This is a genomic window from Nocardia sp. SYP-A9097 (assembly GCF_009649815.1).
Taxonomy (GTDB): Bacteria; Actinomycetota; Actinomycetes; order Mycobacteriales; family Mycobacteriaceae; genus Nocardia.
In genome coordinates, this window is the sequence record NZ_WJIC01000015.1 from 57672 (window position 1) to 173014 (window position 115343).

Below are 115343 nucleotides of genomic sequence, written 5' to 3' on the forward strand. Positions count from 1 at the left end.
GCGGACGGTGCAGGGGACGCCTTGGGCCTCGACTCGGCGAACGAATTCTCGTTCGGTGGGTTTGGGGGAGGCGTCCCATTTGCTGCCGGGGGTCGGGTTCAGCGGGATGAGGTTTACGTGGACTCGGGAGCCCAGGGCCTTGTGGAGTTTCTGGCCGAGCATGTCGGCGCGCCAGGGCTGGTCGTTGATGTCTCGGATCAAGGCGTATTCGATGGAGACTCGGCGGCCGGACTTGTCGGCGTAATACCTTGCGGCGTCGAGGACTTCGGCGATCGGCCAGCGATTGTTGACCGGGACCAACGTGTCTCGGAGTTCGTCGTCCGGAGTGTGCAGGGAGACAGCGAGAGTCACGGACAGGTTCTCGTCCGCGAGCTTGCGGATGGCGGGGGCCGGGCCGACGGTGGAGACCACGACGCTGCGCTGGGAAATGCCGAGGCCGTCGGGGGCGGGAGAGGTGATGCGGCGGACGGCGTTCACTACGCGCTTGTAGTTGGCCAGGGGTTCGCCCATGCCCTCCGTTTACAAACGCCATAACCAGCGGAGACGGCGAAGTGGCGGCGACCGCCACTTGCCGGGCACGGGAGCCGCCCCTCACCCAGCGTCGACCGCGCCGGCCCGGGTTCGTGGCAGGAGACCGATTCCGGTGATCATGGCCGGAGATTGAGGTCCGAGGCCGCCATCACTTTCCGCATGAACATTGGTGGCAATCGGCCCGATGCCCCGATATCGTGCTGAAAGGCCGTGATAATCGGTGCCAACTGCCAACCACTGTCGACCACGAACTGAGGAAGGTCGTGTTCAGCGCATTGCGCGAGTACCGGGCCGATCGCGAGGATCGCCTCGGCCTGGCGGCCCGCGGCGGCCAGGCAGGCGATATGCGTCAGTTGCGCTTGCAGTAGGGCTCGCGGGCGGTTCTGAGTTCCGATCTCATGGATCATGGACTCCGCACGGGCACAGGCGCTTTCTGCCGCACCGAGAGTGCTCTCGGCCAACAGCAGCCGAATCGCCGAGTCTTGTTCCAGTTCGGAGGTCATGGCTTTGGTCCCATCCAGCTGTCGCCGATATGGTTCCAGCCACAGCAAACGGGCATGTTCTTCTTCGGCGATCGGCAGACCAGCGCGGATCCGCTCGTTGACGATGCACGCGGCCAACCTTGGCACCGAGAGATTCTCCGCGATTTTCGCGCCCTCGTCCAAGCGCTGCTCAGCTGCGGCGAGGTTACCGCGGACCGCTTTGATCCGTGCACCGATTCCATAGCTGGCCATCAGAGACTCCATCGAGCCACCCTCGGGTCCCAGTTCGAGGCCTTCATCCAACAATGCCTCGGCGTCGTCGAGTTTCCCCATCTGGTAGAGCAACCCGCCCCGCAAAGCACTTGCCAGCCGGGCGGCGAAGCTGTGTGTCCCGCTCCTGAGCGCCAACATGTGAGCGGTTCGAAAGCTATTTTCAGCAGCTGCGACATCGAGCTGTTCGTAAGCGGCCAAACCTGCGAGGCAGTGGCCGAACATGACCGTAAGGGGACCTTTGCTGTGCCGCAGAAAAGTAGCTGCCTGCCGCTGACGACGACGCACCTCGTCGAAATCGAATCGATTCAGGGCGTCGAGAGAGGCGACATGAAGTGCGGCATTCGCGGAGAATGAGGTGACCTCGTCGTCGAGGTGCGCGATCAGCACCTCGGGTAGGGGGCTGAAGCGGTCGATGGCGTACTGCGAGGCTGTCCGAGCCACAGCCGCTCCGAACCGCAGCTCCGAGTATCCTTGCGTGTCAGCGGTATCCGCGTTCAGTGCCACGTCGACATGGTCGAGTGCGGCGCCGGCCTCGACATGGCGGTTGGCCACGAGATTGGGCCATGCAATGTACAACTGAAGTAGAGGGTTCGCTTCGGCCATGGCCCGCGGCAGCTTCGCGACGAGTCCCAACAGGGTGGCCAGCCGAGAGCTTTCGAACAGTTCCTCCCCGTGATCGATAACAAGCTGCATGACGCGTTCGGGTTCCCGCGCGGCCAAAGCGTGATCGACGGCGTCGTTGAGCAGCCCGTGGTCGGCGAACCAGGCCGATGCCATCTGGTGCAACCGGATGGCGCGGTCCATTCCCAGTCGGTGTTGGAGATGATCGGCGAACAGCCGGTGGTAGCGAAACCATTGCCTGCCGTCTTGGCTTTCGTCCTCGGCACGGTGCAGGAACAAATCCTGCTTCAACACCTGTTCGAGCATATCGTCGCCGGCGGCGACCCCGGATAGCGCGGTGGCGAGATCCCCGCAAACTTTCTCCGTGACACTGGTCGACATGAGGAAGTCCAGCAGCGCGGGGTCGACCTGGTCGAGCACGTTGTCGGCGAGATAATCGCCGATGGCCTGGTGTTGATCCGATAGCCGGCCGATGAATTCGCCGGGATCGTCTCGACCCCGCAACGACAGCGACGCGAGCTGAAGCGCGGCCACCCACCCCTGTGTCGATTCCTGGAGCGTCAAGATATCCAAATCATCGAGGGGCAGACCGTTGACATCGACGAGAAATGACTGTGCCTCGGTCTCCTCGAAACGTAATGCTGTGGAATCGATTTCGACGAGTTCGTCGGCCACGCTCATTGTGCTCAGCGGTAACCCGGTCCGAGTTCTGCTGGTCACGACCAGCCGCAGGTGATGGCAACCGTGCTCGAGCAGATAGCTCATCGCCTCGATGCTCGCCCGGCTCGTCACCCGATGCCAGTCGTCGATCACCACGGCGATCGGCTCACCGCTGTCGTGGATCTCATCGATCAACGCGGCGATCACATAGCGAACACTGCTCTCGGAGCGCTCCTCGAGAACACCGTGCAGGTCTTGAGCCAACTCCGGCCTGACTTGTCGGATCGCCTCCACCAGATGAATGAGAAACCACACCACATTGTTGTCGTCGGCATCGACGGCGAGCCAGGCCACCGACATACCCGCCGACTCGAGACTACGGGTCCACTGCACGGCCAGCGTGCTCTTCCCGAACCCCGCCGGGCCATGGATCAGCACCAGCCGACGAGGCTCGCCCTGCCTCAGTGTCTGCAACAGTCGAGGCCGTGCGACCAACGACCGCGGCGATGTGGGTGGCCGGAACTTCGTGGCTGCGGATGGTGTGACCGCACCCATGCCGACGATCCGTTTCTCGGGAACGGTCCCTTGGCCGCGGCGACGCGATGTCGCGGCGGGAACAGCCATCATATCGACGGTTTGTCCATGTCGACGCTGCACCTCCCGGCACCGCTCGCCGAACTGCGCGGCCGATGGCCTGTCCGCCGGGTTGATCGCCATCGTCTCGCAGATCGCGGCAGCCATCTCCTCCGGCATATCCGGCACATTCAGGTCCCGGACCGGCACCGTGGCGATTCGCCGCAATTGGTCCGCCATCGACTCGCCGGGGCGCCGCTCGAAAGCAGCATGCCCCGTGATCAGGCAGAACAGCGTCGCACCGAGACTGTATACATCGGCTGCGGCCTGTGGTGTTTTGCCACTGAGGACCTCGGGAGCGGTGAAGGTAGGTGTTCCCACGAAGACCCCGGTCGCTGTCGGGAACTCACTAACGAACCGAACGATACCGAAGTCCGCCAACAGCGGCTGTCCGTAATCGGTGAGCAGAATGTTAGCCGGCTTCACATCCCGGTGCACGATATCGTTCACGTGTGCGGCCGCCAACGCTCCCGCCAACTTCACCGCGATCGACAGCGCGTCCCGCCAGTGAAATGGGCCCGCCGCACGCAGCTGCGCGTCCAGGGAACTTTGCGGATAGTAGGGCATCACGATGAACGGTTTGCCGGTGGAGGTGATGTCCACCTGATACACCTCAACGATGTTGGGATGGCCCGAGAGCCTGCCCAGGGCGTGTTGCTCCCGAACGAATCGTTCACGCTCATCACCGTGGACTTCGGACGTCAGAACCTTCACAGCGACGGTGCGATCCAGCGACTGCTCCGCGCAGCGGTAAACCACACCGAATCCGCCGCGGCCGATCTCCTCGGCACCGTCGAATCCCGCGGCCGCCAACTCCGCCACGATCCCGGACCGAAGGTCGCGCTGCGTGGCGTCTCCTTCAGACTCCGACATTCGGCGCTCGCTCTACCAACACAGATCGAAACATCGGACCCGCTTTCCAAACCCCCGCTGCCACGATGCCGAACGGTGACACGCCTCTCCAGGTGCACTCGATCACCTCGATCATAGCGAACCAATAGGTCTAGTTTCGGGATATCCACTCAGCCGAACGCGGTCCCGGCAGGCAGGTGATCTCGTCTTCGTCTCGGGCCAGCTCGGCGCGCCGGTAACAGCGCGATCCGGACACCACGCTGGTGCAGAGGCAGCTCAGACGAAATTACCGTGAACGGCCACGATCAGCCTTCAGCAGCCAACTGCCCGCACGCCGCAGCGATCTCCTGCCCCCGCGTATCACGCACCGTACACGGCACCCCCTGCGCCTCAACGCGCCGAACAAACTCCCGCTCAACAGGTTTCGGCGAAGCATCCCACTTCGACCCCGGTGTCGGATTCAACGGGATCAGATTCACATGCACCCGCGAACCCAACGCCTTATGCAGCTTCTGCCCCAACATGTCCGCACGCCACGGCTGATCATTGATATCCCGGATCAACGCGTACTCGATCGACACCCGACGACCCGACTTATCCGCGTAATACCGTGCCGCATCGAGAACTTCAGCAATCGCCCACCGGTTGTTCACCGGCACCAGCGTATCCCGCAGCTCATCATCCGGAGTATGCAGCGACACAGCCAAAGTCACCGACAAGTCCTCATCGGCAAGCTTGCGGATCGCGGGGGCCAAACCCACCGTGGACACCACAACGTTGCGTTGAGAAATACCCAAACCGTCGGGCGCGGGCGAGGTGATTCGGCGCACCGCGTTCACCACACGCTTGTAGTTGGCCAAGGGTTCGCCCATGCCCATGAAGACGATATTGGAGAGGCGGCCGGGGCCGCCGGTGACCTCGCCGTCGCGCAGGGCGGCGGCCGCGGCGCGCACCTGGTCGACGATTTCGGCGGTGGACAGGTTGCGGGTCAGGCCCGCTTGGCCGGTGGCACAGAACGGGCAGGCCATACCGCAGCCCGCCTGGCTGGAGATGCAGAGGGTGTTGCGGTCGGTGTAGCGCATGAGGACGCTCTCCAGGAGCGTGCCGTCACCCGCACGCCACAGCGTCTTGCGGGTGCTGCCGTCATCACAGACCACATTGCGGACCTCGGTGAGCAGCGGCGGGAACAGGGCCTCGCCGACCTTGGCGCGCATGGCCTCGGGCAGATCGGTCATCAGGGCCGGATCGGCGACCAGGCGACCGTAGTACTGGCGCGCGATCTGATCGGCGCGGAATTTGGGGAGCCCGAGCTCCTCGACCGCCGCCTTGCGTTCCTGCGCATCGAGGTCGGCGAGATGCCGGGGCGGCAGGCCACGGCGAGGGGCGTCGAAAACGAGGGGTACGGGGATGGCAGTCATAACCCTTCCAGTGTTCCATCCGGACAGCCGTTTCGGGCGTGCGGGGTGCGATGCGCTCATCACATTCGCCGTGAGCTCGACGACAGTGAACTGGCTGACACCCAACAGAAACGACATATAGCCGATAAGCGGCGATATGCGTGCACCGGTCATAGCCATCGGCAATGATCGAGCTATGACTGGTGACGCCGTACCGAACGCCGGGCCGGAGCCGACCCCGAGTACAGGTAAGAACAAGGGCCAGGGCGTCCTGAAAACCCGCGCCGGTTACGCCTGGGTCGGCCTCGTCATCGCCGCCGTACTCGGCATCGTCGTACTCATCTTCATTCTGCAGAACCTGGACCAGGCGCACGTCTCACTCTTCGCCTGGGACTGGAACCTGCCCATCGGTGTACTGGTGCTGCTGTCGGTACTCGCCGGGGCGCTGTTCACCGCGCTCGTCGGCGGCTACCGCATTCTGCAGTTCCGGCATGCCGCCAAGAAACACGGCTGACGAACCGCCGGCGGCGGTCACACTCCCACCAGCAGTAGATCGTCCGCGGATTTACGGTATTGCCCTGGGGCAGTACCGTATTCGCGTTTGAATGCCTTACCGAAGGCGTACTCCGAACCGTATCCGGTACGGCGGGCCACACTCGCCAGCGGCGCGTCGGAATCCCGCAGCAACCGCGCCGCGGTGATCATGCGCCAGCGGGTGAGATAGGCCAGCGGCGGCTCACCGACCAGCGCGGTGAACCGTTTCGCGAACGCCGCGCGACTGAGCCCCGCCCGCTCCCCCAGCGATTCGACCGTCCATCCGTGCGCCGGATTCTCATGCATACCACGCAGGGCCGCCGAGATACCCGGATCCGCGAAAGCCGCTGCCCAGCCGGAGAATTCACTCGATGCCGCATCGGCGAACCAGGCGCGCAGAATGTACAGCAGCAGCAGATCCAGCAGCGGCGGGATCGCCGCGTCACCGCCGGGACGCGAATCATCGAGCTCATCGGCGAGCAGATCCACCGCCGCCCGCAATGAGGCGTGACTGCCCAGGCGCGAGGGAATATGCACCACCTCGGGCAGTTCCGCCAGCAGCGGATGGGTGCGATCACCGGCCAATTGATAGGACCCGCAGAGCAGGGTCGCGACCGGGCCGGGCCCATCGACGAAGCGCACATCGGCCGGTCCGGCGGTCTCGGTGATCGGCGAGCCGAGCGCATCGACCAACTCATGCGCGACACCGCGCGCCATGAAGACCACATCACCGATACCGAGGGCGATGGGATCGGCCTCCGGGCGGGTCAACCAGCACGAACCCTGAAGTACGACATGGAATCCCGCGCTCTCGATGCGCGGATACGCACGCCCCCAAGGCGCATGCCGCACGAACATGCCCGAGGCCGGGCTGCCGGTGCGCGCGGTGGCCAGCACCTCGCTGAGTACGTCCATACCGAAAAGAATAGACCGCAAGACGATGGAACATCATCGACGGATTCTGAGAGATTTATCGTCTTCGCTTTCGCTCATACAGTGAGTTCATCACCGAGAACGAGCAAGGAGCGGGCATGAAGATCGCAGTGTATGGAGCCAGTGGACACGTCGGCGGATTCGTCGTCGACGAACTACGGCGGCGCGGCATCGAAACCGTGGTGGTGGGCCGGAACGCAGAGCGGCTCAACGGTTTCGGAGCAGAGGTACGAGTCGCCGCGGCCGATGATCACACCGCCTTGGTCGCCGCCTTCACCGGCGTCGATGTGGTGATCAGCACCCTGCCCGACTACACCGGCAATGGCGAAGGCATTGTGCGAGCGGCGATTTCGGCCGGAGCGCACTATGTCGACGTCGCCGGTGAGCAACTGTTCGTCAAGAAGATCTACGACGAATACGGGTCACAGGCCGCCGCGGCGGGAGTCACACTGGCCACGGCGATCACCGAGGCGGGCGTCTTCGGCGATCTACTGGCCGACCTGGGGGCGCGGCGGTTCGGCGCGGTGGACGAGATCGTGCTCAGCCATATCGCCGCACCCGGCGGGGAGGGCTCACGCGGCAGTATGCGCACCGTCTTCAACAATCTCGAGGTCTTCACCAGCGGTGGACTCTCCTACCTGGACGGCGAATTCCACACCGGCCCGCAGCCGCGCAGTGACAGCTTCGTACCGCCCGGGGCCGTGGAACCCATTGCGGTCATGAAGTTTCCGCAACCGAATGTGATCACCATCCCTCGCCATATCGCGGTGCGGTCGGTGGAGGGCGTACTGGCCAAGGAGATCTTCGAGATCGTCGGCACCGTAACCGAAGCGGACCTGGCGAATGCCCCGGAAACCCCCGGCGCGGCAGCGGCCTACTCGATGGTGGTGGACCTGTACCGCGACGGAAAACACCTGCGCGGCACCGGAAGTGGCCCGGACGCGTACCGCAACAGCGCACAACTGGCCGTCGAGGTCGCGGTTCGCATCGCGGACGGCGGTATCAAGCCGGGCGCACAGTCCCCCGCCGAGATGTTCGACGCGGACGAATTCCTGGACGCGCTCGGCGAATTCGGTATGACCTGGTCGATCGACTGAGAGGGATCGCCTACAACAGTGCGGTCAGCACCAGCCAGGCCACGAACGCGGACGGCAGCATGGAATCCAAGCGGTCCATGATGCCGCCGTGGCCGGGCAGCAGGGTGCCCATATCCTTGATGCCGAGTTCGCGCTTGACCTGCGATTCGATCAGATCGCCACTGGTGGCCACCAGGACCAGGGCCGCACCCAGCAGCACACCGATCATCGAATTGGCCTGCAGCAGCAGCGTTACCGTGAGCAGGCCACCGATGACACAGAAGACCAGGGAACCGCCGAAACCCTCCCAGGATTTCTTCGGGCTGATGTGCGGGACCATCGGATGCTTACCGAACAGCACACCCGCGATATAGCCGCCGACATCGGAGCAGACCACCAGGATCATGAAGGTCAGCACGCGCAGATTGCCGTCGTCCTGGGTCAGCATGAGGACCGCGAACGCGGCCAGCAGCGGAATCCAGGACAGCGTGAACGCACTGATCGCGGTGTCGCGCAAATAGTTTCGCGGAGTCGCGCGCAGGCCGTGGTCGAACAGGCGCCACACCATGACCGTCAGCGCGGTCGCGCCGAACGCGCCGAGCACACCCTGCGGGCCGAACGGCCAAGCCAGCCAGATGATCGCCTGCCCACCCAGCAGCAATGGGATGCGCGGCACCAGGACATCGGCCTCACGCAGCCGCTTGGCGACCTCCCAGGTGGCCACCGCGACGGCCGCGGCGATCACACCGATCAGCACCTTGGGCGCGAACAGCAGAATCGCTATGAGCGACAAGCCCAAACCGAAACCGACACCGAGTGCGGCGGGCAGATTGCGGCCCGCTTTGGATGCGGGCGGGGCGGGAGTCTCAGGAGTGGCGGACGGTGAACCGGACTCGGCCGCCACCTGCGCACCGACAATCGCGGACGAGTCGACACCCACTGCGGGCTGCGAGTCGACGGATTCGGCTCCGGAACCTATCGGCTGCGAGGCGGCGGACGGTGAACTGTCGGCCGGTGAACCGGCCTGCGCTCCGCCCGAACTCGACTCGGACTCGGGCACGCCCGGCGCGGGCGCGGGCATCGATCCCGCGGTGCCCGCGCCGGGCGGCGTCACATCACCGGTGGCGGCAGTTTCTTCGGCCACGATTGTCCTGTCGCTCACTTGTCGTCCGTTCGTCCCTACCCCCGGCCGGCGCCGCCGACCGTCCGTTCCAGATACCGAGCAGCCGTTGCCGGATTCGAAGCGCCGGCGAACCGCTAGACCTCGAGCAGTTCGGCTTCCTTGTGCTTGACCAGTTCGTCGATCTGCGCGACGTACCGGGCAGTCGTCTTGTCCAGATCCTTCTCGGCGCGACCGACCTCGTCCTCACCGGCCTCGCCATCCTTCTGGATGCGACCCAGCTCTTCCATGGCCTTACGGCGCACATTGCGGATGGAGATCTTGGCGTCCTCACCCTTGGACCGCGCCTGCTTGCCCATCTCCCGGCGCCGCTCCTCGGTGAGCTGCGGGACGGACACCCGGATGATGTCACCGTTATTGGTCGGGTTCACGCCGAGATCCGAGTTGCGAATGGCGGTCTCGATGGCCCCCAACTGCGACTGCTCATACGGCTTGATGATCACCATGCGCGGCTCCGGCACCGTAATGCCGGAGATCTGGGTGATGGGCGTGGGCGACCCGTAGTAGTCGACGACGATCCGGGAGAACATGCCCGGATTCGCGCGACCGGTCCGAATGGCACCCAGGTCGTCCTTCGCCACCGAGACGGCCTTCTCCATCTTTTCCTCGGCGTCGAAGAGCGCTTCTTCAATCACGGCGTTTCCTCCACAGCGTCATTCGTTCTTCTCGGTGGTCACGAACGGACCAGCGTGCCGATCTTCTCACCGGCAACCGCACGGGCGATATTGCCCTTCGTCAACAAATTGAACACCAGCATCGGCATCTGGTTGTCCATGCACAAGCTGAACGCGGTGGCGTCGGCCACCTTCAAGCCCTGTTCGAGCACCTCTTTATGGGTGACCTCGGTGAACATGGTGGCGGTCGGGTCCTCCCGCGGGTCCGCGCTGAAAATGCCGTCGACCGCCTTGGCCATCAACACCACCTCCGCGCCGATCTCCAGCGCGCGCTGCGCAGCCGTGGTGTCGGTGGAGAAGTAGGGCATGCCCATCCCCGCACCGAAGATCACGACGCGGCCCTTCTCCAGATGCCGCTTGGCGCGCAACGGCAGATACGGTTCGGCGACCTGACCCATGGTGATGGCCGTCTGCACCCGGGTGTCGATGCCCTGCTTCTGCAAGAAGTCTTGCAGCGCAAGGCTGTTCATCACGGTGCCGAGCATGCCCATGTAATCCGAGCGGGCGCGTTCCATACCGCGCTCCTCGAGCTCCGCGCCACGGAAGAAATTGCCGCCACCGATGACCACCGCGACCTGAACGCCGTCCTCGACGACCTCCGCGATCTGCTCCGCGACCGCCTGCACGACGTCGGGATCGAGACCGACCTTGCCGCCACCGAACATCTCGCCACCCAGCTTGAGGAGCACTCGGCGATAGCCCTTGCGGTCCGGGGCCGTATCCGGGTCCGTCATCGGTCTCCTTGTCCTCGGCGGTGATGCGTAACCACGCACATGAAAAGACCATCCCGGCGCAGCAAACCACACGGGACGGCAACAAACTTCTGTCTATCCTGCACCACGCGCGGGTGCGACGGTGCGGCGACCCTCTATACCGAGTCCGAATTCGTGACATTCGGCGACTCGCCCACGCGCGCCAGCAGAGTCGCGATGCGCCCGGCCGCGATCTCCCCGGTCGGCACCTGCACGACCATCAGCAGGCCGGGGTTCTCGACCGGGCGCAATTGGAACAGCTCCAACTCGATCACACCGACACCCGCGTGCTCGACGACCACGGTGCTGGGACGGAATCGGTGAATCGAATACTCCGTCCACCAGTCGCGGAATTCCGGGCTGGCCGCACTCAAATCGGCGACCAGCGCGGCCAGGGCGGGATCACCGGGACGACGGCCCATCGCCTCCCGCAGTTGGCTCAGCACCGCCATGGCGGCGAACTCCCAGCGTGGCATGCGCTCACGATTAGCGGGGTCGGTGAACATCATCCACATCAGATTGCGTTGCCGCGGCGGCAATTCCAGCGGATCGTGCCGGACGCACACGTAGGCGGTGTTCCACACCAGATAGTTGAAATCCGGGTCATAGATGACGGCCGGATTCGGCATCGACGCATCCACCAAGCGCTGCAGGCGTTTCCGGTCCGAATCGGCATTGCGGTCGTACGGTTCGGCCAGGCCCGCCAGGAAGCGCAGGTGACTGTGCTGATCCGGATCCAGGCGCAGCGTACGGGCCAACGCGTCGATAACCTGCGTACTGGCCGCCACATCCCGGCCCTGTTCGAGCCAGGTGTACCAGGTCAGGCCGACACCGGAGAGTTCGGCGACCTCCTCGCGCCGCAAACCCGGGGTGCGCCTGCGCGCCGGATCGCCATACGGGCGCAGACCCACATCCCGCGGTTGCAGCTTCGCCCGCTGGGCGCGCAGGAACTCGCCCAGCTGTGCGTGCCGGGATGGTCCGGGATTGCCGTTGCCACTTACCATTTCGACTTCCCCCGTGCAGAGCCTTTGGGTAGCAGTATCGCCACCAGGACAGATCCGCGCGCGACTTCCTAACGTGATCAGCAGATCGAGAACCTGGGGAGCCATCATGACAGCGCACAACGGACCGATTCTGGTCATCGGAGCAACCGGTAAGCAAGGCGGGGCCGCCGCCCGGGCACTACTCGAAAGAGGCTGGGAGGTAAGAGCTTTCGTACGCGATCCGGAAGCACCCAAGGCCGTGGCACTGCGCGAGGCGGGCGCGCGGCTCGTCACCGGCGATCTGGCGGACGCCGAATCGCTGCGCACGGCCATGGACGGGGCCTACGGCGTCTTCCTGATGCTGACCATGATGTCCGGGGTCAATATCAGCCTGGAGGCGATCGCGGACGAGGAGCGACATGGGCGCACCGTCGCCGACCTCGCGCTGAAAGCCGGTATCTCACACCTGGTCTACAGCTCGCTCAATGGCGTCGAGATGGGCTCGGGCATCGAGTACTACGACGCGAAAGAACATATCGAGGACTACATTCGCGCCCTCGACCTGCCGTTCACCATGCTGCGGCCGGTGTCCTTCATGGACAATTTCGCCACCTACAACCGGCCCACCCGCGATGGCGACAATCTGGTGCTGGCCCTGGCCATGGTACCCGAAACACCCATGGCGCTGATCTCCGTACACGATATCGGCGAATTCGCGGCAATCGCCTTCGAGCGGCCGGACGAATTCCTCGGCCGCACCCTCGGACTCGCCGGAGACATCCTCACACCCGTCCAGATCGCCGAAACCCTGGCCGCGACAAGCGGATTGACCCCGCGCACCGTCCAGATCCCGATCGAACAGCTCCGAGCCTTCGACGAGCAGGTGGCCAAGATGTTCGCCTACTTCAACGCACACCCCGCCCCCGCCATCGATATCGCCGCCCTGCGCGCCGCCCACCCCCGCCTGATGACCCTCGCCGACTGGGCTCGGGCCACCGACTGGAAGCTCTGAGGCACACCATGACCGACGGACTGCTCGCCGGCAACGGCCTGCTCCTCCCACCGGGCGCGGGCGAAAGAGTCCAGCCCACCATGACCCTCAAGGTCGGCGCGGATCGCTCGGACGTCTGGTCGGCCTTCGAAGCCCAGGTCCCACCGGGTTTCGACGTAGGCGCGCACTGGCACGGCCACGCCGAGGAAATCTTCTACGTCGTCGAAGGCGAACTCGACCTCCTGGCCTTCCACCCCGCCGCCGACCCCATCGGCGATTGGACCACCTGGCAAGCAGAAGACGGCATGACCGTATTCCGCGGCGGCCCAGGCGCTTTCATGCACGTCCCGGCGGGCTGCCCGCACGCGTTCCACAACCCGGGCAGTTCTACGGCCAAGATGCTGTTCCTGGTCACGCCTTCCGGGCACGAGAAGTACCTCGCCGAACTGAGCGAACTCCTGCTCTCCGGCCAGGCGACCCCGGATCTCATCGGTGAACTCCGCCTGAAGCACGACATCCACCAGCTGACCCCGCTACAAAATCGTCCGATCGGCTGAAACTTATTTGAAATGCCGTGATTTCAAATAGCATCTCCGGCCATGACACGATTCTCGAACCGGACCATTTCCGGCGGACTCGCCGCACTGGCAGTCACCACGGTCCTCGGCGCCGGTACCGGAACCGCAGCCGCCGACATCACCCTCACCCCCGCCGCCGACAACCCGGCCGCCACCACGGTCTCGGACACCCCTACCGGCTCGGGTACGGGCTCGGCCACCGGCTCGGCCAATATCCTCGGCCCGGTAATCGGCCCGCTACTGAATACCGAGAGCAGCTGGGCCCAAGCCAATCACCTGCCCGACTTCAGTTCGTTCAGTGCCGAGGCGAATGGGAGTTCGGCCGTGCACGCAATTTGGACCCCGATCATCACGGCGATCCTCACCGGCTCCGGCGTGTGCATGACATGCGGCAGCCACTGAGGATTCGCGAAACAGATTATGAAATATGCATATTTCGCTAATGTTCCGGGCATGAACTTCGCATACCGGACAGGCATGGCGATAGCCGGTCTGACAATCGCGGTGGCGCTGACCGCGGGCCAAGCCTCGGCGGATATTCCACTCGACGGAACGCGACCCGCCTCCGGGAGCGCCAACACCGGCAGTGGCCCCGCGGTCTCCTCGGCCATCCTCGCCGCACTCGTCGCCACCGGCAGCATGTCGAGCGGTCAGACGCCGAACCTGCCGTAACCACGCACGGCCTACCCGAAGGCCCAGCAGCAAAAAGGCCCCTCGCCCATCGAAATACGATGGGCGAGGGGCCTTTTGGGTTTGTCAGGCGATTACGCCTGGCCGACCTCGAAGCGGGAGAAGGCGGTGACAACGGCACCGGCCTCGTCCAGGAGCTGCTTCACGGTCTTCTTGTTGTCGGTGACCGACGGCTGCTCCAGCAGGACGACGTCCTTGTAGAAGCCGTTGACGCGACCTTCGGTGATCTTCGCGAGGGCGGCCTCGGGCTTGCCCTCTTCGCGAGCGGTCGCCTCGGCGATCGAACGCTCCTTCTCGACGAGGTCGGCGGGGACCTCATCGCGGGTGACGTACTTGGCCTTGAGCGCGGCAACCTGCATGGCAGCGGCGCGGGCAGCCTCGGCGGCGGCTTCGCTGTCACCGGTGTACTGCACCAGCACGCCGACGGCGGGGGGCAGATCGGTGGCACGCTTGTGCAGGTAGGTCGCGACCGGGCCGTCGTAGGAGACGACGCGACGCAGCTCGAGCTTCTCGCCGATCTTGGCGGCCAGCTCCTGCACGGCCTGATCGGCGGTCTTGCCGCCCAGGTCGACAGCCTTGAGCGCATCCAGGTCGGCCGGACGAGCCTTCGCCGCAGCGGCGACGACAGCGTTGGCCAGCTCCTGGAACTCCGCGTTCTTGGCGACGAAGTCGGTCTCGGAGTTGATCTCGATCAGCACGCCCTCGAGGGCGGTGACCAGACCTTCGGCGGTGGCGCGCTCAGCGCGCTTGCCGACGTCCTTGGCGCCCTTGATGCGCAGGATTTCAACGGCCTTCTCGAAGTCGCCGTCGGTCTCCTCGAGCGCCCGCTTGCAGTCCATCATGCCGGAGCCGGTGAGGTCGCGAAGCTTCTTCACGTCAGCGGCGGTGTAGTTCGCCATGTCGGGCGAGCCTCCTCAGTGTTGGTCTGTGGTGGTCACACCTTGCCGCCCGCTTCCGAACAGGAAGGGGCGGCAGGGTGAACGAACGTCGTTAAGGACGCGACTCAGAAATCAGCCGGGGTGGAAGCCGGGGGAACCTCGGCAACCGCGGCCTCGGCGGCGGTCTCGGCGACCGGAGCCTCAGCGGTCTCGGCCTCGGCGGCCGGGGTGGCCGACGACAGCAGTTCCTGCTCCCACTCGGCCAGCGGCTCGGCGGCCTCCGGCTTGGAGTCGCCACCGGCACGCGAGGCACGAGCCTGCACGCCCTCGGCAACGGCGGAAGCCACAACGCGGGTGAGCAGCGCGGCCGAACGGATCGCGTCGTCGTTACCCGGGATCGGGTAGTCGACCAGGTCGGGATCGCAGTTGGTGTCCAGGATCGCGATGACCGGGATGTTCAGCTTGCGAGCCTCACCGACGGCGATGTGCTCCTTGTTGGTGTCGACAACCCAGATGGCCGACGGAACCTTGGCCATGTCCCGGATGCCACCGAGGGTGCGCTCGAGCTTGTTCTTCTCACGCGTAAGCATGAGGATTTCCTTCTTGGTGCGACCCTCGAAGCCACCGGTCTGCTCCATGGCCTCGAGCTCCTTCATACGCTGAAGGCGCTTGTGCACGGTGCCGAAGTTGGTGAGCATGCCACCGAGCCAACGCTGGTTGACGTAGGGCATGCCGACGCGAGTGGCCTCGGCCGCGATCGACTCCTGGGCCTGCTTCTTGGTACCGACGAAGAGGACGGTGCCACCGTGGGCGACAGTCTCCTTGACGAACTCGTAGGCCTTGTCGATGTAGGTCAGCGTCTGCTGAAGATCGATGATGTAGATGCCGTTGCGGTCGGTGAAGATGAAACGCTTCATCTTCGGGTTCCAGCGACGGGTCTGGTGTCCAAAGTGGGCGCCGCTGTCGAGCAGCTGCCGCATTGTTACGACGGGCATGGCCTCGTAACCCTTTCATTGCTGGTTGACGCAGAGATCGGCGATCTCTGCCCTGGCGCCCACGGCCACCGGAACCTCCACAAAAAATCTTTGGGGGGACCAGCCGACGACCCTCGATATGGGCGCGCGAAGTCGGATTGCGTTCAAGCAAACCGCTCGATCAGTTTACGGTGCCGTCATCCAGGACCGAAATCGGCCCTGCGAGCAGGGCGCTGGCCTGGGGATAGTCACTTCTGCAAGACGGCGTATTCGACCGCGAACAGCAACGCGACCACCGCCACCCCGGCAATCGCGACAGCTGTCGCGCGAATACCGCGCGCACCATGGCTCCAGTCACCCTTGCGATGCGAATGCAAGACCTGACCGCGACGCACACATACCGCCGTGACCACCAATAACGCCATGCACGCGAAGAATTCGGCCACCGCCACCGGACGCCAATCACTCTCGAAAGCGGCTTTGAGGAACAGCACCGCATTGGCCATTGCCGCAATCGCGGTACGACGCCACGCCAGAGAGGTGCGCTCCGCGGCGAGACCCGCCTCGGGGCTGGTCACGACAGCAGCAGGCCGATGCCCGCCAGCACCGCGATAACCGCGATACCGCCGGCCAGAATCGGCACCATGAGCGTGCGCGGCAGCTTCCCGCCACGCTCCATCGCGGCCTGCACATGCTGCCAGCGGCCGTACGCGCCGACCGCGATAACGCCCGCGAGCACGATGCAGCTGATAGCAACCGCCGAGCGAACACCACGGTGATGGAACGGTTTCACCAATTCGTGCACCGCGACACCGCCCGCGAGCAGACCCAGCGCGGTGCGCATCCAGGCCAGGAAGGTGCGCTCATTGGCGAGGGTGAAGCGGTAATCGATCTCCTGCGCCTCGGCCTCGACAACCTCTTCGATCCGGGCCTCGTTAGCGGCGATCTCCTGTTCGACCGCAGCGATATCCGGATTCGCGGGATTTCCGGACGGCTCGGCGGAGCCCATCGGCATTCTCCTTCTATCTACGGGCAAGCTGGCGAAGAACGCCTGGTCCAGCCACTTTCAAAGTTTTCAACCACACGGTATTCACATCGTGCGGGGTATCCACAATCGCCGTTCACGGTAGCCGGGACCGGCGCGCGGACGCGCACAGTGAGGCATGCGCCTGATCGTGTCGATCGCCCTCGGCTGGTTGCCCCTGCTGCTGCTCGGGTCCATCCCGCTCGCCCCGGTGTGCCTCGCCGCCCCCGCAGACTTCGGCTGGCCGCTACAGCCGCGACCGGCGGTGGTCCGCGTCTTCGACAAGCCGGAGCGGAACTGGTTGCCGGGGCATCGCGGCGTGGATCTCGCGGGGTCGCCCGGGCAGTCGGTGCTCGCCGCCGGAGGTGGGACCGTGGCCTTCGCCGGGACGATCGCGGGTAAACCGGTGCTGTCCATCGACCATCCTGGCGGGCTGCGCACCACCTATGAGCCGGTGACTCCGTCAATCCCGGTGGGCCGCACCGTGAATCGCGGCACAGCTATCGGCACCCTCGATAGCGGCCACAATGGATGTCCGGTCAGCGCCTGCCTGCACTGGGGTCTACGACGAGGCCGGAACTACCTGAATCCACTTGGCCTGATCCATCAAATGCCCGTCCGACTCAAACCGCTGAGCCCGCACTGACACCGGCATTCGGTGTGCTGACACCGGGATGCAGGGGGCAGTCCCAAGCGTGGTGGGGCCGAGATGTACGCGGTGGGGCCAGGATGTAGGTATGTCGCAGGAACCCGCTTCGGCCCCATTCACCTATTCCGATGTCGGAGCCACCAAGGGGGAATTCCCGCCGGGTTACGACCACTTCCGGCTCCGCCGCCGAATCGGTTCGGGGCGAGCATTGTTCGAACAGGCGGGGGCGGCGATCCTCGCTTACGAAATGCAGCGCCGGACTGGGATTTTCGTCGAGGCCGGCACGCCGACTGCCGAACCCGGCACCGAACTGACCGTCCGCCTCGGCCTCGGGCCGCTCGGGGTCACCGCGCCTTGCCGAGTGGTTTATGTCTTGGACGAACCCGATCGACTGGGATTCGCCTACGGCACGCTTCCTGGTCACCCCGAGAGTGGAGAGGAATTGTTCGCGGTCGAATACGACGCGGCCGATGGGTCGGTTTATGGCGTAGTGGCTGCGTTCTCGCGACCTGGAGCTTGGTACACCCGGGTCGGCGGGCCGATTGTCCGAATCATTCAGCGCTGGTTCGCCGGTCGATACATCAATGCGGTTCGGGGGCGGGGGTAGACATCACCCTGGATTCGTACGGGCAGAGAGGTGGCCGACCCATATCTCGGTCGAGTCGACCTGGCCGGGCGCGGGGATCTTCTCGACGTTTACCAGCGTCATTACATCCATGTTGATTGATTCGGACGAATGCGACTTCGGGGCTGGGTCTTGTCTCTTTGTCTTTGTTCTTTACCGCTCGAGGTGAGCGGCCAGTGCATCTGCTTCGGTGCGCAGCGATGCGGCGCGGTCGGCGCCGCCGCTCAGGGCGTCGTATTCCGTTGCGGCGGTGCGGCGGTCGTCGACTTCCGACTGCACGATCGACTCGATATCGGCTTCAGTCAGGATTCGGCGGGCGCGCTCGGCGGTACCCAATCCGACTGCGGCGGACTCGATCGCGCCTGCGCGGACATCCGAGGCATCCACGGCCTCGGCATTGTCGATCGCCCCGAGCGCGGATCGAAGTGCGGCGGTGGCACTTCGATCGCGGGCCTTCATGGCCACCGGCAATGCGGCGCGGAGGCGGTCACGCAGGGGCAGGACTTCGCTGGGGCGATCGGTCGTCATGATCATCGACGCTACGTTCGGGAGTCGTCGGCGTCGAACACATTCGATCAAACCCCTGCGGGCGTGCCCTTTTCGCTCTCGGCGAGCTCGGACTTCCAGCGGCGGAAGCCCTCCTCGGTGCGGCCGCGACGCCAGTAGCCGGAGATGGATGCCCATTCGGCCGGGACGCCGCGCTCCTTGCGGATGTAGGGGCGCAGGTCGTGCATGACCGCCTGCGCTTCGCCGTGAATGAAGACGTGGGCCCGGCCGTCGAGCCAGGTTTCGGCGCGGACCGCGGCGGCCAGGCGCACGCCGGGGTCGGCATCGCCACGGTGTACCCAGGTGAGCTCCACGCCCTCGGGGTGCACGAACGCGAGTTCGTCTGCGGAACCGCCGATTTCGACGAAGACCCGGCCGACAGCGTCACCGGGGAGCGCGGCACAGGCGGCGGCGATGGCGGGCAGGGCGGAGTCGTCACCGGCGAGTAGATGCCAGTCGGCGTCCGCGCGCGGAGCGTATGCGCCGCCGGGGCCGAGCAGGTCGATGGTGTCGCCCGGTTCGGCGGCGGCCGCCCAGGGGCCGGCGACACCCTCATCACCGTGGTAGACGAAGTCGATCGCGATCTCCTGCGCGGCCGGATCCACCGAGCGCACGGTGTAGGTGCGCATGGTGTCGCCGTCGGCGCTCGGAAAGGCCAGTTTGACGTAGGCGTCGGTGAAACCGTTGGGCTGGAACTCGGCGAAGCCGGGACCACCCAGGTGCACGCGAATCAGGTGATCGGTCAGGCGGATGGTGTTCTGAACGACGAAGGTTGTACGGGTGCGAGCCAAGGAGCCACCTCCATTATTAGGATTACCTAACTGAACGTAGCATGCATGTCGACAGTTCGTCGATAGAGCTCCGATATGTCGTCGATTACGTCAACCCGTCGACCAGCGCCGCTAGCGCTACAGCCAGTCGCTCCAAACCCGGCCCCGGCGGACCACCGGGCTCGGCCATATAGGTATCGCGCCGAATCTCCACCATCAACGCGGTGACTCGCGGATTTATGCCGTAGAAGTCCAGCGGCACATAGGTTCCCGCGAACGGGCTGTTGATGGCTACACCGCCGAACTCGGCGAATGCTTCCGCGGCGCGGGCTGTCAGCTCGGGCGGGGTGTGAAAGTCGTCCACGCCCAGGCAGATCGACGGGCGGTCACCGTCGGTGTGCAATTCGTAAGGCAGGCGCTCGGTGGGATAGGAGTGCACATCGATGATGACGGCCCGACCCGCTGCCCGCAGCCGGGCGGAGACCGTCTCGGTCATGGCCTGCGCGTACGGATGGAAATATCGATCGAGAAGCGCCGTCGGGTCGAAATCCGCTGCCCGCAACATGTTCCGCTGTGTTGTCCGCGTGTACACCGCGCCCATGCCGACCGCGAGCATCTCCTCGCGCTCATCCGGAAACCGTTCCGGGTCGATCACCAAGCGCGAGAGCCGGTTGACGAACTGCCAGGGCCGCACCGACGCCAACTCGGTGGCGGCGGAAGCGAGACGAGCGGTGTGCGCATCGGTGATGTGATCGAGTTCGCCGTTCAGCGCCTGCTCATCGAGCACGATATCGGCGCGGACCGCCGCCGGGATACGCCGTGCCGAATGCGGAACATGCAAGATCACCGGCGACTCCTCCGCGCCCGGAAGGCACTCGAAAGACGCTGGGCTGCAGTGCATACGGTCCGTTCCAGGTCGCCGATTCAACCGCGCGCCCGCCGGTATTGGATCGCCCACCACACCAGCAGAACGGTGTGCGCGGCACGCAGATCGGCGCCGGTGAGCTCCTCGAAACGGGTGAGCCGATATCGAATGGTGTTGGGATGGACTATAAGTCGCGCCGCGGTGAGATCCACTCGACGGCCCGCGTCGAGATAGACTTCGACGGTTTCGATGAAAATACGGGCCTGCTCACCCACGCCGACCGGATCGAGATAGCGCCGACCGAGTTCGATACCGAGATCCGGATCGGCCGCGATGGCTATCCGCAAGCCCAGTCGGTCCAGGTCCACCGGCCCGGTTATGCCGTACAACTGCGCCGTGGCCAGTATGCGACCGGCCAGCCGGAAAGAGCGATCCAGTTCGCTCAAACCGGTCAAGGGTCCGACACCGACCGACTCGGACCCGTCGAGCACCTTGAATTCTTCGACAAATCCGGCGATATCGCCGTCGATACCGGTGGTATAGCCCTGCGCGGCACGTATCAGCTCTGATGCGGCGCGGCGCGGGTTCACCACGATCTCCGATCCGCGCATTCGGAATGCTCGATACGAGCGATTCGGATCAAGCCCGAATTGCTGGGCGCGAACCGTCAATTCGCCCGGACTCAGACCGCCAAGCAGGACGGCACGGGTGAATTCGGACCGCACCTCCTGATCGTGGCGGACCAACTCGATCTCGACATCGCGGTGGCCGACGGTGTACGCGACCGTGGCCTGATCCACGATATCGAGCAGACCGCGGGTCAATTCGGTCAGCACACTGTCCGGCACCCCATCCGTGTGGACGACGTAGGTGAGTTCGGCGAAGATCTCCCGCACCGCGATCCACCAACCGACTTGAATGGCAGCCAGCGAAATACCCTGCCGCGCACGGACTTCGCCGAAATCACGCAGGGCGCGCACATCCTCCGCCGAGAGCGAGCGACCATCCCGCAACGCGCCCAGTATGCGGTCGAGCAGGGTTGAAACCGATTGGGTGAGCATGCCCGCCGAGATTGCCGCATAAGCGGGAACAGTGGCTTGGGAACGGGTGACAATGCGCTCGGTGAGCGCCTCGGTTCGACTCAACACGCCCGCCACCACCAGGCCTGAAATGGTCTGCCGAGGCGGTACAGCTGATCGAGCGGTCATCACGATCGAGCCTACAGCCTGGGGATTTGTGTTGATCCACAAATCAAGCATAACGATTTCGACAACATTTCCATGGCCTGGATCACACTCAATGCAGATACTCGACGAGTCCGGCCGTTCACATTCCACGACAGCCGATCAGGTCACCGCTCGGCGCGATCCACGCACCGCGCGACCACACCATCCCCAGGGCTCACGCCCATGCCAGAAAGCAAAATCATGAAGTTCAGCAAAGCTGTCGCAACCTCTGCTCTACTCATTGCCGCCGTCGGCGTCAGCGCAGGGACGGCGTACGCGGATCCCACACCGGTCATGCCCTCGCTCATCGGCGGGATCGATCAGGGCGCCAACCAGGCACTGCCCGGCATCGGCTGGAAGACCCGAATCGAGGGCGATTCGGTCATTGTCGACACCGACAGCGGCTCGCTGACCACCGACAACGGTCAGCTGCAGGTACGCGACGCGCAAGGCGCCGTGGTGGTGGGCTTGCCGCTCGCGTACAGCCTGAACGATCTCGAGTATCCGATCGACGCCGCCGTCGACGGTCTGCGCGCGACCCTCACCCCCCGCAAGGATGTCGCGTCAGCGCATCATGTCGACCTGGTGCGACCGGTGGCGAGTGTCGAGACCTTCGACGCCGCTGTCGGCGCCGCCGCTACCCAACTGGGCCTCGTCACCTCCATCGGCACCATGCTCGGCACCGTTGTCGGTGGCGCGTTGGGCTGCGCGATCGGCGGCATCGGCGGGCTGATCCTCGGCATCCCGGTCCTGGATGTGGGCGGCGCGACCGGTGTGGCCGGCTGCCTCGGCGGCGCTGCCGTCGGCATTGCGCTTGGTGCGGCGGCCGGACTGGTGGTTACCGGTGTGCCCGCGATGATCGCGATCGGTATCGGCTTCATGGATCGCATCAACGCCCCCGAAGGCGAATAATCGCCGACTTCGGTTGCGCTACGGCCCGTTCCGCCACACGGCGGGCGGGCCATCGCCGCATTCGGACGATCAGGCTCGGGGATGGGCCTGATCGTGGACCTTCTTGAGGCGGTCGATGGAGACATGGGTGTAGAGCTGGGTGGTGGCCAGGCTCGCGTGACCGAGGATCTCCTGGACCACCCGCAGGTCTGCCCCACCCTCCAGCAGATGGGTCGCGGCGGTGTGCCGGAACCCGTGCGGGCCCATATCCGGGGCCCCCGGGATCGCGGAAATCACCTCGTGCACAACGGTTCTGGCCTGACGCGGATCCAGTCGCCGGCCGCGTCGGCCGAGCAGCAGCGCCCGCCCGGAATCCGGAATCGCCAATGCCGCTCTGCCATACCGCAACCAGGCGTCCAAGGACTGATCGGCAGGCCCGCCGAAGGGCACCGCGCGCTCCTTGTTCCCCTTTCCCAGTACCCGCACCAAACGGCGCTCCCGATCCACATCCTCGATATCGAGACCGCACAATTCGCTTACCCGAATTCCGGTGGCGTACAACATCTCCACAATCAGGCGATCTCGCAATGCCATCGGATCATGCTGCGCCGCACCGGATTCGACCGCATCCATGGCCGCTCGCGCCTGCTCACGCCCCAACACCGCCGGCAGCACCCGGTGCGCCTTGGGTGACCCGAGCCGAGGCCCCGGATCCACACCCAACCGGCCCGTATGTGTCAGCCAGGCCGTGAACGTACGCGCCGAAGAGGTCCGCCGCGCCATAGTGGTCCGAGCCGCCCCACCCGCCGCCTGCACCGCCAGCCACGACCGCAACAATGCCAAATCCACCTCCCCCACACCGGAATCCGCCGACCGCCCCACCAAATGCTCCAGCAGCGACCGCGCATCACCCACATAAGCCCGCACCGTATGCTCCGACCGATTCCGCCCCAGCCGCAAATGCCTCCCATACTCGGTCAGCAGGGCCTCCAGATCCTCGGGCAGTCCACTCATCCCCCCACGTTCACCTCCCCCACCCCGCAACGCAAGCCACCGCGCCGCGACCGGACCCGCTGACCGAACACACCGAATCCGCTATGTGGTTCCACATAACCGGCATCTACTTCGGTTTCCAGATCAAACCGGTCGGCTCCGGTCCCTCGCCGAGGTGGAGGCGCCGAAGAGGGCTTCGGCTGAATCATGCGGCGCCTCACCGATGCCGATCATGTTCGGCCACAATGGCTTCCGCACCGACGGGCGTGGAGCGGGCAAGGCGATACCAACCGGATTCGTCGCAGGCGACCAGACCGACGATCTCCAGGGCGGACAAGGTCGCGCGCACCATGGGGAGCGCGAGTCCGGTCTCCACCATGAGCGATCTCACCAGTCGTGAGCCGACGCCGGGCAGTGCGGCGTAAACGAGAGCTTCGTCGTCGGAGAGATTCTCCTCCGGTGACGACGGCACGGTGGCCGGGAGCGAAAGGCGCAGCGGCCCGGCCTCATCGAGGATGTCGGCGGCACTGGTGACCAGGAATGCCTCGCCCTCGCGAATCATCCGATGGCAGCCGACCGAGGCTGCCGAGGTGATCGGACCCGGGACCGCCAGTGCAGGACGCCCAAGGCGGCGAGTCCATTTCACGGTATTGCGCGCGCCGCTGCGCGCACCGGCTTCCACGACCACGACGGTGTCCGCCAGCGCCGCGATGAGCCGATTCCGCGCCAGGAAGTGGTGCTTACGGGCCGATGTACCGGGCGGGTACTCGCTGACAACCAGTCCGCTCGCGGCGATCTCGGCCAGCAGATGGTCGTGCTGCACCGGATACGGCCGGTCGACACCGCAGCCGAGCACCGCGATCGTGGACCCGCCGACCGCCAGCGCCGCCCGGTGCGCCATCCCATCGATCCCGAATGCCGCCCCCGACACCACGGTCCATCCCCGGGCCGCGAGTTCTCCCGCTATCTCCCCCGTGGCGTGATTTCCGTACCCGGTACTGCACCGAGCCCCCACCACGGCCACGGCTCGCTCGGTGGAGTCCGACAATGACCGTGGTCCCCGCACCCACAACACCAACGGCACCGCGGCCGCTTCGTCCTGCTCGGGATCCAACTGTCGCAAGCCCAACATCCGCCAAGCAGGCCACTCCGCATCATCCGGTGTAACCACCCGCCCACCGAGCCGCTCCATCAACGCCAAATCCTCTGCGGCCTGGTCGATTCCACGCCGGAGCTCCGTCGGACCCCGAAGCACATCGGGCAACGCGCATTCCCGCACCGCGCGTGCCGCCTCCACCACCCCCACCGACTCGATCAGCGAAGACAGTGCCGCACAAGGCCCTTCGACAACCCGCGACAGATACACCCAGGCCAATCTCCGCGCATCAGAATCTCCACGAACAAGCCGGCCGGTATCGATCGCCGTGTCATCAGGGTGCCCATCGACAGCCACCCCATCGGATTCGTTGTAAGAGTCGTGGGTGGTCATGCGGCACCTCGCTGGCGGAAGTTCAAGGCTTGCAGGACGTCCTGGGCGGTTGGGATGGCGCCGCCGCGGAGATCGCAGACCGTCCAGGCGACTCTGATGGCTCTGTCGGCGCCTCGGGCGGACATGCGGCCGTGGCTGAGGGCGGTCTCCACGGGGGCCAGGGCCTCTCGGGGGAGGCGGAATTTTTGGCGCAGGACATGGCCTGGGACTTCGACATTCGTGGACAGGCCCAGGGTGGACCAGCGTTCGGCGGCCGCATCGCGGGCGACGGCGACTCGTGCTCGGACCACCTCGCTGCTCTCGACTTCCTCACCGCTGAAGGCGCCCGCGGATTGGGCGTGCATTTGGACGGCGAGGTCGATGCGGTCGAGTAGGGGGCCGGAGAGTTTGCCGAGGTAGCGGCGGCGGGCCAAAGGGGCGCAGATACAGTCGATATCGCGGGCGGGGGCGCATGGACACGGGTTGGCCGCCAATACCAATTGAAACCGTGCCGGATAGCGGGCTACACCGTCGCGGCGGGCAATACGAACTTCGCCCTCCTCCAAGGGAGTTCGCAGGGCTTCGAGGACTTTCGTTCCGATCTCGGCACATTCGTCGAGGAAGAGGACGCCACGATGGGCGCAGCTCGCCGCGCCGGGACGAGCCGAACCGGAGCCGCCGCCGATCATCGCCGCCACCGAGGACGAGTGGTGCGGCGCGACGAAGGGTGGCGAGAAGATCAACGGGTGATCGTCGGAGAGAATGCCGGCCACCGAATGGATGGCCGTCACCTCCAGGGAATCACGTTCGCGCAGCGGCGGCAGCAGGCTCGGAAGACGTTGGGCCAACATCGTTTTGCCGATACCCGGCGGGCCGGTCAGCAGCAGGTGATGCCCACCGGCGGCCGCCACCTCCAGTGCCCAGCGGGCTTCGTCCTGGCCGACGACCTCGCGCAGATCACCGATCGGCGGGACGAGCGGTGGCGAGGACGGGGCGGGCACGGCGAGTTCGGCACCACCGCGCAGCCAATCCACCAATTCGCCCAGACTTGATGCGCCGAGCACGCGGATACCGTCCACGAGCCCGGCCTCCGGCAGTGCGGCGGTGGGCACCACGACGGTGCCGCGACCGGCCGTACGCGCGGCGAGCACCGCGGGCAGGATGCCGCGCACCCGGCGGACCCGGCCGTCGAGCGCCAGCTCACCCAGCAGCACCGTATCGGAGAGTCGCTGCGAGGGAATCGAGCCCGCGGCATCCAATACCGCTGCGGCCAAAGCGAGGTCGTAGACACTGCCGACCTTGGGCAAGGTCGCCGGGGACAGTGCGAGGATCACCCGCCCGTCCGGCCACTTCTCCCCGGTATTGCTGACCGCCGCCCGCACCCGATCGCGGGACTCCTGCAGTGTCGTATCGGGCCGCCCCACCAGGTGCACCGACGGCAGCCCCTGCCCGATATCGGCCTCGATCTCCACCAGCTGCCCGTCCACCCCGGCGACGGCCACGGAAAACGCTCTCCCCAAAGGCATTTCAGAACACCCCCTTGAGGTGTTCGAGCACCGGCTCGGTACCCGGCCGCATGAGCACCGACACCACGTCGAACCGGACCCGCAGCCACGGCCCCTGCTGTTCGTGCAGCCACAGTAGAGCCAGCCGCCGTATCCGCTGCTGCTTCAAGAACGTGACCGCCTCGGCGGGCGGCCCGAGCCCGAGCCCGCGCCGCGTCTTCACCTCGACGAAGGCGGTGACCCCGTCACCGTCCCGCCCGATCAGATCCAGTTCCCCGTACCGGCATCGCCAATTGCGGGCAACGATCTGCATCCCGGCGGCGCTCAGATACCGCGCCGCCAGCTCCTCCCCATGCGCTCCGAGCGCGAGATTGTCTCCCATTCAGCCAGCATGGCCGGGCCCGTGACGGACCCGGCCATGCCGACCTGCGGAAACAGGTTGCCTGTGGATAGCGAAAAGCTGTGGATTACTCCGGAAGCCGCAGGTCAGGCTTCTCCAACTCTTCGATATTGACATCCTTGAAGGTGATGACGCGAACATGCTTCACGAAGCGAGCGGGCCGGTACATATCCCAGACCCACGCATCGGACATGCGCACCTCGAAGTACACCTCTCCATCGGCGTTCTGCGGCCGCAGTTCAACCGTATTGGCCAGGTAGAAGCGGCGCTCGGTCTCCACCACATATGAGAACTGGCCGACGATGTCCTTGTACTCGCGATATAGCGAGAGTTCCATCTCGGTTTCGTACTTCTCGAGATCCTCGGCGCTCATCGGGTGGAACGTCCTCCTTGTCGCCCAACTGGGTGTAGAGACATCATCCCGCATACGCGGTATCGGTAGCCACCCGGCCGGTCTCGCGCACATTGCGCCAGGACCGACGGTGCTCCGGGGTGATGCCCAACCGCTGTAGGGCCTCGGTGTGTTCGGGCGTGTTGTAGCCCTTGTGACCGGCGAATCCATAACCGGGGAATTGCTCGTCGAGCTGCACCATCATCCGGTCCCGGGTGACCTTGGCGAGCACACTCGCCGCGGCGATGCAGGCCGCCGACGCGTCACCACCGATCACCGGCAGTGACGGCACCGGAATGCCCGGCACCCGGAACCCATCGGTGAGAACGTACCCGGGCGCGGGGTCCAGGCCCGCCACCGCACGCCGCATTCCTTCGATATTGGCGACGTGAATACCGATGGCGTCGATCTCCCAGGCCGGGATCACAACCACCTTCCAGGCCAGTGCGACCCGTTTGATGATCGGGAAAAGCTCCTCCCGCGCGGCCTCGGTGAGCCGCTTGGAATCATCGAGTCCGGCCAGCGAGGTGTACGCCTTGGGCGCGAGCAGGCAGGCCGCCACCACCAGCGGCCCCGCCGACGGACCGCGGCCCGCCTCGTCGACCCCGGCGACCGGACCGAGCCCGCTGCGAATCAGCGCCGCTTCGAGCGTGCGTAGCCCGCCCGCGCGGCGCATGACCACGCGTGGCGGCCAGTCACCGCGTTCGATCGGCTGAATCACCTTGCCCCGTGGCTTCGCACCACGTGTGGACCCGTTCGCCATCTTCCCCACCGGTCGATTATCCCGCTGTACTCAGTTGGACTGGGGGTCTTGCGACTTCACGAATCCGATCCGGCCCAGTGGCCAGATCTTGTAGACCGCCTTGCCGCGCACATCGTCGACCGGAACCGTGCCCTGCAGTTCGTCACGCATGTGGTAGCGGGAGTCGGCGGATTCGGCGCGATTGTCGCCCATCACCCAGAGATTGCCGTTCGGCACCTTGATCGGCCCGAACGCGCGACCGCCGGCGTTGAACGGGACATCCGGGTGCGCCGGATCGAACGGATTGTTGAACTTCACGTACGGCTCGTCCAAAGGCTTGCCGTCGACCAGGATGCGGCCCTGCGCGTCACAGCACTGCACGGTCTGCCCGCCGGTCGCGATCACCCGTTTGACCAGGTCGTTCTCATCCGGCGGCACCAGGCCGAAGAACGAGAGGAAGTTCTGCACGCCACGCGCCACGGTATTCCGCGAGCGGATGGACGAGTAGTGCTTGTTCCAGTCGTCGGTCGGGCCGACGAACACCACCACATCGCCCGGCTTGGGATCACCGAAGTAGTAGCTCAGCTTCTGCACATAGATGCGGTCGCCGGTACAGCCCGCGCACCCGTGCAGGGTGGGCTCCATCGACTGCGACGGAATCACGTACGGCCGTCCGATGAATGTCACGACCAGTGCGGTGATGACCGCGGCAATGCCGATGAGCATCGGCAGTTCCTGCCAGAACGGCCGCTGCTTCTTCTTCGGCTTGCTGGTCGGCGCATCCGCTGCCCGACCCTCGTCGTCCGCACCGGACACCGTCACCGACTCGCTCTCGTCTGCCACCGGAACAGAGTAGCCCGGCACCGCGAAGAACCATGCGGTGCCGGGCTACTCGGCGTTCGGAGTGAAAAGCTAGCTCAGCGCTTTTCCTTGATCTTCGCGGCCTTGCCACGGAGATCGCGCAGGTAGTACAGCTTGGCGCGGCGGACGTCACCACGGGTGACGACCTCGAGGTGGTCGATGTTCGGCGAGTGCACCGGGAAGGTGCGCTCCACGCCGACACCGAACGACACCTTGCGCACGGTGAAGGTCTCGCGGATGCCACCGTTCTGACGGCGGATCACGACGCCCTTGAAGACCTGGACGCGCTCTTTGTTGCCTTCGATAACCTTCACGTGCACGTTGACCGTGTCACCCGGGCGGAAAGCCGGGATGTCGCTACGCAGCGACTTTTCGTCGACGAAGTCGAGGGTGTTCATTTCCGTCCTTATTGGATTCGCGCGAACAGAGGAACCTGGTGGCTACCTCCCTGACGGGAGATGCTCTACCGGTTCGTGCTCCGGATAATTGGGCGGTGCCAGGGCATACGAACGCCCAAGGCAACCTGAGCATTGTGCCAGATGAAACAGCCCGCCCGGTAATCGGGGGTGCACTCCCGGCCGGTGGTTCGTGGCGGGTGGGCCGTCGAACCTCCCGGTCAGGGTACGGAACGGCTAGGTGCGGGTGTTCGCGCGGGTGATGGCCGACGCAATATCGGAGACCAGGGGCGGGTAATCGGTCCGTCCGGTGACCACCTGCAGGAAGACCAGGCAGTCTTGGGCGGCGGCGGCAACCTCCAGGCATTCGCGTAATTCGCCGACGGTGGTCGCGCGCAGGGTGAGGACGGAATCCTCGTCACCGCCGAAGGCGTGCGGGAGTTCGGACCAGCGCCAGGGCGCGATGTCGTTGTACGGGGCGGTCGGTCCGTGGATGGCGCGTTCGATGGCATAGCCGTCGTTGTCGACCAGAACTATGACGCCGGTCAGCCGCTCCCGAATCCACACACCCAACTCCTGGATGGAGAGCTGGGCCGCGCCGTCGCCGATCACCAGGACAGCGCGGCGATCGGGGCAGGCCAGGCCCGCACCCAGCGCGGCCGGGAGGGCATAACCGATGGAACCCCAGAGCGGCTGACCCATGAAGGTGATACCGGTCGGCATGCGCAGGGTCGCCAGGCCGAAGAAGGCCGAACCCTGGTCCGCGACAACAACATTGTTGTTGTCGAGGGCTCCAGCGACGAGCGGCCAGAGCGTCGCCTGGGTGAGCGGGGTTTCATTGGGATCGGTGACCATCGGAATGACATCGGCGGTCGGAGTGGTCTTGTCCGGGGCGGCGAATTCGTCCGTGAGGTCGGTGAGAATCTCCAGTGCGGCCGTCAGCGACAGCGGGGCATACGCGTCCACACCTCCGATGACCGTGCGCTCCGGACCGATATCGATGGTGCGGCGCGGATCGATGCGGTGACTGAATCCGGCGGTGATGCTGTCGGTGTACTGCACACCGACGGTCACCAGGCGCTCGGCATCCTCGACCGCGGCACGCACGGTTTCCGGTGAGGCTGCGCCGGTGTAGACGCCCAGAAAGTTCGGGGTCGATTCATCGACAAGGGTTTTGCCCCAGGCCAGGGTCGCGTACGGCAGGTCACCCGAGGCGAGCAGGCCGCGCAGTTCATCGGTGGCGCCGATGCGATTGACGAAGACATCGGCCAGCACGGTCACCCGGCGACCGGCGAGGAATTCGCGGGCGGCCCGCGCGAAAACTGTTCGCGCGCCGGCACTGCTGAAATCGGCGGGCGGTGCGAGCGGTGCGCTCGGCGGGCGCACCTCCATGCGCGCGGTATCGGTGGCGAGCATGAGATAGCCCGGACGGCGGTGCACCAGTACCGAATTCAGTACCCGGTCGATCTCCTGGCAGGCATCGGCCGCACCGAGATCGGCTTGGGCACAGGTGACTTCGGCCGCGATCCGGCGGAAGTGATGGAAATCCCCGTCCCCGAGCGTGTGATGGATGATCCGGTGATTGGCCTGAATATCCTTGGCCGGAACGCCGACAATATGCACGACCGGGACGTATTCGGCATAGCTGCCCGCGATCGCATTGACCGCACTGAGCTCGCCCACGCCGTATGTGGTGACGACCGCGCCTATCCCCCGTAGCCGTGCGTACCCGTCCGCCGAGTACCCGGCATTGAGCTCATTGGCGCTGCCGATCCACCGCATCCCCGGATGCCCGACCACATGATCTAGGAACTGCAGATTGAAATCGCCCGGCACCCCGAATATTTCGGTGACGCCGAGTTCGTGGAGCCGATCGAGCAGGTAATCGCCGACAACGTAGCTCATTCGGCAACATTGGCACGCCGGCCGTCAGTCGGCAATTTTTCGGCTAACCAGGTGTGGCGTGTGTAGCGGCGCAGACGGAGCCGGAACCACCGTACGCACCAACTCCTCCTCCGCGGCCCGCCGCACATGCGCGACATCCGGGCTACCGGCCACCAGATCCTGCAGGAAAATCTTCGCTCGAATCACCGGCCGCCGATACCGCCGCTCCCGCACGATCGCACGCCGCATACGCCCACGGCGATTGCCATACCGCCAGCGCGCCCACGGCGCACCCGGTCGACTCAACCGCATCGCGCCGACGAACAGCAGCGGCGGGAAGAACATCCCGAACAAACCGGTCCAAATCTTGCCCTTGGCAATGACAATCGCGGCCAGCAGCAGATTCACCACCGCGAATGCGGCAATCACCACGCGCTCGGCGGTGCCGGGTTCGGTGCGCAGATCATTGATATCGAGCAGCCACAGCGGATGGAAGCCGAGCAACAGCAACCCGGTCACCGCCACCGCGACGAACACCGCGTCGACCGAAGTCCGGCCCTGCTCCTCCCAATACACGTCGCGCAGGTAGTAGATGAGCGCGAACTCGTCCAACACCAGCGCCGCACCGACACCGAACACCGCCGACACCGAACCGACCACGCCGACACTGCTGTCGTACAGCGTCACCAGGCCCACACCGGAACCCAGCACCAGAATCACCCCGAAAACCATGTGGTGAATGTGCACATCCCCGGCTCGGAGATTTCCCGGCCACCACCGCACCTGTTTGCGGATGAGCCGCACACTGAGCCGAATCAGCACGAAGCCGACGATGAATCCGAAGAGTAGACAGGCCAGGGGTAGGCGGCCGTTGTCTATGACGTCGTCCTCCCACCAGCGATGAACACCTGTCATGCCACTCTCGTCTCCGGGGGTTTGCTCACAAGGTCATTGCCGAGCCTAGCCATGGGTTGGGGCTGGCCATGTCAGGGCCGTTCTCCCCTGCGGGATCGTCGCTCCTATGAACCCCCGGCTACAACACGGGGCCTTCGTAGCAGACTCGGACGAATCAGCCTCAGGCCCAGCCGGGTACGGCAGGCGAGGTTCCCACTCCGAAGAATCGTGGCCATCTCCCGAACCCCGCTGGAACGTGATCTCCCGCAGGGTATTCGGCTACGAAGGCCCCGGGTACATCCCTTCTACCATCCCATTCGACCGATTCCCCGGGAGAGACGCAACACGGATGTACTCACGCAGACAAACGTCGAGTAGCCCCCTGCGTGAGTACATCCAAGTTGATTCGTCTCTGCCGGTCGGTAGGTGCGAGGCTACTTGCCGAAGCCTGCGCGGCGGAGGGCCTCGGCCATCGAGCCGCTGGGCGCAGCCTGAGGGCGACTGCCACCTTGGCCGCCACGAGCGCCGCCGCCCTGGCCACCGCGGGGGTTGCCGGCGGCGTTACCGCGAGCGCCACCACCCTGGCCGCCGGGGTTGCCACCCTGGCGGGGGTTGTTGCCCTGGGGACGCTGGCCCTGGTTGCCGCGTGGGCGGCCTTCGCCGCGTTCGGGTTTCGGGGCTCCGGGCTCGTCGTCGAGGCGGAGGGAGAGGCCGATGCGCTGGCGTTGGACGTCCACCTCCATGACCTTGACCTTGACTACGTCGCCGGATTTCACAACCTCGCGGGGGTCCTTGATGAAGTTGTGGGACATGGCGGAGACGTGGACGAGGCCGTCCTGGTGGACGCCGATGTCGATGAAGGCGCCGAAGGCCGCGACATTGGTGACCACGCCTTCGAGGACCATGCCGGGTTTCAGGTCGCCGACTTTTTCGATGCCCGCGGCGAATTCGGCGGTCTTGAATTCGGGGCGGGGGTCACGGCCGGGCTTCTCCAGCTCGGCGATGATGTCGGTGACGGTGGGGACACCGAAGCGGTCGTCGGTGAAGTCCGCCGGGCGGAGGGCGCGCAGGGCCGTGGTGTTGCCGATGAGTTCGTGCATGCCGCGGCCGCTGACCTCGAGCATGCGGCGGACCACCGGGTATGCCTCGGGGTGGACCGAGGAGGTGTCGAGGGGGTCGTCGCCGTTGCGGATGCGGAGGAAGCCCGCGCACTGTTCGAAAGCCTTGGGGCCCAGGCGCGGAACGCTCAGCAGGGCGGTGCGGCTGCGGAACGGGCCGTTGGCATCGCGGTGGGCGACAATGCTTTCCGCGACCGCACCGGTGATGCCGGAGACTCGGGAGAGCAGTGGGACCGAGGCGGTGTTGACGTCCACGCCGACCGCGTTCACGGCGTCTTCGACGACCGCGCCGAGGGAACGCGCGAGCAGCGTCTCGGAGATGTCGTGCTGGTACTGACCGACGCCGATGGACTTCGGGTCGATCTTCACCAGTTCCGCGAGGGGGTCCTGCAGACGGCGGGCGATGGAGACCGCGCCACGCAGCGAGACATCCATATCGGGCAGTTCCACCGACGCGTACGCCGAAGCGGAGTACACCGAGGCGCCCGCTTCGGAGACCACGATCTTGGTGGGCTTGTTCTCGGGGATACGCGAGATGAGTTCCGCGGCAAGCGCATCGGTCTCACGGGAGGCGGTGCCGTTACCGATGGCGATGAGCTCCACATTGAAGCGCGCGACCAGTGCGCCCAGCACGGCGAGCGACTTCTCGGTCTGCCCGGTGTGCGGGTAGATGACCTCGGTGGCGACGGCCTTACCGGTGGCATCGACCACGGCCACCTTGACGCCGGTGCGGAAGCCCGGGTCCAGGCCCATGGTGGTGCGGGTGCCGGCGGGCGCGGCCAGCAGCAGGTCGCGCAGGTTCATGGCGAATACGTCGACGGCGTCGCGTTCGGCGGACTGGCGCAGGCGCATACGGATATCGATGCCCATGCTCACCTGCAGCTTGGTGCGCCACGCCCAGCGCACGGTATCGAGCAGCCAGGTGTCGGCGGCGCGGCCCTGCTCGGCGATGCCGAACTTGTAGGCGATGCGGCCTTCGTAGATGGTGCGCTCGCCCGGTTCGGGCTCTTCGGTGTCGGATTCGAGGTGCAGGGTGAGCACCTCTTCCTTCTCACCCCGCAGCAGCGCGAGGATGCGGTGCGAGGGCAGTTTCGAGAACGGCTCGCTGAATTCGAAGTAGTCGGCGAACTTCGCGCCCGCCTCTTCCTTGCCCGCGCGCACCGAGGAGCTGACCTGTCCGCGAGTCCACATGAGCTCGCGCAATTCACCGACCAGGTCGGCGTCCTCGGCGAAGCGTTCCACCAGGATCGACCGCGCGCCGTCGAGTTGTTCGGCGTTGTACTGCGCGGGATCGGTGGTCGGATCGCCGATCAGGGCGTCGGCGACGGGCTCGTGGCCGGCTTCGCGGGCGATCTGGGCCTTGGTGCGCCGCTTGGGCTTGTACGGCAGATAGATGTCTTCCAGGCGGGCCTTGGTATCGGCCAGCATGATCTGCGCGTGCAGCGCGTCATCCAATTTGCCCTGGCCCCGGATGGATTCGATGATCGAGCCCCGCCGGTCGTCGAGTTCGCGCAGGTAGTGCAGGCGCTCGTCGAGCTGGCGCAGTTGCGCGTCGTCCAGGCCGCCGGTGACCTCCTTGCGGTACCGGGCCACGAACGGAACGGTGGATCCGGCGTCGAGGAGATCGACGGCGGCACGCACCTGTTCTTCCCGTACCCCGAGCTCGTCGGCGATACGGCGGCCGACACTGGCTAGGCGGACGGTTCCGGTTCCGGTGGAGCTGACGGTGTCTGCGTTGACAGGTTCGGAGGCTATCGTCACGCCCGCAGACACTACCGTTGAACGGCGACAAGCTTGCACAGTGCCGCACCGAAAGCCAACGAAGGCCGCACCGAACGTCCGGTAAGTCCGACTCGGACGAATTTCCGACACACCGCGTGGCACGCGGAAAAGCGAACGGCGCGAAGGCTACTCGCCGGTCGGAGGCAACAGATCGGGGCGGCGTTCCCGGGTGCGTTCGAGAGACTGCTCGCGCCGCCAGGCATCGATCTTGGCGTGATTGCCGGACAGCAGGATCTCCGGAACATCCAGATCGCGCCACGACACCGGACGGGTGTAGCTCGGCCCCTCCAGGAGTCCGTCCGAGAACGAATCCTGTTCGTGCGATTGCTGATTGCCGAGCACGCCGGGAATCAACCGCACCACGGCCTCTGTCATGACGAGCACCGCGGCCTCGCCGCCGATCAACACGTAGTCACCGATACTGACCTCTTCGACGCGCACGCGCCGGGAAGCATCATCGAAGACGCGTTGATCGATGCCTTCATAGCGACCGCAGGCGAACACCAAATGCTTTTCGGCAGACCACCTTTCGGCGGTCCGCTGAGTGAACGGCACGCCCGCGGGCGTAGGCACCACGAGCAGCGCGTCATCCGGGCACACCTCGTCGAGGGCATCGCCCCATACGGTCGGCTTCATGACCATGCCGGGCCCGCCGCCGTACGGGGTGTCGTCGACGGCCTTGTGCACGTCATGCGTCCAGCCGCGCAGATCGTGCACACCGACTTCCAGCAGCCCCTTGTCGATTGCCTTGCCCAGCAAGGCCGTTCGCAGCGGCTCCAGGTATTCGGGGAAAATTGTGACAACGTCGATTCGCATCGCGCTCACTCCGGGTCCAGCAGACCCTCGGGCGGATCGATGACGATCAGAGAGTCGGCGATCGAAACGGTCGGAACCATCGCATTCACGAAGGGCACCAGGATCTCTCGGCCCGCGGGCCCTGGGAATCCCTCGGCCGCGGTGATCGAAAGCAGTTCTCCCGCAGCGGAATGCAGCACTTCGCGGACCTTGCCCACGACGGTGCCGTCACCGAGTTGCACTGTCAGACCTTCGAGTTCGTGATCGTAGTACCCATCCGATTCCTCCGAAGGCGGCAGATCGGCGGTATCGATCACAAAAAGCATGCCGCGCAACGCATCCGCGGCTTCACGCGTGACGAGCCCGTCCAGACGCACGAGAAGCCGGCCCGAGTGCTCCCGGGCCGACTCCACCACGTACTGCTGGATCTGCTTCGCCTTCGGCAACCGCCCCTTCAGGGTGGTGCCGACCGCGAAACGCAGATCCGGCTCGTCGGTGCGGACCTCTACGACGAGTTCGCCGCGCACTCCGTGCGACTTGGCGACCCGCCCGACGACGAGTTCCATTTATTGATCCGTGTCGACCACGTCGACGCGAATGCCCTTACCGCCGATTCCGGCGACGAGGGTGCGCAGTGCGGTGGCGGTACGACCACCGCGACCGATCACCTTGCCCAGATCATCGGGGTGCACGTGCACCTCGACGGTCCGGCCACGACGGCTGGTGATCAGCTCGACGTGGACATCGTCCGGATTGGCGACGATGCCGCGAACCAGATGTTCGACGGCATCGGCGACGACGGCCGTCATTACTCGGCAGCCGGGGTCTCGGCAGCGGCCTCGACGGCCTCTTCCTTCTTGGCGGCCTTCTTCTTCGGGGTGACGGCCTCGGCGGTGGGCTCGCTGTCGGCGGCGGCCAGCGCGGCGTTGAACAGGTCCAGCTTGGAGGTCTTCGGGGCCTTGACCTTCAGGGTGCCCTCGGCGCCCGGCAGGCCCTTGAACTTCTGCCAGTCGCCGGTGATCTCCAGCAGACGCTGCACGGGCTCGGTCGGCTGCGCGCCGACACCCAGCCAGTACTGCGCGCGCTCGGAATCGATCTGGATGAGCGAGGGCTCTTCCATCGGCTGGTAGATGCCGATGGACTCGATCGCGCGGCCGTCACGACGGGTACGGGCATCGGCGACGACGATGCGGTACTGCGGGTTGCGGATCTTGCCCATGCGGGTCAGCTTGATACGAACAGCCATTAGCTGTGCCTTTCGATGGCGGCCTTCCACGCGGGAAAGCCTGAGTGGTCACGGCGCAATTCAGCAGTCCACACGGGGTGGACCCGGTTTTGCGTTGAGTGTGTGACCGCCGCGCGGAACGTATCCGGAGACGGGCTGCACTGTCCTCGATGAGGACGATCGATCATTCTGCCAGACGGGCCGCGCGCCCCGGAAATCGGCTCCCGTGACCGCTCGATCGATCAGGCCTTGCCGTCTATGACCTCGGAAACGGCAAAGCCCATCGAAGCCCCGCGCGACTTCGATGGGCTGGTTGCTGTGCGCCTAGTGGCCGATGCTGCCGGTCAGCAGCTTGACGACCAGTCCGGCCAGCACGGCCACAGCAAAGCTCTCGACGGAACCCAAGGTCTTCTCCTCTTCAGGTGGAACTTGCAAACAGTGTGAAGCATGACTGATTCACTTCATTCGCGCAGTCGAATCCACCAACCCGAGAATCGAATTCGCGCCCCTGGACCCGAGGCGACTTCAAGCAGAACGAGACCCGCACCGGACGGCACCGGGTGCGTGCGGCCCCGATGCCGGAAGGGTACTTGGCAATTCCCCTCCGAATGCCTGCGTCACTGGATTCTAGAAGCCGGAACGCAGGCTCTGGTAGCCCATGGAACTACCGGTATGCGGTGACAGGATCACGCCGGTCATAGACACGACCACGCAGCACCACCCAGGCGGGAGTGGTGAGAGCGGCCAGATTCGAGCGCGGATCCTCCTGGTAGACAACGAAATCCGCACGAGCACCGGGCTCGATCCCGGACCGGCCCAGCCAGGCGCGGGCATTCCAGCAGGAGGCGCCCAGCGCGTCATGCGCGGTGAAACCCGCACCGGCGAGCGCGGAAATCTCATCGGCGATGCGACCGTGCGGGATGGAGCCACCCGCATCGGTGCCCGTGTAGATCGGCACACCCGCCTCATGCGCCTTGGCCACGGTCTCCCGCGAGCGCCGATGCAGATCGCGCATATGCGCGGCGTAGATCGGGAATTTAGCTGCGCTGTCGGCGATTTCGGGGAAGGTGTCGATATTGATGAGCGTCGGAACCAGCGCGGTCCCATTGCGCGCCATCATCTCGATGGTGTCATCGGTGAGCCCGGTCCCGTGTTCGATGCAGTCGATGCCCGCCTCGAGCAGACCGTGGAGCGCGTCCTCACCGAACACATGCGAGGTAACCCGCGCACCCTCCCGATGAGCCGCGTCGATGGCCTCTTTCAAAATGGCGTCCGACCACAACGGCGCCAGATCGCCCACCGACCGGTCGATCCAATCCCCGACAATCTTCACCCAGCCATCGCCCCGCCGCGCCTGCTCGGCGACGATCTCCGGCAGATCACGCTCATCATCGAGCTCGATCCCGAGCTCGCGAATATACCTACGCGGCCGGGCAATATGCCGCCCCGCCCGAATGATCTCCGGCAGATCCTCCCGCTCGTCGATGAACCGGGTATCGATCGGCGATCCCGCATCCCGCAGCAGCAGCGCCCCCGCATCCCGCTCGACCTCGGCCTGCGCGATCGCGCCCGCCGAATCCTCATCTCCCCCACCGTATTTGATGCCGACATGGCAGTGCGCATCCACCAGCCCCGGCACAATCCACCCGGAGGCGTGCACGGTCTCGGCATCAGCGATCGGCTCATACGAGATGACCCCATCCCGTACCCAGATATCCCGCAACTCCCCGTCGGGCAACACCACACCGCGGAAATGCAGACGCACCACCGGCCTCCTCGCCACGTCGTGTCCAACCTCGCTCCACTACAAACTACCGCCGACGGCATCGCAAGATCATCGAGGCGGATCTGTCTACCGACCGGCAGAGATGTTCCACATGCATGTACCCACGCAGGGGGCTACTCGGCGTTTACCAGCGCCATTACATGCATGTTTGCGACTCCCCCGAGGAATCCGACAAACGGGATGGTAGACGGGCTGTACACGGGGCCTTCGTAGCCGAATACCCTGCGGGACATTACGTTCCAGCGGGGTTCGGAAGAGGGCCAAGATTTTTCGGAGTGGTTACTTCGCCTGCCGTACCCGACTTTCGCTCCCCCTTTTTGGGCGCGAATACTCGCGACCCAGCCTGGCTGGATGGCCGTGGTCCCGATCTCGAACAAAGACAAAACCCCAAAGACCAAAACCCCCAAAACCCCCACCCCCGAGGCCATCACACCCCGCGTCTAACCCGCACACCCCCTGTACAAGGTGTGCGGGTACTACGCGGGGTGTGATGAGTCGATAAGGGTGTGTGCACCGCCCCCGAGACCCTTCACCTTGCCCGAATCGTCCACTTCGGGTCGGTGGTTCTTCTCGTCCTGGCGTCTTTGGTCTTGGTTCTGTCCGTGTTGTCTTTTCGTCTTTTGTTTTTGTCGTTGTGGTTCTGAAGGTTCCCACGGCCAGCCGACCAGGCTGGAACGTGAGAGCGCGGCACCCAACTGGGGGACCTAAAGCCGGGTACGGCACACGAGGTTCCCACTCCGAAAAATCGTGGCCATCCTCCGAACCCCGCTGGAACCGAAGGTAATCCCCCGGGGCCTGCTACGAAGGCCCCGGGACCACCACCGCTACTTCTTCGGGAAGTTCAACTTGGAGAGGTCGAAGCCTTCCAGGCCCGGGGGGAGCTCGTTCAGGCCGGAGGGCATGTTGGAGAGGTCGGGCATGCCGGCGGGCATGCCGCCGGGGAGGGCGGGCATGCCGGGGAAGCCGCCGCGCATCTTGGGCGGGGTGGGGCCGCGGCCGCCCTTTTTGCCCTTTTTGCCTTTGCCGCCCTTTTTGTTGTTGCCGCCGCGCGCACCCGGCAGGCCGAATTGGCGGCTCATCATGCCCATCATCTTCTTGGCTTCGAAGAAGCGGTCGACGAGTTGGTTGACCTCGGAAACCGCTACGCCGGAACCATTCGCGATGCGGAGGCGGCGGGAGGCGTTGATGATTTTGGGGTTGTCGCGTTCGGTGGGGGTCATGCCGCGGATGATGGCTTGGACGCGGTCCAGTTGCTTGTCATCTACTTGTGCGAGAACGTCTTTCATCTGTCCGGCGCCGGGGAGCATGCCGAGCAGGTTGCCGATCGGGCCCATCTTGCGGATGGCGAGCATCTGCTCGAGGAAGTCCTCGAGGGTGAGTTCACCGGAGCCGATCTTGCGGGCGGCTTCTTCGGCCTGCTGGGCGTCGTAGACCTGTTCGGCCTGTTCGATCAGGGTGAGCAGGTCGCCCATGCCGAGGATGCGGCTGGCCATGCGGTCGGGGTGGAAGACGTCGAAGTCTTCGAGCTTCTCGCCGGTGGAGGCGAAAAGGATTGGCTGGCCAGTGATTTCGCGGACGGACAGGGCCGCGCCACCGCGGGCGTCACCGTCGAGCTTGGTGAGTACGACGCCGGTGAAGCCGACGCCGTCGCGGAAGGCTTCGGCGGTGGTGACCGCGTCCTGGCCGATCATGGAGTCGAGGACGAAGAGGGTTTCGTCGGGGTTGACGGCGTCGCGGATGCCCGCGGCCTGCGCCATGAGTTCGGCATCGATGCCGAGGCGGCCGGCGGTGTCGACGATGACGATGTCGTACTGCTTGGACTTCGCCTCTTCGATACCGCGCCGTGCCACATCCACCGGATCGGCCGCGGAGACTCCGAGCGGGTTGTCGCCACCGCCGATGGAGGTGCCCGGATTGGGCGCGAATACCGGCACTCCGGCCCGTTCGCCGACAACTTGGAGCTGGGTGACCGCGCCGGGGCGCTGGAGGTCACAGGCGACGAGCAGCGGCTGATGCCCCTGTCCCTTCAGCCATTTCGCGAGCTTGCCCGCGAGGGTGGTCTTACCGGCGCCCTGCAGACCGGCCAGCATGATGACCGTGGGCGGGTTCTTGGCGTACTGCAGTCGCCGGGTCTCGCCGCCGAGAATGGCGACGAGTTCCTCGTTGACGATCTTGACGACCTGCTGGGCCGGGTTCAGCGCCGCGGAGACCTCCGCGCCCTTGGCGCGTTCCTTGACCTTGGCGATGAAGGTGCGGACCACCGGCAGTGCGACGTCGGCCTCGAGCAGCGCGAGTCGGATCTCGCGGGCGGTGGCATCGATGTCGGCAGGTGACAGGCGCCCCTTTCCGCGCAGATCCTTGAGGGCACCGGCCAACCGGTCGGAAAGGGATTCGAACACCGATGCTCCTGATCTCGAGGGACGTCACTCGAGATACCAGGGTAGTGGGATCCGCGCCGGGCCGTTATTCCAGGGACCGTGAGCAGCGCGATCCCTTCGCGGCGAGGCTATTCCAGTGAGCGTGGGCGCGGCCAGGTCGAGGGCCTGCGCAGGTCGTGTTGTTCGCTGGCGACCATGCCGACGGCTTCGCGGGCGGTGAGCCCGAGTTCGAGGGCGAGCCCGTCGAGGACGACCCATTCGGTGTCGCTCAGGGTGTAGTCGGCGAGGGTGGAGGCGATGGTCATGGCGGTCACCGCCTGCTGACCGGAGAGGGTGCGGCCGGGTAGCCAGGAAACCACCCAGCGGTCGCCGCCTACGCAGCGCGCGATGTGTGTGGTCGAATCGCTTGTCATCATCGATGCTGAAACAACTTCGATTGCCACCGACCAGCTCCCCTCGTAGCACGCGCGACAAGCTTTGGTTGAGGGCGATATTAGGGTGCGGTGGGGATGACTCGATCCCTATTTCAGCAAATTACGTGCAACGATCAGATTAACTGGCAAACGTACGGTTTGCCAGTTAATCCAGCTTCCTGGCAATCGGTCAGAAAACCGAGGTTGATCCGTTTTCCGTGTCCGATTCAGGCGTTTTCTTCGGTTGTTGCGGAGGCACTACGGCGAGCACCGCAGCCGAGATTTCCGCGCGCCGCTCCGGCGTGTCGGAAGCGCCCAGATCCAGGCAGAAGGTATCCACCACCGCCGCGCCCATGGTGGCGACCTTCGCCCACGACACATTCGCACCGGATTCGGCGAGTGCCGCGGCCAACCGACTCAGCAAACCGATTCGATCCTCGGCGCGCAATTCCAGTAGAACGCGTCCGGGATCGGTGGTTTCATTCCACAGCACGCGCGGCGCGGCCTGCGCGTACGGACTCGGCTGGGTGCCACCGGCTTCGCGTTCCTTGCGCGCGAGCACCGAAACCAGGTCCAGATCACCGTTTATGGCCCTGATCAATTCCTGGCGCAGCAGGCCCGGGTCCGGCGGATCACCGAAACGCGGTGCGACCGCGAAGGTATCGATGGCGGATTTGCCGACACCGGCGAGTTCGGCCGAGAGCACCCGCAGCGAATGCAGCGCCAGCACGCCCGCCGCATCCGAGAGCAGGCCCGGGGTGTCCGGCGCGACAACCGTGACAACGTGCGTGTACCGCCCATCCCCCGGTTTCAATTCCACATGTACGCCGCCGCTTTCGGCCTTTTCGCGCAGGTCGTCCGGAATCGCCTCGGGTTTGGGCAGATCCTCCCCCGCCATCGACAACCGGCACCGGCGCACCAGATCACCGATGAGCGAGACTTTCCAGTCGTTCCAGACGCCCGGCCCGGTGGCCAGCGAATCGGCCTCGGCCAGAGCGTGCAGCAATTCCAGCAATTGCGGATCACCGTCGAGGGCCTCGACCACCATTTTCACGGTGTCCGGATCGGCGAGATCGCGGCGCGTCGCGGTATCGGGCAGCAGCAGATGATGCCGCACCATGGCCGAGAGCATGCGCACATCCGACGGCCACAGCCCGAGCCGGCGCCCGATGGAGGTGGCCAATTCCGCGCCGACCACACTGTGATCCTCCGTGCGCCCCTTGCCGATATCGTGCAGCAGCGCACCGATCAGCAGCAGGTCCGGGCGGGCCACGCGGGTGGAGAGCGCACCGGCCTGCGCGACCGCCTCCATGAGATGACGGTCCACGGTCCAGGTGTGCATGGCATCGCGGGGCGGCAGGTCGCGTACCACGCCCCACTCCGGAAAGAGCCTGCCCCACAAGCCCGTTCGATCCAATGCCTCGATGGCGTCGATGGTGCCGCGGCCCGCGCCCAACAACACCAGCAGGTCGTTGAGGGCTTCCTTGGGCCACGGCTCGCGTAGCTCGGGGGCGTCCTCGGAGAGCCTGTTCAGGGTGGTCGCGGACATGGGCAGTCCGGTCTGCGCGGAGGAGGCGGCCACGCGCAGTATCAGTCCCGGATCACGTTGCGGCCGTGCGTCTCTCGCGAGCACCACTTCACCCGAGTGCTCGACCACCCCCTCATCGAGTGGTCGGCGCACCGGCATGCGGCGCAGGCGAGCGAGGCCGCGGCGGGGCAGCGCGTTGGCGGCGGTGCGCAACCCGACATCGGTGGAGTAGCTGACGGTTCGCGCCGCATCGCTGAGGGTGCGGGCGAGGTCGAAACGATCTCCGATGCGCAGGGCCGCGCCGATTTCGTCCGCATCCTGGGCGCGCAATTGGTCGCGGGCGCGACCGGCAACCCGATGCAGTTCGGTGCGAACATCCAGCAATTTGCGGTGTGCCTGTTTCAGCCCGCCGCCGGGCACATCTGGACCGAGCCCCGGCATGGCATCGGTCAGTTGTGCGATGGCGAGGGCGTCCAGGAGTTGGATATCGCGTAGTCCGCCGCGCCCGTTCTTGAGATCGGGTTCGGCGCGATGTGCGATCTCTCCGCTACGCCGCCAACGGGTTTCGGCTTGCGCGATGAGACCGTCGAACCGGGAGCGGATCCCGGTGCGCCAATCCCGCCGCACCCCGCTGATCAGTAGATTGCTGAGACCGTCGTCGCCGACGATATGGCGGGCCTCCAGCATGCCCAGCGCGGCGGTCAGGTCATCGGCGGCCACGCGCAGCGCCTGCGGCACCGTGCGCACGCTGTGATCGAGTTTGATGTGCGCGTCCCACAGCGGATACCAGAGCTGATCGGCGACCTCGGCGACCTTGGCGGGGTCGACGTCGTCGTAGAGCAGTACCAGATCCAGATCCGAGTAGGGCAGCATTTCGCGGCGGCCCAACCCACCCACCGCGACGATCGAGAGCCCACTGCCCTCGGTGATGCCGACCTCGTGACCCTTTGTGGTCAGCCACAATTCGTAGAGATCGACCAGCGCCAGCCGCAGCGCCTCCGGATCCAACCGGGTGGCGCGCCCATGCGCTGCGGTGTGTTCGGCGAGTAGCTGGTTGCGAGCCCGGACCAGATCCGAAGCGCCGTTGGAGACCTTCTCCGCAGAGTCCTTCTCGTCGCGTGCCTGCTGGAAACCCACACCACACCACCCATCTCATTCAGTTCGTAATCCCGGCTGCCACCGGAACTTTCAACCCTGCGCGAGCACGCGGACGGCCCCGCTCCAACCGGTCCTGCACCGGTGGAACGGGGCCGCCGCTCGATCCCTGAATTACAGAGCGTCCGACCCGCGTTCGCCGGTGCGGACCCGGATGACGGCCTCGACGGGCGTCACCCAGACCTTGCCGTCACCGATCTTGCCGGTGCGGGCGGCTTCGACGATCACCTCGACGACCTTCTCGACGGAGGTGTCGTCCACGACCACCTCCACCCGGACCTTCGGGACGAAGTCGACCGAGTACTCGGCACCGCGGTAGACCTCGGTGTGACCCTTCTGACGGCCGTAGCCCTGCACCTCGCTGACGGTCATGCCGAGCACGCCGGCCTGCTCCAGCCCGGACTTGACGTCCTCGAGCGTGAAAGGTTTGACGATTGCGGTAACCAGTTTCATGCGTCATGCCTCCTTGACGGCGGTGGTACGTGCCGTGCCACCCACAGCAGCGAAATCGTATGCCGATTCAGCGTGCTCCGACTCGTCCAAGCCCACGAACTCGGCATCTTCTTCCGCACGGAGGCCGATGGTGTACTTGATGGCCAGCGCGATGACGAGCGTCGCGATACCGGACCAGGCGAGCACCGCACCCGCACCGATGGCCTGCTTGACCAGCTGGTCGAAACCGCCACCGTAGAACAGACCCTTGACCGCGGCCGGGGCCTCGGGGGCGGCGACCAGGCCGACCATCAGGGTGCCCGCGATACCACCGACGAGGTGGACGCCGACCACGTCGAGCGAGTCGTCGAAGCCGAAGCGGAACTTCAGGCCCACGGCCAGGGCGCAGAGCACACCGGCGACCACACCGATGGCGAGCGCGCCGACCACGTTCACCGAGGAGCAGGACGGAGTGATCGCGACCAGACCGGCCACGATGCCCGAAGCGGCACCGAGCGAGGTGGCGTGACCGTCACGAACCTTCTCCACCAGCAGCCAGGCGAGCATGGCCGAACCGGTGGCGACGGTGGTGGTGACGAAGGTGGCGCCGGCGATACCGTTGGAGCCCACCGCGGAACCCGCGTTGAAGCCGTACCAGCCGAACCACAGCAGACCCGCGCCGAGCATGACGAACGGCAGGTTGTGCGGGCGCATCGGGGTGCCCGGCCAGCCCTTGCGCTTGCCGAGGACGATGGCCAGGACCAGGCCCGCGATACCGGCGTTGATATGGACCGCGGTACCACCCGCGAAGTCGATCGCCTTGAGCTTGGTGGCGATCCAGCCGCCGTGCTCACCGGTGACGCCGTCGAAGGCGAAGACCCAGTGCGCGATCGGGAAGTAGACGACCGTGGCCCACACGGTCGCGAAGAGCAGCCACGAGCCGAACTTCAGGCGGTCGGCGACCGCACCCGAGATGAGGGCGACCGTGATGATCGCGAACATAAGCTGGAATGCCACGAAAACCGTGGCTGGGATCGTGCCCGCGAGTGGTATAGCCACCTTGACGGACGCGTCGGTAGCGCTGGCTAGATACGTGCCACCGAACAGGGATTTCAGGCCGAAGTACTGCGCCGGATCACCGAAGAGATTGCCCTTGTCCTCGCCGAACGCCATAGAGAAGCCGTACAGCACCCACAGGACGGTGATAACGCCCATGGCACTGATGCTCATCATGATCATGTTCAGCACGTTCTTCGAGCGGACCATGCCGCCGTAGAAGAATGCGAGTCCGGGGGTCATCAACAGCACGAGCGCTGAACTGGCCAGCATCCATGCGGTATCTCCGGCGTCAGGTGCGCCTAATACGGGGAACGCCACCTTAATTTCCTCCTCATCTCGGGCCCCGCCGATAACGGCGAACGAGCCTGACATGAAGGTTCGGCGAGTGGTGTTTCCGCCGTGATCCTGTGGCGTTTCGCGTAGGTGAACGGATGAGATTGCAGTGTTTCGGTCAGGTTTCCACAATCGCACCGCTGTTACCGAAGGGGCGTGAGGTTATCGGAGTTCCTCGTGGTGCGGGCGGCTCAGCCGAGTAGCGCGTCGACGAAAGCGCCTGGCTCGAAGGGTGCCAGATCGTCCTGACCCTCACCCAAACCGACCAGTTTTACCGGTACGCCGAGCTCGTGCTGCACCTGGAAGACGATGCCGCCCTTGGCCGTTCCATCCAGCTTCGTCAGGGCAACACCGGTGATATCGACGACGTCGGCGAAGACCCGGGCCTGCATCAGACCGTTCTGTCCGACCGTGGCATCGAGAACCAGGATCACCTCGTCGACTTCGGCCTTCTTCTCCACCACACGCTTGACCTTGCCCAGCTCGTCCATCAGGCCGGTTTTAGTGTGCAGGCGGCCCGCGGTATCGATGAGCACCACATCGACGCCACGATCGATACCGGCGGTGACGGCGTCGAAGGCGACGGCGGCCGGATCCGCGGCCTCCTTCCCGCGCACGGTCTCCGCGCCCACGCGCTCACCCCAGGTCTGCAACTGATCGGCGGCCGCGGCACGGAAGGTATCGGCCGCGCCGAGTAGGACGCGGCGGCCGTCGGCCACCAGCACGCGCGCGAGTTTGCCTGTGGTGGTGGTCTTTCCGGTGCCGTTCACACCGACCACCAACAGGACGGCGGGGTGATCCTGGTGCGGGAGCGCGCGAATCGAGCGATCCAACTCCGGACGCAGCGCCTCGACCAGCACCTCGCGCAGGACAGCGCGCGCATCATCGGCGGTACGTACGGTGCGCGCGGCCATCTCCTCGCGCAGGCGCGCCACAATGGTGGCGGTCACCGCGGTGCCGAGATCGGCCATCACGAGGGTGTCCTCGATCTCCTCCCAGGAGTCCTCATCGAGGTCGCCACCGCCGAGCAGACCGAGCAGCGATTTGCCGACGGCATTCTGCGAACGCGCCAGGCGGCCGCGCAGGCGATTCAGGCGGCCCGCCGTGGGTTCGATATCCGGGACGAAGTCGACCTCGGCCGCGGCGGGAACCTCGGAAACCTCGGCGGGCGCGGCGGATTCGACCGGGGCCGGCGCGGCGGGCTGAGCCGTAGCGGCGGGAGCCGCCTCCACGGGCGCGACCGAACCCGGGGTGGCGCTTGCCTTCTCAACGGTGGGGGCTTCAGCGGGAGCAGAATCCGTGGTGGGGACGGCCGTCTCGGTAGCGGCGAGGTCCGCGGTCTCGGCGGGAACCGTGGTGACCGGCGGCGCGGTATCCGCGGGCGCAGTGGCAGTGCTGCCCGGTACGGAGGTGTCGGCCCGGGTAGCCGTGTCTGCCTCGGCGGTCGCAGGCTCGACGGTCACGGAATCGACAGCGGCGGTCTCGGGGGCGAGCTCCGGGCCCTGGACCGGTTCGGGCAGGGGGATGTCGTGGATGCTGCGTTTGCCGGAGTCGCGCGGGATGGCGGCGTCATCGCCGATGTGCGGCTGGCCGTCGGTGTCGGTGCGCTCGATCAGGATGGGATCGGGTTCGGGCTCCGGTTTCGGGAGGGTTGCCGTCCCGCCGCCTTGACTGAAGCTGAATCCACTCGATGCCGTGTACCCGCCCGACCGGTCGGTCAACTCCGGCTTCACGGCCTCGGCGGCCGGGGTGAGCGAAATCCGGCGGCGCCTGTACAGGACGAATCCCGAGACGAACGCCACCAGCAGGACCGCGGCAATAGCGGCGATGAGGATCCAGGCTTGTGCAGTCACGACGCCATCCTCTCAGAGGGGCCACTATTGCCGGTTTCACACACCTACTCGCGGGTTGCGGGGCAGTGTCTTTTAGCACATATCGGTGCGTAACAGCTATGGACACGCCGATTCGGGGGCTTCGAACCGGGGGAACTACCGACCGGTCAGCTCGACAATGCACCACAGTGCGGAAGGAGCGGCGAATGCGACACCGAGACAATAGGATCGGCGACGTGACCGATCGAAATGTGCTTGGGGGACCGCTGGAGGAGTGTGGCACCGATCCTCTCACCGGCTTCTACCGGGACGGCTGCTGTAGCACCGGCCCCGAAGACCTTGGCAGCCACACCGTATGCACCGTGGTGACCGCGGAATTCCTGGAGCACCAGAAGTCGATCGGTAATGACTTGCTCACCGCGCGACCGGAGAACAATTTCCCCGGCCTGCAACCCGGTGACCGCTGGTGTGTGGTGGCGGTGCGCTGGCTGCACGCGCACGAGGACGGGGTGGCCGCGCCGGTGGTATTGGCCGCCACCCATGAGAACGCCCTCGAGGTGGTGCCCATGGATACGCTGCGCAAATACGCCGTGGATGTGCCCGACGACGTCAGCGATCTGCTGTAACGGCACACCATGATCCGGCACACGGACCACTCCCCCGATATCGATGAACCGCGAGGAAGCGCGGTTCACACCCGTCGCATGACGCGGGCGGCGGTGTCGCGCAGCAGGATTCCGAGGCGACTGCCCGGGACGATGAACATTCCGGCGGCACGGGCCCCGTTCTGTTCGGGGTCGGACAGCACGCGCTGGCGCTCTTCGTAGCGGCGCAGGGCGGTGTCCGGTTCGCCCGGGGTACGGGCCAATTCCTCGGCGAGGGTGCGGGCGGCGGCAATGGCGAGGCTGGAGCCGTCGCCGAAGAGCGAAACGCTGGAGCCCGCGTCGCCGAGCAGGGTGATGCGGCCTTTCGACCAGGTCGGCAGCCGCACCTTGCTGACGGAGTCGAAGTAGAGGTCGCCGGCGGCGCGGATCTGGTCGATGACATCGCCGAAGATGCCGGCCGGTCCGTCGAATGCTTCGAGCAGTAACCGCTTGTGCTGTTCCATGTCGCGGTAGTCGTAACCGGGGACGGCCGGACCGCGGAACATCAAGGCGGCGAGCGGCTTTCCACCGGCCGGGTGCACGGAGATCGAGCGTCCGGGCGTGTTGTACATGACCACCTCGTGCGCCTCGCCGTACGCGCGCGCCACCGGCAGGGTGGCGACGTAGATTCCCATGTGCCGCACGAACTCCCGCTCCGGACCGAAGGCCAGGCGGCGCACATTGGAGTGCAGTCCGTCCGCGCCGACCACATAGTCGAAGCGCTCGGGCGCGTGCTGTTCGAAGGTCACCGACACGCCCGCTCCGTCGGGCACCAGGCCGGTAATGCTTTCGCCCCAGCGGATTTCGGCCCGGGCATGTGCCGCGCCGAGCAGAATCTTCGCCAACTCGGCCCGCGCCAATTCGACCTCAGCCGAGCCGTCGGGCCCCTTGGTGGCGACCGAGACCCGCCGCCGCCCCGCCGCGTTCACGAAGCTGAGCCGGTCGACATCGATTGCCACCTTACGCAATTCGGGCATCACACCCATCTGCTCCACCACTTCGGCCGCGAATCCGCGCACGTCGACGGGGTTGCCGCTGGATCGCTGCCCGGTGGCACGCTCCACCACCGTCACATCGAACCCACGCTCACTCAGCCAGTAGGCCAGGGTCGAACCGCCGACACCCGCGCCCGAAATCAGAACTCTCCCGCTCATGACAATCACCCCGATCGACCTAAGTGGACGAATTTCGTCCGTTTATTCGATGTTACGGTAAGCGGAAGCATTTCGTCCACTTATTGGAGGTGAGTTCGACGGCCGAACAACTACGCGCCGATGCGCGCAGCAACCGCGACCAGATCCTCAATGCCGCACTCGCGGTCTTCCGTGAACGCGGCACCGAGGTCCCCATGAAGGAGATCGCCGACCGCGCCGGAGTCGGCGTCGGCACCCTCTACCGCCGCTTCCCCGATCGCGACGCACTGCTGACCGGCACAGCACGCGCCCACCTGCAACGGCTCGCGGACCTGGCGGCCACGGCGTGGCGCGAGGAGCACACCGCTTGGCGCGGAATATGCCGGTTTGTCCGCGAATGTGCCGAAATGCAGCTCGGCGCACAGTCTTCCGCCCTGGCACCCGCTTACCACCGGGCCATGCACGCCGACCCCGGCCTGGTCGAAGTCCGCGCCACAGTCGTGGACCTGCTGGCCCGCATGACCGCTCAGGCCCAGGCCGATGGCGACCTGCGCCCGGATATCGGCCCCGAGGACATCGGCCTGCTGATGACCGTGCAGGTCTACACCCGAGAAGACGAGTCCTACCCCGACGCCGTCGACCGCATCATGCGAATCATGCTGGACGGCCTACGCCCCCAACCGGATTTGGCGCGGTAGGTCTCCTGTCGGCCGCGGGGCACAGCGGAAAACCGCCCGGCCGAGTGGCCGGACGGCATACGGCGCCGGTGATCAGCGCGAGGCGCAGAGCGTGTAGGTCTGCACGGCGGCCATGGCGGCGGTGAAGGCGGCGATGAACAGAATGCCCGCGATGCCCAGGGTGGTGGGCTCGAGCCAGCCGGCCTCGACGGCGATGACACTGTCGACGGCCCAGACCGCGTTGAGTCCGGCGATGAATGCGGCTGGGCGGCGCGGGATTTCGCGGCGGGTGGCGACCACCAGGACGGCTGCGGCGTAGAGGATGAAGAAGGCTCCGACGCCGAGGAGCAGTTCGGTGGCGAGGCCGAGGGCGGTATCCAGGACTCCGGACAGGGCGGTGATCAGGATGCCGGAGGCGAGGGTGACGATGCCGTCAGCCGCATAGGCCAGGGGCAGCGGGGACATTCCGGCGATCAGGCGGGGGCTGGCGGCGGTGCTGGCGGTCATGGGATCGGATCCTTCCGTGAGGCTTTCGAAGACACCTCAACCGTCGCCGCCGGTGCACTGCCGACACCATCCCAAGAGCTGCCGAACACTGCCGATCGCAGGTCAGCGGTGGTGAATTGGTTCAGGAAGCCATGCTGTCGAGGCCGGCTCGCAAGTGCGCGGCGATGATTCGCGCTGCCGCGTTCTGCCAATTGTGGAGTGTGCGTTCGGGTACCTGATCCGCGAACCAGGACAGGGCGAGCCGTGAGACCGGGTCGAGGTCGGTGCGTTTGGTGCGGACGCTGTACGGGCGGATGCCGACGACGTAGTAGAAGTACACCGAGTTGTAGTGCCGCCACTCTTCGCTGGTGCCGAAATCCGCTCCGGTGCGGGGTTTCAGGTGGGCGATGCTCTCGGTCAGCAGTGCTTTGAGTTCGGTGGCACGGTCGAGCGGACCGGGCGGGGTATCGCGTCCTTCGAGCCGGGAGTCGATGGCGGGCAGGTCGATCAGCGGACTGGAGACCAGTTTGCCGAGGTCGGCGTAGTGACTCAGGGCGCGGCGCGTGAGCCGGGCGAATTCGGCCTCGCCGAGCTCGGCCAGTCCGGTCCCGATTCGCTTACGTGGCAATTCCTCCGCGGCGGTGCGCAGTTCACCGCGCGCCTGCTGCAACGGCGGTGCGAACGCGAACCGGTCGATACTCGCCTGTAGCGGGCCATTGAGCACCTGCATGGCGATGGCGGCCGCGATCGCCCCGAAGAGCAGGGCCACCAAGGCCGTTCGCTCCCCCGCCAGCACGATCGCCACGGCCGCCTGTCCGCCGAACACCGCCGCCGCCGCGGTCGAAATCAGCAGGGAGCGCACCATATCCGCGCGCAGCGCCTGGCCTTCCTCGAAGGCGTCCAGGACCGCGATACCCACGCCGAGCAGGACCAGGTCCACCGCGATCGCCGAGAGCATGGCGGTGCGCGGCAGTACGGTCAGCCCCAGCAGGATCAAGGCCGCGCTGAGTCCGAACATGAGTGCGCCGACGGTGAGCAGCCCGGCAACGGGCCGCCGTCCGTCCTCGGCCCAATCCCATTGCTGCCCGAGTACAGCCAGCATTCCGGCCATGAGCGCAAGCAGCGCCACCGTCCCGAACGCGTAACCGGCGGGCAGGAATCCGGCCGCCGCGGGCATGGCGAGCATGGCGCTCACCGGCACCAATCCCAACCGCCACAACCGATCCGCATGCCCGGCCCACCGCTCGGTGAGTAGCAGCACGAACACTCCACTCCACGCCACCGCGGGCAGGCACACCAGCACGATCCGTATGCCGCCGAACCATGCGTCCCCCGTGGCCAGCTGATCCGCCACCACCGCGACCGCATACGCGATCAACCCGGCGGCCGCCCGGCGCAGCACCGCCTTGCGTGCATCCCGCGCGAGCAGATACCAACCCAGCCACCACGCGACACCGAACGCCACCGCCGATACCCACACCACGAAGGGGAGCCTACTGTCGCGCGGTCGACGATTGTGCGCGTACATCGTTCGGGACCGGTAAATCTCAGACTGTGAGGGCGTGGCGGCGGCGGTGGGCCTTCTGCCGGCACGCGGGTGAGCAGTAGTGGGCGGGGCGGCCGGTGCCGGTGTGGTGGACGGGGGTGGCACAGACCGGGCAGGGGTGGGCGGGGGTTTCGTTACCGGGGGTGGTTTCGTTATGCGGGGTGGCGGACTTTTCGGGTTTCGTTACGGCGGGGCGGGACGGGGCGGGGCGGAGGGCGTCGAGGACGAGGCCGGCCGGGCGGGCCAGGCCGGGGGTGGTGGAAATGCGCTGGATGGCAACGCATCCGGTGTAGATGGCGAGGACGTCGGGGAGGGTGAGGTCGGCGCGGAGGGTGCCTTGGCGCTGGGCCGCGGTGATCAGGTGCTGGAGTGCCCGGTGGAAGCGCAGGCCCGCTTCGCGCAGCATGTCGCGTGGCCAGCCGTCGTTCTCGAAGACATTGCAGAGGGACTCGTTACCGCTGGTCGAGGTGATGACCTCGGCGCAGAAGGCGAAGAAGGCGAGTCCGGCATCGGGTGCGTCGCGGTAGCCGACGGCCAGGGCGGTGAGGCGGTCGATGCGTTGTTGCAGAACCGCTTCCAGCAGATCGGTTTTCGAGGGAAAATGCCGGTGCACGGTGCCCGCGCCGACTCCGGCGCGCCGGGCGATCTCGGCCAGCGATACCGAGGTGCCCTCCTCGACGAAGGCCCGCTGCGCCGCCGCCAGGACCAGGGCACGGTTCCGGCGTGCGTCGGCGCGGGCGTTCGGCGCGGCCGGGCCGCCGACCTCCAGGCCGCCAACCACCGGGCCGCCGACCATCGGGCGGTCCCGCCGGGCGGGGTTCGCGCCCGGCCCGGGCGCACTGCCGGGGGCTTGGTGCACTGCGGGGTCGGAATGCGCTGTGCCGGTGGAGGTTCGGCGGGTCTGCGGCGGGGCGGTCATTTCGTTACGCGGTCCTTCTCGGGCGCTGGCGAACTGTGGATGCCTGCTCGTAGCGTCGGTATTCGGGTCGTCCGACCCGAATACTACCGAAGGAACAGGGTGAACATGTCTGCTCGGAACGACCTTGTCTTGGTTACCGCCGCGACCGGGAAGCAGGGTGGTGCGACAGCGCGCCGGCTACTGGCCGCGGGGCGGCCGGTGCGTGCACTGGTGCGGGATCCGGAATCGGCTGCGGCGCAGCAGCTTGCGGCGGCCGGCGCGGAATTGGCGGTCGGCGATTTCGATGCGCCGGACACGGTCGCGGTCGCATTGCGCGGTGTGAGTGCGGTTCTCATCGTTCCGCCCGCGGCCTTCGGGCCGGACGGGTGGGATGTGGACCTGGAAGCCCGGCGCGGGGAGAATCTGGTCGCGGCGGCGCGGGACGCCGGGGTCGATCAGCTCGTCTTCACCGGGATCGCCTCGTTCGAACTCGAATCACAGTGGGGCGCATACGGTAAGCGCCGTATCGAGGAGGCGGTGCGGGCGAGCGGTCTGCGCTGGACCATCCTGCGCCCGGTCCGTTTCATGGAGAACTATCTGGCGCAAGGGTTCCCGGTGGATGGCATCAAAGATGGTGTGCACCACCATCTCTTCCCTGCCGACCTTCCGGTGCAGATGATCGCCGTGGACGATGTGGCGGCCTTCGCCGAACTCGCCTTCACCGATCCCGACCATTTTCATGGTCGGATTCTCGAGTTGGCCGGGGACGAACGCACCATGGTGGCAGCGGCAGCGGTGATCAGCGAGATCACCGGGCATACCGTCACTTACGAGGAACTATCGGAGGACTTCGCCGCCGGGATGGGCGACGAGGTCCTCAAGGTCTTCCAAATGTCGCGTGCAGGACAGGGGTGGCATGCGGACCTCCCCGCCCTTCGCGAAATCCTGCCGGCGCTACGGACTTTCGAGACTTGGCTCACCGAAACCGGTGCGGCCCAGCTGAAACCGCTACTGGCCGGCTAGCGATCAGGAAAGCTTGCCGTCGTAGTCGGGCAGCTTGAAGGTGGCCTGGGCGTGCCCGCCGTCGAGATCGAAGTGGTTGTTGCCGATATTGGCGACGATGGTGTAGCCCTGGCTCTCGATATCGACGCGGCTGGCGGTCTTGTACGCGGTCAGACCGGTATTGCCCGCCGAGATGGTGGTGAGCGGGCTACCGTACAGCTTGTCCACGGTGTATCCGACCGAGGTCAGGTTCACCTGGGTGTAGGCGTTCAGCAGCGAGGGCCGTCCGGTCACGAAAATGATTGCGGCGCCGTGCTGTTTGGCCCACTGCGTCAGGTGCAGCACCGGCTGGATGGCGGGGATGACGATGCCCGGGTTGTACTGGGCTTCCAGGCTGGAGTTGTCGATATCCAGCACGATGGCGGGCTTGGTGGCTCCGGGGAGCGCAGTGGTGAGGTAGGTCTGTGCCTGGTTGACGACGGTGGTGACATCGGCGATCCATTGGCTGTAGGGCGGCAGGCCACCTCCGCCGGACAGCGAGGAGGAGCCCGAACCACCGGAGCCGGTGCCTCCGGAGAGTGAGGAGGATCCGGTCCCACCGGACAGCGACGAGGAGCCGCTGTCGGCGAGCGCCGAAGGTAGTGGGGCAATGAGGGATACGGCGATTCCGGCGGTAATGAAAGCAAGTGAACGTCTCATGGTTACCGGACGGTATTCGCCCCGCGAGTTGGACGTATGACTGTTTCAGATAGTCGTTCTATTGTTAATTTCACTCCCACTCACCGGGATACGCCGCGCGCAACCGCCTAGGCGTTTGCTCCCACCAGGTTCTCCCCGCGCAAGCGCTGCGAAATCACCTGCGTAATACCGTCACCGCGCATGCTGACGCCATAGAGCGCATCGGCGATCTCCATGGTCGGCTTTTGGTGAGTGATCACAATGAGCTGGCTCTTCTCCCGCAATTGTTCGAAGAGGCCGATGAGGCGGCGCAGGTTGGTGTCGTCCAGCGCGGCCTCGACCTCGTCCATGACATAGAACGGGGAGGGCCGGGCACGGAAGATGGCCACCAGCAACGCGACCGCGGTCAGCGACTTCTCGCCACCGGACAGCAGCGACAACCGCTTGACCTTCTTACCGGGTGGCCGCGCCTCGACCTCGACACCGGTGGTGAGCATATTGCCGGGGTCGGTGAGCAGCAGTCGCCCTTCACCGCCGGGAAAGAGTTTGCCGAACACACCGACGAATTCGCGTTCGACATCCTCCCAGGCTTCGGTGAAGACCTGCAGGATGCGGGCGTCGACCTCGGCGACCACGTCCAGGAGGTCCTGGCGGGCCTTCTTGACGTCCTCGAGCTGGGTGGCGAGGAAGGTGTAGCGCTCCTCGAGGGCCGCGAACTCTTCCAGCGCAAGGGGATTCACCTTGCCGAGGGTGGTGAGGTCCCGCTCCGCCCGCTTGGCGCGCCGTTCCTGGGTGGGCCGGTCGTACGGCATGGGCCGCGGTTCGGTGACCTGGTCGCCGCGCTCCTTGGCCTGCTCGTATTCGATCATCTCCAAGGCCGTGGGCGGCATGGGATTGTCGGGACCGTATTCGCTGATGAGGTCTTCCAGCGCCACCCCGAACTGTTCGGAAATGGTGGTCTCGAGCTGTTCGATACGCAGCGCGGCCTGGGCGCGGGCCACCTCGTCGCGGTGTACGGCATCGGTGAGCTGGGACAAAGCGGTGGTGAGGGCGCGGGCGCGCTCCTTGGTCTGATCCACCTGCGCGGCGCATTCGGTGCGGCGGCGCACCAACTCGTCGCGCCGCAGGCCCGCCGCCGTGACGACCTTCTCTAATTCGGCGGCGACCTTCTCCGCCGATTCGGCGACCACCGCGGCGACGGCGGCAGCCTGCCGGCGGGCCGCGTGCTGGCGTTCGGCGCGCGCCCGGTTCTCGCGTTCGGCGCGGGCGGCCCGGCGCAGTGAATCCGCTTTGCCGCGTACCGATTCCGCGCGTTCCTCGGCGGTGCGCACGGTCAGGCGCGCCTCCACCTCCATGGTGCGGGCCTCGGCGAGCGCGGCGGCGGCTTCCTCACGGGCATAGCCGGCGGTCTCGGTGCCGGCGGAGTCCGAATCCAGATCGGAGCCTTCACCCTCCACGTGCCGCAGCCGATCCTCGAGTTCGGCGAGTTTGCTGAGGGTCTCCTCGCGCCCGGTCTCGGTCTCGGCGCGCTGGGCGAGCAGGCGTTCGCATTCACGCTGGGCATTGCGGGCGGTTTGTCCGAGCCTGCCGAGCCGGTCGTAGATGGCGACCAGTGCCTGATCGGATTCGTGCAGGGCGAGCAGGGCGTGGTCGACGGCTTCCTTGCGGTCGGTCTGCTCGGCGAGCGCACCCGAGAGCGCGGCCTCGAGCTCCTCGGCCTGACGCTGCCAGGATTCGAGTTCGCCCTTGGCGGAGTCGATATCGGCCTGCACCTCGAGCTGCGAGGGTGCGCGATCGGAGCCGCCGAGCACCCAGCCCGCACCGGTGAGATCGCCTTCGCGGGTGACCACGCGCAGTTCGGGGCGCACGGCGACGACCTGTGCGGCGGCGGCGAGATCCTCGGCCACGGCAATGCCGGTGGTGAGCGCGGCAATGGCCCCGCGCATGTGCTCGGGGCAGTCCACCACGTCGGACAGCCAGCGCGCCGCACCGGGAAGTTCCCCACCGATACGCGAATCAGCCTGTGCCGCATTGGCATACACCAGTGCGACGCGCCCGCCGTCGGCCACCTTGAGCGCGCGGACGGCGGCGTGCGCGGAGGGTCCGGTATCGGCGGCGACCGCATCGGCGAGCGGTCCGAGCGCGGCGGCCACCGCGGCCTCGAAGCCACCGTGTACCCGAAGCAATCCCGACAGCGGCCCGAGCAGTCCGTCGGCGCGATGCTCCAGCAACCAGGCAGCGCCATCGCGACGGGCCAGGCCCATGGTGAGTGCCTCGATGCGCGCGGTCAGCGACGCGACGCGTTTTCCGGCCTCGCGGTCCTTCTCCCGCAATTCGGTCACTCGTTGATCGGCGAGCTGTAATGCCTCGGCGGCGTGTTCGTACTGGGCGTCCAGTCCGGACTCGCCGGAATCGAGTTCGCTCAATTCCTCCTGTACGGACTCGAATTCGGCGTCCGCGGCCGAGCCACGGTGCCGGGCCTCGGCAATGGAGGCGGAGATGCGATTGATCTCGCCGTCCACCGATTGCGCCCGCGAGCGCAGCGTGTCGACCTGTCCGGAGAGCCGGGCCAGCCCCTCGCGCCGATCGGCGATGGCGCGGACGGCGGCCAGATGTGCCTGTTCGGCGGCTTTGGCGGCCTGTTCGCGCTCGTGCAGCAGATCGCGCGCCGATTCGAGTGTCTCGGTGGCCATTTCGACGGCCGCGACGAGTTCGGCCTCCTCGGCCTCCACCCGATCGGCTTCGCGTTCGAGCTGATCCGGGTCACGGCCCTCGCCGGTGGGTTGCTCGATGGTCAGATTGCGCGCCCGATCCCGGGCAATACGGATAGTGGCATTGACGCGTTCGGTCAAAGCGGACAGCTGGAACCAGGTCTGTGCCGCCGCCTCCGCGCCCGGGGTGAGCCGGGACAGTTCGAATTCCTGCTGGGCCAGTGCCGCGTTCGCCGCATCCAGTTCGGCGTGCACGTTGACCTGTTGTTCGCGCGCGTACGACTCTTTACTCTGCTGGCTCTCCAGCTCATTGCGCCTGGTCACCAGGTCGTCGGCGGCCAAGCGCAGGCGCGCGTCCCGCAATTCGGACTGCACGGTCGCCGCGCGCCGGGCCACCTCGGCCTGCCGTCCGAGCGGTTTGAGCTGGCGGCGAAGTTCGGTGGTGAGGTCGGTCAGGCGGGCCAGATTCGCCTGCATGGCATCGAGTTTGCGGACCGCCTTCTCCTTGCGGCGGCGGTGTTTGAGCACGCCGGCGGCCTCTTCGATGAAGGCGCGGCGGTCCTCGGGCCGGGATTCGAGGATGGCCGAGAGCCGTCCCTGACCGACGATGACGTGCATTTCGCGGCCGATACCGGAGTCGCTGAGCAGTTCCTGCACGTCCATGAGGCGGCAGGAGTTGCCGTTGATCTCGTACTCGCCCGCGCCGTCGCGGAACATCCGGCGGGTGATGGAGACCTCGGAGTAGTCGATCGGCAGCATGCCGTCCGAGTTGTCGATAGTCAGCGTGACCTCGGCGCGGCCCAGCGGCGCACGGCCCGCGGTCCCGGCGAAGATGACGTCCTCCATCTTGCCGCCACGCAGTGCTTTCGCGCCTTGCTCCCCCATCACCCAGGTCAAGGCGTCAACGACGTTCGACTTGCCCGAACCATTGGGCCCCACCACGCAGGTGATGCCGGGTTCCAATCGCAGCGTCGTCGCGGACGCGAAGGACTTGAATCCCTTCAGCGTCAGACTCTTCAGATGCACAGCCGCCCAGGCTACCCGGTCATCGGCGATTGCCCCGAGTATGCCGACTACGCGTCCGGTTGCCGGGTCGCGGCGGCCGGGGTCGTGGGAGTGGGCTGGGTCTTGATTCGGCGTGACGATGACTTGCGACACGTCCACACGGTGGGAATTCGTCGGATGTACCTAAGATCAGGTACTGTCTTGTTGTTGCAACTTTTGGTTCTCACAGACTTCAGTACGCGCCTGCTGACCATCACGCAGGCGCGCATTTGTGTTTCCAGTGATTCCTGACGGGGTCATTACAGCGACATCAGATCCGCAAAGTGCGGGTCGCACCAAAACAAAGAGGAGAGTCAATCGTGGCTACCGGTACCGTGAAGTGGTTCAACACCGAAAAGGGCTTCGGCTTCATCGAGCAGGACGGTGGCGGCCCTGACGTGTTCGCCCACTACTCGAACATTGCCGCTCAGGGCTTCCGCGAGCTGACCGAGGGCCAGAAGGTCTCGTTCGACATCGCGCAGGGCCAGAAGGGCCCCCAGGCGGAGAACATCACCCCTGCCTAATTAGCAGGAGTTCGAACGGCGGCCCGGCGTACTTCGGTACACCGGGCCGCCGTTCGTTTTGCGTAAGAAATCAGCGGTATCCAGGAGAAAACTCCACAGTGGGACGTCATGCCTCTAAAGTGAGGGCGGGTGCCAGCACATTTGCCAGCGGGGGTGAGGCGGTGAGATGGTTGGGGTCGGACCTTCGCACAAGGAGAATTCGTGGACCTCGACTGGTCGCCCGTTGAGCTGGCGTTTCGCGATGAAGTGCGGCGCTTCCTCGATGAGAATCTGACATCCGAACTACGGCGCGCGGGACGGCTGGCCACCAGTGTTTATCCCGACCACGAGGCCAGCATGGAGTGGCAGCATATCTTGCACGCCAAAGGGTGGGCCGCGCCCGCGTGGCCGGTGCGGTACGGCGGGTGCGATTGGAGTCTGACCCAGCACTACATCTTCGGCCGCGAATGCACCCTGGCCGGTGCGCCGAACCTGTCCCCCATGGGAATTCGGATGGTTTCGCACGCCATCATGGCGTTCGGCACCGCCGGGCAGAAGGAGTTCTTCCTGCCGCGCATCCTCACCGGTGAGGTGTTCTTCTGCCAGGGCTACTCCGAACCCGAGGCGGGTTCGGATCTGGCATCGCTGTCCATGGCGGCGATCGAGGACGGCGAGGATCTGGTAGTCACCGGCTCCAAGATCTGGACAACGCACGCGACCGAGGCCAATTGGATCTTCGCGCTGGTGCGTACTTCCCGGCACGCCAAGAAGCAGCAGGGGATCACCTTCGTGCTGATGGAGATGGACCAGCCCGGAATCGAGATCCGGCCGCTGGTCATGACCTCCGGCGAGCAGATCCAGAATCAGGTCTTCTTCGATCAGGTGCGGGTGCCCAAGGCGAATGTGCTGGGGCGCATCGACGATGGCTGGACGGTCGCCAAATTCCTGCTCAATTTCGAGCGCGGCGGCGGCGCGGCGGCACCGGCGTTACAGGTGATGGCCGAGGAGTTGGCGCAGGCCGCGCGGACCCAGCCGGGACCCGATGGTGGTGTACTGCTGGATGATCCGGCCTTCGCGGCCAGGCTGGCCGATGCCCGGATGCGCGCGGATGTGCTGGAGATTCTGGAATATCGCACGCTCGCACTGGTTTCCAGCGGTAAGGATCCGGGTCCGGCGGCCTCCACCATCAAGATTCTGGGCACCGAGTTGAGCCAGGAACTCACCGAGCTCGCACTGGAGGCGGCCGGTCCGCGTGGTCGCGCCTATCAGCCGCACGCCACCATGCCGGGTGGCCCGATCGCCGACTTCACCCCGCCCGCAGACGGTTTCGTCTCGGGCGAGGAGTGGCAGGCGGTCGCGCCATTGCGCTACTTCAACGACCGCGCCGGTTCGATCTACGCCGGTAGCAATGAGATTCAGCGAAACATTATCGCCAAAGCAACCCTGGGACTGTAACCATGGACTTCTCCTTCACCGCTGAACAAGAGCTGCTCCGCGATACCGTCACCGAATATCTGGCGGCCCGCTACGACCTCGAAAGCAGCCGGGCCGCAGTGCGTCTCGGTGCGGGCCGGCAGCCGCAGGTGTGGCGCGGGCTGGCCGAGGAGGTCGGCATTCTGGGTGCGGCGCTGCCCGAATCGGTCGGCGGGATCGGCGGCGGGGCCGTCGAGACCATGATCATCGCGGAGGCGCTGGGCGGGGCGCTGGTGGTCGAACCGTATGTGGATACTGTGGTCGTCGGCGGTGGGCTGTTGCGGCGCGCCACGGGTAAGCGGGCCGAGGATCTCCTGGCCGGGATCACCGAGGGTTCGGTCATCATCGGATTCGCCGGGCTGGAACCCCAATCCGGTTACAACTACGGCAATGTCGCCACCACCGCCGTGCGCGAGGGCGAGGATTGGCTGCTCACCGGCGTGAAGACCGTGGTCACCTCGGCCCCGATCGCCACGCAGCTGCTCGTGACCGCCACCGTCGACGGCGAAATCGCGCTCTTCGCAGTCGATTTCGATGCGGCGAACCCGCCCGCCGGACTCACCGCCGAGTCCTACCGCACCATCGATGAGCGGCCCGCCGCGGATCTGACCCTCGAAAACCTGCGTCTCCCAGCGGATTCCCTGCTACTGACGCAGGCGTCGCAGGCGGTGGCCGCCACCGTCGACGAGGCCATTGCCGCGATCTCCGCCGAGGCGGTCGGAGCCATGCGCAAGGTGGTCGCCGATACCGTCGAATACACCAAGCAGCGGCATCAGTTCGGCGTCCCCATCGCGAGCTTCCAGGCGCTACAGCATCGCATGGTGAATATGCACCTGGAGCTCGAACAGGCCATTGCCGCAACATATCTGGTGACGCTGAAGCTCACCGGCGATCCGGCCGAGCGCGCCAAGGCCGCCTCCACCGCCAAGGCCACCATCGGCCGCGCCGCCCGGCTCATCGGTCAGGAGGCGGTGCAGTTGCACGGCGCGATGGGTATGACCGAGGAGCTGGCCATCGGCCACTTCTTCAAACGCCTCACCGCCGTGCAGTACGAGTACGGCACCACCGCCCATCACACCGCCCGCTATGCGTCGCTGACCCGGCCCTGATGAGGTGTGACGGGCCGCACATCGGCGGCCCGTCACGTCCACGGACCCTGTCTCGTCCAAGGGATGTACCGAACCGATCGGCACGTCACGAAAGGACGAGCACATGTCACGAATGAACCTGGCAGCGGTCGCGCCGGAGGTCTACCAGGCGTGGGTGGCGGCCGAGGTCGCGATTCGGCGCGGCCCGCTCGATGCCACGGTCCGCGAACTTGTGAAGATTCGCGTCTCGCAAATGAATCGCTGCCTGTTCTGCATCGAGATGCACACCACCGAGGCCCGCAAAGAGGGCGAGACCGAAAAGCGCATCTACCACCTGACCGCCTGGCGCGAATCCGACCAGTTCACCCCCACCGAACGCGCCGCCCTCGAATACGCCGAGGCCGCAACCGAACTCGGCGAACACGGCGTCTCCGACGCAACCTGGGCCGAGGTCGAGAAGAACTTCGACGAGGGCCAGCGCGCCGGCCTGGTGGCCATCACCGCCCAGATCAACCTCTGGAATCGACTGGGCGTCCCCCTGCGACTGTACGAAGCGGACTAACCCGTCGTCCCGGCCTAGCCCGTCATCCCGGCGCGTTTTTGGCCGGGATCCACACAATGGCCGATGCACTGCCCGTCTGGATCCCGGCCAAAAGCATGCCGGGATGACGGGGGCGGGGGGACGGGGAGTTCCATCGAGATCGACGGGCGCGAACGGGTATCCTTTTACGCAATTCATATATGTGGAGCGCCGGGAAGCCTGGTCGGCATTCGGTCCGAGACCTCGGGCCGGGTTCGAGCTGGGAGTTTCGATGGCGCTGCGGTATTCGATCTTGACGTATTCTCTTCGCGTGATATCTGGCCGTAGCGTCGTATCCTGCAGTTATGCATGCCGCTCAGATGGCCGAGGAATATCCGGTGATCGATTTGGACTCCGATGCGATGGATGCGGCGAGGTTGCTTGCCGATCATCGACTCCCCGGGATTCTCGTCACCGACGCCAATGGCGCACCGCATTCGGTGCTGCCCGCCTCACAGGTGGTGTTGTTCATCGTGCCGCCGTATGTGCAGTACGATCCGTCACTGGCCGGGGTGCTGAACGAATCCATGTGCAATCAAGTGGCGAATCGCCTGCGCGGCAAGAAGGTTCGCGATGTGATTCCGGAGCGGCTGACCAAGATCCCGGCGGCGCAGGCCGACGACAATACCGTCGAGGTGGCGGCGCTCATGGCCAAGTACAAGTCGCCACTCATCGCCGTGCTGGACGGCAAGAAGCTACTCGGGGTCATCACCGCGTCGCGGCTGCTGGAAGTCGCGTTGAACAACTGAGCCGGCGGTCCCCGTGACCGCCGTCGCCATCGCGATCTTCGTCGTCGCGTACACGCTGATCGCCTCCGAACGCATTCACAAGACCACCGCCGCGCTCGCCGGTGCGGGCGTGGTGGTCGCCATCGGGTTGATGACCTCCGATGACGTCTTCTTCTCGCGCGAGACCGGCGTCGACTGGAATGTCATCTTCCTGCTGCTCGGCATGATGATCATCGTCGGGGTGCTGCGCCAGACCGGCGTCTTCGAGTTCACCGCGGTGTGGGCGGCCAAGCGCGCCAAGGGATCCGCGCTGCGGGTGATGATCCTGCTGACCCTGATCACCGCGACGGCGTCGGGTTTCCTCGACAATGTGACCACGGTGCTGCTCGTCGCCCCGGTCACGCTGCTGGTGTGTGAGCGCCTGGACGTGCCGCCGGCGCCGTTCCTGATCGCGGAGGTGCTGGCCTCCAATATCGGTGGCGCGAGCACCCTGATCGGTGATCCGCCGAATATCATCATCGGCAGCCGGGCGGGCTTGTCGTTCAACGACTTCGTGTTCAATCTGACCCCGATCGTGCTGATCGCGCTGGCGGTGTTCACGCTGCTGCTGCCGCGGCTGTTCAAGGGCGCGTTCACCGTCGACCCGGAGCGCGCGGCCGAAATCATGCTGCTGAACGAGCGGGAGGCGATTCGCGATCCGAAGCTGCTGATCAAATGCGCCGTGGTGCTGGCGGCGATGTTCGCGGGCTTCTTCGGGCATTCGATCTTCCATATCGAACCGTCGCTGGTGGCGCTGCTGGGTGCGGGCCTGCTGGTGCTGATTTCCGATCTGCCGCAACGGGATTACATGTCCGCGGTGGAGTGGGAGACGCTGCTGTTCTTCGCGGGCCTGTTCGTCATGATCGGCGCGCTGGTGAAAACCGGTGTAATAGAACGGATCGCGAGCTGGGCGACCGATCTCACCGGTGGAAACGCGCTGGTGGCAACGATGCTCATTCTGGCGGTGTCGGCGTTGCTGTCGGGAGTGATCGACAATATCCCGTATGTGGCCACCATGAGCCCGCTGGTGGCGGAGTTGGCCGGGTCGATCCATAACGAGACGCAGTCGCAGGCGCTGTGGTGGGCGCTGGCGATCGGCGCGGATTTCGGTGGCAACCTCACCGCGGTCGGCGCGAGCGCGAATGTAGTGATGCTGGGTATCGCGCGCCGCTCGGATCACCCCATTTCGTTCTGGGAGTTCACCCGCAAGGGCGCGGTCGTGACGGCGGTGACCGTGGCGGTGGCCGCGCCGTATCTGTGGCTGCGGTATTTCGTGCTGGCCTGAGCCCTCGGACAGTCGGTTTGAACGGGACATAGGCCACATTCCGGTGAAGATTCGAGCGGCGATTGGCAAATTTATGGCTACGGATACGAGAATGGTCGCCGCCATGTCCTTACCCAGCACCGATCAGCCCTCGCCGACAGCGCCGGACAGCGACCCCAAGGCCGCACCGGTGCCCAGCCCCGGTTCCGGTGCCGCGGGCCGCGCCCCGGGCGCGTACCGCCACGACCTGGACGGTCTGCGCGGTATCGCCATCGCCCTGGTGGTGATCTTCCATGTCTGGTTCGGCCGGGTCTCCGGTGGCGTCGATGTCTTCCTGGTGCTCTCGGGCTTCTTCTTCACCGGAATGCTGGTGCGCCGGTCCGACGGCGGACCGGTGGGCGTGGCCGCGACCATCCGGCGCACACTGCGCCGCCTGCTACCGGCCATGGTGGTGGTGCTGGCCGCGGTCGTGATCGCGGCGGTGGTGCTGCTACCGCATACGCGGTGGTCCGATATCGCGGCGCAGACCCTGGCCTCGCTCTTCTATTACCAGAACTGGTATCTCGCACTGTCCTGGTCGGATTATCTGGCCGCGGACCCGTCGGTGAGCCCGCTGCAGCATTTGTGGTCGATGTCGGTGCAGGGCCAGTGCTATCTGGGACTGCTCATGCTCATCGCGACGACGGCATGGCTGTACCGGCGCGGCCGTCCCATGGCACTGCGTGTCGCACCGGTTCGCCGTGTGCTGCACTCGGATTCGATCCGCGGTGTCACACACTCTCCCGTCACACGCCGGGTGTTGCGTGCGGCCGGACCGCAGGGCGGATTGCGGATCGCCCTCGCCGTGCTGTTCGCGGTGCTCGCGGTGGTCTCATTCCGCTATGCCGCCGTGGGTGTTTCGACCCAGCAGGGCTGGAACTACTACGACACCTTCGCCCGCGCCTGGGAGCCCCTTACCGGTGCGCTGCTGGCCATTGTCGCGCCGATGCTCAACCTGCCCAAGCTGATTCGCACGGTCTTCGCCTGGGCCGGTATCGCGGCCATTGTGGCCTGCGGCTGGCTGGTGAATGGTTCGGCGGTGTTCCCGGGCCCGGCCGCGCTGATTCCGGTGACCGCGACCGCGGCGCTGATTCTGGCCGGTGCCGGATTGGCAACCGCCGGACAGCCTTCGGTCAATCGCCTGCTGGCCGGTGCCCCCATGGTCGGACTGGGCGGTTTCGCGTACGCGCTGTACCTGTGGCATTGGCCGATGCTGATCTTCTACCTGGGTGAGCGGCACGAGCGCGCGGCCGGTGCGCTGGGCGGGCTACTCATTATCGTGGCCTCGTTCGTACTCGCCTACGGCACACATCGTTTCGTGGAGGAGCCGCTGCGGTTGCGGGCCACGCCTGCGCTTCCGGCGCGGGCACGCATGCTCACCGGTGTCGCGGTCTCCACCGTCGGTGTCCTGCTGCTGGGCTCAACCTTGGCCTGGCAGTGGAGCAATGGTGCGAAGGCACATGCGGTGGGTGAGCTCGATCCGGCGAAGTATCCCGGCGCGGCGGCGCTCACCGATCGTGCGCTGGTGCCGCGCGCACCCATGCGCCCGACCATCGAAGAGGCTCCGGCGGATATCGCGTATCCGACTCGTGACAGCTGTATCGCGGACTTCGACACCCGCTCGGTGGTCACCTGCGCCTACGGCGACCCGAACGCGCACCGCACCATTGCGGTGGTCGGCAATTCCCATGCCGAGCACTGGATTCCGGCATTGCAGGCGGTGGCCGAGAAGTACCGTTTCAAGGTCTCGGTCTACCTGAAGATGGGCTGCCCGCTCACCGTGGCGGAGGAGCCGATGTACAAGGGGCAGAACAATCCGGACTGTAAGGACTGGTCACACGATGTGATCGAGCGGCTCGGTGCGGAGCGCCCCGACTTCGTGTTCACCACCGGCACCCGCCCCGCCGACAATGGCGGCGACGAGACCCCGCAGGATTACCTCGACGTATGGCAGGCGTTGTCCGATCGCGGCCTACAGGTGCTGGCCATCCGCGATACACCGTGGTTGCGCCGCAACGGTATTCGCTATCGCGCCATCGACTGCCTGGCCTCGGGCGGTAATCGCCTCGAATGCGGTATGAAGCGATCGGACGCGCTGTCCCCGGTCGATCCGGCGCTCGCCGCCTCGGATGATTTCCCCAATGTGCATGTGCTGGACCTGAACAACGCCGTCTGCGAACCGGATGTCTGTGCCGTGGTGGAGGGCAATATTCTCGTCTACCACGACGAGCATCACCTCACCGCGAGCTATTCTCGTTCTCTCGCACCGGAACTCGCACGCCGGCTACAACCGATTCTCGGCTGGTGGTGACGGAGCGGTTCGCGTTCCCGTAACCCCCTGCCGGTACGGTGCCATCCGGCGGCTCGATCATGCGGGCGGACAGAAGAATTCGGGGGTTCTGTGAACGGCTTTCCTATCGAGATCGTGCTCGCGCTCATCGGTATCCTGGTGCCGGTTTCGGCATTCGTGTGGGAATTCGTGCTGGTGGGGCGTAAGCGGCTGGGTTATCGGGTGCAGATGGATACACCCGTGACCGGTGAGATCGAATCCGTATTCCCCGGTGTCCTACCGCAATTGCGGCCCGACGGGACCGGGAACCCGCCGGAGCTCAAGGATCTGTCGGTGGTGCTGGTGCGCATCGAGAACAATGGCGCGACCGATATCGATGACGGCGATTACGCTGTCCCCGAGGCGAACCCGGTCGGCGTGCACATCCAGTTTCAGAATCGCCGCGTAATCGGTATGGCGGTAACCGAACTCAGCGACGACACGCTCGGCGACTGCCTGCGCCCGGGCACCGGAATCGGCGCACGCGAGGACACCGCGCACCGTATGGGCATTATCGATCTGCCCAAGGTTCCGATGAATCGCGGTGACCACTACAAGATTCTGGCCATTCTGCAGCGCAGCGCCGGTGCGGGCGAATATCCGGCCCCGACAGTGCGCGCCAAGATCAAGGGCGGCAGTGTCGCCGAAACCCGCAGCAACTCAGGGCGTTCGCCGCGACTACTGGCCCTGGTCGGTTTCCTGGTGGCGGTCGTGGCCATCCAATATGTGGTCGGCCTGCGCCCGGAGGACACCCCGATCAATGCTCAGTGCACCAGCGGAAAGCTCACCCTGGTCGGCTCCTCGGCCTTCGAGCCGGTCATGCGCGATGCCGCGACCGCTTACCACAAGCTGTGCGACGGAGCGGATTTCGCATTCGAGTTCGACGGTAGTGAGCGCGGCCTGAGCCGGGTCGACGAGGACGGCAAGGACAATCCGGCCCTGCTCGCGATCAGCGACGGCCACGCGGGCCCCGGCTACCCGAATCTGCGCCCGCGCACCCTGGCCGTATCGATGTTCAGCATGATCGTGCATCCGGGAGTCGGCGTACACGATCTCACCGTGCCGCAGATCCGCGATATCTTCGCCGGCCGGGTCAACAATTGGCAGCTGGTCGGCGGCCCGAATCTGCCTGTGCGCGTGGTACAGCGGGCGCTGGGCTCGGGTACCCGGGAGACCTTCCGGGCCCGGCTGCTGGGTGATGCGCAGCCCCCTGCGCCGCCCACCACCAGCTGCCGCGCCATTATCGCCACCGATCCGCCCGGCCTGTCATCCTGCGAGGTCCCGGTCACCAAGGACATGCTCAAGACCGTCGCGGAGCTTCCCGGGGCCATCGGCTACACCGAGAACACCGACGCCACAAAGGCTTCCGACGTCGCGACGGTGACCATCGGGGGCCACTCCCCCACTCGCGAGCAGGTACTGGACCAGACCTATCCGTTCTGGAATGTCGAATACGCCTACAGCTCCGGCGAAGTCCCCGCCGACTCACTCGCGGCGGCCTTCCTGCGCTATCTCACCGACCTACAGGGCAAGGATGTGCTGCGGTCGTACGGCGATATCCCGTGCGCCGAACTGGCCACCCCGGCCAGCTGTACACCCGACCCCTGAAATACACAGGGCCACAGTCACTCTCGTGAACGAAGCGACTGTGGCCCTGCCGTACCGGCCGGAGCCGGCCGTTTCTCAGGCTCGGAACGGGTACTTGCCGTCCAGGTCGAGGTTGAGCTCGACGACGTTCACGCGGGGCTCACCCAGGAATCCGAGGGTGCGGCCGTCCGTGTGCTCGTCCACCAGTGCGCGTACCTGGTCCGCGGAGACGTTGCGGGCCTTGGCGATTCGCGCGATCTGGATATCCGCGTACGCCGGGGAGATGTGCGGGTCCAGGCCGGAACCGCTGGCGGTCACCGCATCCGGCGGCACGGCCGACTTGGCGGGGGCGTCACCACGGATGGGGACGATGAGCCCGGCCGAGTAGTCCTCGCCGTCAGTCGCGCATTCGACCTTGACGCCCTTGTACGCGTCCAGGAACGGGGTCTTGGTCACCGAGCAGAACTCGTTGACGCTCACCACCTTCTCCGGATGCTCGATCGTGCCGTTGGTTTCGCGCAGGCCGATGACCGACAGCACCGCACCCACCCCGCCGGGGGTGCAGAACGGACGGCTGCCATCCACGCCCTCGAGCTCACCGATGGTCTTGCTGCGGGTGCACACGGTGGTCAGCAGGCCGGTCTTGTCCGGCGCGCTGTCCACGATGTTCTCCGGGCCGAGGTTGCTCGCGGCCGTGGCGGTCGGGTCGTACCCGGCGGTGCCCGCCGCAGACGGACGGCTCTGGAAGTACTGCACCAGAACATTGCCCTTGTCATCGGCGAACGACTGCCCGATGAGGCTGGAGCCCACCGTGACACCGTTCTGTTCGATGAGCGAGCCCTCAGCCTTGTCCTTCAGGCCAGGTAGCTGCGCGACAGCGAAAACCGCCAGCGGATAGATGATTCCGGTGATCGCGGTCAGCACCAGTAGCGCGCGCAGGGCCGCCACATGCTGCCGGATCCAAGTTGACATGCGCATTTCAGGACATCCCGGGGAGGAATTGGACGACGAGGTCGATCAGCTTGATGCCGATGAAGGGGGCGATGATGCCACCCACGCCGTAGACGGCCAGGTTGCGGCTCAACAGCTTCGAGGCTGCCGCGGGCTTGTAGGCCACGCCGCGCAGCGCCAGCGGAATCAGCACCACGATGATGATCGCGTTGAAGATGACCGCGGACAGGATCGCCGACTGCGGGCTCGCCAGTCGCATGACATTGAGCATGTCCAGGCCGGGGTACAGCGCCACGAACAACGCGGGAATGATCGCGAAGTACTTGGCGATGTCGTTGGCGATGGAGAACGTGGTCAGCGCACCGCGAGTGATGAGCAGCTGCTTGCCGATTTCGACGATCTCGATGAGCTTGGTCGGGTCCGAGTCGAGGTCGACCATGTTCCCGGCCTCTTTCGCGGCCGAGGTACCGGTGTTCATCGCCACGCCGACGTCCGCCTGTGCGAGCGCGGGCGCGTCATTGGTGCCGTCACCGGTCATGGCGACCAGGCGGCCACCGGCCTGCTCCTGCTTGATCAGCGCCAGCTTGTCCTCGGGAGTCGCCTCCGCGAGGAAGTCGTCGACGCCCGCCTCATCGGCAATCGCCTTGGCGGTCAAGGGATTATCGCCGGTGATCATGACGGTGCGGATGCCCATCTTGCGCATCTCGTCGAAGCGCTCGCGCATGCCCTGCTTCACCACATCCTTGAGATGGATGACGCCGAGCAGCTTGGCCTGGCCGTCCTTGACCTCCGCGACGACCAGCGGGGTACCGCCGGAGGCCGAGATGCCGTCGACGGCCGCGCCGACCTCGTCGGGAACCTGACCGCCCTGGCTGCGCACCCATTCGGTGACGGCACTGGCCGCACCCTTGCGCAGCAGGTGCCCGTCGGACAGGTCCACACCCGACATACGGGTCTGGGCGGTGAATTCCACCCAGGTCGCGCCGGTGAGCTCGCCGGGGGTGCGCTCGCGCTTGTTGTACGCGGTCTTGGCGTACACCACGATGGAGCGACCCTCGGGGGTCTCGTCGGCGAGGCTGGAAAGCTGTGCGGCATCGGCCATTTCGTCCGCGGACACACCCGGCATCGGCACGAAGTCCGAAGCCTGACGATTACCGAGGGTGATGGTGCCGGTCTTGTCCAGCAACAGGGTGTTGACGTCACCGGCGGCCTCGACCGCGCGGCCCGACATGGCGAGCACATTGCGCTGCACCAGGCGGTCCATACCGGCGATGCCGATGGCCGACAGCAGCGCGCCGATGGTGGTCGGAATCAAGCAGACCAGCAGCGACACCATGACGATGCCGGTAATGCCATTACCGTTGAGCGCCAAGCTGTCCGGCACGCCGGGCAGGTTCGCCTTGGAGAAGATGGCCAGCGGCTGCAGGGTCGCCACCGCGAACACGAAGATGATCGTGAGCGCGGCGAGCAGGATATTCAGCGCGATCTCGTTCGGCGTCTTCTGCCGCGACGCGCCCTCGACGAGCGCGATCATCTTGTCGATGAAGCTACCGCCCGGCTCCTGGGTGATCTTGACGACCACCCGGTCGGACAGCACCGTGGTGCCACCGGTGACCGCGGAACGGTCGCCGCCGGACTCACGGATGACGGGCGCGGATTCACCGGTGATGGCCGATTCGTCCACCGAGGCAATGCCTTCGACGACATCGCCGTCACCCGGGATGACCTGGCCCGCCTCGACGACGACGAAGTCGCCGCGCTGCAGTTCGGTCGCCGCGACCTTCTCCTCGACCATCCGTGCACCGGGCGACCACTCGACAAGGCGGCGAGCGATCGTGTCGGTCTTGGCCTTTCGCAGGGTATCGGCCTGCGCCTTACCACGACCTTCGGCGACGGCCTCCGCCAGGTTGGCGAAAAGTACTGTCGCCCACAGCCATACGACGATCGTCCAGCCGAAGAAGGACGGATCGGTAATGGCCAGGATGGTGGACCAGATCGCGCCGATCTCGACGATCAGCATGACCGGGTTGTGCCACAGGGTGCGCGGGTCCAGCTTCTTGAAGGCGTCCGGCAACGACTTCAGCAGCATCTGCGGATCGAACAGTCCGCTGGTGACCCGGCCCTTGGGCGATGACGCGTCCTGCGTCACCGCGGGTTCAATGGTGGGAGCAGACATTTCAGTGGATTCCTTCGGCGAGCGGCCCGAGCGCCAGCGCGGGCAGGAAGGTCAGGGCCACCAGGATGATGGTCACGCCGACGACCATGCCGACGAACTGCGGCCTGTGGGTCGGGAGTGTGCCGATCGATTCCGGCGTCGTGCCCTGCTGAGCCAGCGAACCGGCCAGTGCGAGAGCGAAAATCATCGGCAGGAAGCGGCCGAAGGCCATGGCCAGACCGAGCGCGGTGTTGTACCACATGGTGTTGCCACTCAGGCCCGCGAAAGCGGAACCGTTGTTATTGGCAGCGGATGTGAAGGCGTACAACACTTCCGACAATCCGTGTGGTCCACCGTTCGCCATACTGGCTCGCTGCCCCGGCATCGCCATGGCGACAGCGGTACCGATGAGCACGATGAGCGGGGTGACCAGGAAATACGAAGCGGCGAGCTTGATTTCGCGCGGCGTGATCTTCTTGCCCAGGTACTCCGGGGTACGGCCGACCATCAGGCCCGCGACGAACACCGTGATGACCGCCAGGATCAGCATGCCGTAGAGACCGGATCCGGTACCACCGGGCGCGACCTCACCGAGCTGCATATTGAACACGGTCATCATGCCACCGAGGCTGGTGTAGGAATCGTGGAACGAGTCCACCGCACCGGTCGAGGTCAGCGTGGTCGCCGTGGCGAAGGTCGCCGAATTCGAAGCGCCGAAACGGGTTTCGACGCCTTCCAGCGAAGCGCCGAGCGCGGTCGGAACCGTGCCGTGGTGCTGCAGCTGGAAGAGGTTGGTCAGCGCCATGCTGGCCATCGCGATGATGGACATGACCGCCGCGATCGCGTAGCCCTGCTTCTTCGAGCCGACCATGCGGCCGAAGGTGCGGGGCAGCGAGAAGCTGATCACCAGCAGCAGGAAGATCTCCAGCCAGTTGGTCCAGGCGTTCGGGTTCTCGAACGGGTGCGCGGAGTTGGCGTTGTAGAAGCCACCACCGTTGGTGCCGAGTTCCTTGATGACTTCCTGGCTGGCGACCGGACCACCGGTAATGGTCTGCTGCGCGCCACCGAGAGTCTGCGCCACCTGATCGTGCAGGTGGAAGTTCTGGATCGCGCCGCCGGCAACGAGCACGATGGCGAAGATGAACGCGAAGGGCAGCAGAATTCGGATGGTTCCCCTCACCAGATCCACCCAGAAGTTGCCCAGATCGTTCGTATGCCGACGCGCGAAACCACGCACCAGCGCCACCGCCACCGCCATACCGACCGCCGCGGAGACGAAGTTCTGCACACCGAGTCCGGCCATCTGCACCAGGTGTCCCTGGGTCGATTCACCGGAGTAGTTCTGCCAGTTCGTATTCGTCACGAAGCTGACTGCGGTGTTCCAGGCGAGCTGCGGAGTCATCTCGGTGCCCGGATCATTCAGGTGCAACGGCAGTTTGCCCTGAATCAGCTGGAAGAAGAACAGGAACAGAATGCTCACGGCCGAGAAGGCCAGTGCGCTGCGCGCGTAGACGCCCCAAGTCTGTTCGACACCGGGCTGTACGCCGATGGCCTTGTACAGGCCGCGCTCGGCGCGGGAGTGCTTCTCGCTGCTGTAAACCCGGTACATGTAATCGCCGAGCGGCACATGCACCAGGGCCAGCGCGAGTATCAGGGTCGCCGCGAAGACGATCCCCGCTGTAGTCGTGCTCACTTAGAACCTCTCCGGGTACAGCAGCGCCGCAACGAGATAGACAGCGACGCCAATGGCCAGAACCAGACCGATAATGTTCTGAGTCACAGCCGCTCCACCCCGCGCTGGATCAGGCCGAGCAGGGCGAAAATCGCCACGGTCAGCACGGTGAACACCACGACGGACATGTGTTGAAACCTCTCTCTACTGATGCCGCACCTCAGGTGCAACGGAGCGAGTCAAGCGTTCGATCGGTCCTGGATCGAGGGCCTTTACGCCTTCTTAGCGTTGCGCACCGCCGCCTTGACGCTCCGCTTACAGGCTCGGCTCGGTGTGTCGAACCACCGGCGTGGCGGGGGGTATACGTAACCTCGATCAGGCCGGACCAAAGGGAGGCCCCATGTTCGAACGCGCGGTACAGAAGTCCGTGGAATTGGTACTTCGCGGTGGCACCGGGGTACAGGCTCCGCTCGCGGCGAAGTATGTCGAGCGACTGCACCGCAAACATCCGGATCGCTCCCCGGAGGGCATCGAACAGTGCCTGGAATTGCGCTATCTGGCGATCGTCACCATCAGCGGCACCCTGGCCGGACTCTCGGCCGCCGTGCCAGGCGTGGGCACCCTCATCGGATTGGCCGTCAGCGGTGTCGAATCCGTGTTCTTCCTGGAGACCTCGGCGCTCTACGCGGCCTCGGTCGGCGCGGTGCACGGTATGAGCGACCTGCCCGCCAAACAGCGCCGCACCCTGGTTGCCGGAGTGGTGCTGGGCGAGAGCGGCGAACAACTACTCGGCAAGGGCGCGAGCCAATCCGCCCGCGACTGGGCCACCACCGTCGGCGACCATCTCCCCGTCGTGCGCAATATCGACAACGCCATGGCCAAGCGCTTCATCGTCCAGTTCGTCGTCAAACGCGGCGTCCTCATGTTCGGCAAAACCCTCCCCGCCGGTATCGGCGCGATCATCGGGGCCCTCGGCAACCGAGCGCTCGCCAAATCGGTAGTCGGCAACGGCCACCGCACTTTCGGCCCCGCCCCGGCGAGCTGGGATAAAGAATTCGCCACGAAATAGCTTTGGCACGATAAGTCACATCCGGAGCCGCGCCACGTCATAACCCGCCCCCTACAGTTGGCGGCGGTTCTGGAAATCGTGTGGGTGACCAGACCGCTTCGAGGGGTGGAGGTCTCGCCTCGCACTCCCGGTGGCTGATCTCAGCGGGGCGAGCCCTCCACCGGAGCCCCCACCCGCCGGATCGGCCGATGTTGCCGGGATCACGACGCGCGGGCGTAAAGAAAGCGTCAGTACCAGCCTCTTCGGCGAAATCGACGGTAGAACAGGGGAGTCCGGCCGCGTCGGCCGGACATATCCGCCGATGATCGAGGAGAGATCGTGCCGGACATCATTCCCATGATGGTGGTATTCGGATTCCTGGCTGCCGCACTGTTGCTGCGCGTCGCGGCCGGTGCTCAGCCGAATCGCGTGCGCGTTCGCGCGGGCCGTCCGGGGTTTTCCGTACCGCGCGCAATGATGGACGAGTGAAACGCGGCCAGCTACGGATCTACCTAGGCGCTGCCCCCGGCGTGGGCAAGACCTTCTCGATGCTGTCGGAGGCACATCGGCGGCTCGAACGAGGCCGCGATGTGGTGGCGGCCGTGGTCGAGACCCATGGGCGATCCAAGACGGCCGAGATGCTGGCGGGCATCGAACGGATTCCACCCCGCATGATCGAGTATCGCGGCACCACGCTGCCCGAACTGGATGTGGAGGCGGTGCTGCGCCGCGCGCCCGCCGTGGTGCTGGTCGACGAGCTCGCGCATACCAATGTGCCGGGCGGAAAGCACGAAAAGCGTTGGCAGGACGTACAGGATCTCCTCGACGCCGGCATCGATGTGGTCTCCACGGTCAATGTGCAGCACCTGGAGAGCCTCAACGATGTGGTCGAGCAGATCACCGGTGTGGTGCAACGGGAAACCGTGCCGGACTGGGTGGTTCGCTCCGCCGATCAGGTCGAACTGGTCGACATCACCCCGGAAGCCTTGCGGCGCAGGCTTTCCCACGGCAACGTGTACGCGGCCACCAAAGTCGATGCCGCACTGCGTAATTACTTCCGGCCCGGCAATCTGACCGCGCTGCGCGAACTCGCGCTGCTGTGGCTGGCCGATCAGGTGGACTCGGCCTTGGCGAAATACCGTGCGGACCACAAGATCACCGACACCTGGGAGGCGCGCGAACGCCTGGTGGTGGCGGTCACCGGCGGCGGCGAATCCGAGACGATCCTGCGCCGCGCCAGCCGCATCGCCGCCAAATCCAGCGCGGAACTCATTGTGGTGCACGTGGTTCGCGGTGACGGGCTGGCCGGGGTATCCACCCAGCGCCTGACCCGGCTGCGCGATCTGGCCACCGGGCTGGGCGCCAGCCTGCACACCGTCACCGGCGACGATGTCCCCACGGCGCTACTGGATTTCGCGCGCCAGGTGAACGCGACCCAGCTGGTGCTCGGCACCTCGCGGCGCTCACGCTGGGCGCGCATGCTCGACGAGGGCATCGGCGCGAATGTGGTGCAGCAGTCCGGCAAGATCGACGTGCACATGGTCACCCATGAGGAATCCAATCGCGGCTTCCGCTGGTCCTCGCTCGCACCGCGCGAACGCATGCTCGGAAGTTGGTCCGCCGCACTGATTGTGCCGACCCTCATCTGCTTGGTCACCGCGCTGTGGCTGGACCGCTGGCTGGACCTGGGCGGGGAGAGCGCACTGTTCTTCATCGGCGTGATCGCGGTCGCACTGCTCGGCGGTGTCGCACCAGCGGCGCTCTCGGCACTGCTCTCGGGCGTGCTGCTGAACTGGTTCTTCACCGCGCCGAGATACAGCCTCACCATTGCCGAACTGGACAACTTCCTCACCATTGTGGTGCTGCTGCTGGTCGCGGTGGCGGTGGCGGCGCTGGTGGATGTGGCGGCCAAGCGAACTCGCGAGGCGCGCAAGGCATCTCGGCAGGCCGAACTTTTGACGCTGTTCGCGGGCGCGGTGCTGCATGGCGCGGATCTGCCGGATCTGCTGGAGCGGGCGCGCGAAACCTTCAGCCAGGACGCGGTCAGTCTGATCACCGACGACGAGATGGTGGCGGCGGTGGGTGAGAATCCGCCGAGCACGGTCGCCGACGCCGGGACCGCCCTCGAAGCGGGCGACGATATGCACTGGCTGCTACTGCGCGGCCGCGGGCTCAGCGCCGGCGACCGCCTGGTCCTGGGCGCGGTCGCGAATCAGGCGGCGGGACTGGTACATCAGAAGCAATTGCAGGAGGAGGCCGGGGCCGCACAGGCCGTGCTCGAAGCCGACAAACTGCGCCGCGCACTGCTGTCCGCGGTCAGCCATGACCTGCGCACGCCACTGGCCGCCGCCAAGGCCGCGGTCTCCAGTCTGCGCAGTGACGATGTGGAGTTCTCCCCCGAGGACACCGCCGAATTGCTGGAAACCATCGAGGAATCGGTGGATCAGCTGACCGCGCTGGTCGGCAATCTGCTGGACTCCTCACGCCTCGCGGTGGGCGTGATCAAACCGCAGATGCGGCGCACCTACCTCGATGAAGTGGTGCATCACGCGCTCATGGGTATGGGTACCCGCGGTCTGCGCCGCACCGCCATGGCCCGGGTGAAAGTGGAGGTGGGCACGGTCTGCGTGCGTGCGGACAGTGGACTGCTGGAGCGGGTGCTGGCCAATCTCATCGACAATGCCGTGCGCTACTCCCCCGGCGACTCGCCGGTGCGGGTGACGGCCGAGCACACCGGGAAGCGGGTGGCCATTACGGTGGTCGACACCGGCCCTGGAGTACCCACCGGTCTGGAAGATCAGCTGTTCGAACCCTTCCAGCGCCTCGGCGATCGCGACAACTCCACCGGCGTGGGCCTCGGCCTCTCGGTGGTGCGCGGCTTCGTCGACGCCATGGGCGGCACGGTGCACGCCGAGCCCACCCCCGGCGGCGGCTTGACAATGGTGATCGATCTACTGGCCTGCGATGAACAGGAGAACGAGTGACGAACGCGGCGCCCGCGCCGACGAAAGTCCTGGTGGTTGATGACGAACCGCAGATCCTGCGGGCCCTTCGCATCAATCTGTCGGTGCGCGGCTACGAGGTGACCACCGCATCCACCGGGGCCGCGGCCCTGCGCGCGGCCGCCGAGAAACACCCCGATGTGGTGGTCCTGGACCTCGGCCTGCCCGATATGGACGGCATCGAAGTGCTTGCCGGCCTGCGTGGTTGGTCCACCACCCCGGTAATCGTGCTCTCCGCCCGCACCGACTCCTCCGACAAGGTCGAGGCCCTCGATGCGGGCGCGGACGACTACGTCACCAAACCCTTCGGCATGGATGAGCTGCTCGCGCGACTGCGCGCGGCGGTGCGCCGCTCCGCCGCCACCACCGACACCTCCGAGCCGGTGGTCGAAACCTCCTCCTTCACAGTCGATCTCGCCGCAAAGAAGGTCACCCGGCACGGGCGCGACGTACACCTCACCCCCACCGAGTGGGGCATGCTCGAAATGCTCGTCCGCAACAAGGGCAAACTCGTCGGGCGTCGCGAGATCCTGCGCGAGGTGTGGGGACCGTCCTACGCCACCGAAACCCATTACCTGCGTGTGTATCTCGCGCAGCTGCGGCGCAAACTCGAGGACGACCCGTCCCAGCCCAAACACCTGCTCACCGAGGCGGGCATGGGGTACCGCTTCCAGGTGTGAGTCCGACTTCCGCTCTGTACCAGCGGGATTCAGCGGGTAAGTCGTAAAGGCAGCGACTTGAGGCCGTTATTGAGGTTCGAGCGGATGCGGCGGGCCTCTCCGGTCTGCTCGATCTTCGGGAACCGAGTGAGGAGCTCCTCGAAGAAGACGCGGCCCTCCAGACGTGCCAGATGGACGCCCAGGCAGAAGTGCTGGGCCAGACCGAAGGACAGGTGCGGGTTGGGGTTTCGGCGAATATCGAAGCGCTGCGGATCGGCGAAGACATCCTCGTCGCGATTGGCGGAGGTGTACCACATGGCGACCTTGTCGCCCTCTTTGATTCGCACGCCGCGGATCTCGGTATCCGCGGTGGCGGTGCGCCGGAAGTAGTGCAGCGGGTTGGCGAAACGCAGAATCTCCTCCACCGCACCGGGAATCAGCGCCGGGTCCGCGCGCAATGCCGCGAGCTGCTCCGGATGTTGCAGCAGCAGCTGCAATCCCGCCGACAGCATGGTTTTGGTGGTGTCATTGCCCGCGGTCACCAACTGGGTGAAGAAACTGCCGAACTCTATGTCGGACATGGTTTTTCCGCCGAATTCACCCGCGAGAATGAGCGAGGTGAGATCGGCCTTCGGCTCCTGCGCACGCCGCGCCATGGAGAACTGGATGGCGTAGATCGCCATCTTGGTGAGTTCGGCGGTCACATCGAAATCGCCTACGAGGTCCGGATCCTGTTGGCTGGTGGACTGTTCCGCCCACTGCCGGATATCCGGCCAGTCCGCGGCGGGAATCCCGAAGAGCCCGCCGACCACCTGACTGGGTAGCACCCCGGCCACCTCGCGCACGAATTCCACGTCACCGTCGACGTTTTCGAGCAGTTGCCGGGTCAACTCCCGGACCCGGTCCTCCATGTCACCGATCACCCGCGCCTTGAAATGCTCCGCGAGAGGTTTGCGGTATTCGGTGTGCCGGGGCGGATCCATCATGAGCAGCATGTTCCGGGTCTGCTCCAGCCGTTCGGGCGGCTGATTCTCCAGAATCACGCCCTCGCGCTCGGCGGAGAAGAGCAGCGGATTGCGCGCCACATGCGCCACATCCGCATGCTTGAGAATCGTCCAGTAGCCGGGCTCACCGGGCATGTCCTGCCAGTACACGGGTTGCGTCCCGCGCAGTTCGGCGAATATCTCGTGGATCGGACCGTCCACATAGAGTTCCGGATCGTAGATATCCATGACCGTGCCCACGGCCCACCTCGGTATTCACTTGCGAGTGTGTGTCTTTCGAGTCGGACGCTAACCGCGCACCGGCTTCCGCGGCAGCGTTCGCGACCGGAATCCCATTCAGTGGACACGACGTCAGCGAATACCGGGCCGCTACCGCGACGAACTCCTCAGGCGTAGGGATCGGTGATCTCGCGCAATCGGGTGAGCGCATCCCGCAGTTGCGCCATGCGCCGCTCCCCCAGATGCGCGGCCCATTCGGCCTCGATGCGCGCGGAGACCCGATTGCCGGTCTCGGCCATCGTCCGGCCGCGCTCGGACAGCCACACCAGGCGGGCACGGCCGTCGCTCGGATCCGGTACGCGCTCCACATATCCGGCGCGCTCGAGCTGATCGACCAGGAATCCGGCGGTCTGCTTGGTGACCTGCGCCCGCTCGGCCAATTCGGTGAGCCGGGTGCCATCGGGGCCGATCTGTGCGGCCAACCGGCCCTGCGCATATCCACTTCGACACCATCGTGCACGGCCAGGACATCGCCATACCGCTGGGCCGAACGCTGTGCGTCACCCCGAAGGCAACCGCCGCCGGAGCCGACCGGGCGGTCGAGGTCGGCTGGCCCGTCTGGAATCGACACCGCTTGGACGGCGTGCGCCTGATCGCCGGCGACATCGGCTGGACCTTCGGCCGCGGCAGCGAGATCCGCGGCCCGGCCCTGGCGCTACTGCTCCTGGTCACCGGCCGCGCCGCCGGGCTGGCAAGGCCTCCGGGCCGGGAGTCGCCATCATGTCGGCCAGGCTCGAAACCGCCTCCGGCACATCGGCCGAAGTCGAGTAACCACTCAGCCGAGGCCGCGCCCGAAACCCAGTAGCACCCCGGTGAGCCGCGGTCCGGCAGCCACCGGGGCTCGGAGTCCGTGGTCACCCCCGGCGCGCGGGGTCCAGGGGTGACCACGGACGATATGCCCATGCCTTTTGCCGCAATCGTCTTCGATATGGACGGCGTACTCATCGACACCGAACCCATCTGGGAGCAGGTGCGCCGCGAGTACATCGCCGAGCTGCACGGCCGCTGGCTGCCCGACACCCAGGACCGGTTCATGGGGATGAGCACCGCCGAATGGGCCGCGTACACCAGCGCGGATCTCCTCGACGGCCGCCGCACCCCCGATGAGGTCGCCGAGGATGTCATCTCCCGAATGGCCGCGCGGTACACCGATCACCTGCCACTCATGCCCGACGCGGTGGAGACCGTGCGCCGCTTCGCCGATCACTTCACCCTCGGCCTCGCGAGCTCCTCCCCGCGCCGACTCATCGATGTGGTCCTCGATCACCTGGGCGTCACCGAACTGTTCCGCACCACCGTCTCGACCGAGGAGGTCGAACGCGGCAAGCCCGCACCGGACGGCTATCTCGCCGCCGCGGCCGGACTGGGCATCGCCCCCGCGCGGTGCGTCGCCATCGAGGACTCCAGTAACGGGCTGCGCTCCGCCGCCGCGGCGGGCATGACCGTCATCGCGGTCCCGCACCCGCGCTACCCACTCGCGCCCGACGCACTGGCCCTGGCCGCACACGTCGCCGAGAACCTGAAGTCCCTCACCCCCGAACTGGTCGCGGACCTCACCCCGGTGGCCTGACCTCCCGCGCGGAATTCCACTGACCGCGAGACTGTTTCGAACCGAACGGTAGAGAACACGGGCGCGCCGCGCCGCGACTCAGCACCGGCAGCCGCCGTCATCGGCCGGTTCGCCCGGATGGGCCTTGCGGCGCGCCCCGAGCACGAATGCGAGGATCTTGCTATGTCCGAACAGACCGCCGCACCGCAGCATGCCACCACCACACCGTCCGACGCACCGGTCGAGCTGTGGGCCGAGCGCACCGGCATCCGGGCCTACACCGGCCGCAATAATCGTGGTGGCGAGGTGCTCATCGCCTCCGCGGGCGTCCCGGGCGCGTTCACCCCGGGCGAGCTGCTCAAGATCGCGCTCGCCGGGTGCACCGGTTTGAGCTCCGATTTCACCCTCGCGCGCAAGCTCGGCGACGGGTTCGACGCGACCGTGCGCGTCTCCGGTGACGCCGACCGCGAGAACGAGACCTATCCGGAGCTCAACGAAACCTTCGAGCTCGATCTCAGCGAACTCGACGAGGCCACCCGCGAGCGCCTGCTGGTCGCCGCGCAGCGCTCCATCGACCGGGTCTGCACCGTGGGCCGGACCCTCAAAGCGGGCACCAAGGTCAATCTGACCTTCCGCGTGGACGAATGACGCAGACCCCTGCCCGGCTCAGCGCCTGGGTGCACGGCCAGGTCCAAGGCGTCGGCTTTCGCTGGTGGACCCGGGCCCGCGCCCTCGAACTGGGCCTGACCGGGTACGCCCGCAATCATCGCGACGGCCGCGTACACGTGATCGCCGAAGGTTCGCGTCCACAGTGCGAAACGCTGCTGACCCTGCTACGTTCCGGCGACACGCCTGGTCGCGTGGACCTCGTCGTTGCCGACTGGGGAATCGCCCAGGGAGGCATAATCGGATTCGAGGAGCGCTGATGCCCGCGCACATCGAAGAGCCCCAGGAGTCGATCGTTGGCAATTGAACGTCTCGGCGGCACCCCGGACGATCCGAACCGGCAACCCGATCCCGACAGCTCCGCGGCGACTCCCGCCCAACCGACCGGCGACGAATCCGGCACGAACACAACCGATTCCGGACCCGCGCCCACCACCGCGGACCCCGAGGTGAACCCTGCCACCGGGCGCGCCTGGGGCAGCGGCGGGCGCACCATCCAAAAACGCGGCGGCAGCGCGGACGACTCGGCCCACGCCCCCGAACCCCGGCCGGGTTCGACACCTGCCCCCGCACCCGGGACGGCGGCGAATGGCGTGCCGGACGAATCCTCCGAGCGCACAACGCCTTCCGGTGCACCGGCGGCTGAACCTGCCGCCCCGGTAGATCCGGCAACGCGTGAATTCGCGACTCCGCCGACCTTCGAGTTGCCGGTGCCGCCGGTCTACCCACCGTCGGTGCCGATGCCCGCTCCGGAACCACGACGTGGGAGCGTGCAGCGGCAGGAGGCCGGGGTGACCGCGCCACGCCCGCCGACCGTCGCCGAAGCGCGGGCGCGCGAGAAAGCCCGCAAGCGAGCCGAAGAGGCCGAGCGGGCCGCCGCCGAGGCCGAGGATGCCAAGAAGGCGAAAAGGAAGAAGCTGCTCATCGGCAGCGCGGCCGTGGTCGGCGTCGCGGCGCTGGTCGGCGGCGGCTATCTGGCCTATGACGCACTGACCACGCCCGAGGTGACCGCCTACTGCACCGTGGTGGCCAAGCAGGGCCAGGTGGTCGCGGTCGGCAATGGGCAGACCATTACCGCGACCAAGGACAACCAGGAGATCGTGGTCCCGGACAACTACTGCGACGATGCCAAACGCTCGGGCGGTACCGGGCTCGGCGGCATCTTCATTCTCAATGGCAGCCAATACCGCTACTACTACGGTGGCAGCGGCAATACGATCGGCCACGCACCGACCGGCGGCACCACCGTGCTGCCCAAGGGCGCGGACGTGAAGACCAAGAGCGGCAGCACTATTCAGCGCGGCGGGCTCGGTTCCAAAATCGGTGGAGGTTCTTGATGCGACGAGTGCGGAGCACTCCGCGCCCGGGTTGGCAGCAGATCATCGAGAGTCAGGGGCTGGTGTACGGATCGCCGGGGCGCGATACCAACGGCCAGCCGCGCCCGTACTGGGACGAATCGGTGCACTACGAGTTCGATATGGCCGAGATCCTGGCCCTGGAGGCCCAGGTCGAGGTGCTGCACAGCATGTGCCTGCATGCCGTGGAGAACATCATCCTGACCGAGCGTTTCGCCGATTTCGGTCTGCCGCAATGGAGTTGGGAGCATATCGCCAACTCCTGGAAGCGCTCCGACCCGCATATCTACGGCCGCTTCGATCTGCGCTACGACGGACGCGGACCGGCAAAACTGCTGGAGTACAACGCCGATACGCCCACCTCCCTGCTGGAGGCGGCAATCGTGCAGTGGCACTGGCTGACCGACACCCATCCCGATGACGATCAGTGGAACTCGTTGCACGAGAAGCTGGTCGAGCGCTGGGGCGAGGTGCGCGACATCCTGCCCACCGCCGAACTGCACTTCACCTGGTCCGGCGCGGACGGCTCCGGTGAGGACAATGTCACCACCGCGTACATGCAGGAGACCGCCGCCGAAGCGGGCTTCGACACCGTCGCCCTGCCCATCGAGGAGATCGGATTCGATACCGAGCTGGAGCGTTTCGTCGATCTCGCCGAGGCCCCCATCGACTCCGTCTTCAAGCTGTACCCGTGGGAATGGGTCCTCGACGACGACTTCGGCAAGCGCGTCACACAATCCCTGCCGGGCACCATGTGGCTCGAACCCCTGTGGAAGACAATGCTTTCCAACAAGGCGCTACTGGCGGTGCTGTGGGAGATGTACCCCGGCCACCCGAACCTGTTGCCCGCCTACCTCGATGACCCGCACGAGCTCACCGAGTACATTCGCAAACCCAAACTGGGCCGCGAGGGCGCGAATATGACCATTGTCGGCCCCGGTATGGAGACCGCCACCGGCGGTGTCTACGGCGAAGAGGGCTTCGTCTACCAAATGCTGGACCCGCTACCGGAGTTCGACGGTATGCGCCCGGTCCTCGGGGCCTGGATCGTCGGCGACACCTCGGCCGGCCTGGGTATTCGCGAGACCGTCGGATTGATCACAGATGACAGCTCCACCTTTGTGCCACACCGCATTCCGCAGTCCTGACCCGCAACCACCCACCCGTCCCGGAGGACCCACCAGATGATGACCACTCTCGCGCTCGAGTCGGGGTACTGGAGCTCGCTCGGCCGCGGCGTCGGCGCGATCCTCCTCTACGCGCTGATCGGCCTGGCGCTCATGCTGATCGGCTTCTACGCCGTCGACCTGACCACCCCCGGCAACCTGCGCCGCATGGTCGCCCAGGGCCTGCCCAATGCCGTAATCGTCAGCGCCGCGGGCATGCTCAGCATGGCCTTCATCGTCGTGCTGGCCATCTACGCCCAGGCGGGCAAGCTCTCCGAGGGCCTGATCGCCGCCCTCATCTACGGCCTGGCCGGCATCGTCGCCCAGGTCATCTCGGTCCGCGTCATCGAAATGGTCCTCGGTATCGATATCGGCGCGGTCCTGAAGAGCCCCGAATTCTCCACCGAGGCTCTCGTCGTCGCCGCCGCGCACTTCGCCCTCGGCCTGGTCGTCGCGGTCGCGATCCTTTAGCGCGGCAAGCGCTTTCAGCGCACCCGGCTGTACTTCAGGAAGGCCACGCCGTCCTCGAAGATGCGGCTGGTCAAGACCCGGAAGCGGGTGGCCTCGGGCAGCCGGGCCCCCGCACCGAAGAGCGGGCGGCCCTGGCCGAGCACGATCGGGTACAGCTTGAGGAAGATCTGATCGATCTCCGAGAGCAGGGTCTGCGCGAGTTCACCGCCGCCGCACAGCCAGATGCCGAGGCCCTTCTCACGCTTGAGTTCGCGCACCCGGGCGAGCGGATCGCCGGAGATGAGCTCCACATCCGGATCCGGCGACTCGGGCAGTTTGGCCGACACCACGAACTGACGCAGATGCGAGTACGGGCTCGAGGTACCGGTGCGCACCCCGAAGTCGTGGGTCTTGCGGCCCATGATCACGGTGTCGAAGGTGCTGCTGGGTTTGTCCAGCGCGAGCGCCTCACGCACCTTGGTCGGTAGCGTCTCCGGATACTGCGCGATGATCGCGGGACCGTGATCACCCCCGACCGGGAAGAAGTCGACCGAACCATCCTCCGACGCGATGAATCCGTCGATGGTCGCTGCCACGTAATAGGTCAGTTTGCGCATTGGTCCCTCCAGCCGGCACCACACGAGCCGCTCTGAAAAAGGTAGCGCCTCCAGGATATCCGCAGGGGGTGGAGACCGAACAGCGGGCGACCTCGGCAGGAATTGTCAGCTACGCGGGCGGGGCTGACAGCGCGGGCAGGAGAAGGACGAGCGGTTCATGAACTTCTCGCGGATCATCGGCGCACCACAGCGGCGGCAGGCTTCGCTCTCGCGGCCGTAGGCATTGAGCGAACGCTCGAAATAGCCGGACTGACCGTTCACATTCACATAGAGGGCGTCGAACGAGGTGCCACCGGCTTGCAGCGCCTCACTCATCACCGTGCGCACCTCACCGAGCAATCCGCGCAATACGGGCCGGGTCAGCTTGGCGGCCACCCGCTCCCCGTGTAGCTTGGCCCGCCACAGCGCCTCATCGGCATAGATATTGCCGACCCCGGACACCACGGTCTGATCGAGCAGCACGCGTTTGATCTCGGAATTCTTGGCCCGCATGGCAGCCACGGTCAGCTCGTCGTCGACCAGCGGATCCAGGGGGTCGCGCGCGATATGCGCGACCGGTTCGGGCACCAGCGTCCCGTCGACCTCGACGAGATCCGCCAACTGCCAGCCACCGAAGGTGCGCTGATCCACGAAACGCAACTGCGCCCCGGTATCGAGATTCGCGATGATATGCGCGTGCTTCTCCAGGGGCACGTCGGCAGCCTGCACCAGCATCTGCCCACTCATGCCCAGATGCACGACGAGCGAAAGATCGGGCTCATCGAAGGTGAGCCAGAGGAATTTGCCGCGCCGCTGCGCGGACTCGACCCGCAAACCGGCGAGCCGGGCGGCCAGATCATCGCCGCCGGGTAGATGCCGTCGCACCGAACGCGGATGCTTGACGGTCACCGAATCGACGACACGGCCCACCACATGTTCGGCGAGACCGCGTCGTACGACTTCGACTTCGGGAAGTTCGGGCATCGGCGACTACTGCGCCGATGCCTCGGTGGCAGAGCCGTTCTCGGCGTTCAACGCCTGATAGGCGGCGCCCGCGGCCTTCTGCTCGGCTTCCTTCTTGGAGCGTCCCACCCCCTGGCCGTACGACTTCCCACCGATCACCGCGGTAGCGGTGAACTCTTTATCGTGGTCGGGTCCGGTGGAGGTGATCTCATAGCTGGGTACGCCGATACCGCGTTCGGCGGTCAGCTCCTGCAAGCTGGTCTTCCAGTCGAGCCCGGCACCCATGCGGGGGCCACGCTCGAGCAGTTCGGCGAAGAGTGTCAGGACAACGGTGCGCGCGGTGTCGATGCCATGCTCGAGATGCACGGCGCCGAGCAGCGACTCCATACCGTCCGCGAGAATGCTCGGCTTGTCCCGGCCGCCGGTGAGCTCTTCGCCCTTACCGAGCAGCAGGTGTGTGCCGAGTCCGCCCGGACCGAGCTTGCGAGCAACCTCGGCCAGCGCATGCATGTTGACCACACTTGCGCGCAGCTTGGCGAGCTCGCCCTCGGATTTATCCGGATGCTCCAGATAGAGGCGTTCGGTAATGCTCAGGCCGAGCACGGAGTCGCCCAGGAACTCCAGGCGCTCATTGGTCGGGAGCCCACCGTTCTCGTAGGCGTACGACCGGTGGGTGAGCGCGAGGCGCAACAGGTCCGGTCGTACGTCGACGCCGAGCGCTTCGAGCAGGCTGGAATGGTCGGCGAAGTCACCCACGGCGGGCGCCTCCGCCGCGTCCTTGCTGGAGGTCACGATCGGCTGTATCAGAGAATCAGACCGCGGCGGTGATCTGACGGCCCTTGTACGTGCCGCAGGAGGGGCACGCGATGTGCGGCAGGGTCGCCTGGCCGCAGGCACGGTTCGGGCAGGTGATCAGGGTAGGCGCAACGGCCTTCCACTGGCTCCGGCGCGAGTGGGTGTTGGAACGGGACATCCGGCGCTTCGGAACGGCCACGACTACTTCTCCTCTGTCCTCGGACTCGCGGCACGATTGTGCGCCGCGATCGATGAATCTGTTGATGGGTCCGGCACGGTGCCCGTAGCACCACTCGAAGTGGTACTGGAGTCACCGCCTCCGGGGGCTGAATCCTCATTGACATCGCCATCAGAGACGGTCAACTTCGCGAGCCCGGCCCAGCGAGGGTCAAGTATCTCATGACCATGGCCGGAACCCGCAATCGCCATCCGTACACCGCATTCCGGGCACAATCCCGCACAGTCCGGCTCGCAGAGCGGCTGTAGCGGCAGCTCCAAACCGACCGCGTCGATGACCGCCGGCTCGAGTTCGATCATGTCATCGACCAGGCGATGCACTTCGTCTTCCTCGGTGGTCTTCTCGGTGGCGCTCTCCGGGTAGGCGAACAGCTCGGTGAGATGCAGCTCGATATCGTCGGTGAACGGTTCGAGGCAGCGCGAGCATTCGCCCTCCAGGGTCGCACGCACTGTTCCCAGCACCAGCACACCTTCGGAGACCGATTGCAGGGTCAGGTCGAATTCGACCTCACCACCCGCCGGAATGCCGATCATCTCCACGCCGATGCGCTCATCCGTGGTGAAGGTGCGCTTGATCGGGAGAATGGAGCCCGGCTTGCGTCCCAGACGTCGTGCATCCAGATTGAAGCCCGCGTCGTCGATCGTCGTGCGACGATGACGCGGCTTGGAACCGGATTCGGACATCAAGAACTCACTCACGTTCGGTATGGAATGGGCAACCACTCAACAATACCGAAACGGTAGGTAACAACCCAAACTGTGCCCAATTGCCTCCGCTTCGCTCCGGCGGGTTCGCGGCCCAGGAGTCCCGATTCTTCCCTCCCTCCGCTCCTCCGCTTCGCTCCCCCGCTCCACTCAGTCCAGAATCGGGACGGGCCGCGAACCTAGCGGCGGAACTCCGCCGCGTAATCCTGGACGCTCGTGGCGGGACGGCCCGGGTTACGGCCGCGGCCGACGATGCGCAGGGTGTTGTGCAGGGTCTCCTCGAAGTCGGCGAGCTTGCCGTCGACATACTCGTCGCATTCGGTGCGCAGGCGATCCGAGTCGGCCTGGGCGCCGTCGATGAGCCGGGCCGATTCGGCGTGCGCGGCGCGGACCACCTCGGTGGCCGAGACGAGGCGCTCCTGCTCGGCCTTGCCGTCGGCGACCGAGCGGTCATAGGAAGCCTGTCCGGCGGCGGCCATGCGATCGGCCTCGGAGCGGGCGCGGCCGGTGACCGTCTCGTACTCCTTATTGCCATCGGCGACAACGCGTTCCGCTTCGGCCTCGGCGGAACCGACCAGGTGTTCGGCGTGCGCGCGGGCCTCGGCGACCATGCGGTCGGCGTGTGCCTTGGCATCGGCGAGGATGCGGTCCGCTTCATCGCGGGCGCCGGTGACGGTTTCGTGGGCCTGCTGATTCGCGCCGGTCACGGCGGTTTCGGCGGCGTTGCGGGCGTCGACGACGATCTTGTCGCGGTGGTCGAGCACGTCCTGGGCGTCGTCGAGTTCGCCGGGCAGGGCCTCGCGCACGTCGTCGAGGAGTTCGAGCACCTCACCGCGCGGGACGATGCAGTTGCGCGTCGGCGGGATACCTCGCGCCTCTTCGATGATGGCCACGAGTTCGTCGAGCGCTTCGAATACCCGGTACATATTGCTACCCCACTCTCCTGCCAGGACTTCACGGCGAGACCTCCGCGGGAACAAGTCTGCCCTTCCGCGCGCTGTCAATCAGGTTCGAACCCGGCGTGTCGGAGACCTGTTTCACACCACACGAAAAGAAGTGGAGGAAACCCCTCCAGTTGGTTTACATTCAAGCAACACGAAAATGTTGTGTTGGGACGGCGGAACCTCTACGGGTCGACTTTGTACCAGGTGGTAGAGCGCTTCGCCGGGCAGGTCCCGACGTGTTCGAGGGAATTTGACGATGGCTGTCTTGGACATCCCGCAGCGGGCCACGATGCCCGGCACCGCGCTGGTCGACGCCTACGCATACGGCACCGAGGCGATGGTCTCCGGAACCGAGGCCGTGCGTACCGCCGGCGCACGCTGGACCGGACAGCTCGGCGCCTGGCTGCGCAGCGAGCACGCCTTCGCACAGCTCATTCGCTTCGCCCTCGTCGGCGGGCTCAGCAATATCGGCTACCTGCTGCTGTTCCTGGCCTTCTACGGCGGCGGCCCGCAGCTGGCCAATCTGGCCGGATCGATCGTGAGCACCGCGGTCGCCAATGAACTGCACCGGCGGCTGACATTCCACGCGGCCGGACGGGTGCGCTGGTTCACCGCCCAGCTCGAGGGTGGCGGACTCGCGCTGGCGGGCCTGGCCATCACCGCGGCCGGACTGGCGATCCTGGAAACCACCGCCCCCGGACTCGGCGATATCGCCGAAGCCGCTGCGGTACTGGCGATCACGGCCGCCGTCGGCACCGTCCGCTTCCTGACCCTGCGGCTCTGGGTCTTCTGACCCCGGCCCCACCCGAATCCTCGCATCCGCCGAAAATCGGCAAGGGGTGCGAGGATTCGCCATTTCCGGAGTAGTGGAACCCACTCGGCCGTGCCTGCGTCCAAGCAAGCACAGACCGATTGAGAGGGGTTCCCACCATGCAGAGATCGCGCGGATGCCTCGGCGGACGACGAGATACCCGCCGCCCCACACCCCCGCGCCCCGCCGGACGGGTACACGCATCCTGCGTCAGACATGGCTGGCGGCGCGGACGCCCACGCGGGGAGGGCGAATGAGCCCGGACCGCGAGACCGGCGAGCTGAGTGCCCGGCAGCATTGCGCGCCAAAGCGATTGACCCGCCGGCTGCTCGAGGGGTGCGGGTCGACGGTCGACTCGAAACCCTGGGGCGTTTCGATGGCGACGGGGGTGGCAGCACACAACTGGCGGGATCGGCATCGGCTGTTGATCGAGGCGGTGCTGCCGGAGATGGCCGAGGGAACCGTGGTCAGCCATCAATCCGCGGCGGTGCTATATGGCACCGCACTGTGGCGCACCCCGCTGGATCGAGTGTTCGTGACGCGCAATCGGCGGGGTGGCGGGCGGACCCGGCCGTATACGAAAGTGCATGGGTCGCCATTGGATTCGGCGGTGGAGATCGACGGACTGCTGGTCACTCCGCCCGCGCGGACCGTCATCGACCTGGCGCTGTCCCTCCCGTTCGAGGCGGCCGTGGTGGCATGCGATGCGCTGACGGGCAGCTTCGGGCTCACCGAAGATGAACTGGCCGAAGAACTCTCGCTGGCGAGATGCCGTCACGGTATCGCCCAGGCGAAGCGGGTGGTGGCCGCGCTGGATGGTCGCAGTCAGAGCGCGGGAGAATCCCTGAGCCGCTTGATGTTGCGCCGTCAAGGGTTGCCGCTCCCCCGCACCCAAGGGAATGTCCTCACCCCGGACGGGCGCTTCGTGGGCCGAGTGGACTTCTACTTCGAGGAGTTCGCCACCCTCTGCGAATTCGACGGAGCGCTCCGCTATGGCCGCCTGCTACACGCCACCGGGAATGTCGCCGACGCCATGCGCCGCGAACAGGTTCGCGAAACATACTTGCGCGCCTTGGGTTTTCAGGTGATCCGCTGGACCTGGAACGACCTGCACACCGACGGCCCGGCCCGGCGCCTACGCGCCGCCATGTCCCGCCCGCGCCGCGCCGACGGCCGGATAGAACCCGCCCCGTCCCCCGCTCCCCGCCGAATTCCCGTGCAGAAGCTATAGGCCCCGCCCGGATCCGACTGCGCTGGAACGGATGTGGGTGCACTCGACCCGAGGCACCCACCTCCGAGCTTCAGCGCGTTCTACAGAATCAGGCCACGGAGTGCGAGATCCGGGGGAGGTACTCGCACATTGTGGCGCAACGACTCTCAGCCGCGATTCTCGGCGATACGTGCGATCAGGGCCTTGTGTACCGACGGGGGCAGCAGGTCGGAGATATCGCCACCGTAGGAGGCGACTTCCTTCACCAGCGAACTCGATACGAAGCCGTACAGCGGGTTGGTCGCGATGAAGTAGGTGTCCACCCCGGTGAGCTTGCGGTTCATCTGCGCCATCTGCATCTCGTACCCGAGGTCGGTGGCATCGCGCAGTCCCTTGACGATCGCGCTCACCCCCTGCTCCTTGGCGAAATCCACCAGCAACCCGCGCCAGGACTCCACCCGCACATTCGGCAGATCGGCGGTCACCTCGCGAATGAGCTCCATCCGCTCCTCGACGGTGAACATCCCCTTCTTGTTGGGATTCACCACCACCGTGACGATCACCTCGTCGAACTGCTCAGCGGCCCGCTTGAAAATATCGACATGTCCATTGGTCACGGGATCGAACGACCCCGGGCACAGTGCTCCAGCCATGTCCGAACGCTACCCCAGCCCCCGCATCCCACCACCTACCGACCGGCAGGGTGCTCACCGAGTGTGCAGCTGTGGCGGGGAAAGGGACAAAACACGGCCGTGGTTGCACACTCGGCGGAGGGTTATGGCTCGTATTCGGCGAGGTCCAGGCGGGTTTCGCCGTAGGTGCGGGATTTCAGGGGCGAATAGCCTTCGGGCCAGGCCAGTTCCGGGGAGCGGGTGGAGCGTTCGACCACGATGAGTGCGCCCTCGTGGAGCCAGCCGCCTGCGGCCAGGGCCGCCAGGTCGGCGATCACCTCGTCGATTTCGACCGCGTAGGGCGGGTCGGAGAAGACCAGGTCGTAGGGGCCGCCGGGTGGGGATGACGGGGTCAGGGCGAGGGCGCCCACGGCATTCCGGCCGAGAGTGCCTGCGACGGTGTTCATTCGGAGGTCCGCACCGGGGAGGCCGAGGTCCGAGATATTGCCTCGGATGATTGTGGCTGCCTTGCGGTCGGATTCGACGAGCAACGCGTGGGATGCGCCGCGGGACAAGGCTTCCAGGCCGAGTGCGCCGGAGCCCGCGTACAGGTCGAGGACTCGGACGCCGTCGAAGTCCATGCGGGCCGCGAGGAGGTTGAACAATGCCTCGCGGACTCGGTCCGAGGTGGGGCGGGTGCCCGCGGGCGGGACGCGTAGTCGGCGTCCGCCCGCGGTGCCCGCGACGATTCGGGTCATCGGGGCGAACTCATTCGGCGGCCACCTCGGCGAGGCGGAGTTCCACCAGGAGGTCTCCGCCTTCGACCTGTTGCACCTTGCCGATGGCGACGCGGCGGACCAGGCCGGCGCGGGGGGCGGTGATGGCGGCCTCCATCTTCATGGCTTCGATGGTGCCGATGGTGTCGCCCGCCGAGACCGAATCGCCTTCGGAGACTGCGAGAGTCACGACACCGGCGAACGGTGCGGCAATGTGCCCGCCATTGGTCTTGTCGGCCTTTTCGGCGGTGGGGACCTCGCTGGCGATGGAGCGATCGCGGACCGTGATGGGCCGGAGCTGTCCGTTGAGGATGCACATGACGGTGCGCATACCGCGCTCGTCGGGCTCGGAGATGGCCTCCAGGCCGATGAGCAGGGTGACGCCCTTGTCCAGCTGTACGCGGTGTTCTTCGTCGTGACGCAGGCCGTAGAAGAACTGGTTGGCGGACAACCCGGTGGTATCGCCGAACTTCTCACGGTGCGCGAGGAATTCGGAGGTGGGGCCGGGGAAGAGCAGGTTGTTCAGGGTGGTGCGGCGTTCGGCGGAGGTGCCGCTCAAGCCCGCCTCGTCGTCGGCGGTGAGCTGGGTTTCCGGCTTGGCGGGACCGCGACCGGCGAGGGCGCGGCTGCGGAAGGGCTCGGGCCAGCCACCGGCGGGGGTGCCGAGTTCGCCGCGGAGGAAACCGATTACGGAGTCGGGGATGTCGTAGCGGCCCGGATCGTTGGCGAAGTCCTCGACGTCCACGCCGGTGCCGACGAGCGCGAGGGCGAGATCGCCGACGACCTTGGAGGACGGGGTGACCTTGACCAGCCGGCCCAGGAGCCGGTCCGCCGCAGCGTATTTCGCCTCGACCTCTTCGAACTGATCACCCAGGCCCAGGGCGATGGCCTGCTGGCGCAGGTTCGACAGCTGACCGCCGGGAATCTCGTGGTGGTATACGCGTCCGGTCGGGCCGGGGAGCCCGGATTCGAAGGGCCCGTACACCTTTCGCAGCGATTCCCAGTACGGCTCGAGATCGCAGACATTCTGCAGGTTCAACCCGGTGTCGTAGGGCGAATTCGCCGCCGCCGCAACGATTGCCGAGAGTGCGGGCTGAGAAGTGGTGCCCGCCATGGGAGCCGACGCACCGTCGACGGCGTCCGCACCGGCCTGCCAGGCGGCCAGATAGGTCGCCAGCTGCCCACCGGGGGTGTCGTGGGTGTGCACGTGTACCGGCAGATCGAATTCGCGGCGCAGCGCGGTCACCAGGGTGGCGGCGGCGGGTGCGCGCAGCAGTCCGGCCATATCCTTGATGCCGATGATGTGCGCGCCGGCCTCGGCGATCTGTTCGGCGAGCTTGAGGTAGTAGTCGAGGGTGTAGAGGTTCTCGTTCGGGTCCGAGAGGTCGCCGGTGTAGCTCATGGCGACTTCCGCTACGGCGGTACCGGTTTCACAGACGGCGTCGATGGCGGGGCGCATCTGGTCGACATTGTTGAGGGCGTCGAAGATACGGAAGATGTCGATACCGGTCGCGGTGGCCTCGGAAACGAATGCGCGCGTGACCTTTTCGGGGTACGGGGTGTAGCCGACGGTGTTCCGGCCGCGCAGCAGCATCTGCAGGTTGATATTCGGTACGGCTTCGCGCAGTGCGGCCAGGCGCTCCCACGGATCCTCGTAGAGGAAGCGCAGCGCCACGTCATAGGTTGCGCCGCCCCAGCATTCGATGGACAGCAGTTCCGGCGTCAGGCGTGCTACGTGCCCGGCGACATCGAGCAGACCATTGGTGCGCACGCGGGTGGCGAGCAGGGACTGATGCGCGTCACGGAAAGTGGTGTCGGTAACCGCCACGCCCTGCTGCTGGCGCAGCGCCTTGGCGAAGCCTTCGGGGCCCAGCTGCAACAGCCGCTGCCGCGACCCGGCGGGCGGCGGCACCGTCATATCGAGGGCGGGCAGCTTGTCGTGCGGGTAGAGCTTGGTGGGCCGGGTGCCGTGCGGCTTGTTCACCGTCACATCGGCCAGGTACTGCAGGATCTTGGTGCCACGGTCGGCGGAGCTCTTGAGCGTGAGCAGCTGCGGGCGCTCATCGATGAACGAGGTGGTGACACGTCCGGCACGGAAGTCCGGATCGTCCAGGACCGCCAGCAGGAACGGGATATTGGTCGTGACGCCACGAATACGGAATTCGGCGACAGCACGACGGGCGCGCGCCATGGCGGTCTGGAAGTCGCGGCCGCGGCAGGTGAGCTTCACCAGCATGGAGTCGAAGTAGGCGCCGACCTCCGCGCCGACATTGGTGCCGCCGTCGAGGCGGACGCCCGCGCCGCCGGGTGAGCGGTAGCCGGTGATGCGGCCGGTGTCGGGGCGGAAGCCGTTGGCCGGGTCCTCGGTGGTGATACGGCATTGCAGCGCCGCACCCCGGATCACAATCGAATCCTGGCTCAGGCCAAGGTCTTCGAGGGATTCACCGGCGGCGATCCGCATCTGCGACTGCACCAGATCCACATCGGTGATCTCCTCGGTCACCGTGTGCTCCACCTGGATTCGTGGATTCATCTCGATGAACACGTGCTTGCCGCGCTCGTCGAGGAGGAACTCCACCGTGCCCGCGCACGAGTAGCCGATCTCCTTGGCGAAGGCGACCGCGTCGGCGCAAATACGTTCCCGCAGTTCGGGATCCAGGTTCGGGGCGGGGGCCATCTCGATGACCTTCTGATGCCGCCGCTGCAGCGAACAGTCCCGCTCGAACAGGTGGATCACATTGCCGTGCTGATCGGCCAGGATCTGTACCTCGATATGGCGGGGGTTGATCACCGCCTGCTCCAGGAACACCGTGGCGTCGCCGAATGCCGACTCCGCTTCGCGGGCAGCGGCTTCGATCGCCTCGCGCAGCTGCGCCTTGTCGGCGACCCGGCGCATACCGCGCCCGCCACCACCGGCGACGGCCTTGACGAAGACCGGGAACTCCATGGTCTCGGCGGCGGCAATCAACTCGTTCACATCCGCGGACGGTTCGCTCGACGCCAGTACCGGCAGTCCGGCCGCCTTGGCCGCGGCGATGGCGCGCGCCTTGTTACCGGTCAACTCCAGTACCTGTGCGGACGGACCGACGAAGGTGATGCCCTCCGCCGCGCAGGCCGCCGCCAGATCCGGGTTCTCGGAAAGAAAACCGTAACCGGGGTAGACGGCATCGGCCCCGGAAGTCTTGGCGGCCTTGATGATTTCGGCTATGGACAGGTACGCCCGGACCGGGTGTCCCGGGTCGCCGATCTGGTATGCCTCGTCGGCCTTCAACCGGTGGACCGAATTGCGGTCCTCGTACGGGAACACCGCGACGGTGCCGATGCCGAGTTCGTACGCCGCGCGGAACGCGCGAATGGCGATCTCGCCGCGGTTGGCGACCAGGACTTTGGAGAACATTCGACCAAGGTACCTGGCCGAGTGTATCGAACGGGCATCGAAGTCACCTTCGCAGCAATCTTCACAGTCACATACCGTTCGGTTGCGAATTTGTGTTCATCACCTGGACACATAGCCTTCCGTGAGGTCGGCGCGTCCCGGCCGCGAGCATTCGCCGACTTGTTAAGCCCGAGCGGGGAGGACCCACCCCGACCCGCAGCCGATATGCTCCACAGTGCAATCGGTTCACACGGCATCGATGGTGGAGGAGCCCCTCCCGTCGGCGCCGGGTGTCGAAGCCGGACCATCCAGGTGGTCGGGTGAGAGGGAAGCTGGTGAGAATCCGGCGCTGTCCCGCAGCGGTATGCAGGAACGACCGCCGTCACAAGCACTGGGCACGAGCCTGGGAAGCGACGGCCATTAGGTCGGCCGAATCGGCCGGTGCCCGCGAGTCCGAAGACCTGCCGAATGCGCCGGATACGCCGTATCCGGCGGTCGACGCCTCGTGGATTGGGTGGACGGGCCAGAGCTTCCCCGCGCCGTGTCAACGGCCTTGGGGTGCCCGGGTTCGCGTCACCCGTGGCGGCGACCAGTGGACTTGGAACACTGGAGCACACCCGTGACCAACACCTCCCCTTTCACCGCAACGGTTCTCGGCCTCCCACGGATCGGGCCGCGCCGGGAATTGAAGCGCGCGATCGAGTCCTACTGGGCGGGACGCATCGGAGCCGACGAGCTGCATGCCGTCGCCACCGAACTACGCCGCACCCAGCTCACCGAGCTCGTCGCGGCCGGACTGGATTCCATCCCGGTCGGCACCTTCTCCTATTACGACCAGATGCTGGATACGGCCGTCATGTTCGGCGCGCTGCCCGAGCGGGTCGCCGGAATCGCCGATCCACTGGACCGGTATTTCGCGGCGGCGCGCGGCACCGACAGCGTGGAACCCCTGGAAATGACCAAGTGGTTCGACACCAACTACCACTACCTGGTGCCAGAGTTCGGCGCGCACACCACTTTCACGCTGGACGCGAGCAAGCTGCTCGGCGAACTGCGTGAAGCCCTCACGCTGGGAGTACCGGCACGGCCCGTGGTCATCGGCCCGCTGACCTTCCTGAAGCTGGCCAAGGACGCCGAGGGCAATCCGCTGCGGCGCATCGACGCCCTCCTGCCGCTCTACCTCGACCTGCTCGCCCAGCTCGCCGCAGCCGGTGCGACCTGGGTACAGCTCGATGAGCCGGTGCTGGTCACCGATCTGAGCGACGCCGAAATCGAGATCGCGGCAAGGGTTTATGAGGATCTGTCGGCCGCCACCGCGCGGCCCGCGATCCTGGTGGCCACCTACTTCGGCCGTCCGGGCGCAGCACTGGCGGCGCTGGCGGGCACCGCAGTCGAGGGCATCGCCTTGGACTTCACCGCAGGCACCACACACCTTCCGACCGGGTCCGCGGTGGCGGATGTGGCGGCGATCCCGGCCCTGGCGGACAAACTACTGGTGGCGGGCGTGGTCGACGGGCGCAATGTGTGGCGCACCGATACGGATCACGCGCTGGCGACCCTGGGCACGCTGCTCGGCAGCACCGGCGCGCTGGCGGTCTCGACCTCCAGTTCGCTACTGCACGTACCGTATTCGCTCGAGGTGGAGACCGGGATCGATCCGGCGCTGCGGTCGTGGCTGGCGTTCGGGGCGGAGAAGGTCGCCGAGGTGCGGTTACTGGCCACCGCGCTGCATGCGGGGACCGATGCGGTGGCCGGCGAATTGGCTTCCGCGCGTGCGGCACTCGCGGCGCGGGCCACCGACCCGCGACTGCGAAATGACACCGTACGGGCCCGGCTGAGCGCACTCGGCGATGCGGCCACCCATCGTGCGCCCGCCGCGGAACGCCGTGTGCTGCAACAGGAACGGTTGCGCTTGCCGCTGCTGCCGGCGACGACCATCGGCTCCTACCCGCAGACCCCGGCCATTCGTAAAGACCGGGCAGCGCTGGTCAAGGGTGATATCACAGTCGAGCAGTACAACGAACGCATGCGCACCGAGATCGCGGAAGTCATTGCACTGCAAGAGAAGCTGGGCCTGGATGTGCTGGTGCACGGTGAGCCCGAACGCAATGACATGGTGCAGTACTTCGCCGAGCAGCTGACCGGCTTCGAGGCCACCGCCAATGGCTGGGTGCAGTCGTACGGCACCCGCTGCGTACGCCCGCCGATCCTGTTCGGTGATGTGGCACGGCCGAATCCGATGACGATCGACTGGATCGGCTACGCCCAGTCGCTCACCGACAAGCCGGTCAAGGGCATGCTCACCGGCCCGGTCACGATCCTGGCGTGGTCGTTCGTGCGCGATGACCAGCCGATCGAGGACACCGCCCGTCAGGTCGCGCTGGCCATCCGCGACGAGACGGTGGATCTGCAGGCGGCAGGCATCCGCATCATCCAGGTCGACGAACCCGCCCTGCGCGAACTGCTCCCGCTGCGTGCGGAAACCAAAGCGGCATACCTGGATTGGGCCGTCGGTGCCTTCCGCCTCGCCACCGCCGGCGTCTCCGATGCAACCCAGATCCACACCCACCTGTGCTACTCGGAATTCGGTGAGGTGATCGGTGCCATCGCCGCACTGGACGCCGATGTCACCTCCATCGAGGCGGCCCGCTCACACATGGAGGTCCTGGACGACCTCAATACCGCGGGCTTCTCCCTCGGCGTAGGCCCCGGCGTATACGACATCCACTCCCCCCGCGTCCCCGAGGTCACGGAGATCACCACCTCGCTCCAAGAGGCCCTGAAAGCCGTTCCCGCCGAACGCCTCTGGGTCAACCCGGACTGCGGCCTGAAGACCCGCGGCCCGGCCGAGGTGGAGGCGTCCCTGCGCAATATGGTCGCCGCCGCTCGAGCGGTCCGCTGATCGCACGGTGGGCTGGTCCCTGATTCCAGGGTCAGCCCACCGGCACTCGGCATCACATGCGTAACCGATCGTCTCTCTCGCAAAGGGCGCGGTCGGTCACTTCTCTCCCGGGGGGCGCGGCGAGGAATCCGTCGTCCAGCAGGAGCAGCTCCCCCAATCGGGTATCCGTGCGCAACTCACCTCGGGCGACCGCATCGGCGAACAGCTCAGCGGTGAATGTCTTACCGATGGAACCGATTTCATAGTCCGCCGCGTTCCCCGAGCCCAGATGCGTGAATACGGTATCGGCGCGGCCCAGGTAGGCCACATCCATCGACCGGTCGGCCCGCATGGGCAACAGCTCTGGCGTGATCCGGGCCAATTTGGCGGCCGAATTCTCCTGAGGCTCGGGTACGTCAGCGGCGGCTCGAACCCCCGATGCCATGAGAATCACTGCCGCCAAGCCGATTCCGCACCCCGGAACCCATCCCGCCCCATTCCCGGCTCTGCGCACGAAAACGCTCCCTCCACTGTGCGACCCGGCCCACCGCGCACCCTATCTGATCATCACCCCACCGCGATCCCTCGTGGCGGCACCCTCGCATTTCATCGAATCAGCGCCTCTAGGCTCGAGCGATGACAACCCACCGTCTGCGCTACCGCCTCATCACCGGCCCCGACGACGTCACCTTCTGCGAACGCATCAGCGCCCTCCTGGAGGAGGGGTACCGGCTGCACGGCTCCCCCGCCGCCACCTTCAACGGCACCAACGTGGTTGTAGCCCAAGCGGTAATACTCCCCGCCGACTGAGCGACCACCCCCCGCAATCCCACGACGAGTCATCACATCGTCGTCTGGTCGCGAAACATCCCTGTCATCCCGGCATTCTTCTGGCGTTGTCAGGGTCGGGCATGGTGTTTCCTTTCGATGCCGTCGCCTATGCGGCGGGCGGCAGCGGACAGCTCGGCGAGGTAGCGGCGGCGTTCGGGCCGGGTGACATCCATTCGGAGCGGGCCGATTTGGAGCTCCATGACGGCGTGGCCACTGCCGTCGAAGACGGGGGCGCTGACATAGCTCAGCGGTAGCTGGATGTCCTGGTCGAGGGTGGCCTGGTCGTAGGCGCTGCCGACGATGGTGGCCAGTTGCGCCAGGACGCGGCCGCGCAGGTCTTTGCCGGCCGGATGTTCGGCGAGGTGGTCGGCGACGTCGGAGAGGACGCGGGCGGTGGGCAGGCTGTCGGGTTCCAGTCGCCAGGCGCAGTAGCCGGTGGCGCGCAGGGTGCTCAGCACTTCGCGGTATTCGTCGCGGCGTTCGGGGCCGCGGGTCTCCAGCCAATCCTGTTGGCGGCCTGGGCCGCAGTGCGCGATCATGCCCGCACCGGCGGGCGCGAGCAGCGGGATGCGCGCCCCGGATTTGATGCCGACGGTGAGGCGGTCGCGGGTCACGGCGACGAATTCGAGGTATTCGCCGTCGATGGCGGTGAGGGCCGCGCCGCAGTCGACATTCTCGGCGAGCCGCTCCAGCTCCTCGTTCAGCCAGGCCCGGTCGCCGCGCGAATCGGCGACGCGCACCCCGAGCGCGGCGAGCGCGGGGCCGAGCCGGTAGGTGAGATCCGGTAGCCGGCGCACCCAGCCGCGTTCGGTGAGCGCGGCCAGGATCGCCCCGGCGGTGGAGCGGTTGAGTTCCAGACTGTCGGCGATCTCCGCCGAGGTCAGCGGGGTCGGCTGGGCGGCGAGCAATTCCACGATGGAGATGACGCGCTGGGTGGGCGGGGAGCTGTCGGTGGTCCGGGTCTTGCCAGCGGGCACGCGCGTCTCCTAGCCTCTCGATACGAATAACCGAATCGTTGTATACGAATAATCGCACCAAGGAGCGGGCATGGCAATCCGAACAACGGAGTCGATCGCCTCGTGATCGCCGATTTCGCCGACCACTGGCTGCTGTACTGCTCGATTCCGGTGGTGGCCGCGCTCATCGGCTGGGTGACCAAGATCGTCGCCGTGCAGATGCTGATGTATCCGCTCGAATTCCGCGGTATCCCACCGTTCCTCGGCTGGCAGGGCGTCATCCCGCGGTCCGCGCCGCGCATGGCGACCATTGCCGTGGATCTCATGTTCGGCAAGCTCATCGATCCGCAGGACATTATCGCCCGCATCGATATCGCCGAGCTGACAACGCGTTTGCGTGAACCCCTGGACGCGGGCGTCGACTACATGGTCCGCGAAATGATGATGAAGCATCAGCCGCGGCTGTGGGTGAACATGCCCGATATGGCGCAGCGCGCGATAATCGAACGCGCGCAACGGGATCTACCGCGGTTGATCGAGGATATCGTCTTCGATCTGCGTACCAATATCGATCAGGTGATGGACCTGCGCGGGATGGCCATCAACGCGCTGGTGGACGATAAAGAACTGCTGGTGGAGATGGTGCGCCGGGTAGGCGCGAACGAGTTGCGGTTCATCGTGCGATCGGGACTGATCTTCGGCACGGTGCTCGGCTTCGTACAGATGGTCACCTGGGCGTTCACCCATTCGTCCTGGCTCATGCCGGCTTTCGGTGGTTTCACCGGACTGGTGACGGATTGGCTTGCGCTGCAGATGATCTTCCGGCCGATCAAACCGGTCGGCATCGGCCCACTGCGCTGGCAGGGACTGTTCCACAAACGCCGCGAGCAGGTGTGCACCGATTACGGCGATCTCATCGCCACCGAAATCCTCACCCCCGCACGGATTCTGGAAGCCGTCCTGAACGGTGAGCGTGCCGACCGGTTGGCCTCACTGCTGAATCATCACGTCGGCGAATTCCTCGATCTGCAGACCGGACCGGCAAAACCGTTCATGCTCATGGTCGCTCGCGACAGCTACACCGCATTGGAACGCGATGCCGTGCGCTTCGTCCTCGATCATGTGCGTGCCGCCGCCAACTCGGGTTTCGACCGGCATGCGATGGAAGCCCTCGACGTGCGCAGCCTGGTGATCGAGAAGACCAAGCAACTCGATGACGACGAATACGAGGGCCTGCTGCGCCCGGCGTTCAAGCAGGACGAGTGGAAGCTCGTCGCCATCGGCGCGGTCCTCGGATTCCTGGTCGGCGAACTTCAGGTTCACCTCATACTGGCCTGAGACGGTCGATTGCCCGGCCGATTGCCACCCCGGTTCGGCCGCGGCCGGGGTCGCTCGCGCGTACGATGAGCGCCTTGCATGAAACCGCCCAAACCGCCGAATTCGCATGCTACGCAGTCGCACCGCGAGCGCGAAACGCCACGCAGCAATAAGAAGAAGTCGCGAGTCCTTTCAATTTGCGATGTTTGCGAAGCGCGATCGGTAGCATCCTGCACTGTGCGCAAGATGTATGCGGGTGCTCGACTACGGCGGTTGCGCGAGGAACGGCGGATGACCCAGGCGGCCTTGGCCAAATCCCTGGATCTCTCCCCCAGCTACCTCAACCAACTGGAGCGGGATCAGCGGCCCCTCACCATTCCCGTGCTGCTGAAATTGAACTCGACATTCGATCTGGATGTGCAGTTCTTCGCCGCGGACTCCGACGCGCGCCTCGTCTCCGACCTACACGAGATCCTGGTGGAGGCGGCGGGCGGCAATGCGGCGCCGGTCGCGGAGGTCGAAGACCTGGCCACCCGCATGCCCGAAGTCGCGAAAATCGTTGTGGCCATGCATCGTCGACTACGCGCGGCCACCGATCAACTGGACCTGCTCTCCTCGAAGGTGGCCACACCTACGGGCGTACCCGGCGTGCCCATGCCGTACGAGGATGTGCGCGACTTCTTCTACGACCACCACAATCACATCGCCCAACTGGATCTGGCCGCCGAGCGGTTGTTCGAGGACTGCGGGCTGACGGTGGGATCACTGGACCGCCAACTCGCCCGCATCGCCGAGGAACGCGCGGGCGTCACCGTCCTGGTGCGCGGAGACGGCGCCGACCCGAATGTGCCCAAGCGCCACTATGAACCGGAAACCCGCACGCTGACCCTCGCGCGACGATTACGGCCGGGGCAGCGCGCCTTCCAGATCGCCTCGACACTGGCATTCCTGTTGCACGGCAATCTGCTTGATGAAGTGCTCGACGAAACACCGTCTCTCGCAGGCGAATCCCGCACGCTGGCCCGCATCGGCCTGGCCAATTACTTCGCGGGCGCGCTCATCCTGCCGTACAGCAAATTCCTGCGCTCGGCCGAAGAACTCCACTACGACATCGACCTGCTCAGCCTGCGCTTCGAGGTCGGCTTCGAGACCGTCTGCCACCGGTTGTCCTCCCTGCAACGCCAGGGCCAGCGCGGCGTCCCCTTCTTCCTGATCCGCACCGACCGCGCGGGAAACATCTCGAAACGCCAGTCCGCCACCGCCTTCCACTTCTCCCGCGTAGGCGGCAGCTGCCCGCTGTGGGTGGTCCACGAAGCCTTCGCCCACCCGGGGCGCATGCTCACCCAGGTCGCCGCCATGCCCGACGGCCGCCGCTACCTCTGGGTCGCCCGCACCACCACCCCGACCCCGACCGGATTCGGCACGGCATCGAAAGAATTCGCCATCGGCCTGGGCTGCGATATCGAATACGCCGACCGCCTCGCCTACTCCCGCGGCCTGCAACTCGACGACCCGGCCACCGCCATCCCCATCGGCGCGGGCTGCAAGGTCTGCGAGCGCCCCAACTGCACCCAACGCGCCTTCCCCCAAATAGGCCGCCCCCTAGCCATAACCGAGACCACCAGCACCGACCTCCCCTACCCCCGCCTCCCCCACTGACCCAATCCCCCTCCCCCGCAGCCACATCCACCTACCGACCGGCAGGGAGCTTGGCGAGTGTGCTGGCAGGGCGGTGATATGGGCGGATTGCCGCCCTGAGTGCACACTCGGCGGGGATCGGACCTTGGGGACGGCGTTTTAGGCACGAGCCGTTGTGTACACGGGGCCTTCGTAGCCGAATACCCTGCGGGACAGTACGTTCCAGCGGGGTTCGGAAGAAGGCCAAGAATCTTCGGAGTGGTTACGCCGCCTGCCGTACCCGGCTTTCGCTCCCCCCTTTGGGAGCCGCACTCTCACCTACCAGCCTGGCGGGCAGGCCGTGGTACCGATCTCGAGCAAAAAACCCAAACCCCAAAGACCAAAACCCCCAAATCCCCCACCCTCCGAAGCCATCACACCCCGTGTCTCACCGGCACACCCCTTGTACACGGGGTGTGCGGGCACGAGACGGGGTGTGATGAGTCGATAAGGGTGTGCCCGGTCCCCCGGAAACGCTTCACCTTGTCCGGATTGTCCACCTTGGGTTGTCTCTTCTTCTCTTCCTGGCGTCTTTGTCTTTTGGTCTTTTGTCTTTGAGGCTCTTGTCTTTCCGCCCTCAACTCACGACTTCGCCAGGTACTCCAGGCGTTCGCCATCCACTGCGGCGTGCATCATGCCGGCCAGGCCGGGGTGCTTCTTCAACCCCGGGTCGGATTCTGTTATCTCCCTGGCCAATTGCCGGGCGGCGGTGATTACCTCCAGGTCGTCCAGGAGGGACAGGAGGCGGAGGGTGCGGGCGGTGCCGGATTGGGCGGAGCCCAGGACGTCGCCTTCTCGGCGTTGGCGGAGGTCCAGGACTGCCAGCTCGAAGCCGTCGGTGGTGGCGGCTACTGCTTCCAGGCGGGCCATTGCCGTTCCTACGGGGCCGGATTCGGTGATCAGTAGGCAGAGGCCGGGGTGTTTGCCTCGGCCTACTCGGCCGCGGAGCTGGTGGAGTTGGCTTACGCCGAAGCGGTCGGCGTCCATGATGGCCATGACTGTGGCATTGGGGACGTCCACGCCTACTTCGACGACTGTGGTGCAGACCAGCACGTCGATGTCGGCCTCGTTGAAAGCTCGCATGACGCGGTCTTTTTCGTCGGAGTGCAGGCGGCCGTGCAGTAGGCCCACGCGGAGATCCTTCAGCGGGCCGGTGGAGAGCATTTCGAAGATGTCGACCGCCGAATGTGTGGTCGGGCCTTCCTTCTCCTCTTCGGATTTCGCCTTGCGGCCCTTGGCTTTTCCGTTCTCCTCCTCATCGCCGATGCGGGAGCAGACGACGTACGCCTGGCGGCCCGCCTGCACCTCCTCATGGATGCGTTCCCAGGCGCGATCCACCCATGACGGTTTCGCCTTGGCGGGTACCACTTTCGAGGTGATGGGGGAGCGGCCGCGCGGGAGTTGGGTGAGGGTGGAGGTTTCCAGGTCGCCGAGGGTGGTCATGGCTATGGTGCGCGGGATGGGGGTGGCGGTCATAACCAGCAGGTGTGGGCTGATGCCGTTCCTGGCCTTGGCGCGCAAGGCATCTCGCTGTTCTACGCCGAAGCGGTGTTGTTCGTCGACGATCACCATGCCGAGGTCGAAGAATTCGACATTGTCCTGAATCAGGGCGTGGGTGCCGATGAGGATGCCCGCCTCGCCGGTGACCGCATCCAGTAGTGCGGCCTTCTTCTGGCCGGCGGACATGGAGCCGGTGACCAGGACCACCTTCGTGGCGATATCGGCCGCGCCGAGTTCACCGGCATTGCCGAGATCGCCGAGCATGGCCTTCAATGACCGATAGTGCTGTGCGGCAAGCACTTCCGTCGGGGCCAGCAGGGCGCATTGCTGGCCGTTGTCGACCACCTGCAGCATGGCGTGCAGGGCGACGATGGTTTTGCCGGAGCCGACCTCGCCCTGAAGCAGGCGGTGCATGGGGTGGGTGCGGGTCAGGTCGGCGGCGATTTCGTCGATGACGGTGTGCTGACCCTCGGTGAGTTCGAAGGGGAGGCGCTTGTCGAAGGCGGCGGCGATGCCGTCGGTGCGGGGCGGGCTGGATTTGGCGGTGCGGCCTTCAGCCCGGTGGCGGCGTTCGGCCAGGACCAGTTGCAGGGCCAGGGCCTCGTCGAAACGCAGTCGGCCCCTTGCCTGTTCGATATCGGACTTGCTCTCGGGTAGGTGGATCAGGTGCAGGGCGTCCGAGACCGGGAGCAGGGAATGCTCGGTGAGCAGGTCCGCGGGGAGCGGGTCCTCGATGGGGTCCAACTGGTCCAATATCTGGCGGACGCAGCGGAGCAGGTCCCAGCTCTGCACCTTGGCGGTGGCGGGGTAGACGGGGATGAATTCGCGTTCGAAGAACGAGACGTCAACGCCGCCCGCACCTTTCGCGCTCTGCGCCAGACCGCGCAGGGCTCCGCCGCCGCGTACTGCGGTGAGGTTCTCGATGGAACCGTCGCCCTTGTCGGGCAGGATCAGATAGTCGGGGTGCGAGAGATTCCAGCGGTCCGGCCGCCACCAGTGCACGGTGCCGGACATCATGGCGCGCACACCCTCCTTCACCAGGTGGCGCACCTTGTCGCCGTTGAAGAAGGTGACCTCGATGGGCTTGGCGCCACCGGTATCCAGGCTCACCTTGAGCAGGCTGCCGCGCCGATTCTTCATGGGCCGCAGATCGGTTTTGGTGACCCGGCCCATGACGGTGATGTGCTGGCCCTCCTCGGGCGCCTCCTCGGTGAGAGGCTGACCCTGGGTGGCGTAGCGCGCCGGATAATGCCGTAGCAGGTCCTCGACGGTGTGCATGTCGAATGCCTCGGCCAGGGGTTCGGCGGCTTTCACGCCGAGCACGTGGTCGAGCCGATCACCCAGTGTCGCCACCTATTCCACCCCGATCTGCACCAGATCACCGGCTTGACCGCCGGGATACACCACCACCTCGACGCCGGGGAACGCGGCGCCGACATGCTCGGCCAATTCTTCCGAAAGTCCCTGCGGCGCTTCGGCTCCGACCAGCATGGTCACCAATTCGCCACCGAGACCGAGCATTCGGTCCAACAGGGTGCGACCGGCGGCCCGCATATCGGGGTCGATGACGACCACATCCTGCCCGACCAGCCCCAGCCCGTCGCCGGCCTCACAGGTGCCGACGATCGTGAGCGCCCGCTCCGGCGCGATTCGTAAAGCGCCCCACCGCGTTCCGGCCGCGGCCTCGGACATGGCGAACACATCGTCGGCCGCGATCCGCCCACCGTCGTGCATGGACAGCGCCGCCAGCCCCTGCACCATGGACCCACTCGGCAGCATCAGCACATCCCGATTCCCGTCGCGCGCGGCCACACTCACCGCCATCAACTCGTGTGCGGGCAGCGCCCCGTTGGGCAGCACCAGCACCTCCCGATGCGGCAACCGCCGGATCCCCGCCAGCAGCGCCTCCGCCGTGACCTCGCCTTCGAGCACCGCCGCCCCGGCATCCTCGAACAGCCGAACGGCCCCATCCCCGGCGGCCACCGCGAGAATCCCGCGCTCGCCCGGCTCCTCCGGTGCATACGCGGAAACCGCGAGCGTCTCGATCCGAATCCCACTCAAACGTCCGACGACCAAGCCGGCCTCGACGGCCGCGCCCGCATCCGCACAGTGCACATGCGCCGACCAGGTCCCGCCCCCATCCCCCACCACGACAACCGAATCCCCCAGGCCCCCAAGCTCTTCCCGCAACGCGTCCACACCGGCCGCATCGGCCCCGGTCAGCAGGAACATGACCTCGTAGTGCGGCGCACCCTCGGCGACGGCATGACCCGACCGCCCACCCGCGGCCGAATCTCCATCGCCACCACCCGAATCACCCACGCGGCTCGCCCAGCCACGGGTCGCGCTGCCATGCGCACCGAAGCCGCTGCGGCCCGCCACCTCGCGCTCCGGCACATACTCGGGCCGGTGCGGAGCCTGCCCGCTGGTGATCAGCACCAATTCGTCCAGCAGCACCAGCAGCCCGCGCGCACCGGCATCAACTACGCCCGCCCGCGCCAGCACTCCCAATTGCGAGGGCGTCTCCCCCAGTGCCTTGGCCGCACCATCGGCGGCGGCCAACGCCACCGCACTCAATGTCTTCTCCGAACACTCCGCCGCATGATCGGCCGCCCGATCCAACACGGTGAGCATGGTCCCCTCCACCGGCGAACTCAGCGCCTCCCGCACCAATCGCGCCGCCCGCCGCAGCGCAAGGCGCAGCGTCTGTTCGTCGAGGTCGTCATCACCGACCGCATCCGCCACCCCCCGCAGCACCTGCGAAAGAATGATTCCCGAATTCCCGCGCGCCCCGAGCATCGCCGCCCGCGCCATGGCGGTGGCAATCGCTCGCGCAGACCCTCCGGTCACCTCTTCGGCCGCACGAACCGCGGCACGCATGGTGCTCAGCAGGTTGGTGCCGGTGTCGGAGTCGGCGACCGGAAAGACATTGAGGCTGTTTATCTCGTCCCGGTGGCGGGTGAGGGCTTGCAGGCAGGCCTGGGCCCACCGCAGCAGCGCTGCACCGTCGAGCACGTCCCCGACCCTGGGCACCGTCACCGTCCTTTCGCCGCACATCACGTCCCCCCGAATCCCGGCTGCCAGCCTAGTCGGGGCTACCGACACCCCGCTGTCACCTGCCGTTCGCCTGGCCCCGCCGGAGGGTGAACCGGGGGCAATTGGACACGCCGGGTTGGGGGCGGTTACTCTTGTGCGGTTGCCCGACGCGGGCACTGATCCTTTCTCGGGAATCAGAAACGCGTTCGCTAGCGATTCGCTGGCAGGCACGTCCAAGACATTAAAGTTTCCGGACTCGCTGTTATTGCAGTGTGTCCCCACATGACATGAAGGAGCTCGCGACTATGGCTGCCGTCTGCGACGTCTGCGCCAAGGGCCCCGGCTTCGGTAAGTCGGTTTCGCATTCGCACCGGCGCACCAACCGTCGTTGGAATCCGAACATCCAGACTGTGCGTGCGCAGGTTGCCCCCGGCAACACCCGCCGCATGAACGTGTGCACCTCCTGCCTCAAGGCCGGCAAGGTCGCCCGCGGCTGATTGCCCGCTTTTCTACAAACGCCCCGGCACCCACAATGGGTCCGGGGCTTTTGTTGTGCCCCGGGCATATTGGTGGAGCTCGCCGAATGAATGGCGGAGCAGGGGGCGAAAATGAGTGCGTGGCAAGTGGTTCCACTCGAAGCCGAGCACGTCCACAGCTTGGCGCAATGCCATATCGAATGCTGGCGTGAGGCATATCAGGATCTGGTGCCCGCCCATGTGCTGGACGCGTTCGATGTGGGCAAGCGCGCGGAGGCGTGGGAGAAGATCCGGGTGAACTATCCGGGGCGCACGGTGGTCGCGGTCATCGACGACACCGTCATCGGATTCGCGAGCAGCGGTCCCAGCCGGGATGAATCACCGGTCGCCGAACGCGAACTCAGCGCCATGTATGTCCGGAAAGCCTGGTACGGCACCGGTGTCGCGCAGGACTTGATGAAAACAGTATTGGCCCAGGACGCCGATACCTCGCTCTGGGTGTTCGAGGAGAATCCGCGGGCCCGGGCCTTCTACCGCAAATACGGCTTCGAACTCGAGGGCGAACGCCGTGTCGAAGCCTTCACGCCTTCCATGGAAGTGCGTATGGTGCGCCGCATCACCGGCTGATCGGTGCCGCCGCCACACCGATCAGGCGATCAGCTACTTGTCGCCGGTGAAGCAGTCCAGGTTCTGGCTGATCGTCATCGGCAGGCAGGCGATGCGCGAGGTCACCTGCGAGCTCATGGTGGTGGCGCTATTGGTGTCGAACAAGCTCGCCACCTGAGTGCCACCCTCGGTCGACGCGGGCGCGTTGGTGAAAGGCTCCAACGTCAACGCTTCGGCGCCGGCGACGGCGGGAGCGCTGGCGAGGGCCGCTCCCGCTACCAGCGCCACGAAAACACTACGGGCAGTCTTGTTCTGCATTCACATGCTCCTGAATCGGTTCAAACGGGATCGCGCTTAGGGCAGACGCCAGTCCACCGGCGCGGCACCCAATGTACCCAGCAATTCGTTGGTACGTGAGAACGGGCGCGATCCGAAGAATCCGCGCGAGGCGGATAACGGTGAGGGATGGGCGGATTCGATGAACGGGGTCGACCCCAGCATCGGCTTCAAAGTCATGGCGTCGCGGCCCCAGAGAATGGCGACCAGCGGCTGGTCACGGGCCACCAAAGCCCGAATTGCCTGCTCGGTCACCGCTTCCCAGCCCTTACCGCGATGCGAGGCCGCCTGGCCGGGCTGCACGGTGAGGACTCGGTTCAGCATGAGAACACCCTGATCCGACCACGGTGACAGATCACCGCACGACGGCATCGGGAGTTCGAGGTCCTTGGTCAGTTCGGAGAAGATATTCGCCAGGCTGCGTGGCACCGGTTTGACATCCGGTTCCACCGAGAAACTCAGCCCCATGGCATGGCCGGGAGTGGGGTACGGATCCTGGCCGACGATGAGGACCCGGACCTTGTCGAACGGACGCTGGAAGGCGCGCAGCACATTATCGCCCTTGGGGAGATAGCCACGCCCGGCAGCGTTTTCGGTACGGAGGAATTCGCCCATATCGGCAATGCGATCGGCCACCGGTTCCAGGGCCTCGGCCCATCCAGAATCGACGACCTCCGACAGCGGTTTGTTGCCCATGTCGGGAGAACTTATCGTGGCGAGTTTCCGAGCGGAAGACCGCCCACCTATGCGAAGGATTCCCAACCGGTGGGTCCGGTTCGAGCGGTGCCGTCCACCGTGACGCCCGAACCTTCGGTAACTCGGCCGATACGAACCCAACCCGCTGGCAGAGCAACGGATTCGGGGAAAGTCGCGGCGAAGGCGTGGTCTTCGCCGCCCGCCAGAATCCAGTCGAGGGCGCTTGCGCCGAGGGCTTCGGCGATCGGTTCGAGGATGGGATCGCGCAGGGTCGCCGAGTCGAGATCCATGGCGACACCGGATGATTCGGCAATATGCCCCAAATCAGCCAGGAGGCCGTCGGAGACATCGGTGAGGGCATCGACCCTCACCCCGGGCGGCAAATCCAGCACAGCGGCGTATGGGGGCTGCGGAACCTTGTGCACGGCAACGACATCCGGCCAATGTGAGGCGTCCACACCGGGATGGTTCTCCGGATTGTTGCCGTCGAGCAGCAGCGCCAGCCCCGCGGCGGACCAACCGAGCAGTCCGGCGACGGCCACCACATCACCCGGGCGCGCGCCCGACTTGAGAATCGGCTCACGCCCGGCCGGATCACCGAACGCGGTCACCGAGATCACCAATAGTGGAGCGCGCACCACATCACCACCCGCGATGGAGGCTCCGGCGCGCTCGGCCTCGGCCCACATGCCATCCGCGAGATCGGTGATGAAATCGACCGGGGTCTCCGGCGGGCAGCCGAACGAAACCACGAACGCGCTCGGCGTGGCGCCCATGGCGACCACATCCGCCGCGTTCTGTGCGATCGCCTTGCGGCCGATGTCACGCCCGCTGGACCAGTCGAGCCGGAAATGCCGGTCCTGCACCAACATGTCCGTTGTCACCACGAACCGGCCATCCGGTGCGGCCACCACCGCCGCATCATCCCCAGGCCCGAGCAGCACACCTGGCCCCTGCTTCCGCCCCGCGTTGATCCGCGCGATCAACCCGAACTCCCCGAGTTCGCGCACGGTCTTCGCATCGCTCCCGTACCCGGGAAAGCGATCGGCAGTGGCGCGGCTCGCAGAACCGCGTGGCCTGCTACTGGCGGTGATGACGGTCTCCTCGGCGGTGAGTGGGCTGCGGACGTCGGACCTCGAAACGGTACCCTCGGACACGAAATCGACGACCACCAGCCGGGACGCGCTGTGCCCCGGCACGGCACGATCGGGGACCGACGACCGGATGAGCAACGACACCCGCGGCAGCGAACCGGAATCCAGCACGCCCGAGGCGACTGCGCCCGGAGCGGTGGATATCGCGAAGCAGCCCGCCGCCGACAGCACGCAGGCATCCGCAGCCGACGAGTCGAGCGACTCCGGCAAGGACGCGCGGTCGGCCACCGACGGGACCGGCGACTCCGGCACGGACACGCAGCCGGCCGCCGACGGAACCAACAACTCCGGCACAGCGACCGCCACGGCCGACGCGAGCGATGCAGGCGAATCCGCCGAGACCGCCCGCGCCGACAAGCCGAGCGCGGACGACAGCGCGGTGAAGTCCACGGACACGGACGAATCCGACGCGGATGAGGATGAGCCGAGCGAGGGCCGGTCGCCCGCGCTGATCGCCACGGCTGTCGCGCTGCCGATCGCATTGGTCGCGGGTGTGCTGGTGATGGGTGTACTGGCGAATCGGCATCCGACTCGGGAACCGCTGGTACTCGGCGCGGTGGGAGCCCCCGCCGCCACGGGTCCGCAGTGTTCGGCGCTACTGCCCGCGCTGCCCGAGAAGTTCGGCGACTACACCACGTCCGAACTCGTACAGCCCGCTCCGGCCGGTGCCAAGGCGTGGCAGCAGGCCGACGGCGGCGACGCGATCGTGCTGCGCTGCGGTTTGGAGCGGCCCATGGAATTCAATCGCGCCTCACCGCTGCAGGTCGTCAACAATGTGAACTGGTTCGACGTGCGCGACTCGACCAGCGGCGCGGCCTCCGGCACCTACTGGGCGGTGGATCGCGGCACCTACATCGCGCTGACCATGCCCGACAACGCGGGACCGACTCCGTTGCAAGAGATTTCGGACGCCATCACCAAAGCGATTCCGCAGCAGCCGCTCGATCCGGGACCACTGCCCAACTAGTGGCACGGTCCTGCGATGTGGATCCCGGCCAAAAGCATGCCGGGATGACGGGGAGCCCGCATGCCGGGAACGCGGGGGCCACCGCGTCGAGAACCCGGAGGCCGGCGTGCCGAGAACCCAGGGACCAGCGTGGCGGGATGACGGAGAGCCGCACCTCTTGACGGGACTTCGGCGGGAGCCGAGCTCGTCGGGACGCGGGTCAGAGTTTGCGGATTTTGACTTTGCCGGCGGTGAGGTCGACGTCTATGCCGCCGTCACCGTCGCCGGGGTTCTCGCGATGCATGAGGACGGTTTGGCGTTGCTCGAATTCGTGTTTCTTGCCGGGATCGAAGACCGAGCCGAAGGTTTCGAAGCCGATGGCGGCGGCGCCGCGGCCCTCGGATTCGGCCTCGGGGTCGCGCATCCAGGGGAGGCCGGTGCGGCCGCTGACCTTGCGGTACGCGACCTCGGCGAAGGCCACCACGATAATCAGCAGGGCCAAGCCGGGGATGGTCATCGCCATGAGCACGCCTTCGAGGCTACCCAGCCTCAGATGTGGCTGTCATCACCCGCAGGTCGCACCATGCACATTGATTCAGCGCAGTCCCGTGCCGCGCGCCAATGCGGTTTCGACGAGGTTGGTCACCAGGTCCCGGCGACCGATACCGGTGGCCTCCCACATGCGCGGGTACATGGAGATGGCGGTGAAGCCGGGCATGGTGTTGATTTCGTTGATGACCGGGCCGTCGGCGGTGACGAAGAAGTCGACGCGGGCCAGGCCCTGGCAGTCCAGGGCGCGGAAGGCTTGTACGGCGATGTCCCGAATCTGTTGCGACACATCGTCGTCCAGCTTGGCGGGGACATCGAATTCGCAGACGTCGTCGAGGTATTTGGTGTCGAAGTCGTAGAATTCCGGGCCCTCGAGGGTTTCCTCGGGCATCCGAATCTCCGCCACCACACTGGCTTCCACGCGACCGTCCGGGAATTCCAGTACGCCGCACTCGACTTCGCGGCCCACGATCCCGGCCTCGATGATCACCTTCGGATCATGCTGTCGCGCAACGGTAATCGCGGCCTCGAGCTCACTCCAGGCGTCGACCTTGGTAATGCCGATGGAAGACCCACCGCGCGCGGGCTTCACGAACACCGGCAGGCCGAGCCGCTCGCGATCCGCCTCCGACAGCGTCGCGACACCCGGCCGCAGCACCACCTGGATGCCGATCGGAAGCCCTTCCGCCGCAAGGAGTTTCTTGGTGAATTCCTTATCCATACCGGCGGCACTCGCAAGCACACCCGGGCCGACATACGGCAGCCCGGCGAGCTCCAGCAACCCCTGCAGGGTGCCGTCCTCACCGAACGCGCCGTGCAGCACCGGGAAAACCACATCGACACTGCCGAGTACCGCGTCCGGGCTGCCGAGCGGAACCAGTCCGCCCGCGCGGCTGGGGTCGGCGGCGAGCATCAGTTCGGTGCCTGCCGAATCCACCGACGGCAGTTCCCGGCTCGCGTCCGCGGTGAGCGCGTGCGAGTCCGCGGAGTTCAGCACCCAGGTGCCGTCGCGGGTGATGCCGATCGGAACCGCCTCGTACCGTTCGGGATCGAGGCTGCCCAAGACCGTACGGGCCGACACACACGAGACGCCATGCTCGTTGCTGCGCCCGCCGAACACCACCGCCACCCGGATCCTGTTGGTCATGCCCGGAACCATATCCGGCGGTGATGCCAACTCGGTTACGCGGTCACTCCCATCGCACGGCACCGCTGCCCGCCCGAGTCGGGGCCGGGCCGGCCGCCGCTCGGTCCCGCGCCGCAATCGCACCATCTCCGGGTACGGCCCGCCCGCCCCGCGGCAATCGCCCGCCGCCCGGTCGGCGCGGCGGTCATCGACCTTGCGCCACAATCATTCCGACTTGAGCCGGCGCCCCAGCAATTGCCCCACCGCGTCGGCGGTGGGCAGCCCCTCATGGCAGACCTGATGCATGGCATTGGTCAACGGCATCTCCACCCCGTGCGCCGCGGCCAGTGCCCGCACCGATGTGCAGGACTTCACACCCTCGGCGACCTGGCCATGAGTGGCCAGCTGCGCGGATTCGATGGTGCCGCCCGCCCCGAGCGCATGCCCGAACGAACGATTGCGCGACAGCGGTGAAGTGCAGGTGGCGACCAGATCGCCGACCCCGGCGAGCCCGGCCAGCGTCACCGGTTCCGCGCCGACGGCCACCCCGAGCCGAATGATCTCCGCGAGCCCGCGCGTGATGAGACTGGCAATCGAGTTGTCGCCCAACCCCATTCCGGAGGCGATACCGCAGGCAAGCGCGATCACATTCTTGCAGGCACCACCGATTTCACAGCCGATCACATCGCTGTTGGTGTACGGCCGGAAGTATCCGGTGGCGCTCGCGTGCTGCACCGCCTCGGCGCGCGCGGTATCGGTGCAGGCGACCACGGTCGCGGTCGGCTGCCGCGCGGCGACCTCGTGCGCCAGGTTCGGACCCGACAGCACCGCGACCCGACTCGGATCCGCGCCACTGACTTCGGAGATCACCTGACTCATCCGCAGCAGCGTCCCGGTCTCGATGCCCTTGGCCAGACTCAGCAGCGTGGCTTCGCCCGGAATATCGGGCTGCCACTCCGTGAGATTCGCGCGCAGCGACTGCGACGGCACCGCCAGCACCACAATGTCCGCGCCCTGCAAAGCGATCCGATGATCATCGGTCGCGGCGATCGGCGGCAGCGTGACATCCGGTAGATACCAGGGATTCCGATGCTCGGTGGCCAGCGCTTTCGCCACCTCTGCCCGCCGAGCCCACATGGTGACCTCGGTTCCCGCCTCCGCCAACACCTTCGCGAACGCAGTCCCCCAAGACCCCGCTCCCAACACCGCTGCCCTAGCCATCTGCCCAATATATGCGCGCCCCGAAACCACCGCGCCGAGCATCGCAAAGCGGATACTCCAGACGCGGGAATGTCGCCGCCCCCCGTTTGTGTCACCGCCGCAATCGTGTCGCGCGGGAAACGCGCGGTGCGGGTGCGTGGAGCAGCGTGGCTGGGCACTCTGGAAGAGCACCACCGGATCGGGAAGCCAGACCGGCGAGTATGGGTTGTCGTCATGCGTGGGCGGGTGCTCATCCAGCCGTCACCAAAGAGTGGGAGGATTCGGGCATGCGGTCGACCGTGCACGCCGTGATCGCGGTGAAGAATCTCGAGCTGGCGAAGAGCCGGCTCGCTGATCGGCTGCGACCGCAGGACCGGCCGAGATTGGTGCTGGCCATGCTCACCGATACCGTCAGCGCCGCGGTGGCCACAACCGGTATCGCCTCGGTGACCGTGGTGACGCCGGACCCGACGGTGAGCGATCTGGTGCGTGGCCTCGGCGCGCGCGTACAACCCGAGCCGGAGGTTCCCGGCGGCCTCAATGCCGCGCTGGCGGCCGGGGCCGCGGCGATCCGGGGTGCGCATGGTCCCGTCGATCTGCTTGCCCTGCAAGCCGATCTGCCCGCCCTGCGCGCGCAGGAATTGACCGACATGCTGACCGTCGCCGGGCATCGGCGTTCGGTGGTGGCCGATCACGAGGGCAGCGGCACCGTCGCCCTGCTGCTGCGTGATCCGGCCGCGGCGCTGAACCCCATGTTCGGCCCGGACTCGGCCCGCAGGCATATCGCGGCGGGTGCGGTGGAGTTGCTCGGGGACTGGCCCGGATTGCGCCAGGACGTCGATACCGCAGCAGATCTCGACCGCGCCGCAGATCTCGGTGTCGGGATTGCCACCGGCACGCTACTCGATGAAATCGGCGTGTCGCGGGCGTGTCAGGCAGCGGAACAAGTCCATCGGGCCGGTTCCTCACT

The 115343-nt window shown here is 66.1% G+C and carries 109 protein-coding genes, 1 pseudogene and 1 riboswitch (2 of these 111 cut by a window edge); of the genes and pseudogenes, 41 read left to right on the plus strand and 69 right to left on the minus strand.

What is annotated here, in order from left to right:
- From GFY24_RS26445 to rlmN, 3 genes and pseudogenes are all read right to left on the minus strand, one after another.
- Positions 1–513, minus strand: a pseudogene (locus GFY24_RS26445) (radical SAM protein) (its annotated part extends 51 nt beyond the left edge of the window); the annotation flags it as partial.
- 134 nt (positions 514–647) lie between these two features.
- Entirely contained in the window at positions 648–4073 is a 3426-nt protein-coding gene (locus GFY24_RS26450) for a serine/threonine-protein kinase (RefSeq protein ID WP_153807811.1), read from the minus strand.
- A gap of 284 nt (positions 4074–4357) precedes the next feature.
- Entirely contained in the window at positions 4358–5470 is a 1113-nt protein-coding gene (rlmN, locus tag GFY24_RS26455; protein ID WP_153807812.1) for a 23S rRNA (adenine(2503)-C(2))-methyltransferase RlmN, read from the minus strand.
- 175 nt (positions 5471–5645) lie between these two features.
- On the opposite strand from rlmN, the gene GFY24_RS26460 reads away from it, so the two are divergent.
- Entirely contained in the window at positions 5646–5963 is a 318-nt protein-coding gene (locus tag GFY24_RS26460; protein ID WP_153807813.1) for a lipopolysaccharide assembly LapA domain-containing protein, read from the plus strand.
- A 17-nt stretch (positions 5964–5980) separates the two neighbouring features.
- Here GFY24_RS26460 and GFY24_RS26465 read toward each other — a convergent pair whose 3' ends face one another.
- Positions 5981–6898: an AraC family transcriptional regulator gene (locus GFY24_RS26465; RefSeq protein ID WP_153807814.1), complete on the minus strand. Its 918-nt coding sequence runs from the start codon at positions 6896–6898 to the stop codon at positions 5981–5983.
- Positions 6899–7014: 116 nt separating this feature from the next.
- On the opposite strand from GFY24_RS26465, the gene GFY24_RS26470 reads away from it, so the two are divergent.
- Positions 7015–8013: a saccharopine dehydrogenase NADP-binding domain-containing protein gene (locus tag GFY24_RS26470; RefSeq protein WP_153807815.1), complete on the plus strand. Its 999-nt coding sequence runs from the start codon at positions 7015–7017 to the stop codon at positions 8011–8013.
- Between the two features lie 10 nt (positions 8014–8023).
- Here GFY24_RS26470 and GFY24_RS26475 read toward each other — a convergent pair whose 3' ends face one another.
- The 4 genes from GFY24_RS26475 to GFY24_RS26490 form a co-directional block, all read right to left on the minus strand.
- Positions 8024–8896 carry a phosphatidate cytidylyltransferase gene (locus tag GFY24_RS26475; RefSeq protein WP_309231385.1) on the minus strand — a complete coding sequence of 291 codons (873 nt, stop codon included), beginning with the start codon at positions 8894–8896 and terminating at the stop codon, positions 8024–8026.
- A 353-nt stretch (positions 8897–9249) separates the two neighbouring features.
- Positions 9250–9807 carry a ribosome recycling factor gene (gene frr, locus GFY24_RS26480; RefSeq protein WP_309231357.1) on the minus strand — a complete coding sequence of 186 codons (558 nt, stop codon included), beginning with the start codon at positions 9805–9807 and terminating at the stop codon, positions 9250–9252.
- Positions 9808–9845: 38 nt separating this feature from the next.
- Positions 9846–10580, minus strand: a complete 735-nt coding sequence (gene pyrH, locus GFY24_RS26485) for a UMP kinase (protein ID WP_153807816.1) — start codon at positions 10578–10580, stop codon at positions 9846–9848.
- 134 nt (positions 10581–10714) lie between these two features.
- On the minus strand, positions 10715–11602 hold the full coding sequence (locus GFY24_RS26490; protein WP_153807817.1) for a helix-turn-helix transcriptional regulator: 888 nt from the start codon (positions 11600–11602) through the stop codon (positions 10715–10717).
- Positions 11603–11708: 106 nt separating this feature from the next.
- Between GFY24_RS26490 and GFY24_RS26495 the strand changes: the two genes are divergently transcribed.
- From GFY24_RS26495 to GFY24_RS26510, 4 genes are read left to right on the plus strand one after another with little or no spacing between them, the layout of a single operon-like run.
- The gene (locus GFY24_RS26495) at positions 11709–12593 is read left to right on the plus strand and encodes an NmrA/HSCARG family protein (protein ID WP_153807818.1); all 885 of its coding nucleotides are present in this window, start codon (positions 11709–11711) and stop codon (positions 12591–12593) included.
- An 8-nt stretch (positions 12594–12601) separates the two neighbouring features.
- Positions 12602–13129: a cupin domain-containing protein gene (locus GFY24_RS26500; RefSeq protein ID WP_194853031.1), complete on the plus strand. Its 528-nt coding sequence runs from the start codon at positions 12602–12604 to the stop codon at positions 13127–13129.
- Positions 13130–13171: 42 nt separating this feature from the next.
- A complete protein-coding gene (locus GFY24_RS26505; protein WP_153807819.1) occupies positions 13172–13552 on the plus strand; it encodes a hypothetical protein in 381 nt (126 codons plus the stop codon).
- Positions 13553–13603: 51 nt separating this feature from the next.
- Entirely contained in the window at positions 13604–13822 is a 219-nt protein-coding gene (locus GFY24_RS26510) for a hypothetical protein (RefSeq protein ID WP_153807820.1), read from the plus strand.
- A gap of 92 nt (positions 13823–13914) precedes the next feature.
- On the opposite strand, the gene tsf is transcribed toward GFY24_RS26510, so the two are convergent.
- From tsf to GFY24_RS26530, 4 genes are all read right to left on the minus strand, one after another.
- Positions 13915–14739: a translation elongation factor Ts gene (gene tsf / locus GFY24_RS26515; protein WP_153807821.1), complete on the minus strand. Its 825-nt coding sequence runs from the start codon at positions 14737–14739 to the stop codon at positions 13915–13917.
- A gap of 104 nt (positions 14740–14843) precedes the next feature.
- Complete coding sequence (rpsB, locus tag GFY24_RS26520) at positions 14844–15713, minus strand: 30S ribosomal protein S2 (RefSeq protein WP_153807822.1); 870 nt, start codon at positions 15711–15713, stop codon at positions 14844–14846.
- A gap of 227 nt (positions 15714–15940) precedes the next feature.
- Positions 15941–16270, minus strand: a complete 330-nt coding sequence (locus GFY24_RS26525; protein ID WP_153807823.1) for a DUF202 domain-containing protein — start codon at positions 16268–16270, stop codon at positions 15941–15943.
- Complete coding sequence (locus GFY24_RS26530; RefSeq protein ID WP_153807824.1) at positions 16267–16701, minus strand: YidH family protein; 435 nt, start codon at positions 16699–16701, stop codon at positions 16267–16269. Before GFY24_RS26530 ends, GFY24_RS26525 begins: the two co-directional genes overlap by 4 nt.
- A gap of 154 nt (positions 16702–16855) precedes the next feature.
- Between GFY24_RS26530 and GFY24_RS26535 the strand changes: the two genes are divergently transcribed.
- Positions 16856–17362, plus strand: coding sequence for a M23 family metallopeptidase (locus tag GFY24_RS26535; RefSeq protein WP_153807825.1), 507 nt, complete (start codon positions 16856–16858; stop codon positions 17360–17362).
- A 91-nt stretch (positions 17363–17453) separates the two neighbouring features.
- Positions 17454–17972 carry a DUF1990 family protein gene (locus tag GFY24_RS26540; protein WP_153807826.1) on the plus strand — a complete coding sequence of 173 codons (519 nt, stop codon included), beginning with the start codon at positions 17454–17456 and terminating at the stop codon, positions 17970–17972.
- 171 nt (positions 17973–18143) lie between these two features.
- Here GFY24_RS26540 and GFY24_RS26545 read toward each other — a convergent pair whose 3' ends face one another.
- The 4 genes from GFY24_RS26545 to GFY24_RS26560 form a co-directional block, all read right to left on the minus strand.
- A complete protein-coding gene (locus GFY24_RS26545; RefSeq protein ID WP_153807827.1) occupies positions 18144–18518 on the minus strand; it encodes a hypothetical protein in 375 nt (124 codons plus the stop codon).
- A 47-nt stretch (positions 18519–18565) separates the two neighbouring features.
- Positions 18566–19327 (minus strand): siderophore-interacting protein, encoded by a 762-nt coding sequence (locus tag GFY24_RS26550; protein WP_153807828.1) that lies wholly within the window; start codon positions 19325–19327, stop codon positions 18566–18568.
- Between the two features lie 85 nt (positions 19328–19412).
- Positions 19413–20153 carry an N-formylglutamate amidohydrolase gene (locus tag GFY24_RS26555; RefSeq protein WP_309231358.1) on the minus strand — a complete coding sequence of 247 codons (741 nt, stop codon included), beginning with the start codon at positions 20151–20153 and terminating at the stop codon, positions 19413–19415.
- 77 nt (positions 20154–20230) lie between these two features.
- A complete protein-coding gene (locus GFY24_RS26560; protein ID WP_194853032.1) occupies positions 20231–21319 on the minus strand; it encodes a CdaR family transcriptional regulator in 1089 nt (362 codons plus the stop codon).
- A gap of 279 nt (positions 21320–21598) precedes the next feature.
- Between GFY24_RS26560 and GFY24_RS26565 the strand changes: the two genes are divergently transcribed.
- Entirely contained in the window at positions 21599–22309 is a 711-nt protein-coding gene (locus GFY24_RS26565; RefSeq protein ID WP_153807831.1) for a hypothetical protein, read from the plus strand.
- 69 nt (positions 22310–22378) lie between these two features.
- On the opposite strand, the gene GFY24_RS26570 is transcribed toward GFY24_RS26565, so the two are convergent.
- From GFY24_RS26570 to ftsY, 22 genes are all read right to left on the minus strand, one after another.
- Complete coding sequence (locus tag GFY24_RS26570; RefSeq protein WP_153807832.1) at positions 22379–23302, minus strand: tyrosine recombinase XerC; 924 nt, start codon at positions 23300–23302, stop codon at positions 22379–22381.
- A gap of 196 nt (positions 23303–23498) precedes the next feature.
- Positions 23499–24770 (minus strand): DNA-processing protein DprA, encoded by a 1272-nt coding sequence (gene dprA / locus GFY24_RS26575; protein ID WP_153807833.1) that lies wholly within the window; start codon positions 24768–24770, stop codon positions 23499–23501.
- Entirely contained in the window at positions 24767–26275 is a 1509-nt protein-coding gene (locus GFY24_RS26580) for a YifB family Mg chelatase-like AAA ATPase (protein WP_153807834.1), read from the minus strand. The genes dprA and GFY24_RS26580 overlap by 4 nt, the downstream gene beginning before the upstream one ends.
- A 1-nt stretch (position 26276) precedes the next feature.
- Positions 26277–26636: a YraN family protein gene (locus GFY24_RS26585; protein ID WP_153807835.1), complete on the minus strand. Its 360-nt coding sequence runs from the start codon at positions 26634–26636 to the stop codon at positions 26277–26279.
- Positions 26637–26721: 85 nt separating this feature from the next.
- Positions 26722–27027 (minus strand): DUF2469 domain-containing protein, encoded by a 306-nt coding sequence (locus GFY24_RS26590; RefSeq protein ID WP_067514125.1) that lies wholly within the window; start codon positions 27025–27027, stop codon positions 26722–26724.
- Between the two features lie 43 nt (positions 27028–27070).
- Positions 27071–27808 (minus strand): ribonuclease HII, encoded by a 738-nt coding sequence (locus GFY24_RS26595; RefSeq protein ID WP_153807836.1) that lies wholly within the window; start codon positions 27806–27808, stop codon positions 27071–27073.
- A 30-nt stretch (positions 27809–27838) separates the two neighbouring features.
- Positions 27839–28630: a signal peptidase I gene (lepB, locus tag GFY24_RS26600; protein ID WP_375336103.1), complete on the minus strand. Its 792-nt coding sequence runs from the start codon at positions 28628–28630 to the stop codon at positions 27839–27841.
- A 74-nt stretch (positions 28631–28704) separates the two neighbouring features.
- A complete protein-coding gene (gene rplS / locus GFY24_RS26605) occupies positions 28705–29046 on the minus strand; it encodes a 50S ribosomal protein L19 (protein ID WP_153807837.1) in 342 nt (113 codons plus the stop codon).
- A 234-nt stretch (positions 29047–29280) separates the two neighbouring features.
- Complete coding sequence (locus tag GFY24_RS26610; protein WP_153807838.1) at positions 29281–30948, minus strand: alpha-keto acid decarboxylase family protein; 1668 nt, start codon at positions 30946–30948, stop codon at positions 29281–29283.
- A gap of 24 nt (positions 30949–30972) precedes the next feature.
- Positions 30973–31842 carry a hypothetical protein gene (locus GFY24_RS26615; RefSeq protein WP_153807839.1) on the minus strand — a complete coding sequence of 290 codons (870 nt, stop codon included), beginning with the start codon at positions 31840–31842 and terminating at the stop codon, positions 30973–30975.
- A 413-nt stretch (positions 31843–32255) separates the two neighbouring features.
- Positions 32256–34694 (minus strand): Tex family protein, encoded by a 2439-nt coding sequence (locus GFY24_RS26620; protein ID WP_375336105.1) that lies wholly within the window; start codon positions 34692–34694, stop codon positions 32256–32258.
- A gap of 153 nt (positions 34695–34847) precedes the next feature.
- Complete coding sequence (gene trmD / locus GFY24_RS26625; RefSeq protein ID WP_153807840.1) at positions 34848–35537, minus strand: tRNA (guanosine(37)-N1)-methyltransferase TrmD; 690 nt, start codon at positions 35535–35537, stop codon at positions 34848–34850.
- Positions 35538–35542: 5 nt separating this feature from the next.
- Entirely contained in the window at positions 35543–36082 is a 540-nt protein-coding gene (rimM, locus tag GFY24_RS26630; RefSeq protein WP_153807841.1) for a ribosome maturation factor RimM, read from the minus strand.
- The gene (locus GFY24_RS26635; protein WP_067574801.1) at positions 36083–36325 is read right to left on the minus strand and encodes an RNA-binding protein; all 243 of its coding nucleotides are present in this window, start codon (positions 36323–36325) and stop codon (positions 36083–36085) included.
- Positions 36325–36762, minus strand: a complete 438-nt coding sequence (gene rpsP / locus GFY24_RS26640) for a 30S ribosomal protein S16 (RefSeq protein WP_153807842.1) — start codon at positions 36760–36762, stop codon at positions 36325–36327. Before rpsP ends, GFY24_RS26635 begins: the two co-directional genes overlap by 1 nt.
- A gap of 643 nt (positions 36763–37405) precedes the next feature.
- Entirely contained in the window at positions 37406–38509 is a 1104-nt protein-coding gene (locus tag GFY24_RS26645; protein ID WP_309231359.1) for an amidohydrolase family protein, read from the minus strand.
- A gap of 842 nt (positions 38510–39351) precedes the next feature.
- Positions 39352–40926 (minus strand): signal recognition particle protein, encoded by a 1575-nt coding sequence (gene ffh / locus GFY24_RS26650; RefSeq protein WP_309231361.1) that lies wholly within the window; start codon positions 40924–40926, stop codon positions 39352–39354.
- A gap of 107 nt (positions 40927–41033) precedes the next feature.
- Positions 41034–41348, minus strand: coding sequence for a hypothetical protein (locus GFY24_RS26655; protein ID WP_309231362.1), 315 nt, complete (start codon positions 41346–41348; stop codon positions 41034–41036).
- 160 nt (positions 41349–41508) lie between these two features.
- Positions 41509–43983 carry a [protein-PII] uridylyltransferase gene (locus GFY24_RS26660; RefSeq protein WP_309231363.1) on the minus strand — a complete coding sequence of 825 codons (2475 nt, stop codon included), beginning with the start codon at positions 43981–43983 and terminating at the stop codon, positions 41509–41511.
- Between the two features lie 132 nt (positions 43984–44115).
- The gene (locus GFY24_RS26665; RefSeq protein ID WP_153807843.1) at positions 44116–44454 is read right to left on the minus strand and encodes a P-II family nitrogen regulator; all 339 of its coding nucleotides are present in this window, start codon (positions 44452–44454) and stop codon (positions 44116–44118) included.
- A 3-nt stretch (positions 44455–44457) separates the two neighbouring features.
- On the minus strand, positions 44458–45810 hold the full coding sequence (locus GFY24_RS26670) for an ammonium transporter (protein ID WP_309231364.1): 1353 nt from the start codon (positions 45808–45810) through the stop codon (positions 44458–44460).
- Positions 45811–46016: 206 nt separating this feature from the next.
- Positions 46017–47678 carry a signal recognition particle-docking protein FtsY gene (gene ftsY, locus GFY24_RS26675; protein WP_309231365.1) on the minus strand — a complete coding sequence of 554 codons (1662 nt, stop codon included), beginning with the start codon at positions 47676–47678 and terminating at the stop codon, positions 46017–46019.
- Positions 47679–47893: 215 nt separating this feature from the next.
- On the opposite strand from ftsY, the gene GFY24_RS26680 reads away from it, so the two are divergent.
- Positions 47894–48283 (plus strand): DUF2237 domain-containing protein, encoded by a 390-nt coding sequence (locus GFY24_RS26680; protein ID WP_309231366.1) that lies wholly within the window; start codon positions 47894–47896, stop codon positions 48281–48283.
- 65 nt (positions 48284–48348) lie between these two features.
- Here the strand turns inward: GFY24_RS26680 and GFY24_RS26685 are convergent, their stop codons facing one another.
- Positions 48349–49455 (minus strand): FAD-dependent monooxygenase, encoded by a 1107-nt coding sequence (locus GFY24_RS26685; RefSeq protein WP_153807846.1) that lies wholly within the window; start codon positions 49453–49455, stop codon positions 48349–48351.
- Between the two features lie 89 nt (positions 49456–49544).
- On the opposite strand from GFY24_RS26685, the gene GFY24_RS26690 reads away from it, so the two are divergent.
- Positions 49545–50132, plus strand: a complete 588-nt coding sequence (locus GFY24_RS26690; RefSeq protein ID WP_194853033.1) for a TetR/AcrR family transcriptional regulator — start codon at positions 49545–49547, stop codon at positions 50130–50132.
- Positions 50133–50204: 72 nt separating this feature from the next.
- Here GFY24_RS26690 and GFY24_RS26695 read toward each other — a convergent pair whose 3' ends face one another.
- From GFY24_RS26695 to GFY24_RS43065, 3 genes are all read right to left on the minus strand, one after another.
- Entirely contained in the window at positions 50205–50618 is a 414-nt protein-coding gene (locus GFY24_RS26695) for a hypothetical protein (protein ID WP_153807848.1), read from the minus strand.
- Positions 50619–50739: 121 nt separating this feature from the next.
- Positions 50740–52080 carry a hypothetical protein gene (locus GFY24_RS43210; RefSeq protein ID WP_153807849.1) on the minus strand — a complete coding sequence of 447 codons (1341 nt, stop codon included), beginning with the start codon at positions 52078–52080 and terminating at the stop codon, positions 50740–50742.
- 64 nt (positions 52081–52144) lie between these two features.
- A complete protein-coding gene (locus GFY24_RS43065; RefSeq protein ID WP_255458742.1) occupies positions 52145–53062 on the minus strand; it encodes a TetR/AcrR family transcriptional regulator in 918 nt (305 codons plus the stop codon).
- Positions 53063–53167: 105 nt separating this feature from the next.
- On the opposite strand from GFY24_RS43065, the gene GFY24_RS26710 reads away from it, so the two are divergent.
- A complete protein-coding gene (locus GFY24_RS26710; protein WP_153807850.1) occupies positions 53168–54064 on the plus strand; it encodes an NmrA family NAD(P)-binding protein in 897 nt (298 codons plus the stop codon).
- 3 nt (positions 54065–54067) lie between these two features.
- On the opposite strand, the gene GFY24_RS26715 is transcribed toward GFY24_RS26710, so the two are convergent.
- Together GFY24_RS26715 and smc are read right to left on the minus strand one after the other, a co-directional pair.
- Positions 54068–54742, minus strand: a complete 675-nt coding sequence (locus tag GFY24_RS26715; protein WP_153807851.1) for an HAD family acid phosphatase — start codon at positions 54740–54742, stop codon at positions 54068–54070.
- A 107-nt stretch (positions 54743–54849) separates the two neighbouring features.
- On the minus strand, positions 54850–58458 hold the full coding sequence (gene smc, locus GFY24_RS26720; RefSeq protein ID WP_309231387.1) for a chromosome segregation protein SMC: 3609 nt from the start codon (positions 58456–58458) through the stop codon (positions 54850–54852).
- Between the two features lie 338 nt (positions 58459–58796).
- Here smc and GFY24_RS26725 point away from each other — a divergent pair, with 338 nt between their 5' ends.
- The 8 genes from GFY24_RS26725 to GFY24_RS26760 all read left to right on the plus strand — a co-directional run bounded on the left by GFY24_RS26725 (position 58797) and on the right by GFY24_RS26760 (position 68127).
- Positions 58797–59000, plus strand: a complete 204-nt coding sequence (locus tag GFY24_RS26725) for a cold-shock protein (protein WP_067574676.1) — start codon at positions 58797–58799, stop codon at positions 58998–59000.
- Between the two features lie 201 nt (positions 59001–59201).
- Complete coding sequence (locus GFY24_RS26730) at positions 59202–60434, plus strand: acyl-CoA dehydrogenase family protein (RefSeq protein WP_309231367.1); 1233 nt, start codon at positions 59202–59204, stop codon at positions 60432–60434.
- Positions 60435–60436: 2 nt separating this feature from the next.
- Complete coding sequence (locus GFY24_RS26735) at positions 60437–61561, plus strand: acyl-CoA dehydrogenase family protein (RefSeq protein WP_153807853.1); 1125 nt, start codon at positions 60437–60439, stop codon at positions 61559–61561.
- A 103-nt stretch (positions 61562–61664) separates the two neighbouring features.
- Positions 61665–62102 (plus strand): carboxymuconolactone decarboxylase family protein, encoded by a 438-nt coding sequence (locus GFY24_RS26740; protein ID WP_228566684.1) that lies wholly within the window; start codon positions 61665–61667, stop codon positions 62100–62102.
- Between the two features lie 323 nt (positions 62103–62425).
- Positions 62426–62869, plus strand: a complete 444-nt coding sequence (locus tag GFY24_RS26745; RefSeq protein WP_153807854.1) for a CBS domain-containing protein — start codon at positions 62426–62428, stop codon at positions 62867–62869.
- A gap of 13 nt (positions 62870–62882) precedes the next feature.
- Positions 62883–64172, plus strand: a complete 1290-nt coding sequence (locus GFY24_RS26750; protein WP_309231368.1) for an ArsB/NhaD family transporter — start codon at positions 62883–62885, stop codon at positions 64170–64172.
- Between the two features lie 103 nt (positions 64173–64275).
- Entirely contained in the window at positions 64276–66501 is a 2226-nt protein-coding gene (locus GFY24_RS26755; protein ID WP_153807855.1) for an acyltransferase family protein, read from the plus strand.
- Positions 66502–66591: 90 nt separating this feature from the next.
- A complete protein-coding gene (locus tag GFY24_RS26760) occupies positions 66592–68127 on the plus strand; it encodes a substrate-binding domain-containing protein (RefSeq protein ID WP_309231369.1) in 1536 nt (511 codons plus the stop codon).
- 75 nt (positions 68128–68202) lie between these two features.
- On the opposite strand, the gene GFY24_RS26765 is transcribed toward GFY24_RS26760, so the two are convergent.
- From GFY24_RS26765 to kdpF, 4 genes are read right to left on the minus strand one after another with little or no spacing between them, the layout of a single operon-like run.
- The gene (locus GFY24_RS26765) at positions 68203–69084 is read right to left on the minus strand and encodes a potassium-transporting ATPase subunit C (RefSeq protein WP_153807857.1); all 882 of its coding nucleotides are present in this window, start codon (positions 69082–69084) and stop codon (positions 68203–68205) included.
- A gap of 1 nt (position 69085) precedes the next feature.
- Entirely contained in the window at positions 69086–71233 is a 2148-nt protein-coding gene (gene kdpB / locus GFY24_RS26770) for a potassium-transporting ATPase subunit KdpB (RefSeq protein WP_153807858.1), read from the minus strand.
- 1 nt (position 71234) lies between these two features.
- The gene (gene kdpA / locus GFY24_RS26775; protein WP_309231370.1) at positions 71235–72905 is read right to left on the minus strand and encodes a potassium-transporting ATPase subunit KdpA; all 1671 of its coding nucleotides are present in this window, start codon (positions 72903–72905) and stop codon (positions 71235–71237) included.
- Positions 72906–72992, minus strand: a complete 87-nt coding sequence (kdpF, locus tag GFY24_RS26780; RefSeq protein WP_309231388.1) for a K(+)-transporting ATPase subunit F — start codon at positions 72990–72992, stop codon at positions 72906–72908.
- 292 nt (positions 72993–73284) lie between these two features.
- Between kdpF and GFY24_RS26785 the strand changes: the two genes are divergently transcribed.
- The 4 genes from GFY24_RS26785 (at position 73285) to GFY24_RS26800 (ending at position 77614) form a co-directional block, all read left to right on the plus strand.
- Positions 73285–73953: a hypothetical protein gene (locus GFY24_RS26785; RefSeq protein WP_153807859.1), complete on the plus strand. Its 669-nt coding sequence runs from the start codon at positions 73285–73287 to the stop codon at positions 73951–73953.
- Positions 73954–74271: 318 nt separating this feature from the next.
- On the plus strand, positions 74272–74421 hold the full coding sequence (locus GFY24_RS26790; RefSeq protein ID WP_153807860.1) for a hypothetical protein: 150 nt from the start codon (positions 74272–74274) through the stop codon (positions 74419–74421).
- Positions 74418–76916 carry a sensor histidine kinase KdpD gene (locus tag GFY24_RS26795; protein ID WP_309231371.1) on the plus strand — a complete coding sequence of 833 codons (2499 nt, stop codon included), beginning with the start codon at positions 74418–74420 and terminating at the stop codon, positions 76914–76916. The genes GFY24_RS26790 and GFY24_RS26795 overlap by 4 nt, the downstream gene beginning before the upstream one ends.
- Positions 76913–77614: a response regulator gene (locus GFY24_RS26800; RefSeq protein WP_309231372.1), complete on the plus strand. Its 702-nt coding sequence runs from the start codon at positions 76913–76915 to the stop codon at positions 77612–77614. The genes GFY24_RS26795 and GFY24_RS26800 overlap by 4 nt, the downstream gene beginning before the upstream one ends.
- Positions 77615–77643: 29 nt before the next feature.
- On the opposite strand, the gene GFY24_RS43445 is transcribed toward GFY24_RS26800, so the two are convergent.
- Positions 77644–78837: a cytochrome P450 gene (locus GFY24_RS43445; protein ID WP_309231373.1), complete on the minus strand. Its 1194-nt coding sequence runs from the start codon at positions 78835–78837 to the stop codon at positions 77644–77646.
- A 146-nt stretch (positions 78838–78983) separates the two neighbouring features.
- Positions 78984–79298, minus strand: a complete 315-nt coding sequence (locus GFY24_RS26810; RefSeq protein WP_153807861.1) for a MarR family winged helix-turn-helix transcriptional regulator — start codon at positions 79296–79298, stop codon at positions 78984–78986.
- Here GFY24_RS26810 and GFY24_RS26815 point away from each other — a divergent pair.
- The 7 genes from GFY24_RS26815 to GFY24_RS26845 all read left to right on the plus strand — a co-directional run bounded on the left by GFY24_RS26815 (position 79289) and on the right by GFY24_RS26845 (position 84083).
- Positions 79289–79681, plus strand: a complete 393-nt coding sequence (locus GFY24_RS26815; RefSeq protein WP_153807862.1) for a hypothetical protein — start codon at positions 79289–79291, stop codon at positions 79679–79681. The genes GFY24_RS26810 and GFY24_RS26815 overlap by 10 nt on opposite strands.
- Before the next feature lie 96 nt (positions 79682–79777).
- On the plus strand, positions 79778–80446 hold the full coding sequence (locus tag GFY24_RS26820) for an HAD family phosphatase (protein WP_153807863.1): 669 nt from the start codon (positions 79778–79780) through the stop codon (positions 80444–80446).
- 162 nt (positions 80447–80608) lie between these two features.
- Complete coding sequence (locus tag GFY24_RS26825) at positions 80609–81073, plus strand: OsmC family protein (protein ID WP_153807864.1); 465 nt, start codon at positions 80609–80611, stop codon at positions 81071–81073.
- A complete protein-coding gene (locus GFY24_RS26830) occupies positions 81070–81351 on the plus strand; it encodes an acylphosphatase (RefSeq protein WP_153807865.1) in 282 nt (93 codons plus the stop codon). Before GFY24_RS26825 ends, GFY24_RS26830 begins: the two co-directional genes overlap by 4 nt.
- A gap of 36 nt (positions 81352–81387) precedes the next feature.
- Complete coding sequence (locus tag GFY24_RS42290; RefSeq protein WP_228566685.1) at positions 81388–82428, plus strand: hypothetical protein; 1041 nt, start codon at positions 81388–81390, stop codon at positions 82426–82428.
- Complete coding sequence (locus tag GFY24_RS26840; RefSeq protein WP_153807866.1) at positions 82428–83594, plus strand: glutathionylspermidine synthase family protein; 1167 nt, start codon at positions 82428–82430, stop codon at positions 83592–83594. The genes GFY24_RS42290 and GFY24_RS26840 overlap by 1 nt, the downstream gene beginning before the upstream one ends.
- 39 nt (positions 83595–83633) lie before the next feature.
- Positions 83634–84083, plus strand: coding sequence for a DUF350 domain-containing protein (locus GFY24_RS26845; protein WP_153807937.1), 450 nt, complete (start codon positions 83634–83636; stop codon positions 84081–84083).
- Between the two features lie 14 nt (positions 84084–84097).
- Here the strand turns inward: GFY24_RS26845 and GFY24_RS26850 are convergent, their stop codons facing one another.
- The 6 genes from GFY24_RS26850 to GFY24_RS26875 all read right to left on the minus strand — a co-directional run bounded on the left by GFY24_RS26850 (position 84098) and on the right by GFY24_RS26875 (position 88284).
- The gene (locus tag GFY24_RS26850) at positions 84098–84679 is read right to left on the minus strand and encodes a dihydrofolate reductase family protein (protein WP_153807867.1); all 582 of its coding nucleotides are present in this window, start codon (positions 84677–84679) and stop codon (positions 84098–84100) included.
- Positions 84680–84784: 105 nt separating this feature from the next.
- On the minus strand, positions 84785–85642 hold the full coding sequence (mutM, locus tag GFY24_RS26855) for a bifunctional DNA-formamidopyrimidine glycosylase/DNA-(apurinic or apyrimidinic site) lyase (protein ID WP_153807868.1): 858 nt from the start codon (positions 85640–85642) through the stop codon (positions 84785–84787).
- 6 nt (positions 85643–85648) lie between these two features.
- Positions 85649–86413 carry a ribonuclease III gene (rnc, locus tag GFY24_RS26860; protein ID WP_309231374.1) on the minus strand — a complete coding sequence of 255 codons (765 nt, stop codon included), beginning with the start codon at positions 86411–86413 and terminating at the stop codon, positions 85649–85651.
- A gap of 19 nt (positions 86414–86432) precedes the next feature.
- Positions 86433–86615 (minus strand): 50S ribosomal protein L32, encoded by a 183-nt coding sequence (gene rpmF, locus GFY24_RS26865; RefSeq protein WP_309231375.1) that lies wholly within the window; start codon positions 86613–86615, stop codon positions 86433–86435.
- 2 nt (positions 86616–86617) lie between these two features.
- The gene (locus tag GFY24_RS26870; protein ID WP_153807940.1) at positions 86618–87337 is read right to left on the minus strand and encodes a DUF177 domain-containing protein; all 720 of its coding nucleotides are present in this window, start codon (positions 87335–87337) and stop codon (positions 86618–86620) included.
- Positions 87338–87537: 200 nt separating this feature from the next.
- On the minus strand, positions 87538–88284 hold the full coding sequence (locus tag GFY24_RS26875) for a DivIVA domain-containing protein (protein WP_153807869.1): 747 nt from the start codon (positions 88282–88284) through the stop codon (positions 87538–87540).
- Between the two features lie 274 nt (positions 88285–88558).
- Between GFY24_RS26875 and GFY24_RS26880 the strand changes: the two genes are divergently transcribed.
- Positions 88559–89095 (plus strand): GtrA family protein, encoded by a 537-nt coding sequence (locus GFY24_RS26880; protein ID WP_309231376.1) that lies wholly within the window; start codon positions 88559–88561, stop codon positions 89093–89095.
- Between the two features lie 271 nt (positions 89096–89366).
- Positions 89367–90344, plus strand: coding sequence for a hypothetical protein (locus GFY24_RS26885; RefSeq protein ID WP_153807870.1), 978 nt, complete (start codon positions 89367–89369; stop codon positions 90342–90344).
- A gap of 146 nt (positions 90345–90490) precedes the next feature.
- Here GFY24_RS26885 and coaD read toward each other — a convergent pair whose 3' ends face one another.
- The 3 genes from coaD to GFY24_RS26900 form a co-directional block, all read right to left on the minus strand.
- Positions 90491–90976, minus strand: a complete 486-nt coding sequence (coaD, locus tag GFY24_RS26890; RefSeq protein WP_153807871.1) for a pantetheine-phosphate adenylyltransferase — start codon at positions 90974–90976, stop codon at positions 90491–90493.
- A gap of 122 nt (positions 90977–91098) precedes the next feature.
- Positions 91099–91692 (minus strand): 16S rRNA (guanine(966)-N(2))-methyltransferase RsmD, encoded by a 594-nt coding sequence (gene rsmD / locus GFY24_RS26895; RefSeq protein WP_153807872.1) that lies wholly within the window; start codon positions 91690–91692, stop codon positions 91099–91101.
- A gap of 10 nt (positions 91693–91702) precedes the next feature.
- Positions 91703–95107 (minus strand): pyruvate carboxylase, encoded by a 3405-nt coding sequence (locus GFY24_RS26900; protein ID WP_153807873.1) that lies wholly within the window; start codon positions 95105–95107, stop codon positions 91703–91705.
- A 243-nt stretch (positions 95108–95350) separates the two neighbouring features.
- Positions 95351–95570, plus strand: a riboswitch (cobalamin riboswitch).
- Between the two features lie 135 nt (positions 95571–95705).
- On the opposite strand from GFY24_RS26900, the gene metE reads away from it, so the two are divergent.
- Positions 95706–97988, plus strand: coding sequence for a 5-methyltetrahydropteroyltriglutamate--homocysteine S-methyltransferase (gene metE / locus GFY24_RS26905; protein WP_309231377.1), 2283 nt, complete (start codon positions 95706–95708; stop codon positions 97986–97988).
- Between the two features lie 52 nt (positions 97989–98040).
- Here metE and GFY24_RS26910 read toward each other — a convergent pair whose 3' ends face one another.
- Positions 98041–98430, minus strand: coding sequence for a hypothetical protein (locus GFY24_RS26910; protein WP_228566687.1), 390 nt, complete (start codon positions 98428–98430; stop codon positions 98041–98043).
- Positions 98431–98603: 173 nt separating this feature from the next.
- Between GFY24_RS26910 and GFY24_RS26915 the strand changes: the two genes are divergently transcribed.
- Positions 98604–98777, plus strand: a complete 174-nt coding sequence (locus tag GFY24_RS26915; protein WP_153807874.1) for a DUF1737 domain-containing protein — start codon at positions 98604–98606, stop codon at positions 98775–98777.
- A gap of 89 nt (positions 98778–98866) precedes the next feature.
- Here GFY24_RS26915 and GFY24_RS26920 read toward each other — a convergent pair whose 3' ends face one another.
- Positions 98867–99775 (minus strand): helix-turn-helix domain-containing protein, encoded by a 909-nt coding sequence (locus GFY24_RS26920; protein ID WP_153807875.1) that lies wholly within the window; start codon positions 99773–99775, stop codon positions 98867–98869.
- Between the two features lie 102 nt (positions 99776–99877).
- On the opposite strand from GFY24_RS26920, the gene GFY24_RS43450 reads away from it, so the two are divergent.
- Together GFY24_RS43450 and GFY24_RS26930 are read left to right on the plus strand one after the other, a co-directional pair.
- Entirely contained in the window at positions 99878–101092 is a 1215-nt protein-coding gene (locus GFY24_RS43450) for a DUF445 family protein (protein ID WP_309231378.1), read from the plus strand.
- A 216-nt stretch (positions 101093–101308) separates the two neighbouring features.
- Positions 101309–102730 carry a short-chain fatty acyl-CoA regulator family protein gene (locus tag GFY24_RS26930; RefSeq protein ID WP_309231379.1) on the plus strand — a complete coding sequence of 474 codons (1422 nt, stop codon included), beginning with the start codon at positions 101309–101311 and terminating at the stop codon, positions 102728–102730.
- 600 nt (positions 102731–103330) lie between these two features.
- On the opposite strand, the gene recG is transcribed toward GFY24_RS26930, so the two are convergent.
- Both recG and GFY24_RS26940 read right to left on the minus strand, forming a co-directional pair.
- On the minus strand, positions 103331–105601 hold the full coding sequence (gene recG / locus GFY24_RS26935) for an ATP-dependent DNA helicase RecG (RefSeq protein ID WP_309231380.1): 2271 nt from the start codon (positions 105599–105601) through the stop codon (positions 103331–103333).
- Positions 105602–107305: a DAK2 domain-containing protein gene (locus tag GFY24_RS26940; RefSeq protein ID WP_153807876.1), complete on the minus strand. Its 1704-nt coding sequence runs from the start codon at positions 107303–107305 to the stop codon at positions 105602–105604.
- A 284-nt stretch (positions 107306–107589) separates the two neighbouring features.
- On the opposite strand from GFY24_RS26940, the gene rpmB reads away from it, so the two are divergent.
- Complete coding sequence (gene rpmB, locus GFY24_RS26945; protein ID WP_039799620.1) at positions 107590–107781, plus strand: 50S ribosomal protein L28; 192 nt, start codon at positions 107590–107592, stop codon at positions 107779–107781.
- A 111-nt stretch (positions 107782–107892) separates the two neighbouring features.
- The gene (locus GFY24_RS26950) at positions 107893–108387 is read left to right on the plus strand and encodes a GNAT family N-acetyltransferase (protein WP_153807877.1); all 495 of its coding nucleotides are present in this window, start codon (positions 107893–107895) and stop codon (positions 108385–108387) included.
- Positions 108388–108420: 33 nt separating this feature from the next.
- On the opposite strand, the gene GFY24_RS26955 is transcribed toward GFY24_RS26950, so the two are convergent.
- From GFY24_RS26955 to GFY24_RS26965, 3 genes are read right to left on the minus strand one after another with little or no spacing between them, the layout of a single operon-like run.
- Positions 108421–108684, minus strand: a complete 264-nt coding sequence (locus GFY24_RS26955) for a hypothetical protein (protein ID WP_153807878.1) — start codon at positions 108682–108684, stop codon at positions 108421–108423.
- 36 nt (positions 108685–108720) lie between these two features.
- Entirely contained in the window at positions 108721–109398 is a 678-nt protein-coding gene (locus GFY24_RS26960; RefSeq protein WP_153807879.1) for a uracil-DNA glycosylase, read from the minus strand.
- A 47-nt stretch (positions 109399–109445) separates the two neighbouring features.
- Entirely contained in the window at positions 109446–110408 is a 963-nt protein-coding gene (locus GFY24_RS26965; RefSeq protein ID WP_309231389.1) for a thiamine-phosphate kinase, read from the minus strand.
- Between the two features lie 523 nt (positions 110409–110931).
- On the opposite strand from GFY24_RS26965, the gene GFY24_RS26970 reads away from it, so the two are divergent.
- Complete coding sequence (locus GFY24_RS26970; protein WP_375336106.1) at positions 110932–111519, plus strand: DUF3515 domain-containing protein; 588 nt, start codon at positions 110932–110934, stop codon at positions 111517–111519.
- A 199-nt stretch (positions 111520–111718) separates the two neighbouring features.
- On the opposite strand, the gene GFY24_RS26975 is transcribed toward GFY24_RS26970, so the two are convergent.
- The 3 genes from GFY24_RS26975 to GFY24_RS26985 all read right to left on the minus strand — a co-directional run bounded on the left by GFY24_RS26975 (position 111719) and on the right by GFY24_RS26985 (position 114394).
- Positions 111719–112021: a DUF6191 domain-containing protein gene (locus GFY24_RS26975; RefSeq protein WP_228566688.1), complete on the minus strand. Its 303-nt coding sequence runs from the start codon at positions 112019–112021 to the stop codon at positions 111719–111721.
- Positions 112022–112093: 72 nt separating this feature from the next.
- Positions 112094–113194 carry a D-alanine--D-alanine ligase family protein gene (locus tag GFY24_RS26980; protein WP_153807881.1) on the minus strand — a complete coding sequence of 367 codons (1101 nt, stop codon included), beginning with the start codon at positions 113192–113194 and terminating at the stop codon, positions 112094–112096.
- Positions 113195–113398: 204 nt separating this feature from the next.
- On the minus strand, positions 113399–114394 hold the full coding sequence (locus GFY24_RS26985; RefSeq protein ID WP_153807882.1) for an NAD(P)H-dependent glycerol-3-phosphate dehydrogenase: 996 nt from the start codon (positions 114392–114394) through the stop codon (positions 113399–113401).
- 266 nt (positions 114395–114660) lie between these two features.
- On the opposite strand from GFY24_RS26985, the gene cofC reads away from it, so the two are divergent.
- Positions 114661–115343: the 5' portion of a 2-phospho-L-lactate guanylyltransferase gene (cofC, locus tag GFY24_RS26990; RefSeq protein ID WP_153807883.1), read on the plus strand. Its footprint extends 7 nt past the window's final position; only the first 683 of its 690 coding nucleotides appear in the window; it begins with the start codon at positions 114661–114663; its stop codon lies off the right edge, out of view.

Bases quoted from the DNA above. Each gene is read 5' to 3' on its own strand.
- GFY24_RS26940 (WP_153807876.1), bottom strand. From the start codon at position 107,305: ATGTGCGGCGAAAGGACGGTGACGGTGCCCAGGGTCGGGGACGTGCTC.
- GFY24_RS26665 (WP_153807843.1), bottom strand. From the start codon at position 44,454: ATGAAACTGGTTACCGCAATCGTCAAACCTTTCACGCTCGAGGACGTC.
- GFY24_RS26850 (WP_153807867.1), bottom strand. From the start codon at position 84,679: ATGCGCAAACTGACCTATTACGTGGCAGCGACCATCGACGGATTCATC.
- GFY24_RS26960 (WP_153807879.1), bottom strand. From the start codon at position 109,398: ATGGGCAACAAACCGCTGTCGGAGGTCGTCGATTCTGGATGGGCCGAG.
- GFY24_RS26875 (WP_153807869.1), bottom strand. From the start codon at position 88,284: ATGTACCGGGTATTCGAAGCGCTCGACGAACTCGTGGCCATCATCGAA.
- GFY24_RS26880 (WP_309231376.1), top strand. From the start codon at position 88,559: ATGGCTGTCTTGGACATCCCGCAGCGGGCCACGATGCCCGGCACCGCG.
- GFY24_RS26460 (WP_153807813.1), top strand. From the start codon at position 5,646: ATGACTGGTGACGCCGTACCGAACGCCGGGCCGGAGCCGACCCCGAGT.
- GFY24_RS26505 (WP_153807819.1), top strand. From the start codon at position 13,172: ATGACACGATTCTCGAACCGGACCATTTCCGGCGGACTCGCCGCACTG.
- GFY24_RS26870 (WP_153807940.1), bottom strand. From the start codon at position 87,337: ATGTCCGAATCCGGTTCCAAGCCGCGTCATCGTCGCACGACGATCGAC.
- GFY24_RS26755 (WP_153807855.1), top strand. From the start codon at position 64,276: ATGTCCTTACCCAGCACCGATCAGCCCTCGCCGACAGCGCCGGACAGC.
- GFY24_RS26830 (WP_153807865.1), top strand. From the start codon at position 81,070: ATGACGCAGACCCCTGCCCGGCTCAGCGCCTGGGTGCACGGCCAGGTC.
- coaD (WP_153807871.1), bottom strand. From the start codon at position 90,976: ATGGCTGGAGCACTGTGCCCGGGGTCGTTCGATCCCGTGACCAATGGA.
- GFY24_RS26615 (WP_153807839.1), bottom strand. From the start codon at position 31,842: ATGACAGGTGTTCATCGCTGGTGGGAGGACGACGTCATAGACAACGGC.
- GFY24_RS26885 (WP_153807870.1), top strand. From the start codon at position 89,367: ATGAGCCCGGACCGCGAGACCGGCGAGCTGAGTGCCCGGCAGCATTGC.
- GFY24_RS26950 (WP_153807877.1), top strand. From the start codon at position 107,893: ATGAGTGCGTGGCAAGTGGTTCCACTCGAAGCCGAGCACGTCCACAGC.
- GFY24_RS43065 (WP_255458742.1), bottom strand. From the start codon at position 53,062: ATGACCGCCCCGCCGCAGACCCGCCGAACCTCCACCGGCACAGCGCAT.
- rpsP (WP_153807842.1), bottom strand. From the start codon at position 36,762: ATGGCTGTTCGTATCAAGCTGACCCGCATGGGCAAGATCCGCAACCCG.
- GFY24_RS26980 (WP_153807881.1), bottom strand. From the start codon at position 113,194: ATGACCAACAGGATCCGGGTGGCGGTGGTGTTCGGCGGGCGCAGCAAC.
- GFY24_RS26975 (WP_228566688.1), bottom strand. From the start codon at position 112,021: ATGGCGATGACCATCCCCGGCTTGGCCCTGCTGATTATCGTGGTGGCC.
- GFY24_RS26785 (WP_153807859.1), top strand. From the start codon at position 73,285: ATGTTCGAACGCGCGGTACAGAAGTCCGTGGAATTGGTACTTCGCGGT.
- GFY24_RS26535 (WP_153807825.1), top strand. From the start codon at position 16,856: ATGCGCCTGATCGTGTCGATCGCCCTCGGCTGGTTGCCCCTGCTGCTG.
- trmD (WP_153807840.1), bottom strand. From the start codon at position 35,537: ATGCGAATCGACGTTGTCACAATTTTCCCCGAATACCTGGAGCCGCTG.
- GFY24_RS26545 (WP_153807827.1), bottom strand. From the start codon at position 18,518: ATGACGACCGATCGCCCCAGCGAAGTCCTGCCCCTGCGTGACCGCCTC.
- mutM (WP_153807868.1), bottom strand. From the start codon at position 85,642: ATGCCCGAACTTCCCGAAGTCGAAGTCGTACGACGCGGTCTCGCCGAA.
- GFY24_RS26530 (WP_153807824.1), bottom strand. From the start codon at position 16,701: ATGGGCTCCGCCGAGCCGTCCGGAAATCCCGCGAATCCGGATATCGCT.
- GFY24_RS26820 (WP_153807863.1), top strand. From the start codon at position 79,778: ATGCCTTTTGCCGCAATCGTCTTCGATATGGACGGCGTACTCATCGAC.
- rlmN (WP_153807812.1), bottom strand. From the start codon at position 5,470: ATGACTGCCATCCCCGTACCCCTCGTTTTCGACGCCCCTCGCCGTGGC.
- GFY24_RS26745 (WP_153807854.1), top strand. From the start codon at position 62,426: ATGCATGCCGCTCAGATGGCCGAGGAATATCCGGTGATCGATTTGGAC.
- GFY24_RS26845 (WP_153807937.1), top strand. From the start codon at position 83,634: ATGACCACTCTCGCGCTCGAGTCGGGGTACTGGAGCTCGCTCGGCCGC.
- GFY24_RS26915 (WP_153807874.1), top strand. From the start codon at position 98,604: ATGACAACCCACCGTCTGCGCTACCGCCTCATCACCGGCCCCGACGAC.
- GFY24_RS26565 (WP_153807831.1), top strand. From the start codon at position 21,599: ATGAAGTTCAGCAAAGCTGTCGCAACCTCTGCTCTACTCATTGCCGCC.
- GFY24_RS26495 (WP_153807818.1), top strand. From the start codon at position 11,709: ATGACAGCGCACAACGGACCGATTCTGGTCATCGGAGCAACCGGTAAG.
- rsmD (WP_153807872.1), bottom strand. From the start codon at position 91,692: ATGACCCGAATCGTCGCGGGCACCGCGGGCGGACGCCGACTACGCGTC.
- GFY24_RS26635 (WP_067574801.1), bottom strand. From the start codon at position 36,325: ATGACGGCCGTCGTCGCCGATGCCGTCGAACATCTGGTTCGCGGCATC.
- rpmB (WP_039799620.1), top strand. From the start codon at position 107,590: ATGGCTGCCGTCTGCGACGTCTGCGCCAAGGGCCCCGGCTTCGGTAAG.
- rpsB (WP_153807822.1), bottom strand. From the start codon at position 15,713: ATGCCCGTCGTAACAATGCGGCAGCTGCTCGACAGCGGCGCCCACTTT.
- GFY24_RS26710 (WP_153807850.1), top strand. From the start codon at position 53,168: ATGTCTGCTCGGAACGACCTTGTCTTGGTTACCGCCGCGACCGGGAAG.
- rimM (WP_153807841.1), bottom strand. From the start codon at position 36,082: ATGGAACTCGTCGTCGGGCGGGTCGCCAAGTCGCACGGAGTGCGCGGC.
- GFY24_RS26450 (WP_153807811.1), bottom strand. From the start codon at position 4,073: ATGTCGGAGTCTGAAGGAGACGCCACGCAGCGCGACCTTCGGTCCGGG.
- GFY24_RS26985 (WP_153807882.1), bottom strand. From the start codon at position 114,394: ATGGCTAGGGCAGCGGTGTTGGGAGCGGGGTCTTGGGGGACTGCGTTC.
- pyrH (WP_153807816.1), bottom strand. From the start codon at position 10,580: ATGACGGACCCGGATACGGCCCCGGACCGCAAGGGCTATCGCCGAGTG.
- GFY24_RS26490 (WP_153807817.1), bottom strand. From the start codon at position 11,602: ATGGTAAGTGGCAACGGCAATCCCGGACCATCCCGGCACGCACAGCTG.
- kdpB (WP_153807858.1), bottom strand. From the start codon at position 71,233: ATGTCTGCTCCCACCATTGAACCCGCGGTGACGCAGGACGCGTCATCG.
- GFY24_RS26590 (WP_067514125.1), bottom strand. From the start codon at position 27,027: ATGAGCGCCGAGGATCTCGAGAAGTACGAAACCGAGATGGAACTCTCG.
- GFY24_RS26955 (WP_153807878.1), bottom strand. From the start codon at position 108,684: ATGCAGAACAAGACTGCCCGTAGTGTTTTCGTGGCGCTGGTAGCGGGA.
- GFY24_RS26685 (WP_153807846.1), bottom strand. From the start codon at position 49,455: ATGAGCGGGAGAGTTCTGATTTCGGGCGCGGGTGTCGGCGGTTCGACC.
- GFY24_RS26840 (WP_153807866.1), top strand. From the start codon at position 82,428: ATGCGACGAGTGCGGAGCACTCCGCGCCCGGGTTGGCAGCAGATCATC.
- GFY24_RS26470 (WP_153807815.1), top strand. From the start codon at position 7,015: ATGAAGATCGCAGTGTATGGAGCCAGTGGACACGTCGGCGGATTCGTC.
- GFY24_RS26540 (WP_153807826.1), top strand. From the start codon at position 17,454: ATGTCGCAGGAACCCGCTTCGGCCCCATTCACCTATTCCGATGTCGGA.
- GFY24_RS26900 (WP_153807873.1), bottom strand. From the start codon at position 95,107: ATGTTCTCCAAAGTCCTGGTCGCCAACCGCGGCGAGATCGCCATTCGC.
- GFY24_RS26735 (WP_153807853.1), top strand. From the start codon at position 60,437: ATGGACTTCTCCTTCACCGCTGAACAAGAGCTGCTCCGCGATACCGTC.
- GFY24_RS26740 (WP_228566684.1), top strand. From the start codon at position 61,665: ATGTCACGAATGAACCTGGCAGCGGTCGCGCCGGAGGTCTACCAGGCG.
- GFY24_RS26610 (WP_153807838.1), bottom strand. From the start codon at position 30,948: ATGAGCTACGTTGTCGGCGATTACCTGCTCGATCGGCTCCACGAACTC.
- rplS (WP_153807837.1), bottom strand. From the start codon at position 29,046: ATGAACACCCTCGACTTCGTCGACGAAAAGTCGCTGCGTAGCGACATC.
- GFY24_RS26595 (WP_153807836.1), bottom strand. From the start codon at position 27,808: ATGGCGAACGGGTCCACACGTGGTGCGAAGCCACGGGGCAAGGTGATT.
- GFY24_RS26570 (WP_153807832.1), bottom strand. From the start codon at position 23,302: ATGAGTGGACTGCCCGAGGATCTGGAGGCCCTGCTGACCGAGTATGGG.
- GFY24_RS26585 (WP_153807835.1), bottom strand. From the start codon at position 26,636: ATGGGAGACAATCTCGCGCTCGGAGCGCATGGGGAGGAGCTGGCGGCG.
- GFY24_RS26715 (WP_153807851.1), bottom strand. From the start codon at position 54,742: ATGAGACGTTCACTTGCTTTCATTACCGCCGGAATCGCCGTATCCCTC.
- GFY24_RS26465 (WP_153807814.1), bottom strand. From the start codon at position 6,898: ATGGACGTACTCAGCGAGGTGCTGGCCACCGCGCGCACCGGCAGCCCG.
- GFY24_RS26580 (WP_153807834.1), bottom strand. From the start codon at position 26,275: ATGCCTTTGGGGAGAGCGTTTTCCGTGGCCGTCGCCGGGGTGGACGGG.
- GFY24_RS26500 (WP_194853031.1), top strand. From the start codon at position 12,602: ATGACCGACGGACTGCTCGCCGGCAACGGCCTGCTCCTCCCACCGGGC.
- dprA (WP_153807833.1), bottom strand. From the start codon at position 24,770: ATGACCACCCACGACTCTTACAACGAATCCGATGGGGTGGCTGTCGAT.
- GFY24_RS26825 (WP_153807864.1), top strand. From the start codon at position 80,609: ATGTCCGAACAGACCGCCGCACCGCAGCATGCCACCACCACACCGTCC.
- GFY24_RS26510 (WP_153807820.1), top strand. From the start codon at position 13,604: ATGAACTTCGCATACCGGACAGGCATGGCGATAGCCGGTCTGACAATC.
- GFY24_RS26765 (WP_153807857.1), bottom strand. From the start codon at position 69,084: ATGCGCATGTCAACTTGGATCCGGCAGCATGTGGCGGCCCTGCGCGCG.
- GFY24_RS26695 (WP_153807848.1), bottom strand. From the start codon at position 50,618: ATGACCGCCAGCACCGCCGCCAGCCCCCGCCTGATCGCCGGAATGTCC.
- tsf (WP_153807821.1), bottom strand. From the start codon at position 14,739: ATGGCGAACTACACCGCCGCTGACGTGAAGAAGCTTCGCGACCTCACC.